A 102527-nucleotide genomic window follows, 5' to 3' on the forward strand; every position below is an offset into this window, starting at 1 on the left:
GGCGCCCGCAGCGAAGCGGTCCGCCGCATCGCGCCGGCCCTCTTCGGCCTGCCGGTGCTGGTCCCGCCGCCCGGCGAATACGTCGCGGACGGGGCCGCCCGCCAGGCCGCGTGGGTCACGGTGGGTGGTGACGCGCCACCGACGTGGTCCGCCGAGACCCCCGAGGTGTACGAGGACAGCAGCGCCCCGATCATCCGGGAGCAGTACGCCGCCGCCCGTGACGCCGTGATCGACAGGGTGTCCGGCTAACCTCGTCGCGTGAGATGGCGGGGAGGACCGGCGCATCGCGCGTACAGCGTGATCGTCTTCGTCATCCTCGCCTCCCTCGACAACGTCGCGATCAACCTCGTCCCGCCGCTGTACGGCAGCATCGCCGACGACTACGCCGTGGGCGAGGGCCACATCGCCCTCGCCACCACGGTGATGTTCCTGATCAGCGCGGTGGCCGCGATCGCCTGGGCGTACGCGGGGGACCGCCTCGACCGCAAGCCGGTGCTCATCGCCGGCACCCTGATCTGGGTGGCCGGCACCGCCTGGTCCGGCCTGGCCGGCAGTTATCCGTCGTTCCTGCTGTCCCAGGTGCTGGCCGCGATCGGGCTGGGCGGGGTCGCCAGCGTCAGCTTCTCGGTGGTCAGCGATCTGATCTCACCGCGGCGCCGGGGCCTGGTGATGAGCTTCTGGGGCCTGTCGCAGGGCGTCGGCACTCTGGTCGGCACGCTGCTGGCCGGGTTGCTGGGCTCGGCCGACTGGCGGCGGCCGTTCCTGGTGGTGGCCGTGGCCGGGGTGATCGCCACGGTGGCGTACGTCTTCACCTTCGACGTGCCGCGCGGGGACAGTCAGCCGGAGCTGGCCGGCGTCGAGTACGACGAGCGGATCCACCACGACCACCTGCCCCGGATCCTGCGCCGGCGGACCAACATCTGGCTGATCCTGCAGGGTCTCACCGCGCAGATCGCCTTCGGGTCGCTGGTGTGGCTGCCGGTGCTGTTCCGCTCGCGCGCCGAGGATCAGGGTTACACGACGGCCACCGCGGTGATCGTGGGCAGCGTCTTCGCCACGTTGTTCCAGCTCGGCGGGGCCCTGTCGATCCTGGGCGGGCTGATCGGCGACCGGCTGCAACGCCGTACCCCCCGGGGCCGGGCCCTGGTCGCGGCCGTGGGCGTCATCGCCGCCGTGCCCTTCTACGTGGTGCTGTTCTTCGTGCCGTTCCGCATCGACGTGCCGGACGGCGGCAGCGCCGGCGACGTCGTGCTGGCCATCCTGGGTCAGGTCCTCACCGAGCCGACGGTCGGGCTGAGCCTGGCCACCGCCATCTTCGCGCTGGCCCTGACCTCGGCCAACTCGCCGAACTGGTTCGCGCTGATCGCCGACGTCAACCCGCCGGAGCACCGCGGCACCGTCTACAGCCTGGGCAACCTGGTCAACGGGGTGGGCCGGGCCGGCGGGAACGCCCTGGTCGCGCTCGTGTTCCGGCAGCTGGCCGGGGCATTCCCTCCACCGCTGAACTATGCGGTCGGACTGGCCGCGTTCCAGTTGTTCTTCATCCCGACCGGCGTCATGTACTGGCTGGCCAGCCGGACGGTGGCCAGGGACATGGCGGACACCCATGCGGCCCTGGCCACCTACGGCAAGCGGGAAGAGGTCAGACCCGCGCCCACACAGTGACGTCCTGCGGCACCCGGCCGTCGTCGGTGAGCGGGCCGCTGGCCAGCTGCACCCGGGCGTTGAGCGGCAGCTCGGCCGGCGCGTCGCCGAAGTTGGTGAGCACCAGCAGGCCGCCGTTGCGGAACGCCAGCACGTCCGCCGGGGTGTCCACCCAGCGCAGCGTGCCGGTGCCCAGGCCGTGCTCGGCGCGCAGGCGCAACGCCGCCCGGTAGAGCTCGTACGTCGAGCCCGTCACGCCGCGCTGGCGGTCCAGCGCGTACTCGGCCCATACGCCGGGCTGGGGCAGCCAGCTCGCGTCGGCGGGCCCGAAGCCGTACGACGGGGCGTCGGCCTCCCACGGGATCGGCACCCGGCAGCCGTCGCGACCGCGCTCGGCGTGCCCGGAGCGTTCCCAGGCCGGGTCCTGGCGGTATTCGTCGGGGATCTCGGTGGCCTCCGGCAGCCCCAGCTCCTCGCCCTGGTAGAGGTACGCCGAGCCGGGCAGCGCCAGCATCTGCAGCGTCGCCGCGCGGGCCCGGCGCAGGCCGAGCGCCACGTCCGGCTGCGGGTCGCCGATGCCGATGCCGTGCTTGCGGGGCTCGCCGACCGGGTAGCCCAGCCGGGTCGCGTGCCGCACCACGTCGTGGTTGGAGAGGACCCAGGTGGTGGGGGCGCCGACCGCGGCGTTGGCGGCGGTGGTGCTGTCGATGACCTTGCGCAGCGGGTCGGCCGACCACGGGGTGTCGAGATATTCGAAGTTGAACGCCTGGTGCATCTCGTCCGGGCGCACGTAGCGGGCCAGCCGGTCAGCGGGCTGCACCCAGGCCTCGGCGACCAGGATGCGGCCGCCCTCGTACTCGTCGAGGACCGAGCGCCACTGCTGGTAGATCTCGTGCACGCCGTCCTGGTCCCACATCGGCGGCGGCGGGGCACCCTCGGGCGCGAGGCCGCCGAGGATCTCACCGGCGTAGTGCCAGTCGGCGAAGTCGGCGTCCTTGATCAGGCCGTGCGCCACGTCGACCCGGAAGCCGTGGACGCCGCGGTCGAGCCAGAACCGCAGCACGGAGACGAACTCCGCCCGTACGTCCGGGCTTCCCCAGTTGAGGTCCGGCTGCGAGACGTCGAACAGGTGCAGGTACCACTGGCCGTCGCTGACGCGTTCCCAGGCCGGCCCGCCGAAGACGCTCTTCCAGCCGTTCGGCGGCTCGCTCCCGTCCGGGCCGCGGCCGTCGCGGAAGATGTAGCGCTCGCGTTCCGGGCTGCCGGGCGCGGCGGCCACGGCGGCCCGGAACCAGGCGTGCTCGTCGGACGTGTGGTTCGGCACCAGGTCGACGATGACCTTCAGCCCCAGGGCCCGCGCCTCGCTGATCATCTTGTCGGCGTCACCGAGGTCGCCGAAGCGCGGATCGACCGCGCGGTAGTCGGCCACGTCGTAACCGGCGTCGTGCTGCGGCGACGGATAGAACGGCGACAGCCACACCGCGTCCACGCCGAGCTCGCGCAGGTCGCTCAGGCGGGCCGTGATGCCGGGCAGGTCGCCCATCCCGTCGCCGTTGCTGTCGGCGAAGGAACGCGGATAGATCTGGTAGATGACGGCGCTGCGCCACCAGTCGGTCTCGGGGGATGGCATGCTCCCAGGCTAACGGCGGCGGGGCGCCGAACCGGGGTCAGCCGTCCAGAATCGCGGCGAAGCGTTCCTCCGCTAAATCGAGTTGGTCCAGGATGTGGTCCTTCGCGGCGACGGACAGCGGGGTGTCCGGGCGCCCGACCAGCTCCCGCAGCTTCGGCACCAGCGGCCGGTACTTGATCGCCGAGCTGCGAGCCTTGTCATATGTGGTGTGGATGACTCCGACGCCGTTGTCGGTGAAGTCGGAGATCTTGATGATCCGGGCCCACGGGTCGCGGTCCAGATTGTCGGCCACGTGGGCCCGGTACTGCTCGTGCTTGTCGCGTTCCGGGTCGTACTCCGGGTTGGTGACCGACCGGACCAGCTCGGCCATCCGCGGGTTGAACCGCCGGGCCAGCTCGGCCACCGCGGCGTCGGTCAGCGTCTGGTGCCCGAGCGTCGGGTCCAGGCCGGCCAGCTCGGCCGGATGGTCCTCCACGGCGTCGTGCAGCAGGGCCGCCGTGAGCACGTCCACGTCCCGGATGCCGTAGTAGCGGATGATCCGGATCGCGACCCGCAGCAGGTGGTTCAGGTACGGCTCGCGGACCCGCCGGTCGTCGGCGTGCAGCCGGGCCGCCAGCTCCAGCGCCTCCTCCAGCTGCCGCCGGTCGTCGGGCGGGAACTCGAGCAGTTCGAGGGAGAACCGCTCGCGCAGACCCGCCTCGCCGTACACCTCGGTGATCGCGTGCAACGGCATCGACAGCAGCATCCTTGGCGCCATGCCGATCAGGTATACCGGACTCGGCCGCCGCGTGGGTCCACGATCAGGAAGGGACGTCGATCAGCGGCTCGTCGATCAGCGGCTTGGGGCGCAGCGGGACCGGGCGCGGCGAGGGCCGGGTGCCGGGCGACGGGCGGCTGCCGGGGGTGCGCCGCATGGCCGACATCGACGCCTGCTTGAGCGACCAGGGGTTCTCGGCGTGCATCCCGCGGCGCGGCACCCCGTCGCCGAAGGTGAACTCCTCGTCGGTCATCGCCTGCAGGGCGCTGAGCGCGACACCGAGGATCAGGGCGGCGCTGACCAGCGTGATCGGCACGATCATCAGCAGTGGCTTGATGCCGCTGACGTGGCCGGAGACGGTCGGGCTGAGCTCGACGGACATGCTGGCCATCCCGGTGTAGTGCATGCCGAAGACGGCCATGCCCATCAGCGCGGCGGCGCCGGTCATCGCGCCCATGCCCTTGACCGAGACGGCGAACCAGAGGGCGGCGGCGCAGGCCACGACCGCGATGATCGCGGACGCGGCGACCAGGGTCGGGTTGAAGTGAATCTTGCCCGACACGTGCAGCCCGGCCATCCCGGTGTAGTGCATGGCCAGCACGCCGATGCCGGTGAAGAAGCCCGCCACCGCGATCTTCGGCAGGCTGCGCCGGCCGTGCCCGACGACCATCAGCCCGAGGCCCACGGTGATCACCGACAGGCCCAGGCTCGCCATGGTCACCCAGGGGTTGTACCGCACCGGGCTCTGCGGCACGTCGAAGCCGAGCATCGCGGTGAAGTGCATGAGCCAGATGCCGGCGCCGCCGATCGAGAAGGCGGCGATGACCAGCCAGCGGTTGCGCCGGCTGCGGGAGCGGGCGCTGCGCGCCCGGCCGGTGGCGAGCAGGCCGAGGAAGGAACCGAGCACCGCGACCAGGTACGCCGCGATCGGGTTGAAGGCTCCGTAGGTGAAGTGATGGACCTCGGCCACTTTGTCGTCACGCCCTCACGAACATCGGGAACAGTTCGCTGAGGATTGAGCCATACGTCCGATGTGGGACATCGCACGTCGTGTGCGTCCCGCTACACAAAGAGAACCGGGGCCACCGTATGGCTGCCTTCGAGAGGTAGCCATACGGCAGCCCCGGTGCGGTCGTCGTGACCGGTCAGGAAACTGCCGGGGAGGGAGGGGGGTCTAACTGAAGATGCTGACGCCACCGGGGCCCACGAGAAGACCCACGATGATGAGGACGACGCCCCAGAGGATCTGCCGCCGGAACAGCGCGAGGATGCCGGCGACCACGAGGATGACTGCGAGGATCCAAAGCAAAAGTGACATGTCGATCTGGTACCCGACGGCCAAAAATCCAAAACCTGTGAGCCGGGGCACCGGGGCGAAAAACTCCACCAACGACAGCGGCCCCGCCACCACCCTCGCGGGCGGGACGGGGCCGGACGGCCGGGCGGTCGTCAGACGGTCGCGAGACCGGCGTCGACGTCCTCCGACAGCAGCTGGTAGACGTTGTACGCCTGCTTGATCACCGGGTGCGCCACGTTGCGCACGGGCACGCCGCCGGGCGTACGGCCCCGCTCACTGCCGTGGTGCGCGTGCCCGTGCAGGGCCAGCGCCGTCGGGGCCGAGTCGATCGCCTGACCCAGCAGGTACGACCCCAGGAACGGATAGATCTCGAGCGGCTCACCGACCAGCGTCTCGGGCACCGGGGCGTAGTGGGTCAGCGCCACCAGGGCATCGCAGTCGAGCCCCCGCAGCGCCGCACCGAGCCGCTCGGCGATCGCCTCGGTCGTACCGACGAAGTTCTTCATCTCGCGCTCGCCGAACGAGCTGGCACACGCCCCGGCGAACCCGCCGCCGAAGCCCTTGGCGCCGGCGATGCCGAGCCGGTGACCGTTGATCTCCAGGACGGTCGCGTCGCCCTCCAGCACAGTCATGCCGGCGTCGCGGAGCACGTCGCTGAGCGCGTCCTGCTGGTCACTCTGGTGGTCGTGGTTGCCGAGCACGACGACGACCGGTACGCCCAGCTCGCCGAACTCGATCGCCATGCACTTGGCCTCCTCGACGGTGCCGTGCCGGGTCAGGTCCCCGGCGATCAGCAGCGCGTCGGCGACCCCGGGCAGCTGTTCGAGCGCGGGCCGGTAGCGGCCCAGGACGTCCTTGTCGACGTGGACGTCGCCCACGGCGGCGATCCGGATCATGAGATCTCCTCCACCTCGCTGGGCGCCGCGGCGCGCACGATGCCGATGTCGCAGGCGATCTCCACGTCCGGGAAGTTCGCCGTGATCTGCCGGCAGATCTCGTCGCGCCGCTGGGCGCTCTCCACCTCACCGCCGAGCACCAGCAGGTGCTCGCGGCGTTGCAGGGTGATGCCCTGCTCGGCGATCGCACCGTTCTCGGTGAGCAGGCGCTGGATCTCCGCCTCCACGTATTCGTCGAGCTGTGGTGTCATCTCAACCCCCCACTGTCAGACGTGCTTCCCCCGGCTGTGCGACCACGTCCAGGCGGTCGAGCAGGACCAGGAACGCCTCCGCGTACGGCGATTTCGCGGTCTCCTCGCGGACCCTGTCCCAGTCGATCTGCTCGCGCAGGGACCGGGCGACCGGCAGGCCGGTGGCGAAGTCGCAGTAGTGCTGGGTGTAGCTCAGCAGCTTGTGCACCATCAGCTGGGTCGCCGACAGCACGGGCATGTTGATCGCCTCGACCGGGCGCATCACGGTGTCCCGCAGCGTGGCGTCGGTCACCGGCGACTCGACCGGGCGGTAGATGAGGTCCACCATCCGGCCCTCGTCGAAGACCTTGACCAGCCAGTCCTCGGGCGGTTGCTCCACCTCGAAGCCGACCGCGGACAGCTCCTCGAGCGCCCGGGCCTTGTCCTGCTCGCGGATCAGGAAGTCGACGTCGTGATCGCTGGAATGCCCGCCGTGGGCGTAGACCGCGAAGCTGCCGCCGAGCGCGAACGGGACTTCCGCCTGTTTGAGCACGGAGGCAACCCGTTTGAGCGTGTTGACCAGGCCCTCGTCCACCCGGTGCGGCATGGCGGTCTCCCTGCGTCGATTGATGTGCGTTTGGCACTTCCGGTCTACCCGGAGCCGGATGCCTTCACACCAGCAGCACGGCTCGGGCCGGAACCGAGCGTGACTGGCCCGGGTACCGTTGGTGGGTATGGTCCCTGACCTCGGTTCCGCCCGCCCCGCTTTCGACGATCAGCACCCGGTCCAGCACCACTCGGTCACCGCCGTCCGCCCGCTGCGCACGGTGGCGCTGGTCGGCATCGACGGTTCCGGCAAGACCACCCAGGCCCACCAGCTGGCGACCGTCCTGGCCGCCCGGGGCCTGCCGGCGACGTACCGGCGCAACGCCGGCGGCCGCCGCTGGTTCGGCCGGCTGGCCACGGCGCTGGGCCGGCGCGACGGCGAGCACCTGCTCGGCCGCAAGGCGATGCTCTTCGTCGAGTCGGTGCTGCGCTGGCTCGCGATCCTGCGCACGCTGCTGCGCCGCACGGTCACGGGCGAAATCGCGATCATGGACAGGTACGCGGTCTGCCAGTACGCGAGCATCCGCGCGCACGCCAAGACCCCTCGCCCCGAGCGGCTGAACAGGGCCGAGCGCCGCGCCCGCCTGGCCTACCGGGTGTTCCCCGCCCCGGACGTGACGTTCCTGCTGGCCGTGGATCCCGCCGTCGCGTACGAGCGGATCGAGCGGCGCGGCTACGACCACGAGGAGATGGACTACCTGCGCGCGGCCACGGCTGCGTACGAGTCCCTGCCCGAGCACCCCACCTTCGTGGTGATCGACGCGAACGGCACCCCGGAGCAGGTGCAGCAGGCTCTGCTGGAGCACCTACGGGCGTGGATGCCGGTGCCGGCGGTGGTCCCGATGCCCCGGGTGCCGGCCGGCTCGCGAGGACCGGCGACGATGCTGGTGGCCCATGCCCGGGCGCTGCTGGTGACCGTGGCGACCCTGGCCGCGGCCGCCTCGGTGCTGACCTACCAGCTGGCCGAGGGTTTCTAGGCCCGGCCGTAGACGGGGATGGCGGCGCCGCTGGTCGGTGCCGAGCCGTCCCCGGCCAGGAAACCGATCACCTGGGCGATCTCGGCCGGGGTGACCCAGCGGGAGAAGTCGGCGGCCGGCTGGGCGGCCCGGTTGGCCGGCGTGTCGATGACGCTGGGCAGCACGGTGTTGCAGCGCACCCCGCTCTTCTTGTATTCGACGGCGACAGCGTTCGCGAAGGCCAGCACTGCGGCCTTGGCAGTCGCGTACCCGGCCGCTCCGGCGAACGGGGCGACCGCCGCGCGCGACGAGACGCACACCACCGAGCCGCCACCGGCTGCCACCAGGTGGGGCAGCGCGGCCGCGGTCACCAGGTACGTCGGGCGCAGGTTGGACCGCAGGATCGCCTCGAAGTCCTCGATCGGCGTCTCGTGCACCGGGCCGCCGCCGGCATATCCGCCGGCCAGGTTCACCACCGCGCGCAGGGGCGCACCGGGCTCGGCGGTCGCGACGGCCACCGCGTCGGCGACAGCGTCGGGGTGGGTCAGCTCAGCCGTGACCGAGAACACACCCTTGGGCAGCCGTTCGGCGCCCGCCCGGACCGGGGCGACGACGCGCCAGCCCTGATCGCGCAGCACCTCGAGGACGGCCCCGCCGAGCCCGCCCGCTCCACCCGTAACCAGCACACTGCGCTCCATACCGAGAACCGTAACGGTGTGTTTCGCATCACTGCCGTCGGGACTCGGTGGAACGGCCGGGGCGGCCCGCCGAACGGCCGTCATTCCCCGGAGGGTCACCCGTACGGGCGAGTGAACTGGGGCTTGTCGTGCCGCATCGTGGCAGGTGGTCCCGTTCGCGGTCGGCGGCGGGAGCTTTCGCCGTGGCGTTTGGGTCAAGCCGGACGGCAACCTGTCGATGCTGGACGTGAACCCAATCGGCTACCAGCCCGTACTGGGTAGTGATGAGCATCGCAGCGGAATCCGTGATGCCCGTCGCTGTGACGAAGAGGGGCCGATGGTGTCATGAAGCGGGCACAGGGTATGCGTCTCATCACGCATCCACCGGCGGGTGCTGCTCCGAATACCTCTGCGAGAGCCCTCTTCAGTAAGTATGCACGCGGCTCTCAGCTGATGCTCAGACACTCGTGACACTTTCGACTCACCAGCCGGAATCAGCGCAGGGCGCCAACTGTTCAGGTATGTGTCAGCACCGCAATGCATGAACTGCGGACGTTACGGGGAGGGCTGATGGACGCAGGTATTGCCCGTAACAGGGTTAGTGAAGGCAATGAGGGGACCGTGGGCAACGTGGAGAAGAACACCGTGATGAGGACCGACCAGGTCGCCGAGGAGCGCGACCTCGTCGGAGTCTACCTGCACGAAATCTCCCGGACGCCGCTGCTGGATGCTGCCAGGGAGGTCGACCTCTCCAAGGCAATCGAGGCCGGCCTCTACGCCGAGCACCTGCTCGACACCGGCGAGGTCCGTCGCGGCGTGAGCCGGGAAGAGCTGGAGCGGCTGGTCACCGAGGGCAAGCGGGCGAAGGATCTCTTCATTCGCGCCAACCTGCGACTGGTCGTGTCGATCGCCCGCCGTTACGTGCGCTCGGGCATGCCGATGCTCGACCTCATCCAGGAGGGCAACACCGGCCTCGTGCGCGCCGTCGAGAAGTTCGACTACGAGCGTGGCTACAAGTTCTCGACCTACGCGACGTGGTGGGTCCGCCAGGCCATCAGCCGGGCCATCGCCCAGCAGGAGCGCACCGTGCGCCTGCCCGTGCACCTGGTCGAGGACGTCAACCGGATGCGCAACGTCACCCGCCAGCTCGTCCGCGAGCTCGGCGCCGACCCGGAGCCTGCGCAGGTCGCCGCGGCGCTGGGCGTGACGGTGGAGCGCGTCACCGAGCTGACCCGCTGGGCCCAGGACACCGTGTCCCTGGACACCCCGGTGGGCGACGACGGCGACACCAACCTCGGCGACCTGGTCGCCGACAGCGATGCGCCGTCGCCCGAGGAGATCGTCCTGACCGCGCTGGAGCGTCAGCGCATCGAGGGACTGCTGAACCACCTCGACGACCGGTCGGCGGGCATCATGCGCGCCCGGTACGGCCTGGAGGACGGTCGCGAGCACTCGCTGACTGAGGTGGCGTCGCGGTTTTCGCTCTCTCGGGAGCGCATCCGCCAGCTGGAGATCCAGGCGCTCGGCCGGCTGCGTGAGCTGGCCCGGGCCGAGGGCCTGCAGGCCGCGTAAGGCAACCGCCAAGTACGGCGAAAGGCCGGTGACCCCCGAGGGGACACCGGCCTTTTCTCGTGCCTGCTGACTCAGGTCACCCGGCTCAGGTGACCCGGCCGTAGCCGTTCGGGGTCATGATGTCGATCGTGCGCTTCTTGACGGGCTGGCCCGCGCGGGAGGCGTCGATGATCTGGCCACCGCCGACATAGATGCCGACGTGTCCGTTGCTGCGGTAGAAGACCAGGTCGCCCGGCTTGAGCTCGGACCGCGAGATCCTGGTGGTCGCGCTGTACTGCGCGGCGGCGTTGTGCGGCAGCGACTTGCCGGCGGCCCGCCAGGCGGCGGAGGTCAGGCCCGAGCAGTCGTAACCGTTCGGCCCGTCCGCGCCGTAGTCGTACATGACGCCGAGGGCGTTGTAGGCGAAGGTGACAGCCTTACCGGCGGAGCCCGCGATGGACGGGATGTTGCCGGTGTACTTGCTGGACTTCTCGGTGGGAGAGCCGTAGGCGGCGGTGCGCATCGCGTACAGCTTCTTGAGGTCGCCCTCGATCTTCTTCTTGCGCGCGTTGAGGGCCTTGGCCTCGGCTTCCTGCTTCTTCTGGGTCGCCTTGAGGGCGGCCTGGCGCTCGGCGAAGTTCTCCGTCGTCGCGCGGTACTCCGCGATGTCGCGGCCGCGGCTGCGGGAGATCTGCTCGAGGATGCTCATCCTGTCCATGAGGTTGTCCGCGCCCTCGAGCACGACGTTCATGGTGCCGATGTTGCCGGTCTTGTACGCCGACGCCGCGATCGCGTCCATCTGCGTGCCGGCGGCCTCCAGCGCGGCCTTGGCCGGGGCCAGCGACGCGGCCAGCTTCTTTTCCTGGTCCTTGGTCTGCTTGAGGCTGATGTTCATCTTGTTGTACGACTCGACGACGTCCTCGAGCTGATCGGACGCCTTGTCGATCTTCTTCGTCAGCTCACTCGTCGACGGTTCCGCGTGTGCGGCGGTCGCGGTGGTGCCGGTGATCGCGATCGCCAGGGCGGCAACCACCAGCGCACGGAGCCTCGTGCGGGCGTGTGGCAACGGTTTGTGCCTTTCTTCCGCTCGGGCCGCCTACCGGGTTAGCTGACGGGTTCGGGGCGGGAAGAAGGCCCCTACCGCTCGCGCGGATTCACCCCGGTGCTGCTTCGGTTGGTTCCCCGGTTCGTCGTGGCGGAGGCGGTGACCGTGGGGGATCTGGTCGTCCGTTTCCGCCGGCGAGGATTCGGCGGCGTTGGCCGGCGCCACCGAGGGTGTGGCTGCGGACCGGACCAACCGCATTAACTTATCGGCGCGCGGCATTAACACAAGAGCCCGAAGAGTGACTTGCGCCAATGATCACAAATAAGAGAATGATCCCGATAACGGCGGGCAACAAATCCGTTCCGCAGCGTTACTTTCCTACTCTGCCATGGCCGGCGGGGAAGTGCGGGCGGCCGGGACCCACTTGTGCGAGACGACCCGTTCGGCCCAGAAGGAGAAGAACGGGATCGTGCCGGCCAGCATCACCAGCAGCATCCGGCCCAGCGGCCAGTGCGCCCGGCGGCTCAGGTCGAAGGCGGCGACCAGATAGACCATGTACAGGAAGCCGTGGATCGGGCCGATCGCGGCCACCACGGTGTCGTTGTCACCCAGGTACTTCAGCGGCATGCCGACCAGCACGAGCGCGATCAGGACCACGCCGACGATCCAGGCGATGATCCGGTAGCGGGTGAGGGCTCCCTGCATAGTGCACGTCCTTGAACTCGCTGGAACTCGACGGTCTGGACTCAGCCGGCGCTGGCGCGACGGCCGGGATAGTCGCTCGGCCGGGCTCCGGGGTGGGCGGCCAGCCAGCTGAGGTAGTCGTTGTAGGCGGCCAGCTCGGGATCGTCGTCGTCGGCCGGCGCCACCTGCGCCACCGGCACGCGGACCGGGCGGCGCACGGTCACCGGGGCATCCTGGCGCGGCACGGGCGGCTGCTCCTCCGGTTGTGGCTCCGCCTCCGCCGGTCCGTCCTGCTCGGCGGCGCGGGCCGCGCGGCGCTCCTGCTGGACCTCGCGGAACCAGATGAACACCACGAAGAGGGCGAACACCGGCCATTCGAAGGTGTAGCCCCAGCTGAGCGAATTGCCGCCGGTGGCCCGGCTGAACTGCCACCAGCCCAGGGCCAGGAAGCCGGCCACGAGCACGAGCGCCAGGATGTGGCGCGCGATCCACGCGGGGGTCCACAGCCCTTTCATGTCCCTCAGCGTACCGGCGGGTTTGGCGGCAGGGCGCACGGGCAACCGTTGCAGCAAGTACTTCAGCGACCGAGGAAGGGAGCGCCGTCATGACCGACGCCCGGCTCGACTCCGCCGGCGACGAGACCGTCGTCTCCGAGAACGGCATCGACCCCGCGGGGCTGGCCGACGACGATCTGTTCCGTGAGCTGGCCAGCCTGCACCGCACCCGGCTGCAGACGCTGCGGCACGGGCCCGACGCCGCCCTGGCCAACCACCTGCGGCGGACCGAGGAGCTGGAGAACGCGTACCTGTCCCGGTACCCCGGCCGTGAGGTCGATCCGGGCCGGCTCACCCAGGACTTCTGAGAGGACCCCGGACTTCATGATCTCCTCGGTACGCGGCCGGCTGAACCGGCTGCGGCGGGACTATGCACCTCACGAGCACCGGCCGCTGGACGGCTATGTCGCGACGATGGGGGCGTTCGGACTGCTCGCCGGCAGTCTGGCCGCCGCCGCCAAGCTGACCGCGAAGCCGGTACCGGACCGGCCGGCCACCGCCGACATCGTGTTGATCTCCATCGCGACGCACAAGCTGAGCCGGCTGATCGCCAAGGACGCGATCACCAGCCCGCTGCGCGCGCCGTTCACCCGCTATGCGGAGCCGGGCGGCAGCGGCGAGATCAACGAAGAGGTACGCGACCAGGGCAGCTCCCTGCGCCACTCCGTCGGTGAGCTGCTCAGCTGCCCGTTCTGCCTGGCGGTGTGGGTGGCCACCGGGCTGACCAGCGGCCTGGTCTTCGCGCCCCGGCTGACCCGGCTGGCGGCCACGGTCTTCACCGCCACGGCGGCGTCCGACTTCCTGCAGATGGCGTACTCCCTGGCCAAGGAGGCCGCGGAGGGTGACCACCAGAGCGACGAGAACGACCGGCCGGCGCTGGCCCAGGCGGCCTGACCCTGGAACGAGTAAGCCCCCGGCCGCTCGGCCGGGGGCTGTTCGCTGTGCTGGGTGATGCGGTCAGGGCGGGCCCTCACGCTCCAGGCCGGACCAGCCGCGCGAGCTCTCTTCCTCGCCCTTCTCGCCCTCGATGACCTCTCGGTCCACCGCGGTGTCGGAGTGTTCGCCGGCGAAGTCGCTGTCGCCGTCCGGTACGGCTTCCTCGTCGCCGAAGGCCGGCAGGCGTTCGTTCTGCTGGGTCATCTCGCTCCTTGGTCGGGCATCGAGGTCGTCGGGGCTTCGACGGGGATCAGGTGTCCAGCGCCCGCAGCGCCTCGGCCGCCTCGTCCTGGGCGTACTCCCCCTCGGGCAGCGCGTCGATGCGGGTCAGCGCGGTGGCGGGCAGGTCGGCGGCGATGGCCCCGCGCTGCAGGTCGGCGCTGCTGAGCCGTTCCTGCCCGGTGAAAGCCTCGTCGAGGTAGTCGTCCAGCACCTGGAAGTCACTCACGCTGCTTCGTCTACCCGGGGGGAGGGTCGTCAAACGGTGTGGCCTGAGTCACAACCGCTACCGGAATCGGCGGGCCCGGCCGACGGTTGGATCAGATGTCGGTGTGATCAGTGTCCCCGGGCCTCACCCTTTGCCTTCGCGGATTACCGTTCGGCTGGAGCCGCGTTGAGCCTTTCGCCGAGAGGCGACCTGCACACCGACATCTGCGATCGCGCCGCTCCCGGTCCGCCGGGAGCGGCGCTTTTGCGTCCGGGCAGACCTTCGCCCATCGCCAGGGCACGGGCGGGACATCGATCATGATGCAGGTTCGGTTCGCCGCGGCGGGGGTATCCCGCCGCCATGACAGACGACCGGACAGAGCAGCGAGCCGCCGACCTGCTGCCCGAGGAACGCAGCGCGGGTGGCAGCACGGACCCCCGGGCGCAGGCCGAGGCCATTCTCGCCGAGTCGGACGAGCGCGAGGCCGACCTGGAGGCGGCGCCCAGCTCGTTCCTGGAGCACCGATCGTCGGACCAGACGATCACGCCGGGGGACGGCACCCGGTAGTGGACATGACTTTCGTGTTCACCGATCCGCATGGCACCATCGGCCGGATGGCAGCCCCGCAACGAAGCTTCGGGCGCAACGTCTCGCGTCGAGTGCCCGGCTCCGGCATGGCCGCGAGCCCCGATCAGGTCCGCGGCACCGGTCGTCGCCCGCCGGCGACCGTGAAAACAATCCTGGCCGCACCGGACGCCACACCCGCCGCGCTCACCTCCGCTGCCGCGGGTCCCCTCATGACCGGTGCCGGGGGAGAGCAGTCCCCGGTGACCGCCATCGCCGTCCCGGAAGTCCGGCTTGACCTGATCCCGCGGGCCGGCCGGCCGGCGTCCGGCGCAGCCGAGCTGCCGTCCGGGCCGCACCCGGTGGAGCTCGCCGGGCTGTTGCACGAGCTCACCGCCCGACTGCTCGGTGCTGACGACGTGCCGCAGGCGCTCGATCGCCTCGCCGCCTTCGCCGCCGGGGCCGTTCCCGGCACCCTGCGCTGCTCGGTGGCCCTGATCGGGGAGGGCGGCCCGCCGGTTGTCGCCGCCTCCGGGACGGCGGCCAAGGCGCTGGACAACCTCGAGTACGCCGGCGGCGACGGTCCCGGCCTGGAAGCGGCCCGGACCCGCGCCCTGGTCACCGCCCCCGACCTGCAGTCCGACCCGCGCTGGCCGCGGCTGGCCGAGTGCGCCCGCTCGGAAGGGGTGCACAGCGTCGTGGCGATCCCGCTGGACGTGCAGCGCTCCTCGGTGGGGGCGCTGAGCCTGTTCGTCGCCACGCCGGGCGGCCTCGACCCCGAGCTGCTGCTGACCGCGATGGCCATCGTGAACCAGGCCGAGCTGCTGCTCGGTGAGCTGGGCCGGCGGGAGGGGCTGCGCGAGGGCGCGACGGTCGACCGGGCCGCCGGGGTGATCATCGCCCAGCGGGGCTGCGGCGTGCAGGAGGCCTACACGGTGCTGCGGGAGACCGCCCAGCGTCTCGGCCTGGACCGCCGGGCCGTGGCGGAACGGCTGATCGCGGCGGCCGCCCGCAACGCCGAGGCCTAGGACGTGTCCTGGCGGGCCTACTTCTCGACGCGCTGGACGACCTCGAACTCCAGCAGGCTCGCGCCCGACGCCACCGGGCGGCTGCGCTCACCGGCGTGGGCCGCCCGGCCCGAGCCGGCCGACCACGCCTGGAAGTCCTCCTCGGTCTCCCAGCGGGTGTAGACGAAGTACCGGGTCTCGCCGGCGACCGGGCGCAGCAACTCGAAGCCCAGGAAGCCCGGGGCGTTCTCCACCGCGCCCTGCCGGGCGGCGAAGCGCTGCTCCAGCTCGGGGCCGGCGCCCTCGGGGACCGATCGCGTTGATCTTCACAACTGCCATACGAAGAAGGGTACGAGCGCTGGCTGCGCTCGTACCCTCCGGTGTCGTCCGCGGTCAGCGGGAGCTCTTGGTCTCCACCTCGGGACCCGCCCCGACCTCGCCGGGCACGCCGTTGCTGTGCTGCGCGGCCAGCACGTCGTCGGCGCGCTGCTGCTGCGCCGAGCGCTGGGACAGCGGGATCTCCGGCAGGAACAGGACCACGATCAGGCCCAGGATCATCACGGCCGCCGCCAGCAGGAACACCACGTGGATGCCGTCGGAGAAGCCGACCTTGAACGGGTGCGACACCACGTCGGAGAGCCGGCCGAGGAACGAGGTGTCGTTCAGCGCGTCGCCGCTCTGAGCCTGCTGCAACGTCTGCAACTGACTCGGGTCGGCCGCGACCGCCTGCTGGAACTCCGGCGTGCCCTGAGCCGACTGGTACGCCGAGCTGATCTTGCCGCCGACGACGTTGAACAGCACCGACAGGAAGATGGCCGTGCCCAGCGTGCCGCCCATCGACCGGAAGAAGGTCACTGAGCTGGTGGCCACGCCGATCTCCCGCGGGGAGACCGCGTTCTGCACGGCGGTGATCATCGGCTGCATGTTGCCGCCCAGGCCGAGGCCCATCACCACCATGATCAGCATGGTCTTCCAGAGCGGGGTGTCGGCGCCGATCAGCGAGAACAGCCCGAGCGCGAGGAGCATCAGCGTGCTGCCGATGATCGGGAAGATCCGGTAACGGCCGGTGCGGGCGATCAGCTGACCGGCGGTGATCGAGCCGGCCATGATGCCGATCACGAACGGAATCATCTGCAGGCCGGCCTCGGTCGCCGAGGAGCCCTTGACGATCTGCAGGTACAGCGGCACGGTCAGCAGGCCGCCGAACATGGCCATACCGATGATCGTGCTGGAGATCGAGCCGACCGCCACGGTCCGGTTGCGGAACAGCCGCAGCGGCAGCAGCGCCTCGTCCTTGTAGGCGCGCTCGGCCAGGATGAAGCCGACGATGCCGATGAGCCCGATCGCGTAGCAGCCCAGCGCCCGCGGTGAGTCCCAGCCCCAGCTGCGGCCCTGCTCCGCCACGGTCAGCAGCGGCACCAGGCCGACGATCAGTGCGACCGCGCCCGGCCAGTCGATCCGGTGGTCGGTACGGGTGTGCGGCAGGTGCAGCACGCGGGCCACGACGAGCATCGCGGCGATGCCGATCGGCACGTTCAGGTAGAAGATCCAGCGCCAGCCGGTGATCCCCAGGATGGTGTCCTGGCCGGCGAAGAAGCCGCCGAGCAGCGGGCCGATGACGCTGGCGGTGCCGAACACGGCGAGGAAGAAGCCCTGGTACTTGGCGCGCTCGCGGGGCGGCACGATGTCGCCGATGATCGCCAGGGCCATCGACATCAGGCCACCGGCGCCGATGCCCTGGATCGCCCGGAACGCGGCCAGCTCGTACATGCTCTGCGACATGCCGCAGAGCACCGAGCCGATCACGAAGACGGCGATCGCGAACAGGAAGAAGCCGCGCCGGCCGTAGATGTCGGAGAGCTTGCCGTACAGCGGCGTCGAGATCGTCGAGGTGATCAGGAAGGCCGTGGTGGCCCACGCCTGCAGGTCGAAGCCGCGCAGGTCGTCGGCGATCGTGCGGGTCGCGGTGGCCATGATTGTCTGGTCCAGGGCGGCCAGGAACATGCCCATCATCAGGCCGGCGAGGATGGTCAGAATCTGCCGGTGGGTGAATTCCGCCGACGGTTGCCCGGCGCCCGGAGCGCTCGCCGCGGGTCCCGTCCCCGCGGGTGCGGTGGTGCTGGAGTTACTCACGCGTTCTCCCGTGCTGGTACGGCTGGGTCGCAGCGCACGAGCGCCTCGACGGAGCTGTTGAATTCTTCGAACAGTTCGGCGAACGCACGCACCCGCTCGACCGGCCAGCCGCTGAGGGCCTTGCTGATCAGGTCGTTGCGTGCCTGGTGGAGCTGCAGGCAGGCCGCCAGGCCCTCCTGCGTGATGGCGAGGCGGGACGCGCGGCCGTCGGCCGGATCGGCCTCTCGGCGGGCGAGACCGGCCTTGACCAGCTGAGCCGCCTGCCGGCTGATCGTGGACGGGTCCGCGCCCTTGACCTCGGCGAGGTCGGTGACGCGCATCGGGCCGAGGTGCCGGAGCGGGAACAGCAGCATGAGCGCGGAGAACTCGGCACCGAAGTCCCCCACGTGGAGCATGCCCTTGGCGCGCGCACCGAGCCGGGCGAATCGCACAAGTTGCTCGGCCAGCCGTCCGCCGGCCTCCTCGGCTTCACCTTCGGTCACCACTGCACCTCCCATCAAGATGCGTGCAGCGTACAACTTGTTGGTTGGTGAAAGCATTTCCGTTCACCCATCAGGCCGCGATTGTGGTGCGCATCTCCCACACGCCCGTGAGCAGTGACTCCGTCTCCTCCAAAACGGCTGGGACGGGCACGACGTACTCGGCCACTCGGGTGAAGAGTCGCTCCGGGAAGTACCCCCGGCCGGGGTCGCCAACCAGGACCCGGGTGCCTTCGCGGCCGGCGCGACGCATCCGGGTCGCCATCCGGTCGGCGACGGTGCGGGTGTAGAAGACGTCACCGGCCAGGATCACGTCCGCGGGCACGTCCGAGTCGGCTATGTCGAGCGCTCGGGTCTCGACGGCGACGCCGTTCGCGGCCGCGTTCCGGGCCGCGGCGGCCACCGCGAGCGGATCGACGTCCAGGGCCGTCACCCGGGACGCGCCGGCTTTCGCCGCGGCGATCGCCGCCACGCCGGAACCGGACGCCACGTCGAGCACCGAGCGGCCGCGCACGATCTCGGGATGGTCCAGGACGTGCCGGGCGAGTGCCTGGCCACCGGCCCAGACGAACAGCCAGAACGGCGGCGGCACGTCGCTGCTGAACGCGCCGCCGGTGCCGTCGAACAACCCCACCCGGCCGTCGGCCAGGTGCAGCGAGATCTCCGGAGCCAGCGGTACGGGCAGCAGCGTCGTTTCCACGCCCGGGATTCTTCGCCGTTGCCGCCCGGTCCGCGCGCTATTTGAGTTGCGTCACAGCCCGCCGGCTACCCGGCCAGTTCGGCGGCCCGGCGCAGCAGCCCGCTCACCGACTCGGGCCCGTGCTGCTCGCCGGCCGCAGCCAGGACCGCAGTCACCGCCAACTCCAGCGGGGTCCCGGTGCCGTCCTCGCGCAGCAGCTCCAGGAACAGCGCCCGGGTCTGGTTCGACGGCTCCACGCCCAGCCCCTCGGCCAGCTCGCGCCGGCACCGGTCGTACGCCCGCAGCGCCGCCACCCGGTCCCCGGCCAGCCGATGCGCGGCCATCGCGATCGCCCAGCCCCGCTCGGCGACCGGATCCAGTCCCACCGCCCGGTCGGCCAGGGCCAGCGCCTCCCGCGGGTCACCGGCTGTGAGGGCGTGACCACCGGCGTCCAGCAGGGTCGCCACCAGCCGGGCCCGGTACCGCTCGCGGGCCTGGTCGGCCCAGTCGTGCTGCTCGACGTCCTCCAGCAGCGGCCGGGCGGCCACGTGGGCGGCGGCGGTCAGCGGGCGCAGGGCCCGGCCGGCCGTACGGCCCGAGGCGGCGGCGACCAGCTCGTCGAAGCGGGCCACGTCGACCCGGACCTGATCGGCGACGAGGGCGTAGCCGCCGTTGCGCGTGGTGATCACCGAGTCACGCGTCTGCCCGTCCGGGTCGAGTCGATGGCGCAAAAGGGACACATAACTCTCCACCGTGGCCTGATGGTTGGCCGGCGGCCGGCCGCCCCAGAGCAGTTCGGCCAGCTCCGCCTTGTGCAGGTCGCCACGCAGGGCGAGCAGTGCGAGGATGTGGCGGGGCTTGACGCCGCCGAAGTCGCGACCGGTCAGGCGTACGCCCCGGGTGCGGACCTCGAGTCGGCCGAAGAGCTGGATGTCGTACATGGCGTAAGACCCTGTACGGGCGACGGTCACGCGACAAGCGTCCGCCGCCTCGTTTGGCACCCCGAAAGCGAGGGGTGGGCTCCACCGAAGATACGAGTTATGGCGGCCGCTCGGACTCATCCCGTCGGCGCGCGTACCGAGCGATCGACGTGGCTCGCAGGTGCTGTCCGACTGTTGGTACGCCTTGGCTTCCGGCGCGGGACACATAGACTTCCAGCGCTGGCGGATCAGGAGGCATGAATGGGCGAGGCGATCACGGTGCTCGTGGTGGACGGGCATCAGACGTTCGCCGAGTTGCTCGGTGTGGCGTTGGCCGGGCAACCGGACCTGCGCTACGTGGGGCATGCGCGGACCGGCGAGCAGGCAATCCGGCTCGTCCAGGAGTTGCGGCCGAACGTGGTGCTGATGGATCCGGACCTTCCGGACGCCGACGGCATCGCGATCGCCGAGCTGCTGCGGCACCGCCAGCCCGACACCCGTTTTGTGGTGCTGACGGCGAACAACGAGTCCGCCCTGGTGGGCCGGGCCACGGCGGCCGGGGCCTCGGGTTTCCTGTCGAAGAACGGGCCCCTCGGCGACGTGCTCAACGCTGTCCACACCGCGCACGGCGGCGGCATGACGGTGTCGACCGACATCCTGGCCCGGCTGCTGCGCAGCACCACCCCGGTGGTCGGTCCGCGCGCCGGTGGGCTGACCGCCCGCGAGCACGAGGTGCTGGTGCTGATGGGCTCCGGGCTGGACCCGCGGGCCATCGCCCGGCGGCTGGGCATCAGCGTGCACACCTGCCGTGGCTATGTGAAGGCTGTGCTGGGCAAGCTCGGTGCGCACAGCCAGCTCGAGGCCGTCGCGGTGGCCACGCGGCGTGGGCTGCTCAGCCCCGACCGTTCTAACGGAGAGTAATTCTCGCTCGTACTCATCCGTTAAGCCGCGGGATCCGTACTTCTCGCCGGAGCGCCTGTCGAAGATTGTCGGCGCCGGCGCGAGTTGGAGGACATCGCGTGGAACGTTCGATCGCCGATTCGTCCGATGTGTCCGTCGCGCTGGCGGAACTCGCGTCGACGTCGGGTGCCGACTGGGCCAACCGTGACAACGAATCGCTCTACCGCCGGACCGAATCCGAACCGGCACCCTACCGGCGACCACCCGCTGTGAACTCGTTCCGTAACGATGCTGATGAGGAAGACATGGCCGACTCCCCGAGCTGGAGTGCCTTCGGGTCACCCCGTACCGCTTCCTCGGCCGCGGACGTACCCGCCGCGGACCCGCCGGAGCCCGAGTACGGCCCGGCCCCGCCCGCCGGCCCCGGCCGCGCCTCCTTCGGCTTCACCGCCGGTCCGATCAGCGGCAACCACACCGGCAGCCACGCCACCATTGGCAACCACACCGGCAGCCACGCCACCATCGGCAACTACCAGGGCCGTCCCTCGCCCGTCTCCGGCGCGCCGTTCCTCCCGCCGCCGGCGGGCCCGCCGCCGTACCCGGTCCGCTCGATGACCGGCGAGCAGGCGCCGGTCCAGACCCGGTCGGCCCGGACCGGGGAGCAGGCGCCGGTCCCGAGCCGGTCGGCGCGCCCGGCCCCGCCGGTCGAGCACGACGAGGGCATCGGCGACTTCATCGGCGGTCCCGGCCGCGAGATCCGCCCCCACCGCGCCGCCCGCCACCCGCACCAGGCCGCCGAGCCGCAGCTGCTCGCCGAGCCGGCGCCCCGCGGCCGTGGCGTGCTGGTCGCCGGCTTCGTGCTGGGTCTCGCCGTGCTGCTCGGCGGCACTGTCGCGGGCGTCAGCTACTTCTCCGGCTCCGACAAGAGCCTCACCTCGGTGCTGGAGCTCGGCGCCGGCAAGTCCGGCGACCGGACCGCGACCGCGCCGATCGACGGTCGCACAGCCGCGTCCTTCGAGCTGTCCACCGCCGTCACCAAGATCACCGTGCGCAGCCAGGACCTCGGCGACGAGCTCTACCGGATCTCCACCGCCGAGGACGCCGGTCTCGTCCCGAAGCCCGTGCTGGCCCAGGACCGCGTGCAGCTCAGCCTGGTCCCCGACGGCGACGGCACCACCGGCGCCGTCGAGGTGGTCCTCACCACGAAGGTGGTGTGGAACCTGCGCTTCGCCGGGGCTACCGACGAGCAGCGCATCGACTTCGCCGGTGGGCAGGTCGACGGCATCGACCTGGTCGCCGGCTCCCGGGTCACCGAGATCGCCCTGCCCAAGCCGGCCGGCACGGTCGCGCTGAAGGTCACGGGCGCCGTCGACGAACTGTCGCTGAACAGCCCGGCCGGCTTCCCGGTGCGGGTGCAGATGCAGGGCGGGGCCAAGACAGTGGCGGCGGGCAAGCGCACCCTGCGCGACGTCAAGCCGGGATCGACGCTGACGCCCAAGGGCTGGACCACCAACGACCGCTACGACGTGACCGCGGAAGCCCGGGTCACGCTGCTCTCCGTCGAGACGGCGAAGTAGCGCACCCGGGCCGGGCGGATCAGAGGACCCGGAGCCGCACCGTCTGGCTCATGCCGCGCAGCCGGTCCAGGACGTCGGCGCTGTAGCTGCCGCTGATGTCGGTGATCAGGTAGCCGTACTCGCCGCGGGTGCTCAGCAGCTGGCCCTCGACGTTGACGTGGTGCTCGGCCAGGATGCTGTTGACCTGGGCCAGCACACCCGGCATGTTCAGGTGCACGTGGATGACGCGGCTCATGTCGGTGCTGGCCGGCAGGGCGACGCTGGGCAGGTTGACGCTCAGCGTGGTGTTGCCCTCCTGCACGAAGTGCACGAGCTTGTTGGCCACGAAGTCGCCGATGTCCGACTGGGCCTCCTCGGTGGACCCGCCGATGTGCGGGGTGAGGATGACGTTCGGCAGGCCGCGCAGCTCCGAGACGAACTCGTCACCGCGGCCCTTCGGCTCCTTCGGGAAGACGTCCACGGCCGCGCCGGCGAGGTGCCCGCTGGTCAGCGCGTCGCGCAGGGCCACGTGGTCGACCACGATGCCGCGCGACAGGTTGAGGAAGATCGCCCCGGGGCGCATCCGGCCGAACTGCTCGGCGCCGAAGAAGCCCGCGTTGCCCGGCCGCCCGTCGACGTGCAGCGTCACCACGTCCGAGCTCGCCAGCAGCTCGTCGAGGCTGGCGCAGCGCTGGGCGTTGCCCAGGGCCAGCTTGTCGGCGGTGTCGTAGAAGGACACGTGCATGCCGAGGTTCTCCGCGAGCACGGAGAGCTGGGTGCCGATGTTGCCGTACCCGATGATGCCGAGCCGGCGGCCGCGGACCTCGTGGCTGCCGTGGGCCGCCTTGTCCCAGATGCCCTCGTGCATGAGGTTGTTCTTCTCGGTGAGCCGGCGGGTCATCGCGATGATCTCGGCGAGGGCCAGCTCGACCACCGAGCGGGTGTTGGAGAACGGCGCGTTGAAGACGGCGATGCCGGCCTGGGAGGCGCCGGCCAGGTCGATCTGGTCGGTGCCGATGCAGAACGCGCCGATCGCGACGAGGCTGTCCGCGGCCTCCAGGACCTTCGCGGTCACCCGGGTCTTGGACCGGATGCCGAGCAGCTGCACACCCTGGATGCGCTCGACCAGCTCGACCTCGTCGAGGGCGCCGGCGACGGACTCGACCTGGTAACCCTCTGCCTCGAGCCGGGACACCGCGTCCGGGTGAATGCTCTCGAGCAGCAGGACTCGCACCTTGGGTTGGTCGATCATCACTTTCCGTTCCATGTCGGATTCTGGTGCACGTGGAAGGGGGGACCATCCGGGCCGCCACGCCGAAGCCCAGGTCAGGCGTACCAGCCTAATGCCCCGGATTGCCCGCCCCGCGAAGGTGTGCCGCAGCTCCCATCTGGCGGTCACCCGCGCGAGCACGCCGTGCGGGTCAGCCGGGAACGCGCTGTCGCAGCCAGGGCAGCATGGCCTCGGCGTGGGCGCGCTGGAACTCCCGGACGTGCGGGATGCCCGGTGAGGGATGCCGGGAGCGGTCCAGGAAGTCGCCGGTGAAGCCCGCGATGACGGCGGCCGCCGTCCGCGGGTCGATGCCGGTCAGCAGCCGGTCGCCCGGGCCGCCGTGCACCAGCACGTTCATCGCCAGCAGGACGGTGTCCAGCCAGGCCGGTCCGATGCACCCGTACGGCCAGTCCACCACGACGATCGAGCCGTCCGGGCGTACCAGAAGATTGTCGGCCCGCACGTCGCAGTGCGCGAGGGTGGCACCGGTCGCGACCGCGGCCAGGCCGCGGTCCGCGGCGGCCCGCAGGTCGTCGAGGTGCGCGGCCACCCAGGGGTCCAGATCGGGCAGCGGGTCGGCGGCGATCCGGGCCCAGCCCCCGAAGCACTGGGCCAGGTGCTCCGCCGCGGTCGGCACGCCGGTCACCGGCGACGGCGTGAGAGCGTCGGCCAGCTCCCGCAGCGTCCGCACGGCCGCGTGGATCTCGTCCTCGACCCACGGGGTACGCGGATGCCGGCCCTCCACGTCCTCGTGGATCAGCACCACCCACTCGCCGTCGTCGAGAGCCGCGAGCAGCCGCGGCACCGGCGCCTCCACGGGCATCCGGGCGGTGACGTATGCCTCGGCGCGGGCCAGCTCGATCGAGCGGGTGCTCAGCGCGGGGCTGACGGCCTTGACGAACGCCCGCCGGCCGTCCGCGGTGAGCACCCGGTCCGCCGTCCCCGGTGAGAACCCGCCGGACTGCGAGGCCGCGTGCACCACCGGCCCGCCGATGACGGCCTCGACCTTCTCCCTGATCCGTTCGGGCAGATCCGCCCAGCCGATCCGCACCCCGTACCTCTGGATCATCTGATCGACCTCCTTTCCGGCGGATGGTCGCAGTCCGGGAACGGGCACCGGCGTACTCGATCGCACAACTGCCCCCGCACCTCGGCGGAAATGTCACACCGTCCCGGAACGATGTCCGTCAGGCCCGGCGAGGGGACAGGACATGAGCGCACCGACCGCCGCCGCTGCCAGCGCGGCGCGGATGACCGAGGACGAAGCCCTGCGGTGGCAGGCCAGGCTGCGCGAGCGATCGGCGCTGGCTCTGCGCCGGCGGGCCGACCGGGCAGCAGCTCGCCGGTCGGCCGCCCGGCGGCGGGCGCACGGGCTGGTCGACCGGCAGGCCGCTCGCCTGGCCCGCGGCCGGCCGGACGCCTTCGAGCCGGATCCGCACTGCACCCAGTGACCGGCCGGCCGGTCAGGGCATGGGCTCGCCGGCCACGGCGGTCATGAAGTCGGCGATCACCGCGAGTTCCCGGTCGTCGTAGCGGCCCAGCAGCGCGACCATGTGCTCGGCCTGCCCGGTGTAGTGCGGATGCACGCGGGCGGCGATCTGCTCCTCGTCCAGCGACACGATCACCTTGCGCCGGTCGTGCGGGTCGCGGTCGCGGCGGACGAAGCCCGCGCCCTCCAGCCGGTCCAGCACCCCGGTGACCGTGCCGGTCCGCAGCCCGGTCAGCTCGGCCAGCCGGCCCGGGGTCAGCGGGCCGTGCACCTCCAGCAACGTCATGAACTGGGCGTCACTGGGTCCGAGTTTGAGCTGCTCCGACACCTGGTGGCTGTAGAGCACCGCCGCGGCGATCATCCGGCGGGTCGACTCGACGATGCTCTCCTCCCGCGTCGTCCGGGACGGGGCCGGGCCGGATTCACTCGTGGACACAAGTATCTCGCATTCGCTAGTATCTCGGCCAGACGAGATAATTGGCGGTTCGAGGGATTTTCTCACGGGGAGGACGGGCATGACGAAGGCACGAACGGCAATGGTGATCGGAGGCGGCATCGCGGGGCCGGTCACGGCGATCGCGCTGCGGCGGGCCGGCATCACCGCGACCGTGTACGAGGCGTACGACCGGCAGGCCGACGGCATCGGCGGCGAGCTGATGCTCGCGCCCAACGGCATGGCGGCGCTGGCCGCCGCGGGCATCGCCGACGAGGTGGCGGCGGCCGGGGTGCCGACCCCGCGGATGGTCATGGAGACCGGTCGCGGCAAGCGGCTCGGCCAGTTCGAGGATCTGCCCGGCCTGCCCACCAGCCACACGTTCACCCGGGCCCGGCTCTACCGGGCGCTGACGGACGCGACCGCCGCAGCCGGTGTCCCGGTCGAGTACGGCAAACGGCTCACCACCTATGTGGACCACGGCGACCGGGTGACCGCGACCTTCGCCGACGGCAGCACCGCCGAGGCCGACGTGCTGATCGGCGCGGACGGCATCCGCTCGACGGTGCGCGGCTTGCTCGACCCGGCAGCGCCGCAACCGCGCTACTCCGGCCTGGTCGGGCTCGGTGGCTGGAGCCGGGGCCACGGCCTGCCGAGCACGGGAGGAGCGATGCACCTGGCCTTCGGGCGCAAGGCGTTCTTCGGCTACCGGATCGGCGACGACGGCGAGGCCGGCTGGTTCGCCAACGTGCCGTCGGCCCGGATGCTGACCGCCGCGCAGGCCAACGAGACCCCGGCGGCCGAGTGGCTGCGGCAGCTGCGCGAGTTGTTCACCGCCGACACCCTGCCGGCGCTGCGTCTGCTCGACCGGGTCGACCCCGGCGAGTTGGTCATCGTCGGCGGACTGCAGGACATGCCGCCCGTACCGGTGTGGCACCGCGGCCGGGTGGCCCTGGTCGGCGACGCGGCGCACGCGATGACCCCCAGCTCGGGGCAGGGCGCGTCGCTGTCCATCGAGAGTTCCGTGGAGCTGGCCCGGGCCCTGCGTGACCTGCCCGTCGAGCAGGCCTTCACCAGCTACGAAGGGTTGCGCCGGGCCCGGGTGGAGCGGGTGGCCGCCCGGACGGCCCGGGTGAACAACGACAAGGCGCCCGGCCCGGTCGGCCGGATCCTGCGGGACCTGCTGTTCCCGCTGGCCATGCGCTCGTTCTACGACCAGGAGAAGATGTTCGGCTGGCTGCACAGGTACACCGTCGACTGGGCCACGCCGGCCGGGACAGCGGCAGCAGCGCCGCGATCGTGATCGCCAGCAGCAGCCGCGAGTTGCTCCACAGTGGCGGGCCCAGGGCCGGGACCGGCAGCAGCATCACCACGAGCACCAGGGCCGGCCAGGCGCGCCGGGCCCAGGCCGGGCCGCGTACGGGTAGCAGTGCGGCCAGGACCAGCCAGATCTGGTGATGGGTCCAGGAGACCGGGGAGAGCACCACGCTCGCCGCGCCGGTCAGCACCAGCGCGGAGAACCAGTCACCGTCACGGGCCCGGCCGGTGGCCCGGTGCAACGCCAGCGCGGCGATCACCCCACCAGCCACCAGCACGACGGCCGAGCGCATCGGCGCGGACAAGTCGACGCGCAGCAGAGCGCCGTTCAGCGACTGGTTGCCGACCGAGGTGATGTAGCCAAGGCGGCTGACGTGCGAGATCTCGGTGGTCCAGAACCGCCACGAGTCGCCGGGCAGCGCGACCGCGGCCAGCGCCCCGCACGCCGCGAAGGTCGCCGACGCCAGCACGGCCGCGCGGCGGCGACCGGCGAACCAGAGCAGCGGGATGAAGATCAGCGGGGTGAGCTTGACCGCGGCGGCCAGCCCGACGAGCAGGCCCTGCCACCGGCTGTGCCGCAGGGCCAGCAGGTCGACCGTGATCAGGGCGGCGAGGAAGAGGCTGACCTGGCCGTACTTCAGGTCGGAGGAGACCGGCGCCGACAACACCAGGACCAGGGCGTACGCGGGGGCCCGCCGGCCCAGCAGCAGCGCCAGGCCGGCGACGGTGACGATCGTGGCGAGGGTCCAGGCCAGCTGCAACGGCAGGGTGGGGAGGCCGGCGAGGGGCAGGAAGACCAGGCCGGCGAACGGGGGATAGGTGAAGGGGGCGTTGCCGGCGCTGATGAAGTCGTACAGGCTCGCGCCGTGGGTCAGGCCCTGCACCGCGCCGGTGTAGACGCCCAGGTCGGAGAGGCGGACGTCGGCCGGGCGGGCGAGCACGGCCCAGGCGGTGATCAGCGCCGCCAGCGCGGCGGGCAGCCAGAGCAGGGCGGGGCGCGCGCTGCGTCGTTCGGCGGTGGCCGGTGGGAGCGGGCCGGTGAGACGGTACGCGCGGCGGCCGGCCGACCAGTGCGCCTCGATCAGGCCGGCGCGCTGGAGGCGTACGAGTAAGGGGTAGAGCGACCCACTCGCAACGCCCGCCTCCCGCACCAGGTCGAGACCGTGCCGGGCTCGTCCGGGCTCGGCCGCCAAGCGGGCGAGGACCGCGGCCCGCGCGCTCATGACGCCCGGCGTGCCGGGGCGCCGAGGTGGGCCACCAGCAAACCGATCAGCAGCGCGACGGCCAGCCGGCCCGCGGGGTGGGCGAGGAAGCCGAAGCCGAACACCGCCGAGTTGTCGACCAGCCGGTGCAGGGTCAGCTCGGCCGCGCCGCCGGACCGCCGCAGCACCTCGCCGATCGCCAGGCCGCCCAGCCCGGCCACCACGCCGAGCGCTACCTTGCCGGCGGCGTCCGGGGACCGCATCGCCTCCGGAATCCGAGGCGAACCGCGGCGCAGCAGGGCGGCGACGACCGCGACCGAGCACAGGGTGAGCGGGCCGATCATCGCCGAGGCGTTGCCGAGCAGGACGTCGGAGGCATGGAACGCCGGTCCGGCCTGCTGGAGGTGGCCGAACGTGGCCGTGCCGTCCGCGAAGTAGGCCCCGAAGTCGGCGATCCCGCCGGGCAGCAGGGCGAGCGGGAACCAGGACGGCGCCGAGGCGGCGTTCACCCCGAGGACCGCGGCGGCGTGCAGGGAACCGGCGGCTGCGGCGACGTCAAGCGCGAGCACGGCACCGGCGACTGCCGCCACTGCGGCGAGGGTGGTGCGGCCTGTGGCTCGCAAGCTGGTGCTCACCCGTACGGTCGCAGCGGTCAGGATCGTCCACGCCAGCACCGCCGGGCCGATGTCGATCCAGCCCATGAACGGCATGACCGCCACCTGGTTGCCGGCCAGGAGGAAGGCGTAACCGGCCGCACCCAGCAGCACCACCCGGCCCACGGTCGTGCGGCCGCCGACCGCCACCATCACAGCCGCAGCGGCGATCAGTGCCACGGCCCCGGCGAGCGCGCCGAAACGCCCCTGCGCCAGATGAGCGGCGTTGACCAGCGCCGCTGCCAGCAGGGTCAGCGCGGCCGGCACCGACAGCGTGCGGGCCCAACCGGCCCCGCGCTGCGCCCAGGTCACCGGCTCCTCGTCGGCCTCCTCGACGGCGGGGGAGACGGCCAGGCTGCCCGCGAAGGTCAAGGCGCGCCAGGAAGATAACGACGCGTCCAGCTCGGCGTGCCAGTCCCGGGCCAGGTCATCGCGCAGGTCCGCCGGCCAGCGCCGCGCTGCGGAGTCGACCAGGCGCCGCGCCAGGCGGTCGGCCGCGCTCATGCCGGCTGCGCCTTGGTGCCCGGGACGGCCACCTGGGCCATCTGCTGCTGCATGACCGCGACTTCACGCCGGGCCTCGACGGCGCCGTCCGCGGTGAGCCGGTAATAGCGCCGGGCGGGCCGGCCCTCGGCGGCCGGATCGCTCTGCTCCCAGCGCGACTCGACCCAGCCGGCCCGCTCGAGGCGGACCAGCACCGGGTAGAGGGTGCCGCTGGGCAGTCCGGTGGCCTGCATGAGCTGCAGGCCGTAACGCTCGGCGGCGGGATCGGCGAGCAGCGCCGCCACCACCTTGAGCACCGGCATGGTCATCCGCGGAGGCATGTAGGCACTCTACATAGGGTCGGCAACCGTGTCATCCAGCAGCTCGATCCGGCCTGTGCGCTCGACGGTCGCCCAGACGCCGAAGGTCAGGTCGTGGTGCTCCGCGACGGTCCGCAGCAGCCGGCCGTGCTCCGGCACGTCCTCCTGCGCCAGGTCGATCATCACGCACCGGGTGAGGCGCCGCCGCGGCCGTAACACGACCCGGTCGCCGATCCGCAGGTCCCGCCCCAGCCACTCCTCCTCCAGGAAGCCGGTGCCGGGCACGTCGATCAGCAGGTTCGCCCGGAAGCGCAGCGGGTCGACCTCTTCCCCGGTCAGCTCCCGCAGCCGGCGCAGGGCGGCGGTGCTGATTACGCTCACCGGCCCCTCGTCGTGGTGGACGACCTCAGCCTCGCGGGTGATCGTGACCGGCCGGCCCAGCACGTCGCTGACCGCCCGGTGCCCGGCCGGGTCGTCAGCGGCGAAACGGCGCCCGTCGGCCAACTCCACCAGCGGTACGGGATCAGCGAAGTGCCCGCGCAACCGGAACAGGCCGTCCATCCGCCGGAAACGCCGGGTGTTCTTGCCGCTGCCCAGTTTGCCGTCGGTGTCGCGGACGGCCCAGAGCCGGTCACCGGCCAGCCCGCGCTGCTCGACGTCGACGGCCGAGGGCCGTTCACCCAGCAGGGACTTGATCGGGTAGCGGCGGATCTCCACGACCTTCATCGGCTGACTCTTTCGTGTTCCCGGTGAGATTGCAGCCGGTCGGATCGACCTGGTGGCCGATCATCCGAGATCCGGGCGCGGACGCTGTCCCCGGCGGGCGTGGGCATCCACAGTGTTCGGGCGGTTGCCTTCCGCTCACCAGTCCGTCGCTCAGGAGTTCTCATGGCGTACCCGCCTCGGTCGCCGTACGACCCGCAGGTCCCTGTTGTGCCGGCGGGCCCGCCGGCCGCTTTCACCGGGTACGGGCCGCAGCCGCAGCCGCCTCGTCGCAGCCTGCTGCCGTGGCTGGCGCTGGCCGTCGCTCTCCTGGTCGTGGCCGGCACGGGCGGGTGGTTCCTCTACGACCGCGTCATCCGGACGGATTCCGGGGTGGCGGCCTGCGAGGCTCTGCGGGACGGCGACAAGGCGGTCGACGGGGACGACGGCGACAAGACGATGACCGAGGCTGAATACCGCGAACTGCGCGGGGTCTTCGAGGACTCGCGCTACGAGGACATCCGCGATCACGGTACGAAGCTGATCGACCTGGTCTGGCAGTTGTCGAAGCTGGGCGACGAACCGGGATTGGGAGCGCTGGCCTTCATGGGTCCGCTCACCGAACACGTGACCGGTCTTCAGTCGGCCTGCGCTGATCAGGGGGTCATCGTCGATCTGAAGCTGGGCGAGTAGCGGGTTGCTCAGGCCTTTTCACCGGGCCTGGGTTTGGCGCCGGTGGGCCGTTCGGGCCTGGAACCGGGTGCGATACTGGTGGGCCACTCAGGCTTGGAATCGGGTTCGGTGTCGGCGGGTGAGCAGCACGCCGCCGGTGCCCGCCAGGAGCAGCAGGAGAGCCGCGCCCGCGACCGCGGCGATCGGCGTGCCGGTCACCGGCAGTCCACCGCCCCCACCGCCTCCGGCGCCGTTGATCGTGATCAGTGCCTTGTCGTTCGCCTTGTCCAGCTCGCACGTCCCGCAGGCGGCGGTGACCTGCACCGGTCCGCTCGCGCCCGTGATCACCCGGTTGATGCGCAGACCGAAGCGGAACTTCTCGCTCGCCCCGACCTCCAGGTGATTGCTGGTGCGACACCCGTACTGGGCGGCGCCGGGCTTGGCCGGCACATTCCAGGCGGGAACGCCGTCGACGACCTGGCGGCAGCGGGCCGGCACGGTCACGACCTCGGTGCCCTCGGGCACCGACACAAGCATCCGCGCGGCGGTGGTCGACTGGTCCAGGTCGAGGACGGCCGGTCCGTCGTTGCGCACCCCGACCGCTGCCGTGACCACGTCACCGGCGTCCCCGTCGACCTCGGCGCCCAGGGCAACCAGGTCGACACCGTTGCGGCCGGTCACCGCGATCCGCACCCGCGAGGTGCTGTCCCGGTAATCCACATCAGCCTGCCGCTTCGCCGCCGCGGAGACGAACGGCTCGAGCCGCAGCACCGGCCCGTCCCCGGCGGTGCCGGCGGGCTTGCCCAGCGCCTTCTCCTCAGCCAGATAACCGTCATGTTGCGCGGTCGTACGCCAGGTGAAATTGGCGGACAGGTTGACCGGCGCGATCGTGTTGCTGCGCAGCCGGTACGGCAGGGCGAGCCGATAGGCGGTCCCCGGCTGCAGCTGCTGGTCGAAGCTGCACGACACCAGCCGGTCGGCGTCGTACCGGCAGTTGCGGTAGCGCGTCCCGGCCTGCATGGCCCACGCGGAGCGGTCGACGCTCATCCCGATGCCATCGGCGACGTTCGCACCGGCATTACGCACGCTCAACGGCACCTCGAACGGCTCACCCGGCTGCGCCGACAGCGTCGGGCTGGGGACGGCGACAAGGCTGACGCCCTCGGCGACGGTGACGTCGGCGACGCCCGTGACCACCTCGTCGTGGTAACCCCGGAAGGTGGCGGTGATCGTGCCCTCGGTCCCGACCGGCACCGACGCGGCGGCCTTGAGCACGGCCCAGTGGCTGCGCTCGCCGGCCGGGGTGAAGTCGAAGAACTCGTCCTCGAAGCTGCAGCTCAGGGTGGCGACCCCGCCGGTGCAGTTGGGCGTGTCGTAGTCGATGTCCACGGTGACGCCGGCGTCGACCAGGCTCTGCGAGATGCGGTAGCTGACGCTGTTCGCCTGCACGCTCTGGGCCGGTGCGGAGTAGGTCCGAAGCCAGATTCTGGTCGCGCCGCCGGGTGCCACGACGGTGTCGGAGATCTCGACCCGTAGGTCTGCTGGGGCCTGCGCCTGCGCGGGCGCGGTACTGAGCAGGGCGGCCATCACGCTGGCGAGCGCCATGATCGGGAACTTCGACTTCATGGCGAGGGACCTTAGGCGAGATCGGGCTCCGCCCGCGACCCCGCTCTGACCTTGAACCTCAGGTGCAGGACCCGCTCACCCTGGATGACCACGTGAGGGTCCTCCAGCAGGTGCTGGGCGTTGATGCCGCCGAAGAAGCGTTTGCCGGATCCGAACACCACCGGCACCACGTCCATGGCCACCTCGTCGACGAGACCGGCCGCCAGGATGTGCCCGGCTGCGTCTCCGGCGCTCACCGCGACGTTCCGGTCCCCGGCGAGCTGCTTGGCCTTGTCGACGGCGGCCGTCACGTCGTCGAAGAAGTGGTAGGACGCTTCGGGGTGCCAGCCGGCGGGCTTGGGGCGGTGCGACAACACGACCACGTGATCGCCGGCGGGTGGGCGGCCTTCCCAGCCGTTCACCAGGTCGAACAGGTGGCGGCCCATGATGATCGTGCCGATTCCCGCCCAGGTTGATCGTACGTATTCGGCTGAGGCTCGCGAGACCCGGAAGCCGCTGCCGGTGCCGGAGTGATCGAACTCCTGGTCGTCGCTCGGGGTGATCGGCGTGTCCCCGTTGAAGTACCAGTCGTGCAGCGGTCCGACATCGTCGTTCAGGTCGGCGATGAAGCCGTCCACCGACACCACGTTGTGCATGGTCACTGTGCCCATGGGTCCTCCTCGGGTGCTTTGCCTCCCGATGGTGTCGCGTCCGGGGCGAAGGGGGCTTGTAAAAATCAAATGGCCGGCATCGGGCCGCTGTCCGGCGGGAAGCCCGGCTCGGCGGGGAACCGGCGCCGCAGGGCCAGGTATTCGGTGGGGGTGTGGCCGGTGAAGTCCTTGAACTCCTTGCTGAAGTGGGCCTGGTCGAAATAGCCGGCGGTGTGGGCGAAGTGCGACCAGTTGACCGGGTGTCGTGCGTCCACGGAGACGATCAGGCGGGCGAAGCGGTAGATCCGGGCCATTCGCTTCGGGGTGACTCCGCTGTGGGAGCGGAACTGGGTGGCGAGGTGGCTGCCGCTGACGCCGGCGGCATCCGCGAGGGCGCCGACCGGGACCACGCCGTGGGAGAGCTCCAGGCGACCGCCGGTGTGCTGGACCAGGTCGAGGCCGCGCGACGGTGTTTCGGCGAGGCGCGATCGCAGCTCTTTCTCCAGCACGTGTAGTGCTGCGGAGGCAGACGATTCGGTACGGAGCCGGTCCAGGGATCGCTGCCAGAGAGTGTCGATCGGGATCCAGTGGTTGCGCAGTTCGGATGCCGGTAGGTCGACGAAGGGGGAGATGCCCCAGGGTTTGAAATGGACGCCGACGAGTCGTACTCGGGTGGGGTAGTCGATGAGGAAGCGCCTGGTCCAGACGCCCATGAACCAGCCATCGGTCAGCACTGCTGGTGGCATGGATGGGTCGGAGTCCGAGAGGCGGATGGGGTCGCCGAGGTTGAGGAAGAGGTGGGCTGAGGGCATAGGTGGGACGTTCATGCGGGGGTGGCGTGGGGTGCCGGCCAGGCAGTAGATGTCGTCGATGAAGCTGTCGAGCGGAGGGGCGGGCACCCGGCCGAAATACTCCATGGTCACAGTGTGGACGGCGCGTCGGCCGCGCCGCCGGTTCGCTACTCCGCGGTTGGAGCAGCGGTGCCGTAGATGTGGCGGCGTACCAGGTCGTCGTGTTCCAGCACGTGGTCGACGAGCTGCCAGAACTCGGCGAGCCGTGGGTGACCCAATCCCTCATCGCGACTGAGCTTCTGGCCTTGGATGGGGCTGTCCGGCGCGGCTGCCCCGCCGTCGACGAGCGTCGCGGCGGGTAGAGGCGAGTTCGCGACGGGTCCGACGCGGCACCCGAAGGTGATGTGATCCTCGAACTGGTTGTGCCCCCAGCTTCCCAGGATGGCGTCGATCCAGGCTTCGTGAACGCCGTCGTGGTGATAGCAGGTGGCGAAGTAGACCGCCACCGCCGTTCCATCCTGGTAGAGGTTGGCCCAGGTGCGCTCGGCGTTGGTGTTACAGCACTGGCAGACAAACTGACGTATCTGACGGCTGCTCTCGTCGATCATGAGATTCACGGCCGGAACACTACCGGCGGCAGACGATCGCGGGGGCCGGCATCCCGTCGCGCAAACTCCGCGCGCCCTGGTTGCCTCTGGTTTGCGGCGGACGGCTAGGCATCCCGGTCCCGGGCGCCCGAGCGGGCACGGAGCCCGCAAGGGGCACGCACGATTGATGACAAGCTGTGAGCTGGCGCGCCCGGCAGGATTCGAACCTGCGACCGACGGATTAGAAGTCCGTTGCTCTATCCGCTGAGCTACGAGCGCCTGGCCGGCCCACGGAGTGTGCTGGCCAGCACATACTAGAGTTTCGCCGCCGCTCGGTCGAGCGGGATGTCAAGCCGTCGTGGCGTCCGCTTTGTCCTCCGGCGCCGGGGGTACGGAGATCTCCGGCGTGCCCTTCGGTGGGACGAACGCGTCGACCCATCTGCCCAGTTCCTGGAAGAGCTCTGTGCGTACGTCCTTGCCGGACAGCGTCAGGTCGTGCATGCCGCCGTCGAACCGCGCGATCGTCACGCGCGGCCCGAGCCGCGGCGCCCAGCGCACGATGTGCTCCACGTCCAGGACCGAGTCGCTCAGCCGTACGTCTTCGCTCCAGCTCTTGCCGCGGAAGGTCCGCGTCGAGCAGGCGACCATGACCGGGGCGTCGATGGCCAGCCCGGCGCGCAGGCGGGCCTGGCCGCGGCGGATCGCTTCGAGCCATCCGGTACGGACGGGGAAGCCGTTCACTGGTTTCCAGGCGAGGTCGTACGTCCACTCGCCACGGTGATCGCTGTGCAGGCTCTGCCCGTACAGGCCGAGCGTGCTCATGGGCAGCACCCTGTACGGATTCCGGCTGCTTGTGCGGCCGACCATGTTCATCAGTGGCCTGCGCAGCAGCCACGGCACGTTGAAGTCGAAGAACGGGCTGTTGAGGAACAGGCCGTCGACGATGCCCTGGTCGTGGCGGGAGTGCGACCACAGTGACGTGATCAGGCCGCCGGTGGAATGGCCGGCGACAAGCAGCTGGTCGTGGCCGTCGTCCTCGCGGATGATCCGGGCCGCCTCGTCCAGTTCCGGGTAGTACTCGGTGAGGCTGCGCGCGAAGTTCGGCGTCTGGTGCGGCAGCAGGCTGCGGCCGTACTTGCGCAGGTCCAGCGCGTAGAAGTCCCAGCCGCGTTCGACGAAGAAGTCCGCCAGATGGGTCTGGAAGAAGTAGTCGACGAAGCCGTGCACGTACAGCACCGCGCGCCGTGACGGGGTGTCCCCGCGCCGGCGGACCAGGGTCGCGACGACGGCGCCCTCGTCGTCGGTGCCCAGGTCGATGGTGATTCGCTCGTACGGCACGCCCAGGACGTCGGTCTCCACGCCGCCAGGTTACCCACGCGTAGGGACCTTCGCGCCATACCAGATCAGCGGGATCTTCCGCGGTTTTCCACATTCCCCCGTCATCCACAGGCCGGCGCGGCTCCTGAAGCGGACATCGGGGCGTTCGGCGCACGCTGCTTCCCAGATCGCCCGCCGCACTTCCCCCTCGATAAGGAGACGCAGTGTTCGACACCAACATCCGCATAGGGCGCGTTTTGGCTGGTCACACGGCGTTGCTTGATCCAGAAGTCCGCACCTGGTCCGCAGGAGCGCGCCACGCGGAGTCGAGCGCCTTACGGGTCCGCTCTTCTGAGTCCGGCATCAGGTGCCCGTAGACCTTGAGCACCAGGCTGGCGTTCTTGTGGCCTAGCCGCTCCGCAACTGCCACCACAGACTCGCCAGCGTGCAGCAGCACGCTGGCGTAGTGGTGACGGAGATCATGGCTCGTGGTGCCCTTCGGCATACCGGCCTTGCCTGCTGCGGCGATGAACACCTTGCCGTAGTGGCTCGTGGTCCATAGACGCTTACCGCTGTTGTAGAACAGGCTTCCGTCCTCCAGCGGCGGGAACTCGGCGATGTGCGCGGCGAGGGCGTCAGCGACAAACGCAGGGAGCGGCAGTGACCGCTTCGACAGCGGCGTCTTCGGATCCTCGCGCTCCCGCTCGTTCGGCGGGATCTGCGTCTCGACCCGCGCCGCGCGCCGGAGAAAGTCGACGTCGTGCACACGCAGCGCCAGCAACTCGCCGACCCGCAGCCCCAGCCCGGCCTGAACGATCACCATGGCCCGGCAGTAGTTCGGCATATGCGCAGCCAGGGTCCGCACCTGGTCGACCGTCAGCGGCACAATCCGGGCGTGATCCGACTTCGGCATTGATGTCTTCGCGAAGGGGTTCCTGTTGCTGGGGATCTTCAGGTCGAGGACCGCAGCGGTGAAGATCGAGCGGACCAGGTAGACCGTGTATGCGCATGTTGACGGGGCGAGCACCTTGGCGCGGCCAGTGGCCCATGCCTGCGCCTCGCTGGGCGAGACCTTCTTGATCGGGCGTGCGCCCAGCTTCGTGTCCGCGACGTGATTTTTGATCGCCGAAGCGACGCGGCGGGCGGTGCGGGCGTTGTGCGGGCGGGAGGCGGCCCATTCACGGGCGTAAGCAGCCACCGTGATGTCCCCGGCGCGCGGGTCGACGTACTGCCCGGTGACCGTGGCGGCCGTGACCTCGTTCAGCCACCGTTGGCCGTCGGCCTTCCGCTCGAAGTGGCGCGAGTGCTCCTTGCCTGCCTCGTCGCGATATCGCGCCCGCCACTTGCCGTCAGACCGCTTCTTAATGCTCGCCATTCATGTACTCCCGTATGCGAATTTGCGCCCGCTGTTAGGCCCCGTGTGCCGTTTGGTAAACGTCGAGCACGTTCGGGCCTTATGTGTCTATGGATGCCGTTGGCTAGGCCCGGGTGGAGCGTGCCTTTAGTCAACCGTGCGCATTGTTTCCTTGCATCGACAGCGTAACCGGCTGGGCGGGGTGCCGACATCACCCGGTCGTATTGCATCGGGACCTTCGAAGCGATGGATATTAATTGCGTCTAGTGGCGCGTCAGTGCGGTGTATTGCTGAGAGTTGCGAATGATGGCGCGCTATTAGCGTGTGAACGTTAATCGCTTTTCTGATCTATTGCTTCGGCGGTTGCATTCTGTCCTCAACCATGTTGAAGTAATCCCACCGAGAAAGCGCTGCCAGCGACTCCCGGCATCTTTGCATCCTCAGAAAGGAGCGGCTGGGTGAATGATCGGCTGCTGACCCCCGTCGAGGTTGCCGAAGTCCTCGGAATTCCGAAGAGCACCTTGTACGCATGGCGCAATCGAAACGTCGGGCCACGCGCCGTCCGTGTGGGCCGCCATCTGCGGTGGCGCCGCCTCGACGTCGATATGTGGATCGAGACCCGGGCCGACCCGCCCGGCCCATCAATGAAGTAGCCGCAAGAATGCGCGCCACGAAAGGAAGAGCGTTGGACGCTGTTGTCGATCAGCTGTTGACCACTGCCCAGGCGGCTGCACTCCTGAATACGCCGCCGGGCACCTTGCGGTGGTGGCGTCATCAGGGGACGGGCCCGAAAGCGTTTCGGTTGGGCGCCCGGAAAGTGATGTACCGCCGGTCTGACCTCGATGCCTGGCTGGACGGCCAGTATGCCGCTGCATCTGACCCGGCCTGAGGTGGGGAGGTCGCTCGGGAGTGCGCGGATGGCGAGGTTACGTGACCAGTGAAACCGGGAGCCGACCGCTCATGAGATCGGCCCCCGCTACCGGAACGCGCGACCCTTTTCCCCAAAAGGAATCTAGCGCAATGGCGGTGTCGGTGCGTCATTCCACCTCCGCCACTTCTGCGGTTGGCGATAGAGAGGCATGGCGTCGCTCGCAATTCGCGCACCGTCTCCGCTCTCATCGCCGCATTTCCCGCGACCTCGACCGTGTCTGCGGCGTCGCCCTGGCCGCCCCCGCCGACGTCGCCCACCTGAAGGTCCGTGAGCTGCGCGAGATTCTTCGGCGTCTCGAAGCGGAGGAACGCGCCGCCGACAGCGCCGACTACTGGGCCGAAGTCGGGTTCACTCTCGGCGTCGCAGAGCGCATCGCTGCCGGGCGGGAGCTGGCAGCTTCGGTGATCCCGCCGTCTCAGCGTCGGTCGCAGGATGTGCGGGGTACGGCGTGACGACAATGACCCTGTGCAATTCCTGTCGCGCGCAGCTAGACCCGGACGGCTCGTGCTTCATCTGCAAAACCCTGCCGCCGGGGCTCTGCCACCGGTGCCAGTTCGACACGTGCCACTGCCCGGTCCCCGCCCTGCCCGTCACGCAGGGCAAGGCCGTACCCGCCCGGCCGACGCGTGCGGAGCCTGCGCAATCAGTTGCACCTGTGTTGAGGTTCGCGACGGTTACCGAAGTGCGAGCACGGGTCGCCGCAGCCGGGCCGCGTAAGTGGCTTCTGCGGGGACTGTGGCCCGCCGGGGACTACGGAGTCCACGCGGGTGAGATGAAGGCGCAGAAGACCTGGAACACCGTCGCCGTCGCTGTTGCAGTCGCGTCCGGCACTCCGTGGCTTAGTGCGATCGACGTCGACCTGTCGGGGCCGGTAGTGATGTTTTGCGGCGAGGGTGGCGAGGCTGACATCCTGCGCCGAATCGACGCGGTGGCAGCTTCGGTCGGTGTGAACGCCGACGATCTACCGATCACAATCTGTGCCCGCGCCCCGCACCTACGCAGCGTCGTGCACCTCGGTGAGATGGCCGATCAGCTGGATAAGGTGCGGCCCGTTCTGACCACCCTCGACCCGCTGTACCTGTCCGCAGGAGGCGCAAGCGGATCGGATCTGTACGCCATGGGTGAGCTACTGGAACGGCCGCAGCATTTGTGTCAGGCGGCCGGTTCGGGGTTGTGGGTCGCCACGCACCTCAACCGCAAGGAAGGTCGCGGTGCCGGGCGTATCACGGGGGCTGGACCGGCCGAATGGGGACGGGTACTGGCCACCGCTGCGGTGAAGAGCCGCAAGTTGAACCGCGCGACGACCGAGACGACAGTGATCACTGAACTTGACTTCATCGGCGGCAGCATCCCCGGTGGCACCCTGCGCGTAACTCGGCGGATTCGCGCAGACCATCCCGACGACCTGGACTCGCCGCTGCATCACCAGGTCAATGCGGAACTCGTCGACGCCGACGAGCCGAGCACCGGGGGATCTGCGGCGATGCCCCCGGCCCGCGCGAAGCTGCTCGACTCGTTGAGGCATTTCGGCGGCGCCCCCGCAACCACACGCACGCTCGTTGATTGGATGGTCAAGAAGCATGGTCATGGGTTGGCGCGCGAGACCTGTTCAAGAGAGCTGAATGCGCTGTGCGATGCCGGTTTTGCCGACCGGCTCGACATGGGCAGTGGGCGCGCATCTGAGTGGGTGGCGACAGAAGCCGGAATGGGCGCCAACCCGTGAGATCACAGCCCGTCACACCCGCACCCAGCGGCCCAGGAGGTGTGACCACCGGACTCTCCGGCTCGCCCGTGTCGGTCGCATGGTCACACCCCCGGCGATTTCCCAGGTCAACCCGTGACCGTCACACCCCTGTCACACCAGGGCACAGGGGGTGTGACTGTGTGACCGCCCCTATAAGGGGGCGGTCACACATCACACCCTTCCCTGGCCGTGCCGCTGAATGGTCCCGCCAGGACCAGCCCGCGTCAGCGAGTCGGCCGGTAGGGCTCGACCACGACCCGCAGGTAGTGCTCCCGGCCTTCCGCGTCGGTGAACTTCACCCACTGCCCAGACCCCCACGGGCTGGTCTCCAACTCCCCGAGAACCTCGAAGGAGGGGTCATCATCCAGGCTCGCCACGAGCCGGGTCAGCAGGTCGACTTGCGGTTCAGCCATGCCGACAGTCTCTCCCGGCCGGACCCCAACATGCGGCCCGTTCCCGGCAGCTCTGGGTCCTGCCCGCAGCACGGACCCGGCCGAACCGAGCACCTTCGTCCGCCACGACGGAGACGACGACGTGTTCCACCAGGGCGCCGAACCCGGCGGCACCCTGATCATCGTTCCCGGCATCTGGACCGCCATGCCGCCGCCGCTGCTCGCCGCCATGCGCGCCCGGCGGACTTGCACCACCGCCGGGCCGCTGCCACGCCTGCGGACAGTGCTTCAACCCGTCTACCGCCACGCTCGCCCATGAGCCGTGGTGCGCCGTCGCCAGCGAAAACCTGTGGCCGCTCTGGCGGGCATGGACCCACCGTGTCGGCCGCTACGCCCGGGGCCGCCGCATGCAAGAGATCCCCAGGATGCCGGGTGCCCCGCCCTGACAGCGAACACCCGGCAGGGCATCCCACCGCATCGCGAAAGTCGCCCGGGTGCACCGACCCACCCAGCGACCCGCGCACGGCTCACAGAGGTTCACAGACGCCCGGCATGCCACCGGCGCACGAGGAGAGGAACCACCGATGACCGACCCGACCACCAACACCGACGACACGACACCCGACGACGACACGCAGGCACCCACCACCGGCCCCGTCGTCACCGTGCCCACCGCGCTCTACGCCCCGCCCGGACTCGACGCCGACACCGTGACCGCGCCCGTCGAGATCGCCTCTCAATGGGATAGCCGGGCATGGCGTCGCGGGGTTCCGAACTGGTGACCCTGCGGGAGTACCGGGGCTGCCGAGACCGCATCGACCAGGGCGACGGGGTCCACCCGGCCGCCACCCATCGAACTGCCCGAGCGAAGGAGTGTGACCGCGATGCGCTCACCCAACACCATGACCACCGACCTGGTACTCACCGCCCTCCGCGAGGCGGACAAGCCCCTCACCGTCGCGGAGGTCCGTCAGCAAGTGAAGGCCGCTACGAACATTTCCCTGGACCGGACCACGACCTACTCGGCACTCAAGCGTTGCATGGTCCACTCGCAGGCCGCTTGCGACCTGGGGGACGACAACGTGACGCGGTGGTACGCAATCCCCGAGCCTTCCTGACGCGGGACCGTAACCGACGGAAGATACTTCAATGGACGTGAATAAGTGCAGGTCAGAGCGCATTTTTTGGGAGTCCTACAAGGGTAAACACAGTGGACGGCCGACGGTCTTGAAGGGACCACCGCGGAAGCGATCGAGATCGATGCGCGTGCCCGTTGCGGCCGTGATGTGTATCTATTTACTCGGTGACATATGTCGATGGAAGGGGGGAGGGGGTGTCCGTCGATGTCTCGACCCCCCTGTCGGCCGGAGCGTCCTTCGGGCCGAGATGCCGCGATACCGAAATAGACGATTTCCATAGCCATTCATCAATGCGTGACGGGATCATTTCATGGAATTGCCCCTCTGCACATTTCCGCCCACTAAGAAATGAGATTGTTCCATGTTCTACATTCACATTGATCAAGGCGAGGCTACGGCGATGATCGCCGCTGCTGCCGCTCACCTGCCGATCGGCGCTTCACTCGGCCGCATCATGGCCGTCACGAGCGCGGGAATCTTGACGGAAGCGGCGATGTACGGTGTCGATGCGGAAATGAACCGGACGTGGCGAATGGTGGACACGGCGGGCGGCCGATGCGAGTTCACCGCATGGCGCGACGGAGCCGAAGTCGCCCGGTATCTCATGGCGCCGCAGCCCGCCGAATAGAGAGAAGCCAGCACACATCAGCGCCTATTTCCCGGGCGGTTCGATGCGACTACAGTGGGCATAAGACATTGATCCTCGCGCGGTCATCGCCTTTCCGAGGATCATCAAAGACGATATCGAAAGCCGTACCCGACACCGGCTCCCGAAAATAGGAGCAGTCTCGATGGCGGGCAATTGCAGCAAGACCACGGCTACGTCGGAAACGCGCACTCCGCGCACTGCGGAAGAGCTCCGTGCGGCCATTCTCCAGACCAGCGAAGAGATCAAAGAGATTCTCGATGCTGCGGAGGAAGCCGGACGCGAACTCACCGACGCGGAACAGCAGCGGCTGGACGAGCTGGTCTTGCGTACGGAGGGCCTGAACGCTCGGCTTGAGCGGGCGAAGCGCCGAACCGACACAGTGCCTGCCACCGCTTCGACTTTCTCTACCGATCACTCCGACATTTCCCGTCTGTTCGGCGGCGGTGGCGGCTCTTACACGCCTTCGGGCAAGGTCTCGCGCGGGGCGCGCTGGGGTGCTGCCGTTGTCCGCGCCTGCTCGGAGGGAGACGGTGGGCGGCGCTGGAAGGGCATCACGCCGAGCGGGTCAGTCCTTGTGAGCGTCCCTGAGCCCACTCCGGTAGCGATGGGTCGGCCGGTTGCTCAGCTGCGGAGCCTCATCCCTACCCAGGGGACCGAGGGCGTCGTGGCGTTCCTTCGGCAGATCCAGCGCACGAACGCCGCTGCGCCGGTTGCCCCGGGCGCGTTGAAGCCGACCTCTCAGTACGCCTTCGAGCGGATCCAGGACCGGGCTCGCACTATCGCGCATCTTTCGACTCCGTTGCACCGGGCCGACCTGGCGGACATGGAGCTGTTGTCCGAGCTGGTCTCCGACGAGATGCACCACGGTCTGGAAATGGCGCTGGAAGCCCAGATCCTGAACGGCAGCGGCGTCGGTGAGGAACTGTTCGGGCTTGCCTCCACTGCCGGTGTTCAGACGGTGGCCCGCATTGGCAGCGTGGACGATCTCGGGCTCCTGCGGACCCTGCGCCGTGCGGTGACGCGTCTGGAGGACCTCGGGCTCACTGGTACCGGGTGGGTGATGTCGCCGTCTGCGTGGGAGAGCGTGGAGACGGCGGTAATCGACGACGGCTCCTTCATGCTGACCAATGCCGGGCAGTCGGTCCCGGTCGACCGTGCCGCGAAGCGGCTGTACGGCATCCCGGTGGTGTCGACCCCGTCTTGTCCCCCGGGGGTGGCTTGGCTGGCGGACTTCGAGGGGTCGACCCGGCTGTGGGTCCGTGAGGAAGCGCGGATCGACTGGTCGGAGCAGCTCTATGACCCGAACCTGCTGGGCGCCGGGCAGGGCGCGACTCTGTTCGAAACCAATCAATGCCGTTTCCGCTGCGAGGGTCGCTTTTACTTCGGCGTCACTCGCCCGCAGGGCGTTGTCCGCATCGCCCTGGCGTAGCCCGGGGCCGTTATGACCCTCGCTCCCGGATGCTGGTCACTCGTCCTTTCGGGCTCCGGGAGCGAGTAGGGCCTCGTCGGGGGGCCTGCTGTGACTGCACGGCGTCTGGCTCAGCTCCCGCCGCTGAGCCGGGCGCCGTGCGGACTGACGTCCGATGTGGTCAGTCCGCAGAAAGTCCGCAAGAACCTCTGGCCATGCCAACTTCGCCAGCTCTCCCCGATGCGCTGACGAACGAAGTTTTTGCAGCTCAGAGCAGGTTTTGCGAAATGTTCGGCTCTAGCCAACGCCCCACCCGAATGTTCGACACCAACATCGTGGTGGTCGGGAACGTCCTGACCGCGCCGGAATGGCGCCGCACCGCCAGCACGAACACCCTGGTCGCCAACTTCCGGGTGGCGTCGACCGCCCGCCGGATGGACCGCGAGACCGGCCGCTGGGTCGACGGCAACCAGTTCCGGGTACGCGTCAACTGCTGGCGCCGGCTCGCCGAGGGAGTGGCGGCCTCCGTCACGGTCGGCGACCCGGTCGTGGTGGCGGGACGCCTCTACACCCGCGACTGGACCGACTCGGAAGGCAACCTGCGCACGACGTACGAGATGGAGGCCGTGTCGGTCGGTCATGACCTGTCCCGCGGCCGGGGCCGGTTCTTCCGCAACAAGCCCACGTCCGCGACGAGCGCGACCGAGACGGCGGAGAGCGACGGCCAGGTCCGCGGCGAGACGGCGGTCCCGGTCGGGGAGGACGAGGCGCCCACGGTGTACGGCGACGGCGTGCTGGACGGCGACGAGCCGACGTTCGAGGACGTCCCGGGCACCACGCCGGGCGGCTTCGACCCGCTGGCAGCCCTGCGCGGCGGCAGCATCGAGCCGTTCGACACGGAGATGGTCGTGCCGGCCGCCATCCCGGCTCCGGATCCCGACGACTCGGAGCCCGCTCCCGAGCCGGGTTCGGAGGGTGGCCCGGACTCCGAGCCGGCGCCTGGTCCCGTTCCGGGTCCTGGGCCGGGCTCCCGGTCCAGCTCCGGGTCCCGGTCGAGCCGTTCCGCGGACCGTGGATCGGGCGGTGCGGGGTCTGACGAGCCCGAGGGCGAGAGCTCGGCCCGTCGCACGAGCCGAGGCCGGAGCCCCAGGCGCCAGCCCGTCCCCGCGTGATTGCCGGGCGCTTTCACTTGGCGTGACCGCTTCGGCGTGACCGTCGGGCGCTCCGCCTGGCGTGACCGCTGGGCGTGACCGCCTTTTGAGCTGCCGTCGTTGCGAGCCGACTTCCCCCGTGGGTTCGCGACGGCGGCACCGGACCGGCCCCTCCCTTCCGCCCACCCGGCCGACAGCCTTGTGTTCCGGCGCCGACCTCCGCGGCCGCCACCGCAAGGCAGTTCGGGCGGTGCGCACCGGGCTTCGGTGCGGGTGGTCGAGGGCCGGCCGGCCGATGGGGTCCCGCCGGGGGTGCAAGCGGGTCCCATCGGCTCGGCGGATGGGTGTCGGTGGTCGGCACCCATCCGCCGAACCCCCTGCCGCGCGGTCCCAGCGACTGCCGGCGGTCCGGTCGCCGTCCCCGTAGGCGGACGACGGCCGGGCCCTGAACGTGGCGGCGGACCATTCCCCTGTCCGCCGTCCGGAGCCGGTCGACTCGGGCGCCCTGGGGTGAGGCGTCGCGAACGACCGGCGGGGCGGGTGGGTGTTCGGTGGTCGACACCCACCCGCTACCCCCGCCGCCCGTCCTGCTCCGGGGCGCTCCCTCCCTGAGAGAAAGGCGCGACCGCTCGGCAAAGCGGACCTGCGCCCGAGCAGGACGGGCGGCATCCACCAGCGACCACACCCCGCGGCCCGGCGGTGCCCGGCGCGGCCCGGCCCGGCGCGGCCCGGCCTGGCTGGCGGCCTGGCGAAGCACGGCACGGCCCGGCTCGGCCGCCCGATGGGTGGGCGGGCCGGGACCAGCAAAGAACGCTCACTAGGGTGGTCGGAGTGGAAAGAGCAGGCCGGATACTGACCGCGCGACCGGGCGCCACCACGGCCGATGCGCTCGGCCTGCTGGCCGGTTTTGCGCTGGACGCCGTCGTCGGCGACCCGAGGCGCTTCCATCCCGTAGCAGGGTTCGGGCAGGCGGCCGGCGCCTTGGAGCGTCGTCTCTACGCACCGAACCGCTGGGCCGGCGCCGCATTCACCACGGCGGCGGTCGGCGTACCCGTGGCCGCAGGTCTTGCCGCCTCTCTCCTCACCCGCCGCCAGCCCATCGCCCGGGCCGCGCTGGTCGCCGCCGCGACCTGGACCGTGCTCGGCGGCCGCACACTGCGCCGCGAGTCAGCCGTCATGGCCACCCACCTGGACAACGCCGACCTGCCAGCAGCCCGCAGCCGCCTCAACCACCTGTGCGGCCGCGACCCGTCGACCCTCGACGAGCCCGAGCTGGCCCGCGCCACCGTCGAGTCGGTCGCCGAGAACACCTCCGACGCCGTCGTCGCGCCGCTGTTCTGGGGCGGGTTGTTCGGACTGCCCGGCCTGCTCGGCTATCGGGCCGCCAACACCCTCGACGCCATGGTCGGGCACCGGTCGCCGCGTTACGCCCGCTTCGGGACGCCGTCCGCGCGGCTCGACGACGCACTCAACCTGCTGCCCTCGCGGCTCACCGGGCTGCTGACGATCGCCGCGGCGCCGCTGGTCAAGGGGCGCCCGGCTGAGGCGCTGCGGGTGTGGCGCCGGGACCGCAACGATCACCCCAGTCCCAATGCCGGCCAGTGCGAGTCGGCCATGGCCGGTGCTCTGGGGGTACGGCTGGGCGGGCGGAACGTCTACTTCGGGCGTACCGAGACCAGGCCGCTGCTGGGTGACGGACCGCGCCCGTCCGCCGGTCATCTGCGTCGCGCCGCACGGCTCTCGGGGGCGGTCGGCTCGGGCACCGTCGTGCTCGCCGCCGGCGTTGCGCTGCTCCGGGCCGTTGTGGTTCGCCGGGCAGGTAAGCGATGAGCGGGGGACTGCTGGTCGCCGGCACCACGTCCGACGCCGGCAAGAGTGTGCTCACCGCAGGGATCTGCCGATGGCTGCACCGCCGGGGCGTCAAGGTTGCCCCCTTCAAGGCGCAGAACATGTCCAACAACTCGGTTGTCGTGGTCGGTGCCGACGGGCGCGGCGGCGAGATCGGCCGCGCCCAGGCCATGCAGGCCGCGGCGTGCGGGATCGCCCCGGACATCCGCTTCAATCCGGTGCTGCTCAAACCCGGCAGCGACTTCTCCAGCCAGGTCGTGCTGCTCGGGCAGGCCGTCGACACAGTGACCGCGGGCAACTACCGGTCGCTGCGCCCACGGCTGGCCGAGACTGCGCACGCGACCCTGGCCGAGTTGCGCGCCGAGTACGACGCGGTGATCTGTGAGGGCGCCGGCAGCCCGGCGGAGATCAACCTGCGGGACGGGGACTTCGTCAACATGGGCCTGGCGCGGCACGCCGGGCTGCCGGCGATCGTCGTGGGGGACATCGACCGCGGTGGGGTCTTCGCGGCGTTGTTCGGCACGGTCGCGCTGCTCAGTCCCGAGGACCAGGCGCTGGTCAGTGGCTTCGTCATCAACAAGTTCCGCGGCGATCTCGGGCTGCTGCGGCCCGGGCTCGACATGATCACGGCTGCCACCGGGCGGCCGGTGCACGGCGTGCTGCCGTTCAACCTGGACGTGTGGCTCGACGCCGAGGACTCCCTGGCGTACGGGCGGATGCTCGGCCGGCCCGCCGCGCCGCGCGGCACCGAGTGGTTGCGGGTTGCCGTGGTCCGGCTGCCGCGGATCTCCAACGCCACCGACGCCGAGGCCCTCGCCACCGAGCCCGGCGTGCAGGTGCGCCTCACCATCGAGCCGGCCGAGATCGCCGACGCCGACCTGGTCGTGCTGCCCGGCTCCAAGGCCACGGTCAGCGACCTGGCGTGGCTGCGCGAGACCGGCCTGGCCGACGCGATCCGCGCGCACGCCGCGGCCGGCAAGCCGCTGGTCGGGATCTGCGGCGGCTTCCAGATGCTCGCCGACACGATCCACGACGACGTCGAGAGCCGCCGGGGCACCGTGCCGGGCCTCGGCCTGCTGCCGGTGGACATCACCTTCGGTGAGCGCAAGACGCTGGCCCGGTCGCGCGGCGCGGCCTGGGGGCAGGTCCCGGTGAGCGGCTACGAGATCCATCACGGGTACGTGTCCGCCGGCGATCCGGTGCCGCTGCTGACGTACGCGGACGGCACGCCCGAGGGTGCAGTGGTCGGCGCGGTCTGCGGGACGCACTGGCACGGCGCTTTCGAATCGGACGAGTTCCGCCGCCGGTTCCTGACCGAGGCGGCGCGGCAGGCGGGCCGGCACGGCTTCGTGGTCGCACCGGACACCCGCTTCGCGGAGGTACGCGAACGCGCGCTCGACGTCCTCGGCGACCTCGTCGAGGAGCACCTCGACACCGACGCCCTGTGGCGGCTCATCGAGTCCGGGCCTCCGCGTGGCCTTCCCTTCATCCCGCCGGGTGCGCCCGATGGCGGCTGAGACGTTCGCTGCGCTCGCGGAGCGGATCTTTCAAAACCCGCCCCGGCTGGGACCTGTACGGCTGATAGCCGTCGACGGACCCAGCGGGGCGGGCAAGAGCTGGTTCGCGGCTCGGCTGGGCCAGACCGCTCACATCCCCATCGTGCACACCGACGACCTGCTCGACGGCTGGGACGACCAGTTCAGCTTCTGGGCGCGGCTTGAGGAACAGGTGCTCGACCCGCTGCGCCACGGCCGTCCCGCCACTTACCGGCGGTACCTCTGGCACCACAAGGCGTTCGGTGGGAATCCGGTTACCGTTGAGCCTGCTGGGGCCGTACTGCTGGAGGGTGTGTCCGCCGCCCGGCGGGTGATCCGTCCGGAGCTTTCCTTCTCCGTCTTCGTCACCGCTCCGACTGATTTGCGGTGGCGGCGGGCTTTGGCACGCGACGGCGCCGGCGATGTTGCCTTCCGGGCGTACCTTGAGCGCTGGCGCGTGAACGAGGACCGGCACTTCGCCGCGGATGCCACTGCGGCGCACGTGGATCTCCTGGTCGACGGGGCCGCGGAGGGTTTCGACGATCGGTACGAACGGCTCTGCCCGGCGCTGCCGGACTGAACCACGATCAGCCGCGTTGGCGGCGGGAACGGTGGACGGACGATGACGACCGAGGAAGAGAACCGGCCGGCGCGACGCCGGATCACGCTGACCGGCATCAGCTCGCGCGCCTGGGAGCACCCCGCCGACCGTGGCGCGCTCACCGCGCTGCGCGAGCTGCGGGGCTTCGACGACGTGGTGAAGGCGTTCTTCGGCATGTGGAACGAGCGCGGCTTCCGGCTGTCGTTCCTCGCCGGCTCGATCCGGGTCGACCACCGCCAGTATCCGCGCGTCTACCAGCGCTTCGCCGAGGCCGCCGCCACGCTCGACGTGGCCGAGCTGCCCGAGCTCTACGTCAGCCAGTCGCCGGTGATCAACGGCCAGGCGATCGGCATGGACAAGCCGTTCATCGTCATCACCACCGCCGCGGTCGAGAAGCTCGACGACGAGGAGCTGCGCGCGCTGCTGGGCCACGAGATCGGGCACGTACGCAGCGGCCACGCCGTCTACAAGACCATCATGATGATTCTCACCCGGTGGGCCGCGAGCCTGAGCTGGCTGCCGGTCGGCGCGATCGCCCTGCGCGCCATCATCGCCGCGATGTACGAGTGGTGGCGCAAGGCCGAGCTCTCCGCCGACCGCGCGGGCCTGCTCGCCGGTCAGGACCCGGCCGCGTCGCTGCGGCTGCTCATGAAGCTCGCCGGTGGCGGCGACCTCTCCCAGATCGACACGGCCGCGTTCCTCGAGCAGGCCGCCGAGTACGAGGGCGGAGGAGACCTGCGCGACAGCATCCACAAGCTGGGCATGACCGCCTGGAGCACCCACCCGGTGCCCGTCGCGCGCGCCGCCGAGCTGCGCAAGTGGGTCGACTCCGGCGATTACGGCCGGATCCTCGGCGGGGACTACCCGCGTCGCGACTCCGACGGCAACGCCTCGGTCACCGACGACGTCAAGGCCGCCGCCGACTCGTACCGTGAGTCCTTCAACACCTCGCAGGACCCGCTCGTCGGCCTGCTCCGCAAGCTCGGCGACGGCGCCGCCGACCTGGCCGGATCCGCCGCGCGCGGCGCCCGGGGCTGGGCCGGCAAGGGTCGCCGCCCCGACGACGAGCCGCCGGCGCCGCCGGCCGGCTGAGTTGTCCACAGGCCCGTGAAGCAGGCCCGCACGACCCGAGCCGCCCGGCTTAGGATCGGTTCATGAGCGAGCTTGCTACCCAATCATCAACTCCGCGTCCGGCGGATCGTCTCGCCGGAGCGCCGGCGGAGGCGATGGCATGAGCCTGACCGAAGACGACCTGCGCGCCGCGATCGCGCGCGAGCTGCCCGGTGTCCGCGCCGACCTCGAGCGGCTGGTCCGCATCCCCGGGATCGCGTTCGACGGTTTTGACCACTCGCACGTCGAGCGGTCCGCCGAGGCCGTCGCCGAGCTGCTGCGCGGCTGCGGCCTCGAGGTGCAGATCGTCCGCGGCACGGGGCAGCCCGCCGTCATCGGCCGCAAGGCCGCGCCCGAGGGTGCGCCGACCGTCCTGCTCTACGCCCACCACGACGTGCAGCCGGCCGGTGACCCCGCGCTGTGGACCAGCGACCCGTTCGAGCCGGTCGAGCGCGACGGCCGGCTCTACGGTCGCGGCGCCGCCGACGACAAGGCCGGCGTGATGGCGCACGTCGCCGCGCTGCGGGCGTTCGGCGACGAGCTGCCGGTCGGGGTCGTGCTGTTCGTGGAGGGCGAGGAGGAGTTCGGCTCCGATTCGCTCGACGAGCTGCTCGAGACCCACAAGGAGACGCTGCGCTCCGACGTCATCGTCATCGCCGACTCCGGCAACTGGGACATCGGCGTGCCGGCCCTGACCACGTCGCTGCGCGGCCTGGTCAACTGCTTCGTCGAGGTCAGCACCCTGAACAACGCCGTGCACAGCGGCATGTTCGGTGGCGCCGTGCCGGACGCGCTCACCGTGCTGGCCCGGCTCATCGCCACCCTGCACGACGAGAACGGCGAGGTTCTCATCGACGGCCTGGCCCGTCGTGAGGCGGCGACCGTCGACTACCCGGAGGACCGCTTCCGCCACGAGGCCGGCGTGCTCGACGGCGTCAAGCTGATCGGCGAGGGCCGGCTCACCGACCGGATCTGGACCAAGCCGTCCGTCTCCGTGCTCGGCATCGACGCGCCGAAGGCCAGCGAGGCGCCGAACGCCCTGGTGCCGCGGGCCAAGGCCAAGCTGAGCGTGCGGCTAGCGCCCGGCGACGACTGGAATTCGGCGTACGCGGCGATCCGCGCCCACCTCGAGAAGTTCGTGCCGTGGGGCGCCCACGTCGAGGTCACGCTGGAGAGCGGCGGCGAGCCCTGCGTCATCGACGCGACCGGCCCCGCGTTCGACGCCGCCCGGGCCGCGTTCCAGCAGGCCTGGGACGGGGTCGCGCCGGTCGACATGGGCGTGGGTGGCTCGATCCCGTTCATCGCCACCTTCCAGGAGCTCTTCCCGGAGGCGGCGATCCTCGTGACCGGCGTCGAGGACCCGTACGCCGGCGCCCACGGGCCGAACGAGAGCCTGCACCTCGGCGAGTTCGCCCGGGTGTGCCTCGCCGAGGCCCTGCTGCTGCGCAACGTGGCCGCGCTGGGTAAATGACATGGCCGCCGAGCTGAGCTGCGACGTGCTGGTCGTCGGCGCCGGCCCCACCGGGCTGATGCTGGCGAACTGGCTGGCGAAGCTCGGCGTCCGGGTCATCGTGGTCGACGGCAAGGACGGCCCCACCCGGGAGTCACGCGCGCTGGTGGTGCAGGCGCGCAGCCTCGAGGTGTACGACCAGCTCGGCATCGCGGACAAGGTGCTCGCGGCGGCACACCGGGCGGTCGCGCTGGCTCCGGGCTTCGGGGATCGCGTGTTCGGCCGGATCCCGATCGGGCCGCTGGGTGGCGACGTGACGCCGTACCCGTGGATCGAGATCTTGGAGCAGAGCCGCAACGAGGAGATCCTTTACGAGAACCTGCGGGCCCTCGGCGGCGACGTCCGCTGGGGCCGGCAGGTCACCTCGCTGACGGCCGCCGCCGAGCGCGTCGAGGCCGTGGTCGGCGACGAGACGATCACGGCGCGGTTCTGCGTCGGCGCGGACGGGGCGAATTCGGTGGTCCGCAAGTCGCGGGGCATCGCGTTCGACGGCGTGACCAGCCCACACCTGTTCTACGTGATCGACGCGACGGCGGTCGGTGGGCTGGTGGCCGACGCGATCAACGTCCGGCCCGCCGGCGACGAGTTCCTGCTCGGCTTCCCGATGCGCGGACGCGGCAACTGGCGGCTGATCGGTCTGGCCCGCGACGACGACGGCGACGGCGAGATCACCGAGCAGGACGCGCAGACGCGGATCCGACGCTCGTTCGCGGTGACCTACGCGCAGTCCCGCTGGTTCGCGACCTACAAGGTGCACCACCGGGTGGCGGCGACGTTCCGTGACGGGCGCTTCTTCCTGGCCGGCGACGCCGCGCACGTGCACTCGCCGGTCGGCGGCCAGGGAATGAACACCGGTCTGCAGGACGCGCACAACCTGGCCTTCAAGCTCGCGGACGTGGTGCACGGCCGCGCCGGCGACGCGTGGCTGGACCGCTACGAGGCCGAGCGGCGCCCGGTCGCCCGGACCCTCGTGGCGACGACCGACCGGATGTTCGGCTTCATCACCTCGCAACGGTTCCAGCTGCGGGCGCTGCGCCGGCTGATCGTGCCCCTGCTCGCGCCGGTCGGCGTTCGGCTGCTGCCGCGTACGGGTGGCGGCTCGCGCTTCTTCGGCTACGTCGCGCAGATTCGGATCCGCTACCGCATGACGCCGGACGAGGGGCGCGACCCGGTGGTCGGCCGCCGACTGGCGTGGGCCGGCAGCAACTACGAGGTGCTTCGGTCACTGCAATGGCAGATCCACGGGTACGGCGGCATCAAGCGATCCGACGTGCCGGAGCTGGGACTGCCGGTGCACCTGTTCGACGCCGCGCCGCAGACGCCGTTGCTTCCGGGGCAGCTCTATCTCGTACGGCCGGACGGCTTCGTGGCCGCGGCGGCGCCACCCTCGCAGGCCGCCACGGTGTTCACACAGGCCATGCCGCGGTGACCAGCACGGCAGTCGTCACCGACCTGGACGGCACGATCGTTCGCGCGGACGGGACGATCAGCGAGGCGACCGTCGCGGCCTGTCACGCTCTACGGGCACAGGGCATCCCGGTGATCGCCGCGACGGCCCGCTCTCCCGCCGGAGTCCGCGCCCTCACCGAGCTGACCCCGCACCTCACGCTGGCGGTCTGCTGCGGCGGCTCCCTCGGGTACGCGTTCGAGCCCCCATCAGTCCTGTGGCGTGACACCCTGCAATCCGACGCTGTGCAGGCGCTGCTGTCGCTCGTACGCGCCGAGCTGCCGGAGGCGGGAGTCGCGATCTACGACGGCGAATCGTGGCGGATGAACGAGGCCTACCTCGCGATCCGCACGTCCCAGCACAATGGCCCGTCGGCTGTGGTCTCCGTCGACGCGTTCGCCGGAGTGGCGGCATGCGCGATGACGCTGTGCCACCCGACACTCGGCCCGGCCGACCTCATCGCCCTGCTGACCCAGCGCGGCATCCCGCTGAGCCTGAGCCTCGCGGGTCCGGAGATCGTCGAGATCGCGCCGGCCGGCATCAACAAGGCCAGCGGAGTGGTACGGGCCCTGCGCGAGGTCGACGTGCCGGCGGACCAGGCGGTGGCCTTCGGCGACATGCCGATCGACATCCCGATGTTCACCGCGGTGGGCAGATCGGTGGCGATGGCGGACGCCCCGAAGGAAGTGTTGGCCGCGGCGACAACGGTGACCGAGACCGTCGAGGAGGACGGGTTTGCGCGTGCCCTGACCCGCCTGGGCCTCATCTAGCACCCGCGGCAATCGGCTTCGCTTGATCGGGTGAGTCTGCTGCGCGGGCGAGATCATTCCTGTTAGGATTCGAACATGAGTTCGAACGAGGCGATCGTGGCGCTCCGCGCCGCCGGCAGTGCTCTGGGAGACGTCGATGTCTCCGGGTGGGACGACACCGCCCTCACCGCTCAGCTCGCTGAGCTGTCCGACGCCCTGTGCCAGCTCGACGCGCAGCTCAGCCGCGTCGCCGAGGCCATCCGCGCCCGCGGCTACCGCATCACGGAGCCGGTGGCCGCCTGACTTTGCTCCATGTCCCCGGGCCCGTCGCCCGGCGCACCCCGTCGCCACGCGGTGCGCCGGGCGACAGGCCCCTCCCGCTGTTCGATCCTCCCGCCGCCCAGTTCCTCCTGCCGCCCGGTCCTTCCGCCGCCCGGTCCTCCCCGGCTCGGCGGCGCTGCGGGCGGTTGCACAGGCCTCCCGGGCCTGGCGACGGCCACGGCAGGCCACCGGCCGCCGGTCTCCCGCACGCGGCAGCAGAGCGGTCGAGCAGCGGGCGGGCCCCCGGACCGGGCCGGTTGCGAACGCTTCACGGGGGAGCGGATCGCGACCGGCCCGCGAATGTCGTACCTGGCTGCCAGGATGGGGTTCGTGCAGTTCCTCGACCTGGCAGCCACGTCGGCCGCCGTTTCCGCCACCTCCGGCCGCAAGGCCAAGATCGACCTGCTCGCCGACGCCCTCCGGCGTCTTGATCCCGACGAGCTGGCCGCCGGCTCCGCCTACCTGGCCGGTGAGCTGCGGCAACGCCAGACCGGTGTCGGTTACGCCGGCCTGCGTGACCTGCCCGCCCCCGCCGCAGAGCCCGTGCTCACTGTGGCCGAGGTCGACGAGCGGATCGCCGCCATCTCCGTTGTCGCCGGCGCCGGGTCGCAGGCGCGCCGGCGTGAGCTGCTGGCCGGGCTCTTCGGCCGGGCCACCGCCGATGAGCAGCGGCTGCTCGTCGGCCTTTTCAGCGGCGAGTTGCGCCAGGGCGCCCAGGCCGGCCTGCTCGCCGACGCCATCGCCCGCGCCGCCGAGGTGCCTGTTACTGCTGTCCGGCGAGCGCTGCTGCTCTCCGGCGACCTCAAGCAGGTGGCTGTCGCCGCGCTCACCGGTGGGGCGCCCGCGCTCAGCGAGATCAGCCTGCGGGTCGGCACTCCGCTGACCCCGATGCTCGCGAGCAGCGCCCCCGATGTCGCCGCGGCACTGCTGGCCACCGGGTCGCCGGCCACCATCGACGTGAAGCTCGACGGCATTCGCATCCAGGTCCACCGTTCCGGGGACGAGGTCGCCGTCTTCACCCGCAGCCTCGACGACATCACCGCGCGGCTGCCCGAGGTCGTCGCCGCCGCGCGGGCCGTTCCGGCTCGGGAGTTCGTGCTCGACGGTGAGGCCATGGCCCTGGACGCCCAGGGGCGGCCACGACCGTTCCAGGAGACGTCGAGCCGGGCAGCCACCCGGGGTGCACGGCGCGGCGGGAAAGAGGGGCCGGTCGACGGGCCCGGGCTGGTTCCGTACTTCTTCGATCTTCTCCACCTCGACGGCACCGACCTGCTCGACGAGCCGGGACGGGTGCGCTGGGCCGCGCTGGCCGACGCGCTGCCCCCCGAGCTCATCGTGGGGCGGCGGACCGTCGAGAGCGAGGAGCAGGCCGCCGAGGCGTTCGCGGCCGCCCTTGCCGCCGGGCAGGAAGGCGTCGTGGTCAAGGCCCAGGAGGCCCCGTACGACGTGGGCCGCCGGGGCGCTGCCTGGGTCAAGGTCAAGCCGCGGCACACGCTTGACCTGGTCGTTCTCGCTGTCGAGTGGGGGCATGGCCGGCGGCAGGGATGGCTGTCCAACCTGCACCTGGGCGCCCGGGATCCGCGGACCGGCGGGTTCGTCATGCTGGGCAAGACGTTCAAGGGCCTCACCGACGAGCTGCTGCGCTGGCAGACCGAGCGGTTCAAGGAGCTCGCGATCGACGACTCCGGCTGGGTGGTCACCGTGCGGCCCGAGCAGGTCGTGGAGATCGCCTTCGACGGCGTGCAGACCTCACCCCGATATCCGGGCGGGGTGGCGCTGCGGTTCGCCCGCGTCCTGCGCTACCGCGACGACAAGCGCGCCGAAGAAGCCGACACCATCGACATGGTCAAGGCCCTCGGCTTCCCCACCACACCAGAAAGCTGAGCCGAGACCCCAGGCGGCGAGTCAGTCGTCGGTCAGATCGTTGAGAACTTCGGCGGCATGTTCGCTGCCGCCGTCGGCCAGCCTCCGCAGCTCCGCCACATCGCCGCGCTCCCCGGCGATCTCGACCAGCGCCGATACCGCCTCAGCACTGCCGGCACCGGCAAAGCGGCGCAACCCGTCCAGGTCATCCTGCTCGATCGCCAGCGCAACCCGGTCGTCATCCGCCACGTCATCCCCCCAAGCGCAGGATCAGAGAGCCGCCAGAGACCGCACGTAGTTGACCTGCTGATGCACATAGGTCACCTGCGACTGATCGGTCACCGGAATCCGGGCGACATACTGCCGTGTCGCGTTGGTCACCGTCACCTGCACCGTTCCCCGCGGCACAGTCACCTTCACCAGCAGGAACAGCAGGCTGAAGATCGTCAGCACGCAGAACCCCACGATCGCCGCCGCGATGGCCCACGGCGGGATCTTCTGCTCGCTGTGCCAGTAGTCGTTCACCGTCCACGTCGACCCGGCCAGCGGGATGTCCCCGGCCGGCGTGTGGACCACCGTCGACGTGACCGCCATGTCGCCGATCTGGGCGATCACCGGGCCCGGCACCAGCGGGTCTGGCGGTGGGACCGGCTGCGCGGGAGGGGGCACGCTCCAGGGGTCACTCGGCGTGGAGTCCGGAAAGGTCACTCCGCCGAGGTTAGTCGGGCTGCCGCGCGCTGGGAACGGCCGCCATGCGCTGGTCTGCCGCCGCCACCCGGTCCACCCGCTTCTTCGGGGTGTCGCCGTTGGCTTCCTTGCGGGCCTGCCACCCGTACGCGAGCAGCGCCATCACCGCGAACAGCCACCACTGGACCGCGTAGCCGCCGTTCTGCCACGAGTCCTCGTGATCGATCGGGATCCGCGCGAAGCCCGGCTCCGGGTCGCTGACCAGCACGTATGCCCCGTACACGGGGAACGGCAGCTCGGACGCCAGCTTGGGCACCGCGATTCGGCGGGTGTCGATCCGGCCGTCGCGCCGCGCCAGCGGGGCCGGCCGGCTCTCGGACAGGTGCACCTGGCCGACCACCGTGACCTCGCCCGTCGGAGCCGGGGTGGCCACCGGCGCCGAGATCGCGTCGCCGTCCTTCGACGGGACCCAGCCCCGGTCGATCAGCACCGCCGTGCCGTCGGCCAGCAGCAGCGGGGTCACGATCTCGAAGCCGACCGAGCCGTCGACCGTGCGTCCGCGGGCCTGAATCTCGTGCGCCGGGTCGTACCGTCCGGTGACCGTGACCTTGGTCCAGGCCGCGTCCTCACCGGGGGATGCACCCGGCTTGCCCGGCGCGACCGGCTTGGCCAGCACGGACGTCAGCGGCACCGCGGGGCTGGAGTCAGCGGCGTCGATCCGCGCGTTGATCGCACTGCGTTCCTGGTAACGGTGCAGCTGCCAGTTGCCGAGGAACACCATGATCACCGAGGCGGCCACGGTGAGCGCCGCGGCGGCCAGCCAGCGGGGCGTCAGCAGGAACCGGTACACGTTCTGAGGCTACCCGGCTCGCGACGGCCGCTTTCCGCTGGCAGGTAGGGTGCGATGTCCGGCGGTCAATATCATGTCGCCGCCGTTTTCCGTATCCCCGAGGGAGTCGTGATGTCCGCCCACTCGCGCCTGGTGGTGAGCGCACCCTCGTCCGGGCACGGGAAGACCGCGATCGCGGTCGGGTTGCTCGCCGCCTGCACCGCGCGGGGAGTGCCGGCCACCGGCTTCAAGGTCGGCCCCGACCACACCGACGCCGCCTACCTCGGCCTGGCCGCCGGGCGTCCCGGCCGCAACCTCGACCCGCGCCTGGTCGGCGCGCAGCGCATCGCGCCGCTGTTCGCGCACGGCGCGGCCGGCTCGCAGATCGCGGTCATCGAAGGCGCGATGGGCCTGTTCGACAGCCTGACCGGACAACCCGAGATCGACGGTACGGCGGCAGTCGCCGCCGCGCTGCGCGCGCCGGTGGTGCTGGTCGTCGACGTGGCCGCCATGGGTCACTCGCTGGCCGCGCTGGTCCACGGCTTCCGGATGTTCGACGAGATGGTGCACCTCGGCGGCGTCATCCTGAACCGGGTGGCCTCGCCCCGCCACGAGGAGATGCTCCGCACCGCGCTGGACGACATCGGCATGCCGGTGCTGGGCGCGCTGCGCCGCGGGGACCTCCCGGCCGTGCTGCCGGCCCGCGCCCAGGGCCCGGTCCCGGTGGCGCACCGCACGGTCGAAGCGGTCCGGGCCGTCCGCCGGCTCGGCGAGGCCGTCGCCGGCGCGATCGACCTCGATCGGGTGATGGCGCTGGCCGACGCGGCGCCGCCGCTGCCCGAGCAGGCCTGGTCACCGGTGGACGCGCTGGCCGAGGCGACCGGCGAACCGCCGGTGCCGCCGGAGAACCGCCCGGTGATCGCGCTGGCCGGCGGACCGGGCGCCCCTTACACGTACGTGGAGACGGTCGAGCTGCTCACCGCGGCCGGCGCCGAGGTCGCGATCATCGACCCGCTGCGCGACGAGACCCTCCCGGCGGGCACGCGCGGGCTCATGATCGGGGCGGCCCTGCCGGAGGGGTACGCGGAAGAGCTGTCCGCGAACCGCCGCCTCTGCGCGGCCGTGGCCCAGCTGGCGCACGACAACCGGCCGATCATCGCCGAGGGGGTCGGCCTGCCCTGGCTGACCCGCGACTTCGACGGCCGCCCGATGTGCGGGATCCTGGACGCGTCAGCGCTGACCGCCGGCCAGACGATCGCGGGCTACCGCGAGGCGACCGCCCCGGCGACATCGCCGCTGGCCCCGGCCGGTGCCCGGATCACCGGCTACAAGCAGCACCGGGCGATCGTCACGCCCCGGGCGGGCCAGGTGCCGGCCTGGACGTGGGCGGGTGGCAACCCGGAAGGCTTCGTCTGGCGTCAGGTCCACGCGTCGCAGCTGGGGCTGCACTGGGCCGGGGCGCCGGAGATCGCGCGGCGGGTGGTCGCGGCGATGCTGGCCCCGGCGCAGCCGGCGCCGGTCGTGCCGCCACAGCCGGACGTGGACCCGGGCGAGCAGACCCTCTCCCTGTCCGGCCTGACCCCACCCCAGACCTGACCGGCCAGCTCGCGCGGCCTACCTCGCCCGCGTTCTCACCCTGATGGGGACTGGCGCCGACGTCGGCGGTTCTGATTTCGGTCGATGTCGCACCCCGGCCTTACGGTGAAGGGGTTCCACGAGAAGGGAGCACCGCCGTGGCCGATCGTGTCCCGCTGGATTTCGCCCCGCCGGTCCGCCAGGTGCGGTCCCTGCTGCTGGGTATCACCGACGACCACCTGCGGGCCCCCACTCCCTGCCCCGACTGGACGGTCGGCGACCTGCTCGATCACCTCGCCGGCCTGTCCCGGGCGTTCACCCAGGCAGCGCAGAAGAAGTTCGACGCGCCGGACGGTCCTCCGCCCGAGCCCTCCGCCGCCCACCTGTCAGCCCAGTGGCGCAGCCGTCTGCCGGTCGTCCTGGAGGATCTGGCCATCGCCTGGCGTTCGCCCTCGGCGTGGGAGGGGACCGCCCGGGCCGGCGGCGTGACGATGCCCGCCACGGAGATGGGCCTGGTCGCGGTCAACGAGCTGACCATGCACGGCTGGGATCTGGCCCGGGCGACCGGCCAGGAGTATGCCGCCGACCCACGGCTGCTCGAGCCGCTGATCGAGTTCCTCTCCCAGGGGCCGTCGGAGGGCACCCCGGGAATGTTCGGCCCGGTCGTGGAGATCGAGAGCGAGGCCGAGCTGCTCGATCAGGCCGTGTCACTCGCCGGCCGCAACCCCCGCTGGCGCCCGACCACGTCCGCCCACTGACCCCCGCGCCCCGATGGGCCCCGGGCCGCGCAATCACGGGGCCGCGCCCGGACGGGCCCGCGCGCTGACAGGGCCGCGCAGGGACCGCGGATCAGTCACCAGCCGGAACGGTCCGAGGAGTCGGAGCGATCCGAGGAGCCGTGGATCAGCTCGTCCGGCGGCGGCGTGAACTTCGCCTTGGGCTGCCCCTTCAGCGCATCCTTCAACGTCTCCGCCACGGTGAACTTCGAGATCGTCCCGCGGCTCGACCCCACCGTGTTCTCCGGATTGTCCGGGTCAGCCACGAAGGCCGCCGCCGCCAGTTGTGGGGTGAAGCCGCAGAACCAGGCGCTCCGGTTGCTGTCCGTCGTGCCGCTCTTGCCCGCGACCGGCCGTTTCAGGGTCGCGTACACCATGGGTGAGGTCTCCCAGCCGCCGCAGCTGCCCTTCGCCGCTCCGTAGCCGGTGACGCAGCGGGCCGCGTCGGTCGCCGCCTGCGCGACCTCCGGTCGCAGGGCCTGGCGGCAGCGCGGGCCGGCGACCTTCTTGCCTTTGTACGTCAGCGACGCCCCGTCCCGGGTGTTGATCATGCGGACCGGGATGGGTTCGCAGTACTTGCCCTCGGCGCCCAGGGTGGCGAAGACGTTGGCCATCTCGATCGGGGTCGCGTCGCTGACGCCCAGCGTGAACGCGCCCCACCCGTCGGCGTGGTCCGGTCCGGCCAGCGTGCGGTCGATCTCGGTGCGCCACCTCAGGCCCAGCCGCTCGGCCATCCGGACCGCCTTCTCCGCCCCGACCTTCTGTTCCAGCTGCACGAAGTACGTGTTGACCGACTTGCCGAAGCCGCTCCACATGGTCTGCCGGCCGGTCATCGAGGCGGTGGAGTTCTTCGGGCACCAGTGCACACCGCAGGTCGCCGGACCGGGCGCCGTGATGTATTTCGTGACGAACCGCTGCGGGGAGTTGAACGCCGTGTCCAGCGGCATTCCTTCATCCAATGCCGCCAGCATGGTGAAGATCTTGAAGGTCGAGCCGGCCTGGTAGCCCGCCATGTCACCACCGCCGAGCAGCGGGTTCACCGTGTTCGGGTAGTTGCCCTTGAAGTCGTCGCGCTTGCGGCGGTCGCTGTGCTCGCCGTTGTTCTCCTGGTCGAGCGAGTACTTGCGGTTCACCGCCATCGCCTTGATCCGGCCGCTGCCGGGCTCGATGACGACCTCGCCGTGCGCGTAGACGCTCTTCTTCTTCTCCTTGTCGAGCACGTGCTTCATCGCCGACTTCTGGATCTTCGGGTCGATGGTGGTGACCACCTTGTAGCCGCCGCGGCGCAGGCTGGCCATGCGTTCCTGCGACGTCTTGCCGAAGGCCGGCTGTTCCATCCACCAGTTGCGCAGGTAGTCGCAGAAGAAGCCCCAGTCGTTGTGCTTCTTCGGCACCGAGACGCAGTCGTTCGGCGGCGTGGTCAGCTTCAGCTTGATCTTCGACTTCTTCGCCGCCGTCGCCTCGGCCGCCGTGATGGCGTTCATCTTGAGCATCTGGTCGATCACGTAGTTGCGCCGGTTGGTCGCCGCCGACTGGTCGTTGGTCGCCGGGTCGTACGCCGAGGGCGCCTTGACCAGCCCGGCGAGCAGGGCCGCCTCGGTCAGCGACAGGTCCTCGGGCTTCTTGGAGAAGAACACCTCGGCCGCCGCGAAGATCCCGTACGCGCGGTGCCCGAAGTACGCCGAGTTCAGGTACCGCTCGAGGATGTCCTGCTTCGACAGCCGCTTCTCCAGCTCGATGGCCAGCCGCATCTCCCGCAGCTTGCGGGCGGTCGTCTGCTCGGTGGCCTCGAGGGCCTGCTTCGGGGTCTTGGCGCCGTCGCGCAGCGCCATCCGCACGTACTGCATGGTCAGCGTGGACGCGCCCTGGGAGACGCCACCGGCCTGCTGGTTCGCTACGAAGGCGCGGGCCACGCCCTTGGCGTCGACACCGTTGTGCTCGTAGAAGCGGGTGTCCTCGGACGCCACGATCGCCTGGATGATGAACGGCGACATGTCCGCGATCTTCGTGGGTTTGCGGTGCTCCTCGTAGAAGGTCGTCAGCAGCGTCTTGCCGTCGTTGGCGTACACGTAGGTCGTCTGCGCCGAGGGCACCTCGGTGAGTCCCTCGGGCATGCTCTCCAGCGCGCCGGCGCCGTTCTTGGCGCCGACGCCGGCCAGCGCCACCAGCGGGAAGATCAGACCCGCGACCACGATCCCGGCGATGAGTCCCGCGCGGATGAGCGGCGCGATCCGTCCAGCTTTGGCGAGTCCGGTCTTCGTCACCCTTCGAAGGTATGACAAAACCGCTCATGTCCTCACGGAACGGCTGAAGTAATCGGCCGGAACACGTCCGGCATGCTGAGGCGTGTGACCTCTTCCGTGGACCTTTCCGCGCACGCCGGGGCAGCAGCGGCGGATCTGCACCACCACGGTGACGCCGAGGTGGCTCCCGGGCTGGTGGACCTCGCGGTCAACGTGCGGCGCCAGCCGATGCCGGAGTGGCTCGCCGGGCCGATCCAGGCGGCGCTGACCGAGCTGGCCGCGTACCCCGATGACACCGCGGCGACCGCCGCCGTCGCCGCCCGGCACGGCCGCGACCCGGCCGAGGTGCTGCTCACCGCCGGTGCGGCGCAGGCCTTCGTGCTGATCGCCCAGGCACTGCGCGACGCGCGCCGGCCGGTCGTGGTGCACCCGCAGTTCACCGAGCCGGAGGCCGCGTTGCGCCAGGCCGGGCACCGGGTCGAGCGGGTGCTGCTGCGCGAGGCGGACGGCTTCCGGCTCGACCCGGCGCTGGTGCCCGCCGACGCGGACCTGGTCTTCGTCGGCAACCCCACCAACCCGACCTCCGTGCTGCACCCGGCCGCCGACGTGGCCGCGCTGGTCCGGCCCGGGCGGGTGCTGGTCGTGGACGAGGCTTTCGCGGACACCACGTACCGGCCCGGGGTGGGCGGTGAGCCCGAGTCGCTGGCCGGCCGCCGCGACCTGCCGGGCCTAGTCGTGCTGCGCAGCCTGACCAAAACCTGGGGACTGGCCGGCCTGCGGATCGGCTACGCGCTCGGCCCGGCCGAGCTGCTGGCCCGGCTGGCCACCGCGCAGCCGCTCTGGGCGGTCTCCACCCCGGCGCTGGCCGCGGCGTCTGCCTGCGCGAGCCCGGTCGCGGTGGCCGCGGAGCGGCGGATCGCCGCCGAGCTGGCCGCCGAACGTGACCACCTGGTGGAACGCCTGACCGGCGTGCCGGACGTCACTGTCGCCGGGCGGCCGGCCAGTGCCTTCGTCGCGGTCCGCCTCCCCGGCGCCGACCAGGTGCGTCTTGAGCTGCGCAAACGGGGGTACGCGGTACGCCGCGGCGACACCTTCCCGGGGCTGGGCGCCGATTGGCTCCGGATCGCGGTGCGCGACACTGCCACCACGGACGCGTTTGTTGCGACCCTGACAGATGTGCTGAAGGAGCGACAGTGACCCTGGAGACGACCCTCGCCGCGATCGGCCCCGCCGATGAGCCGGCCATGGCCGCCGCCCGTGACCTGCAGGCCCGGCTGACCAAGCCGGCCGGCTCGCTGGGCGCCCTCGAGGAGTTGTCCGTCCGCCTGGCCGGGCTGGCCGGCGCCTGCCCGCCGCCGCTGCCCGAGCCCGCCGCGATCGCCGTCTTCGCCGGGGACCACGGCGTGCACGCCCAGGGCGTCTCGCCGTGGCCGCAGGAGGTCACCGCCCAGATGGTGGCGAACTTCGTGGCCGGCGGTGCGGTGATCAACGCGTTCGCCCGCCAGGTCGGCGCCTCGCTGATGGTCGTGGACGTCGGCGTCAAGATCCCGCTGCACGGCGGGGACACCCTGCTCGACGCGAACATCCGCCGGGGCACCCGCGACCTCGCCGTGGAGCCGGCGATGACCGTCGACGAGGCCCGGGCGGCGCTTGAGGTGGGCATCTCGGTGGCCGGCGCGCTGGTCGACGGCGGGGCGAAGTGCCTGCTCACCGGCGACATGGGGATCGCCAACACGACCCCGGCGGCGGCCCTGGTGGCCGCCTTCACCGGTGCCGACGCGGCCGCGGTGACCGGCCGGGGCACCGGCATCGACGACGAGACCCACGCCCGCAAGACCGCCGTGATCGCCGGTGCGCTGGTCACCCACGCGCCCGACCCGCAGCAGCCGCTGGCCACCCTGGCCGCCCTCGGCGGTCTGGAGCACGCCGCGCTGGCCGGCTTCATCCTCGGTGCGGCCGAGCGCCGGGTGCCGGTGATCGTGGACGGGGTCATCGCCTGCTCGGCTGCCGTGGTCGCCGCCGCGTTCGCCCCGGACGCCGTCGCCGCGATGGTGGCCGGACACCGCTCGGTCGAGCCCGGCGCCACCGTCGCGCTGGCCCAGCTCGGCCTCACCCCGCTGCTCGATCTGGGTATGCGGCTGGGCGAGGGCACCGGCGCCGCGCTGGCCCTGCCGATCGTCGCCGGCGCGGTCCGGGTCCTGCACGACGTGGCCACCTTCGACTCGGCGGGAGTGTCGGAGAAGTGAACCTCTATCCCATGGCGCTCAAGCTCGACGGCCGGCGGGTGCTGGTCGTCGGGGGTGGCGCGGTGGCGACCCGGCGGATGCCGGCTCTGCTCGCCGCCGGCGCCCGGGTCGACCTGGTGTCACCCGCGCTGACCCCGGCGCTGCACGCGTACGTGGCGGCGGGTCGGCTGACCTGGCAGGAGCGGCGGTTCGTCGCCTCGGACGTGGACGGTGCCTGGCTGGTGCAGGTGGCCATCGACGATCCGGCGGCCGCTGCCGAGGTGAGCGTGGCCGCCGAGGAACGGGGCGTGTTCTGCGTACGCGCGGACGACCGCGACGCCGCGACCGCCTGGACCCCGGCAGTGACCCGGCACGACGAGGTCACCGTGGCAGTCACCGACAGCGGCGACCGTAAGCGCGCCCGGGCCGTCCGGGACCTGATCGCCGCCGCCCTGGAGGAGACCCCGCAGCGGCGGCAGGAGCCGTTGCGCGGCCAGGTGGCGCTCGTCGGCAGCGGACCCGGCGACCCCGAGCTGATCACCGTCAAGGGGCGCCGCCTGCTGGCCCGCGCCGACGTGGTGGTGGCCGACCGGCTCGTGCCCGGCATGCTGCTGGACGAGCTGCGGCCCGACGTGGAGCTGGTCGACGCGGCCAAGATCCCGTACGGGGCCTCGGTGGCCCAGGAGGAGATCAACCGGGTCATCGTCGAGCGGGCGAAGGCCGGTGCTTTCGTGGTACGGCTCAAGGGCGGTGACCCGTTCGTCTTCGGCCGCGGTGGCGAGGAGGTCGTGGCGTGCGCCGAGGCCGGCGTACCGGTGCTGGTCGTTCCCGGGGTGACCAGCTCGATCGCCGCTCCGGCGCTGGCCGGCATCCCGGTCACGCACCGCGGCGTGGCCCACGAGTTCACCGTGGTCTCCGGGCACGTGCCGCCGGACAGCCCCGAGTCGCTGGTGGACTGGGCCGCCCTGGCCCAGCTGCGCGGCACCCTGGTGGTGCTGATGGGCCTGAAGAACCTGCCGAAGATCGCCGCCCGGCTCGTCGCCGAGGGCCGGGCCCCGCAGACGCCGGCCGCCGTCGTGCAGGAAGGCTCGACAGACGCCCAGCGCGTGCTGCGCAGCACCCTCGGCGAGGTGGCCGCGGCCACTGCCGAGGCGGGAATCAAGCCGCCCGCCGTCGTGGTGGTCGGCGACGTGGTCGCGGTCCTGGAACGGGGATAGCCGCGTGAGCGATGGGTAACGGTCAGACATGAGTGAGCGACCGCACATGACATTGTCCGGGATCGTGCTCGATGCCCCGGACGCACAGGAACTCGCCGCGTTCTATCAGCGGCTGCTCGGCTGGAGCGTCGTCCAGGACGAGCCCGGCTGGGTCAAACTGGGCGCGCCCAACGGCGGGCCGGGGCTGTCCTTCCAGACCGAGTCGGCGTACGTGCGCCCGGTCTGGCCGGCCGGCCCCGACGATCAGCAGATGAGCGTGCATCTCGACATCGAGGTGGAGGACCTGGAAGCCGCCTGCGCCCACGCCGAGAAGGCCGGGGCGACCAGGGCGGACTTCCAGCCGCAGGATGACGTCCGGGTCTACCTCGACCCGGACGGCCATCCCTTCTGCCTGTTCCTTTAGCTGGTCCGGTCCTCTGACTGGTCCGGCTTGGCGTCGGTGTCCGGCACGCCGAGCTCGTTGAGGAACGTGCGGGCCCACTCGGCGACGTCGTGGGTCCGCAGGTGCCGCTGCATGACCCGCATCCGGCGCTTGAGCTCGGCCGGCTCCGCGCCGACCGCGCGCAGCAGCGCGTCCTTGACCCCGTCGGGGTCGTGCGGGTTGCACAGGAACGCCTGGCGCAGCTCGGTCGCCGCCCCGGCGAACTCGCTGAGCACCAGCGCGCCGCCGCCGTTGGCCCGGCAGGCGACGTACTCCTTGGCGACCAGGTTCATGCCGTCGCGCAGCGGCGTCACCATCATGACGTCGGCCGCGACGTAGAGCGCTGCCAGCTCCTGCTTGCTGTACGACTGGTGCAGGTAGTGCACCGCCGGCATGCCGACCCGGCCGAACTCGCCGTTGATCCGGCCGACCTCGCGCTCCACCTTGACCCGCAGCGTCTGGTAGTGCTCGACGCGCTCCCGGCTCGGCGTGGCGACCTGCACCATGACCGCCTCGGGCACCTTGAGCTTGCCGTCGGCGAGCAGCTCCCGGAACGCCTTCAGGCGCAGCTCGATGCCCTTGGTGTAGTCGAGCCGGTCGACGCCGAGGATCACCGTCTCGGGGTCACCGAGCTCAGCGCGGATCTGCTTGGCCCGGGCCTGCACGGCCGGGTCCGCCGCCATCCGCTCCATGTCCGCGGTGTCGATGCTGATCGGGAACGCCCCGGCCTTGACCTTGCGGCCGTCGACCTGGATCGACTGGCCCTCGTAGCGCAGGCCCAGCAGGTGCCGCGCCAGCCGGACGAAGTTCTGCGCCGCGAGCCGCTGCTGGAAGCCGACCAGGTCGGCGCCGAGCAGCCCGCGCAGGATCTCAGCCCGGAACGGCATCTGCATGAACAGCTCGATGGGCGGGAACGGGATGTGCAGGAAGAAGCCGATCCGCAGGTCGGGACGCATCTCGCGGAGCATCGCGGGCACCAGCTGGAGCTGGTAGTCCTGCACCCAGACGGTCGCGCCCTGCTCGGCGACGTCCGCCGCGGCCTGCGCGAACCGCTGGTTGACCAGCCTGTACGCCTCGCGCCAGCGCCGTTTGTAGACCGGCGTCTCGACGGCGTCGTGGTAGAGCGGCCAGATGGTCGCGTTCGACTGGCCCTCGTAATAGCGCTCGAGCTCCTCGGCGCTCAGCGGCACCGGATGGATCTTGATGCCTTCGAGCTCGAACGGCTCGGGCGCCTCCCCATCCCCGCCGGCCCAGCCGATCCAGGTGCCCTGTTGCTGGGTGAGCACCGGATGCAGGGCGGTGACGAGTCCGCCGGGGCTCGGGCGCCACTGCCGCTCGCCGTCGACCATGACTTCGTCGACGGGCAGGCGGTTGGCGACGACAACAAAGGAACTTCGTTCGGCCACGCTGAGTGCACCTCCGGGTCGTGCTGGGTTCCCAGCCCTGAGCCTACTGTGCGTAGCTGCTCGGGGCTGGCCCCGCTATGGTCCGGCCGCGCGGCACCGCCTCTGGCGGGAAGGTGCCATTCTGAGCCGGTGAGCCAGTCCGTTGATCTTCCCCCGCCGCGCCGGCCGCTGTTCTTCCCTGTGGTCATTGCCACCGTGCTGCTGAGCATCATCGGGATGTCGGCGGGCCTGGTTCTCGGATCCCGCCACGAGACGCCGCGGCAGACCGGTGACCAGACACCGTATGTACCCACTGAAGCGACGCTCTCACCTGGGGACTGCCCGCGCGAGATGCACGACACCGCCCGCCGGGTCCTCCGTGAAGAGGTTCGGCTGACCAAGGTCCTGCAGGTGCGGACGCTGGAGACCGGCACGACGGTGTGGATCTGCCGGGACGACACGGACCGGCTGTTCTACCAGGCCAACCGCGGCGGGGCCGAGGGAAAGTGGATCGAGGGGGAGACCGCTTTGTTCCTGGAGAACGTGGAGCCGCGGGGCGACGGCTATTTCGCCAGGGCGGCGGACGGCAACACCTTCGACGTGAACTCGGAGCGGCTGGAGGTCGTCCGCAAGGGGGAGAAGAAGACGTACAAGGTCACGACGGACTGAGCTGAGCGGGGAATCCGGGCGGCGTGGTCGGGGTTGTTGTAGGTGGCCGGTGGCGACCTGGAAAGATTGGTCTTTCGTTCCGGCAACCGGAAATCACGATCTCGGAGGTAGGCCGCACCGTGGCCCAGTTCATCTACGTCCTGGAAAAGGCGCGCAAGGCGCACGGCGACAAGGTCGTGCTCGACAATGTGACGCTCAACTTCCTGCCCGGCGTCAAGATCGGTGTGGTCGGCCCCAACGGCGCCGGTAAGTCCAGCCTGTTGAAGATCATGGCCGGTGTCGACACCGTGAGCAACGGCGAGGCGCGGCTCATGCCGGGCTACTCCGTCGGCATGCTCGCCCAGGAGCCCCCGCTCAACGACGCCAAGACCGTCCTCGGCAACATCGAGGAGGCGGTCGCGGAGACCAAGGCCAAGCTCGAGCGGTTCAACAAGATCGCCGAGCAGATGGCCACCGACTACACCGACGAGCTGATGGAGGAGATGGGCAAGCTCCAGGAGGAGCTCGACCACTCCAACGCGTGGGACGTCGACTCCCAGCTCGAGCTGGCCATGGACGCCCTGCGGTGCCCGCCGCCGGACGCCGACGTCACCCAGCTCTCCGGTGGTGAGCGCCGCCGCGTCGCGCTGTGCAAGCTGCTGCTCGAGGCGCCCGACCTGCTGCTGCTCGACGAGCCCACCAACCACCTGGACGCCGAGAGCGTGCAGTGGCTGGAGCAGCACCTCGCCAAGTACGCCGGCACGGTCATCGCCATCACGCACGACCGGTACTTCCTGGACAACGTCGCGACCTGGATCCTCGAGCTGGACCGCGGCCGCGCGTTCCCGTACGAGGGCAACTACTCGACGTACCTCGACAAGAAGGCCGCCCGCCTCAAGCTGCAGGGCCGCAAGGACCAGAAGCTGCAGAAGCGCCTCGAGAACGAGCTCGAGTGGGTGCGCTCCAACGCCAAGGCCCGGCAGACCAAGTCCAAGGCCCGACTCGACCGCTACGAGGAGATGGCCACCGAGGCCGAGAAGACCCGCAAGCTCGACTTCGAGGAGATCCAGATCCCGCCGGGCCCGCGCCTGGGCAACACGGTGATCGAGACGAAGGACCTGGTCAAGGGCTTCGACGACCGGGTGCTCATCGACCACCTGTCGTTCTCGCTGCCGCGCAACGGCATCGTCGGCATCATCGGCCCGAACGGCGTCGGCAAGACCACGCTGTTCAAGACCATCGTCGGGCTCGAGCAGCCGGACGAGGGCCAGGTCCGGGTCGGCGAGACCGTCAAGCTGTCGTACGTGGACCAGAGCCGTTCCGGCCTCGACGGGTCCAAGACGGTGTGGGAGGTCGTGTCCGACGGGCTGGACCACATGATGGTCGGCAAGGTCGAGATGCCGTCCCGCGCCTACGTCGCCGCGTTCGGTTTCAAGGGCCCGGACCAGCAGAAGCCGGTCAAGGTCCTGTCCGGTGGTGAGCGCAACCGGCTCAACCTGGCGATGACCCTGAAGATCGGCGGCAACGTGCTGCTGCTCGACGAGCCGACGAACGACCTGGACGTGGAGACGCTGTCCAGCCTGGAGAACGCGCTGCTGGAGTTCCCGGGCTGCGCTGTGGTCATCTCCCACGACCGGATGTTCCTGGACCGGATCACCACGCACATGCTCGCGTGGGAGGGCACCGACGAGGACCCGGACAAGTGGTTCTGGTTCGAGGGCAACTACGACGCGTACGAGAAGAACAAGATCGACCGTCTCGGCGCCGACGCTGCCCGCCCCCACCGGGTTACTTACCGCAAGCTGACGCGTGACTAGGTTCACCTATGACGCGGCCGTGCGCTGGTCCGACATGGACGCGTACGGCCACGTCAACAACGCGCGCTTCCTCACCCTGTACGAGGAGGCGCGCGTTGCCATGTTCTTCGTCGGCGCCCGGGCCAAGGGCCTGACGTCGTTCGAGGACGGGATCGTCATCTCCCGGCACGAGGTCGACTATCTGCGCCCGGTCGACTACGGCGAGGCGGTCCGGATCGAGCTGTGGATCTCCGAGCTGCGGGCGGCGAGCTTCACCGTGAGCTACGAGTTGTTCGACGAGGATGTGCTGGCCAGCCGGGCGAAGTCGGTCTGCGTGCCGTTCAACCTGGCCGAGCAGTTCCCGCGCCGGCTGACCGACGCCGAGCGGGATTTCCTCACGCCGTACCTGGAGATTTGAGGATGGCCGCCCACGGCATCGCCGGCGTCGCGGACGCGGGGGCTTTCCTGGCCCGGCTGACCCGGCTGGACCGAAACGTGCTCGTCCGGCTGCGGTCGGCGGGGGAGCACACCGCGCTGTGGGCGGTGCTGCCCTGGGGTGTGCTGGTCACCCGCCTGGTGGCCGGGCCGGGCCCGGGTGATGCCACGGTGCCGGCGGCTGAGCTGCTCGCGGCGTTGGCCACGCAGAGCCCTGAGCTGCCGACGCGGCGGGACGCCGACTGGCGCTGGCCGTTGCCGCCGGCGCGATCCACAACGGTCGAAGCGGTGGCGTCGGCCGAGTTGAGCCGGCTGGCCGAGGCGGCGGCCGGCACCTTGCGTGAGGTGACCGCGGGTGGTCTGGCCGGTCGCGCGGTCGGGCAGCGCGCCGTGCGCGACGCCTTGCTCGATCATGTCGCGCTCGTCGTCACGCGCCTCGGCGGGGAGCCGGTGGAGGTCTCCCAGCGACTCGTCCAGGCGGTGTCGCGGATGGGCTTTCTCGGTCCCGCCGACAAGCAGACCTCGGCGGCGCGAGTGTGCGTGGCGGGACGCTGGGTGGGACTTTCTGCACCATATGGAGTCGCGTGGCTACAGCCGGTCCAAGTATTGACCGTCATGCCTATAGGGGGTCGCCCGAAAGGGTGATGCTGCATCGGTCGTCCGGTCGCGCCCTCCCTTTGAGGGGATGACCTCCGCGACCTGTACGGGTACCGTCGCCCCGAGGTCCACCGCTACGTCCGGCGGCGGGCCTGCTGGGGAGTGAGGTGCACAACGATGCCGTGGTGGTCATGGCGTCCCGGGTCGGCCGGAGGCGATGAGCCCGAGACCGGCGGCGAAGTGGCGTTGCAGAGCAGCGTCCGCGTCGGAGTGCCGACGCAGCGTGAGCCGGGACACTCTTCGATGTCCTCCGCTGATCTTTCCTCGATCGACGAGCCGGAGCAGGTCGCTCCGGTCGATCTGGCCCGGATCGGCAAGGCCCTCGATCTGCTCGATATCCGGTTCCTGGCCGACGGCGGTGGCAGCCTGCTGGCCATGTGGGAACGGCACGCCGTGCTGTTCACGCTCGAAGGCCCCGACGACGAGATCCTGGTCATGCGGGCCCGTCCGCACGCGACCGTCCCGCCGGACTGGGCCGACCGCGCGTACCGCGTGGTCAACGAGTGGAACCACACCCGCCGCTTCTGCAAGGCCTACGTCGGCGATCCCACCGAACGCGGACAGCTGCCGATCTACGCGGAACTGCAGGTGCCGCTCGCCTCGGGTGCCCACGACCCGCTGCTGGTGGAGATGCTCGACTGCGGCGCGGCCGTCGCGACCTCGTTCGTCGACTGGCTGCACGACGAGGGCGCACTGCTCTGACGGAGGAATGAAAGAGGGCCCCGGATCACGGGGCCCTTTTCCGTGTCCGGGCTCAGCCGGGCGGGAACATGCCGATCCGGCCGTGGAACTCGCGGCCCAGCTTGTCGGTGTCCGAGCCGACGATCAGACCCTCGGGCACGACCTGGAACGCCCGCACGCCGACCCCGCGGTCCCGGCTCGGGTTCCAGCCCAGCGCCTTGCCGGTGGACGGGTTGAGCGCGCCGATGCCGACCCGCGGAACGGCGCCCGGGCCGGGGCCCTTGGCGTCGCTGCCGTACGGGTTGTCCAGGTAACGCTGGTGGCCGCCGACGTACACGGCGCTGCCGGTCACCGCGACCGCGTAGAGCGAGTCGCCGCCGGTGCGCTGCACCCAGGTCGGGTTGTGCCGGCCGCCGCCGGTGGCCTCGAAGCGGGCCGCCGAGTCGCACAGCTTGGTCGGCGAGGAGGCCCGGCCGGTCGCCGCGACGACGAGGTACTTGCCGTCGGGGGAGAACTTCACCTGCCGCAGGTACGTGTCGAAGCCCTGCAGGCACGGCGGCGCGTACGCGTCGGTGTACCAGCTGGTCAGCACGGCCGCGGGGCCGGCGACGTCGAACATGGCGATCTGGTTGCGGGCGGCCGTGCCGGACTTGAGCAGCGCGCCGACCGCGATCAGCCGGGTGCCGTCGGGGGAGATGTCGAAGTGCTCGACCCGGGTCCGGCTCAGGCCGGGGGCGGACAGCTTGGCGTCGAACCCGGGGTCGACCGCGCCGGTGCCCGCGTCCATCCGGGCCAGCCCGACCCGGGTGACGCCGTTGATCGCCGAGAAGGTGCCGGCGGCGTAGAGCTTGCTGCCCCGGGCGCTCAGGGCGCGGACGTCACCCCAGTTGATCTTCGCGCCGAAGGCGGTGATCCGGGCGCCGGTGCTGACCGCGACCCGGGCGACACCCCGCTGGGCAGCACCGTTGACGGTCTTGAAGCCACCGCCCAGGTAGACGGTGTTGCTCGCCCCGGCGGCCAGGGAGTAGACCGCGGCGTCGACGGCGGGGGCGAACGAGCGCACCGCACCGTCCTTCAGCCCGTACGCGAAAATGTTCTTCCGGGCGTAGGTGGTTTTCCGCGCGCTGTCCTGGACCTTGGTGAAGCTGCCGCCGACGACGACCGTGTCCCCGACCACCGCCAGCGCCCACACCGTGCCGTCCAGGACGTGCGGCGTGAAGTCGACCGGATTGGCCGAGACCACCGCCGGTTGGGCCATGTCAGCCGCGGCGGGCGTCGCGCCCAGCAGAGCGGCGCAGGTCAGCGCGGTGGCAGCGAACAAACGGCGGCGCATCGGTCAGCTCCAGGGATCGGGACCGCGACGTCGGTGAAGTGACGATCGCGTCGTTCACCCGATCAACGAGCGGGTTGACCTCCGGGATGCGCGTCCATCTTGTTGACCATGAAGTACGCGGCGCGCTCCAGATAGTCCCAGAGGGCGCTGTGGTGCGGCTCCGGCAGGCCGAGCGAGTCGACCGCGGCGCGCATGTGCAGCAGCCAGGCGTCCCGCTCGGCCGGACCGACCGTGAACGGCGCGTGCCGCATCCGCAGCCGCGGGTGCCCACGCTGGGCCGAGTACGTGTTCGGGCCGCCCCAGTACTGCATCAGGAACAGCGTCAGCCGTTCCGCCGCCGGACCCAGATCCTCCTCGGGATACATCGGGCGCAGCACGGGATCCTGCGCGACCCCCTCGTAAAAGGCGTCGACGAGCCGGCGGAAGGTCGGCTCGCCGCCGACGGCCTCGAAGAAGCTGACTTCCGGTTCCTCGCTGGATGCGCTCACCGATCCAGTTTGCCAGCCGCACGGTGCCTAGCCGGGCCGGGTGTGACGCGCGTTGCCTTGGCCGGTCCGGCTGGGACCGGGACGTCGGCGACCCCATAGGTCGGCCGCCGGGCCACGAGCACCACCATCAGGGCCAGGCCGCCGAGACTCCACAGGCCGACAACCAGCGGGATGGAGGAGAACTGGGCCAGCGCACCGGTCGCCACCACCGCGAAGAACTGGGTGAACTGCACCCCGCCCTGCATGACCGCGTACGCCCGGGCGCGGTAGCCGTGCGGGAGGGCGAGCACGAACTCGCCGTTCAGGGTGGGCATGAGACCGCCCTGGGCGACGCCGGAGACCGCCGCCAGCACGGCCACCGTGGTGGCGTTGGGCGCGAACGCGGTCAGCGCGAGGGCCAGCGGGGTCAGCACGGCGAGGGGTTTGACCAGGCGGATGCGGTCGGGCTGACTGACCAGCCGGCCGACCACCAGCCCGCCGATCACAAAACCGACCGGGCCGGCCGCCATGATCAGACCCTGGTCGAAGCCCCGGGCGGCCGGATCCTTGTCGAACACCGCGGCCCAGCCGGCGGCCAGGCCCTCGGGCAGGATCGTGAGGGTGGTCAGCCCGAACACCATGAGGGCGATCGAGCGCAGCAACGGCGTACCGAAAACCAGCCGGAAGCCTTCGCCGGTCTCCCGCAGCAGGTGCCGGCGGTGGTCCGGGCCGGCGGCGGCCGGCCGCGGATGCACCCACAGCGCGATGATCGCGGCCGAGATGATGAAGGAGACCGCGTCCAGCGCGATGCCGAGCCGGGCGTTGATGCTGGTCGCGATGAAGGCGCCGACCAGATAGCCGAACACCTGCGCGGCCTGCGAGGTGGAGGCGTTGACCGCGAGCCCGCTGACGAGCCGGCGGCGGTCCAGGATCAGCGGCAGCAGCGCCGAGCGGGCCGCCTGCGTGGGCGGCGCCCCCAGCATGGCCACGAAGAGCAGGATGAGAATCGCATAGACCGGCATGCCGGGCAGGGCGATGAGCGCGATCGGCACGGCCCGGGTCAGATCGGCGACGATCATGACCCGGCGGTACGGATACCGCTCCGCGAGCGCCGCCAGCACCGGCCCGCCCACGATCCACGGCAGATAGCTGATCGCGAAGGACGCCGCGGACAGCAGCACCGAATCGGACTGCTGGTAGACCAGCACGGTGATGGCGGCCCGGGCCAGATAGTCACCGAGCCAGTTGACGACGAGCGAGAAATAGACCGCTCGGTATTCGCGGATCGCGAAGAGGTCTCGGAAGGTGACGGGACCATCCGGCTCCGCAGCGTCCCCGGCCCGGTGGGCCGGCTGCGCAGCGCGTCGGTCGTCCGACACCTGGACCCTCCATCGATCGCGACGACCGGCGGGATCACCGCCGGTCGGACACGTCCGGGGGAAAATCGGGGTGCTCAGATCCCGCGCGAACGTGCCGCTGCAAGTGCAGATGCTCTTTGCACGATTCTGCCCGATCGTCCGAGTCCTGGCTAGGGCATACGGGGCGAACATCGGCCGTTCGGCCGAGGCCGGACCTCCCCCATCATGCCGTAAGCCCAGGTCAGGTCGCACCACCCGGGGTACCGGAAGGGTCACTCGGCCCGCTGGAAAACGTCGGGGGAACCGCCGAGCGGGGCAACATCCGCGAAACGGCGATCCGTTCGGAGATGCCGGAGGTCTCCAGCGCCTCGGTGAGCCGGCGCCGCAACTCGCGCTGCACGATCGGCTGACCGTCCGCGGTGGTCTTGGCGATCGTGCGGATCACCGCGCCGTCGACGGTCAGCTGCTCGACCCCGATCACGTCCGGCGGCTCCAGGAACTCGGTCGCGTGCTCCGGCTCCTCGGCGAGAGCCAGCGCGGCCCGGCGCAGCACCGAGGTGGCCTCCTCGGAGTTGACGAAGCCGATCGGGATGTCGATGACCACCATCGCCCAGCCCTGGCTCTTGTTGCCGACCCGGATGATCTCGCCGTTGCGGATGTACCAGAGCACGCCGCGCATGTCCCGCACGGTGGTCACCCGCAGCCCGACGGTCTCCACGACCCCGACCGCGTCGCCCAGGTCCACCGAGTCGCCGACGCCGTACTGGTCCTCCAGCAGCATGAACAGGCCCGCGATCAGATCCTTGACCAGGCTCTGTGCGCCGAAGCCCAGGGCCACACCGACGATGCCGGCGCTGGCCAGCAGGGGGCCCAGGTTGAAGCCGAGCTCGCCCATGACCAGCAGCGCGGCCATGGTGAAGACCACGGCGGTGACGAAGCTGCGCAGCACCGAGCCGATCGCCTCGGCCCGCTGCCGGCGGCGCTCGGGGATGAACGTGTTCTCCGCGGCTTCCTGCTGCTTGTCGGCCCGCTCCCGCAGCGGCTTGAGCAGCGCCGGCATGGCGGCCCGCGACGTGGTGGCGGTCAGCCGGCGGATGCCGCGGTGCAGCAGCCACCGGATGAGCACCGCGATGAGGATGATCGCGATGATCCGCAGCGGCTTGAGGATGAACACGTAGCTGCTGTTGGCCAGCCACTGGATGTCGGTCTTGTCCAACACCCAGGTGCAGAGCGCGTCGGCCTTGCAGCTCTCCGAGACGTCCGGCGTCCCGTTGAAGAACGGTTCGGCGGAGCCGGAAGGGGCGGGGATGGGGGCCAGCGGAATCACGGGGCCCTAACCTACCGGGCCGGACACCCCGCAGTGGAACCGGACATCTCCCGCGGAGACCTCAGACGTTTACGGTCCAGCCACAGATTGTGCTCGCCAATTCGTCATTCATCAGGGACTATTGGGCCACGAGCACCGGTACATCCGGCGCTCGCGTCATGACGATCAGCACACGGGAGCGGTTGCTAGCACCTACACCGAAGGGTGATCGCGATGCCTGACATACGACCCACAGTGGGCTCCTCCGCGTTGGTGTTGAACGCTACCTACGAGCCGCTGTGCGTCGTATCGGTGCGTCGGGCGACCATCCTGGTGTTGACGTCGAAAGCCGAGTGCGTCTCCGACGGCGACGGCATCCTGCACAGTGCACACCACACTCTCCCGGTGCCGTCGGTGGTCCGGCTCACCAGGTACGTGAAGGTTCCGTACCGCACCCACGTCGGACTTTCCCGGCGGGCGATCTTCGCCCGGGACGGCGGCCGCTGCGCCTACTGCCGCGGCTCGGCCGAGACCATCGACCACGTGTTCCCGCGCAGCCGCGGTGGGCTGCACGCCTGGGAGAACGTGGTCGCCGCCTGCGCCAAGTGCAACCACAGCAAGGGCGACAAGACCCCGGCGGAGCTGGGCTGGCGCCTGCACTCACCCCCGGCCGCCCCGCGCGGCGTCGCCTGGCGCGTGCTCGGCCACCGCACCCCCGACCCCCGCTGGGCGGACTGGCTCGACCTGCCCAAGCCGCTGGCGGCCGAAGCCGCGTAGCGGGCGCCGGCTACGTGTCCTTCGCGCTCACCAGGCTGGCGAAGACCACCACGTTGTCGCTGTAGCCCTGCTTGCCGCCCAGCCACTTGCCGCCGCAGGTCAGCAGCCGCAGCGACGGCCGGCTGTAGTCGCCGTAGACCCGCTTGACCGGCAGCTTCTCCTTGCTGAAGTGCTCGACCGAGTTGATCTGGAAGATCGCCACCGAGTCGTCCTCGCGGAGCACCTCGATCTTCTGCCCGGCCTTGAGCTTGCCCAGGTTGAAGAAGACTGACGGGCCCGACCGGGTGTCCGCGTGGCCGACGATCAGCGCCGGGCCGAACTGCCCCGGGGTCGGGCCCTGATCGAACCAGCCCGCCTCGTTGTGGCGCTGCAACGGCGGCACGTCGACCGAGCCGTCCTTGGCCCGCCCGACGTGCAGGATCGGCGCCTCGACCTTGATCGAAGGGATCGTTAGGCGCTTGGGCGGGCTGGGGTCCAGGACCGGGAACGCCCGGGGTGGGGGCTTGTCCGGGCCGCGGAACAGCTCGCTCAGGTCGAAGCCGGTTGCTGCGCCGAGGCCGGCGCCGACTGTGAAGAGGCCGACGAAGACCAGGATCGCGGCCATCAAGCCGAGCGGCATCGGCCGGCGGGTGGCCGGCATCGGACGGCGGGTGGCCGGGGCAGTCGGCCGCCGGGCGGGCGGCATCAGCCGGGTGGCGGGCCCGGGCTGGGCGGCGGCCACGGGGCCGGGCGAAGGCCTGCGAGCCAGCGCCCCTGCCGGGGCTGGCCGGGGCTTGGGCGAAGGCCGGCCGGCCGGAACCTCCGCCGGAGCGGCCCGGGGCTGGGGCGAGTCGGCCGGTACCCCGGCGGGAGCGGGCCGGGGCTCCGGTCGGGGTTGGGGTCGGGGTCGGGATTGGGGCCGGGCCACGATCTCGGCCGGCCGGCGGCGCAGCACCGACTCGGGCATCCGTGGCCCAGGAGGAGGCGTCGACCCGGAGATCGCCCGGCGGGTCATCCGCCGCCCCTCAGCCGAACCGGCGGCGGCGCGCGGCCACCACGCTCAGCGCGACACCCGCGGCCAGCGCCGCCAGCCCGCCGCCGATCAGGAACGGCGCCGATCCGCCACCCGCGGTGCCGCCACCACCGGTCGCCGGTCCGCGTGCCGGCTCGACCCGCAGCACCACGTGCATCGTGCTCTTGGCGGTCTTGCCGTCGGGGCATTCCAGGGTGACGTCGTAGTCACCGGCGTCGGTCGTGGCCGGCACCCGTGCGGTCGCCGTCAGGAAGCCGTACCGGGGGGAGACGATGACCGCGCCGGTCGGATCCGTGGTGACCGTCGCCGCTTTGAGGTTGTCGTCACAGCTCGCCCGGATGCCGACCTCGTCGCCGGCGCGGACCGTGCTCGGGTTGGTCTCCACGAAGACACCGGCCGCGTGAGCAGGGATGTCGTCGATCAGCACCATCGGCAGGGCCAGAGCCAGCGCCGCCAGCGCGGCCGGGACGGGTGTGCGCATGACCTCCCCCTCCTGCCGTCCGGGGCACGAACTTCACGGACGGCTCATGGGGGTGATTTTCGCACCTCCGGGCCGTTTTCGCGTGGCTGCGGAGATCCCGCTTATGAGTGTTGACACCCGACGCTCCGCGACGACCCGCACTCCGCTACCGTGATTGACGTTCGGATCACTGGGAACACAGTGAATTGGCCCGGTTCCTTATGACGCCTGGGGGCGTTGAGGTTGTCGATATTCAGCACGCTTCTCATCTACGCGATCATCCCGTTGGGTGTCATCGTCGTTGTCGCGGCGCTCGTCGCCGCCGGTTCCAGCCGGAGCCGGCCCGCGCGCCGCTACCGTCCCGGCCGGCCGTACGACTTCAAGCCGATCTGGTTCCTCGCGTCGCCGGCGCAGGTGAGCCCGGCGTTCGGCGGCAAGACCTCGTCCGCTCCGGAGCTGCCCCCGGGTGTCCTGGAGGACGCCACGGGCATGCAGGTGCGGCCCGGCACCACAGGAGGCGCAAGTGACCGTTGGTGAGCACCAGGCCATCGTCAGCGGCCCCGCCGAGCAGCCGCTGACCGCGCTGGACGAGCCCGGCGGCCCGACCCTGAGCGAGGAGCCCGAGCTGTCGACGTCCGACGCGGGCGTCGACGCGCTGGACGGGCCGTTCACCACCCGGCAGCTGCTGCGCCTGGACGAGGCGCTGCGCGTCGCCGACCAGCAGACCGGCCTGACCTTCAGCGTCTACATCGGCGACTTCGAGGAGCCGACCCGGGAGTATGCCGAGCAGCTGCACCGCCAGCTCGACGGCGCGGCCAAGGCCGTCCTGGTCGCCATCTCGCCGAACCAGCGGGTCCTGGAGATCGTCACCGGCAGCGACGCCCGCAAGCGCATCTCCGACCGCGACGCCAAGCTGGCGGCGCTGTCGATGGCCGCGTCGTTCGCCGGCGGTGACCTCGCCGGGGGCGTGCTCGCCGGGCTGGACCAGCTGGCGTCACACGCCGGCCGGCACTAGAGCCAGGCGGACGGGGCGACCCGGACCGGGAACGGGGCGTCGACCTGCACCAGGTCGTCGCCCCGAATCGTCTGCCGGGGCAGGTAGCCCTCGGGTCCCAGGGCGTAGGTGTGCAGCACCGGCGCCGGGTCCGGCTCGATCCGCCAGTAGGCGGCGATGCCCGCGTCGGCGTACAGGGTGGGCTTGAGCAGCCGGTCGTAGCGGCGGCTGGTGTCGGTCTCGACCTCGATCACGCACGCGACGTCGGCCGGGTCGGCCCAGATCGCACCGGACGACTGCGGCTTCAGCACGGTCACGTCCGGGATCAGATTGCTGGCTCCGGCCTCGATGCCGAGCCGGGCGCAGATCCACCAGCCGCTCGGGGCGGCGCCGCGCAACGTGGTCAGCACGGCCCGGACGACGGCCTCGTGCGGGCCGTCCAGCGGTGGGGTGACGTGCAGGCTGCCGTCGACGATCTCGTAGCGGTGGCCGTCCTGCGGGAACAGGTGCAGGTCCGGTTCCGTCCAGCGGCCGTCCGGGGCGGTCCACCTCGGCAGTGAGTTCGTACCGATCGCCACCGGACCACCTCCAACGCCGTGGAGTGCCAGCGTACTCACGCTGAGTTGTTTCCGCCGGGTTTCGGGCGCCGTAAGTTTCGCGGGTCGTGCGGATTCAGTCCCGCACGACCCGCACAAACTCATCAACCGGCGGAGGCGTCCTTCGCCCGGGCCTTCAGCGCCCGCAGCACACCGTCCCGGCCCTCGGCCACCAGCCGGCGCAGCGAGGGGGAGTGCCCGTCGCCGGCCAGCCAGGCGTCGGTCAGCGCGACCGTCTCCTCGCTGACCTGGTACGCCGGGTAGGCCAGCATCGCGAACTCCTGCGCGGGCTCACTGTCGGAACGCGCCCACACGTCGTCGACCACCTCGAAGAACTTCGGCGCGTACGGCGCGGTCAGCTCCACCTGCGACGACGTCTGGAAACCCTGGAGCAGCGACCGGCTGAGCCAGTTCGCCAGCTTCTCGTCGCCGGTCAGCTGCGCCCACACCCGCGCCTTGTTCTCCGGGGTCGGCAGCAGGGCCCGGGCCAGCGCCGCCTCCCGCTCACCGCTGGCCGTCCGGTCCGCGGCCAGCTCCTCGGCGATCTCCTCCTCGGTCGCCGCGCCCCGGGCCGCCAGCGCCTCCAGCAGCGACCAGCGCAGCTCGGTGTCGATGGTCAGCCCCTCGGGCACGCCGGCGCCGGACAGCCAGCCGCGGAGCACCACGAGGTCGTCCTCGCCGCGGCCGGCGTTGATGAAGGCGCGCGCCCAGGCGAGCTGGAAACCGCTGCCCGGCTCGGCCGCCGCCAGCGCCGCCCGGGCGGTGTCGGCGAGCAGCGCCCAGCCGGTCGGCGCCCACGCCGGGTCCGCGTACATGGTCAGCGTCGTGGCCGCCTGCCGCAGGGTCGCGGTGGTCAGGTTGATGTCGCGTTCCTTGGGCAGGCCGGTGCCGACCAGGGCCAGGTAGTCGCGGGCGGCCAGCTCGGCGTCGCGCAGCATGTCCCAGGCCGCGGCCCAGCACAGCGCCCGCGGCAGGGACGACTCGAAACCGTCGATGTGCTGCACGACCGCGGCCATCGAACGCTCGTCCAGGCGCAGCTTCGCGTACGTCAGGTCGTCGTCGTTGAGCAGCAGCACGTCCGCGGCCGGCACGCCGGCCAGCGCGGGGATCTCGGTCTCCTCGCCGCTCACGTCGATCTCGAGCAGGTCACGGCGCACCAGCCGGTCGCCCTGCACGTCGTAGAGGCCGACGCCGATGCGGTGGGTGCGCAGCGTGGGATAGGCGGCGGGCGCCTCCTGCTTGACCACGACCTTCTCGTACGCGCCGTCGCCGCCGATGGTCAGCACCGGGCGCAACGTGTTGACCTGGGCCGTCTCCAGCCACTGGGCGGCGAACTTGCGCAGCTCCCGGCCGGACGCTGTCTCCAGCTCGGTGAGCAGGTCGTCGAAGGTGGCGTTGCCCCAGGCGTGCCGCTGGAAGTACGCCCGCAGCCCGGCCCGGAACGAGTCCAGCCCGACGTACGCGACGAGCTGCTTGATGACGCTCGCGCCCTTGGCGTACGTGATGCCGTCGAAGTTGACCTCGACGGCCTCCAGGTCCGGCATCTCGCAGTAGACCGGGTGGGTCGAGGAGAGCTGGTCCTGGCGGTAGCCCCAGGCCTTGCGGACGGACAGGAACGTCGACCACGCGTCGGTGAAGCGGGTCGCCGAGGTGTTGCACCAGTGGCTGGCCCACTCGGCGAACGACTCGTTCAGCCACAGGTCGTTCCACCAGCGCATGGTGACCAGGTCGCCGAACCACATGTGGGCCAGCTCGTGCAGGATCGTGTTGGCGCGCTGCTCGTACTCGTAGTCGGTGACCTGCGAGCGGAAGATGTAGTGCGCCTCGGCGTGCGTGACGCAGCCGAAGTTCTCCATCGCGCCGGCGTTGAAATCGGGCACCCAGAGCTGGTCGTACTTGGGCAGCGGGTACCGCACGCCGAACTGCTCGTGGAAGAAGTCGAAGCCCTGCTTGGTGATCAGGAACAGGTCGTCCGGGTCGAGATACTGCGCCATCGAGGCCCGGCAGAAGATGCCCAGCTCAATGCCGTCGTGACTGTCACGCACCTCGTGGTACGGCCCGGCGCAGAGCGCGGTGATGTACGTGCTCATCCGCGGCGACGTGCTGAAATGCACCGTCTTGGCGCCGCCGGCGGCCTCGGCCGTGGAGTCCACGGGCATGTTGGACACGACTTTCCAGTGTCCCGGGACCGTGGCGTGCCAGGTGAAGATGCTCTTCAGGTCGGGCTGGTCGAAGGCGGCGTAGACCCGCTGGGCGTCGGCCGTCTCGAACTGGCTGTACAGGTAGATCTCCTGATCGACCGGGTCCTCGCTGCGCTGCAGGCCCTGCCCGCTCGCCGAGTACGCGAAGTCGGCGTCGACGACCAGGGTGTTGTCCGCCGCCAGGCCGCTCAGGGTCAGGCCCCGCTCGGCCGACCAGCCGGACAGGTCCACCGGGGTGCCGTTGAGCACCGCGGACCGGACACTCGCCGCCGCCACCTCGATGAACGTCTCGGCGCCGGGCTCGGCGCAGCGGAACGTGACCTCGGTGGTCGACCGGAACGTGCCGGCCCCGGGCCCGCCCTGGCCGTCGGTCAGGTCCAAGGCGATGTCGTACCCGGTCACCTCGAGCAGGCGGGCCCGCTCGGCGGCCTCGACCTGGGTCAGGTTACGAACTCCGGCCACGTTCACTCTCCTCCATGCTGGTCCAGGCTTCGTCGCCCCGACCTAGAGCTTTCCACGTCACCCTATGCGCTTGACCGGTGGCGCATGTCACCGCCGGGTGCGGGCGGAAAGGGGCAGGATCAGAGGTATGACTGAACGCTCCGCGGTCGACATGTGGTTCGACCCGATCTGCCCCTGGGCCTGGATGACCTCGCGCTGGCTGCTCGAGGTGGAGAAGGTCCGGCCGGTCGACATCACGTTCAACGTCATGAGTCTCTCAGTGCTCAACTCGGGCCGTGACCTGCCCGAGCAGTACCAGGACCTCATGGCCAAGGGATGGGGCCCGGTCCGGGTCTGTATCGCCGCCGCCGAAGCCGCCGGCCCGCAGGTCCTGCGCGACCTGTACACGGCCCTCGGCACCCGTATCCACCTGCAGAAGTACGAGCTGGACGAGAAGCTCTACACCGAGGCGCTGACCGAGGTGGGCCTCGACCCGGCGCTGGCCGACGCGGCCGGCAGCGACGCCTGGGACGACGCGCTGAAGGCCAGCCACGACGCCGGTATGAAGCCGGTCGGCACGGACGTCGGCACGCCGGTGATCCACGCGCCGGGCCCGGTCGAAGGGGAGAAGGTCGCCTTCTTCGGCCCGGTGGTCACGCCGGCCCCGAAGGGCGAGGCAGCGGGCAAGCTCTGGGACGGCGTCCTGCTCGTCGCGGGCACGCCGGGCTTCTACGAGCTCAAGCGCAGCCGCGAACAGGACCCGATCTTCGACTGAATCGCCACCTGAGCCTCCGGCCAGTCGTTGGATGTAGTGAGAACCACATCTGACCGGAGGCTCTGATGGCCGAGTCCGACAGCGTTGCCACTTCCACGATCGCTGTGCATCGTGGCGTGTGGGACAGCTTCTGCCCCAATCTGCCGGCGGATGTCGCCGCGATGGTGGCGCCGCCCGTCACTGTCACCGCCTTCCCGGTGGCCGAGGCGGGCCCGCCCGTCGCGGCGGTCCGCAAGGCGAAGCAGGCCAAGATGCGCGGCAACATGCCGTCCGTGCCCGCGTACGGCAGGGCCCGCCGCTCGAAGTGAGCGTGGGAACACACCGGGGTGTGCGCACGACTGTCACAGCCGGTCGGTAGGTTCGCGGCATGACGGTCGTGCACCCGATCAGCCGGGCCTGGATCACCACTGGCGGCACCGGCGCGCAGAACTACGACGAGTTCGCCGACGACGCCGAGATCACCGGGATCATCGCCGCGAACCCGCACAGCGCGCTCGCCATCGAGATGCCCCACCGGGCACCCGAGTCCCTGGGCAAGCCGTTCCTCGACTGCCTCGGCGACGCCGCCCAGCGGCTCGCACGGGACAAGGCCGAGGGCAGTTACACGCCCGCTGAGCAGGTGGTGGTCCTCTACCGGATCACCGCGGCCGGCGAGCCCACGGCGTACGGTCTCTGGGCGCTGGTCGACACCGACCAGATCTCCACCAGCGCCGACGAGCCCGGGCTGGTCATCCGCAACGAGGACGTGTTCATCGCCAAGGTGCGCGAGCGCGTCGCCCTGGCCGACGCCCTGCAGACCCTGCTCTCCCCGGTGCTGCTGCTGCAGACCGGCAAGGGCGAGGAGCTGCACGCCGCGCTGGCCGCGGCGAGCGACGCCGCCGGTGCGCCGGCCGCGACCGACACCGACCAGAGCGGCCGCACGCACGCCATCTGGGTGATTCCTGCCGGTCCGTTGCAGGACGAGCTGACCGCGCTGGCCGGCGGCGGCGAGCTGGTCGTCGCGGACGGCAACCACCGCAGCCTGGCCGCGCAGACCGGCGGGCTGCCGCGCTTCCTGGCGGTCGTCACCACCCCGGCCTCGGTCGCGATCCAGCCCTACAACCGGCTGATCGCCGAGCTCCCGGACGCCGACTTCGCCGCCCGCCTGACCGCGGCCGGTGCCCGGGTCGAGGAGCTGCCGCGTCCCGCGACGGTGCCCACCAAGGGCACGATCGAGCTGTACGCGGCCGGCCGCTCGTACTCGGTCGTCCTGCCCCCGGCGCCGGGCTCCTCCCCGGTGGAAAACCTGGACCACGCCCTGGTGGAGCGCATCCTGCTCGGTGACGTGCTCGGGCTCGACCCGGGCGACAAGCGGGTCTCCTACATCGGTGGCGACTACCCGGCCGAGTGGCTGCGCGGTGAGGTCGACGCCGGCCGGGCCGAGCTGGCCGTGCTGGTCGCCCCGGTCACCGTCGAGGACTTCGTGGCGGTCAACCTGGCCCGGCAGAAGCTGCCCCGCAAGAGCACCTGGTTCACCCCCAAGGCCCGCGGCGGCCTGGTCCTGGCCCAGCTCGACTGATGCTCCACCCCCAGGTCGAGGCATCACTCGCGATCCGCCAGCGGCCCAGTGCCGAGGTGCTCGCCGCTGACCCGTACGAGCAGCTGCTCTTCGCCCGCCAGGCGATGGAGGAGTCCAACGAGGCCGAGTGCGGCCCGGCCATCCCGCTGCCCGTCGTGGTCGACGTGGATGCCGACGGCGTGCCCTGCCGGCTGTACGCGGCCCGCACCAACGCGCCCGTCTTCGTCTACGTGCACGGCGGCGGCTGGTGCTACGGCAGCGTGGAGACGGTGGACCGGCTCTGCCGGCGCATCGCGGACCGCTCGGGCTGCGCCGTCCTGTCGGTGGGCTACCGCCTGGCCCCGGAGCACGTCTTCCCGGCGGCACTGGAGGACGTCGAGACGGTGCTGGGCTGGGTCCGCAAGGAGGGCGCGGGTCTCGGCGTCGACCCGTCCCGGCTGGCGATCGGCGGGGACAGCTCGGGCGGTCAGCTCGCCACGGTCGCCGCCCGCCGTCAGCGCGACGCCGCCACCCCGCTCGACTACCAGGTGCTGATCTACCCGGCGATCGACCCAATGACGGCCTCGGAGTCGTACGACGAGGTCGGCGGGCACGGCCTCGACCGGGCGTCGATGCGGCTGGCGTGGGAGGCGTTCGTGCCCGAGCCGGCGCAGCGCTTCAGCCCGGACGTGGCGCCGCTGGCGGTGGCCGACCTGGCCGGCATGCCGCCGACCCTGCTGCTCACCGCGGAGTACGACGTCCTGCGCGACGAGGGCGCCGACTACGCGGATGTGCTGCTCAGCGCGGGGGTGCCGGTGGTCCACGTCCGGTATGCGGGCGTCAACCACGGCTTCGTCCGCAAGCTCGCCCTCTTCGACGCGGCGCGGGCCGCGGCGGACCAGATCGCCGTGAGCCTGCGGGCCGCGCTGACGTTCTGATCGCGGTTTGACAGACTGCGGTCATGCGCGTCTACCTGGGTTCCGATCACGCCGGCTACGAGTTGAAGATGCACCTGGTCAATCACCTCGGCAAGCAGGGCTACGACGTCGTCGACGTCGGACCGCACGTCTACGACCCCGAGGACGACTACCCGGCGTTCTGCCTGGCCACCGGGGCCAAGGTGGTGGCGGACGAGGGCAGCCTGGGCATCGTCATCGGCGGCTCCGGCAACGGCGAGCAGATCGCCGCGAACAAGATCGCCGGCGTCCGCTCGGCGCTGGCCTGGAAGGTCGAGATCGCCCAGCTCGCCCGCCAGCACAACGACTCGAACGTGCTGAGCATCGGCGGCCGCGAGCACACCCTCGACGAAGCCACGGCCATGGCCGAGGCGTTCCTGACCACCCCGTTCTCGGGCAACGAGCGCCACGCCCGCCGCATCGCCCAGCTCGCCGAATACGAGCGCACCCGCGAACTCCCGCCCCTCCCGGCGAGCTGAGGTCGCGGGGCCGGTCTTCGGACGGCTCCCCGCCGCTGCACACAAGGACCGGCCTCGCGCGGGTCGGCCGCGCCGCACGATGGCCCGTGCGGCCTCGGCGAGCTGCCGGCGGGCTAGCGGTTGCGGGGCAGGTCCTCGCGCGGCATCCAGTTGCGCCGCACGATGACCAGCTCCGCCTCGGCCTCGGCGAGCTGCTCGGCCGTGGGCCGGGCGGCGTCCCGGGCCCGCAGAGCCGCGCCCACGCTGACCTGCGACGACCCGGAGCCGACCAGGCCACGCAGCCCCCGCTCCGACTGGTCGTCCCCGCCGGCGCCCGCACCCGACGTCGGCCGGGCGACGGGCCGCGCGGGACGCCCGGCCGGCAGCCCGGTCCGGCCTGGCCGAGCCCCAGGCCGAGGACCCACCTCCGCGACTTCCACCGGCGCCGCTTCAGGGTCGGCCACCGCAGAAGTCTCAGCCACCGGCTGCCCGCTTACGGACCGATCAGCCACCGGCCGACCGGCGAAAAGTCCGGCGGCCCCGGCCTGCGCAGCGACAGACCCGGCGGCCCCGGCCTGCGCAGCGACCGACCGGACGGCGGAAGCGGGGGCGCCGGAAGACTGCGCGGCGGAAGACTGAGCGCCCCCGGAGTGGGGGGCGCTGGAGTGGGCGGCGCCAGCCGCGGGCGTCGAAGCAGGCCGGGCAGCGCCAGGCTGGGCGCCACCCGACTGGGCAGCGGCTCGCTCAGCGGTGGGAGCCGGCCCGCCGGTCACGGCTGGCCCCGCCGCCCCGGAGGCCGGGTCGGTCGGCGTGGCGGGCGGGGTCGCGGCCGACGAGGAGGGACGCAAGCGACGGCGTCGACGTTCGGGTTCTTCGCCCATGACGCCGAACCTACCGTCGCCCGCCCCATTCAGAACACCTCGACGGGATTGGGCATCCGATGCCAGCCGAACGCGATGGACGCCTTCCGCAGGCTCCCCCGGGTCAGCTCCCGGACCGTACCCGCCGCACCCAGGGCAGCGAGTGAGGTAGCCCCCAGATAGGCCGAGCCTAGCTCCAGCACCGTGCACGCCAGGTCGGCCGGTTCATTCGTCGCCGTACAGGTGGCGCGACCGTCCGGGCCCGCAGTGAGCCGCCACCGCCCGGTGTTCTGTTCCAGCAGCGGGTCCGTGACGTCCAGCACGACGTCGACCGGGGCCGCGTACGTCCGCGCGGCCAGGGCTTTCGGCAGGTCGGTGATGCGGATCCAGAGGCTGTCGGCCAGGGTGGTGCCGAGCCGGCGGGGTTCGTCGACCAGGTACTGCAGGGGTTCGTCCACGGCCGCGAAGCTGACCGTCACCGAGCGGGCGAGGTCGATGGTCAGCAGGAAGTTCCACAGGGCGGCGTACGCGGCCGGGTCGTCGGCCACCACCTCGCGCACCTGTACGTCGCTGTTCGGCCCGTGCCGTTCCCAGCGGCCCTTGGTGCGCCACAGCGCGTATCCCGTCGGGCCGTGCGGGGTCTCGTGCACCACACCGCGCAAACTGGTCGCGCCCTCGCGCTGGGACTCGATGTCGCTCAGCACGAAACGCCACCAGCGGTCGTCGCGGCTGGACCAGCCGGTGCGCTCCGGGCGTACCCGTTCGTAGACCTTGGCCAGCTCGGCGATCGCGTCTTTCGGGTCGATCAGGCGCAGCCGGTCGGCCGAGCCGGGTGCGATTCCCGCCGGCGGCCGTAGCTCCCGCATCATGATCTGCATCTGCAGGCGCTGGGCCGCCGGTCCGTACCCGAAGCGCGGATAGATCTTGGTCTCGCTGGCCCAGAGGACCGCGATCGGCTCGCGGCCCGCGGCCGCGATCTCCCGCAGCTGGCGGTGCATCATCCGGGTGAGCAGCCCGCGGCGTTTGTGGGTCGGCGCGACGCCGACCAGCGTGACGTGGGCGGCCGGCAGGATCGTGCCGGGCACGGTCAATTCCCGGGTGTACGCCGCCGCGTGCCCGACGATGGTGCCGCCGTCCTCGGCGACCAGCGTGCGCTCGGGCTCGACGACCGATCCCTCGACGTCACGGGCCTCCGGGGTGACCTGCTCGTGGAAGGCGAAGCTCAGCAGTTCGGAGACGGCCGGCCAGTCGTCGGCGTCGCCCGTCCTGATGGTGATCCCGGAGTCGTCCATGCTGATTGTGTAACGGACGGCGCGCGCGACGGCGACCTATTTGTTGGCTCGTTACTCTCGAAGCAGGGCGGCAACCGGCCGTACCGGGGAGGGGAACAATGCCTGAGCAACCGCAGTGGTCCGAGCGGACGCTCGACATGCCACCGCAGGATCCCTGGGCCAATCCGCCGACGGCCCCGGTGCCGTCGCGTCCGGCCTCCGGGCCGCCGACCCAGCCGGTCCAGCCGAGCCAGCCGACTCGGCCGGCCCAGCCGGGACCGCCCGCGCCGCCGCCCTCGCCGTTCTCCAGCGGCCGAGCCGCGGTGAATCCGCATCCGCGCACCCAGCAGTTCGCGGCCGGGCATGAGCCGACCGGCACGGGCTGGCCCGGTGCCGAGGCGCCGCAGGAGCGCCGTCCGCTCGGCTGGCACCTCGGTCAGCTGCGCCGCGGCGGCGAGTGGAGCTTCGCGGGCATGCTGTTCGCGTTCGTCTGCTGGGGCATCTGGGCGATCTCGTCCGACGGTGACCTCACCACACCGGTCGTTGTCTTCATCGTGTCGCTGCTGGTCGCCGCGGGTCTGTTCGCGCTGTCCCGGCTGGTCGGCCGGCTGGTGCTGGAGCGGCAGTTCGGCCGGGTGCGCCGCACCGCCCGCGGCTCGCACATCGTCGCGGGGCTCTTCCTGGCCGGCGTGGGCGTCGCCCACCTGCGCCAGACGGAGTGGGTCATGACGGCCTTCAACTGGACCGTCGACCTTTTTCGCTGACCGGTTACAGCGCGTGGTGTGGCGCGGATGACGCCTTAACGACCTGTGGGTGGGTAACCGCGCGACCATGGTCGATGAACGGACAGGCGTCGTGGTCATCACGTGGCAGCGGCGCGAGGAGGCGCTGGCGGCCCTGAGCCGCCTGGTGGAGCTGCCGGAACGCCCGCCGGTCGTACTGGTCGACAACGGTTCGACCGACGGCACGGCCGACGCGGTGCGCTCGCGCTTCCCCTCGGTCCGCGTGGTTGCTCTGAGTGAGAACCTCGGCGCTGTGGGTCGCAACATCGGCGTACGCGAGCTTGACACTCCGTACGTGGCGTTCTGCGACGACGACACGTGGTGGGAGCCGGGCTCGCTGACCCGGGCTGCGGATCTGCTCGACGCGTACCCGAAGATCGCCGTGCTCTGTGCCCGGATCGTTGTGGAGCCCAGCGGCGTGGACGATCCGATTGTCACCGAACTGCGTGAGTCACCGGTGCCGGGCCCAAACTGGCTGCCCGGCCCCGCGATCGGCAGCTTCCTCGCGGGTGCGTCCGTGGTCCGCCGGGACGCGTTCCTGGCCCACGGCGGTTTCAGCAGCCGGTTGTGGCTCGGCGGCGAGGAGGAGCTGCTCGCCACCGACCTGCTCAGCGGCGGCTGGGAGCTCTGCTACCGCGAGGATCTGGTCGTGCACCACCGGGCGTCGAAGCTGCGGGACGCCCGGCTGCGCCGCCGTGTCGGGATCCGCAACACGCTGTGGTTCACCTGGCTGCGGCGCCCGTTGCCGGCGGCGCTGCGCCGGACGATGTTCCTGGCCCGGACGGTGCCCCGGGACCGCACCTCGGCGCTCGCCGCCTGGGACGCCGCGCGTGGCCTGCCGTGGCTGGTCACGCAGCGGCGTCCGCGTCCGGCCGCCGTCGAGGCCCGGCTCGCGCCGCTCGATGCGGCCCAGCGCCGTTCGTCTGCCCGCCGGTACGTGGGCTGACCGAACGGCGCCGGGCCGGCTGACTACAGCGGGCTGGCGAAGTCCTGGGTCCACACCAGCGAGCCCTGGGCGTCGGCCGCCACGCCGACGCCGATGTTCTTGAACCCGCAGTTGAGGATGTTGGCCTTGTGCCCGGCGCTGTTCATCCAGCTGGTCATGACGTCGGCCGGGGTGCGCTGGCCCTTGGCGATGTTCTCGCCCGCCCCGGACCAGCGGTAACCGGCGCTGGTGATGCGGGTGGAGAACTCGACGCCCTCCGGGGTGGTGTGGCTGAAGTAGCCGCGGGCCGCCATGTCCGCCGAGTGTCCGCGGGCCGCCGCGGTGAGCCGGTCGTCGGCGGTCAGTGCCGCGCAGCCGGCCTTCGCCCGTTCGGTGTTGACGATCCGGACGACCTCGGCCTCCAGCGCCGCGTTGCCGGTCGGCTCGGTGGTGGGCTTGGGTGCCGCGGTGGTCGTCGCGGGCGCCGACGGGCTGGCCGGGGTGGTGGGCGTCGCCGTCGGCCGCGGCGTGGAAGGAGTGGCCGGGGTGGTGCCGCCGGGTGCCGTACCGGTGGGGGTCGGGCTGCTCGGAGCCGGTGTCCCGGAGGCCGGCGGCGACGTCGGCAGAGTGGGTGGCGCGGTCTCGCCGGGCGTGACCGTGGCGGTGGCCCCGGGCACGCCGGAGGCCGTGGCCGTCGGGGCCGAGGTCGGCGGCGTGCCGTCGGTGGTGATGACCACCTTGTCGATGTCCGGCGCGGCGCCGACCGAGTTGGCGAAGGCCAGGTTGTTGTCGCCGGCGCGCAACGTCGCGGTGAGCCGCAGGGTGGCCGGCCGGGACGTGCCGCGGGTGCCGGGGAAGACGATGGCGGTGGGGACGGCGCCGTTCACGCTGATCTGCGCGGTCCGGCTGCGCTCAGCTGTGTACGTGACGGCCAGGCGGGCCGGTCCGTCCTTCTCGGCCACCACTCCGGTGATCGTGAGGACGCCCTGGCCGCCGATGCCGGTGACGCGGCTGCCGCCGGAGCAGCGCCGGCAGTCGACGGTGTGGGCGCCGCCGGCGAAGGTGTTGACGGAGGCTTCGGCCTCGTACGTCGTGGTGCCGGCGCTGGCACTGGCCGCAACGGCGATTCCGGCGACGACGGTGACGACGGCCATGCCGCCGACGATGAGGACGGGTCTGCGCATGGTGATCCGAATCGTTGGGGGTGGAGTGGGGAGGGCGGTCCGGCGCCGACGGTAACGTCCTTTTTCGACACAGGTCTATTAGCTTCGGCTTAAATCTGGCAAGACCGGTGAACAGGGTTGACGGAGCGCACCGATGGGCAAGACTGAGAGTTATGGTCTTCCCATCCGAGAACCGTCCGCTCACCCCCGCCGAGGACGCGCCACCGCCGCTCCCGCCGGAGCTGGCCGGGACGCTGGCGGGTCTCGAAGGCGCTGGTGAGGCGCCGCCCCGCCGGGAGTCGCCGCGGGTGCCGCGGACCCGTACCAGTGCGGTCTGGTTCGGGGTGTGGGCCGGCGCCGTCGGCCTGATCCTGCTGATCATCTTCGTGGCCCAGAACACCGGCAACGTGCGGCTGAGCTTCCTCTGGTTCGACGGCCAGATCCCGCTGGCGCTGGCGATGCTGATCGCCGGGGTGTGCGGCGCGTTCATCGCCATGGCGGTGGCCTCGGTCCGGATCATCCAGCTGCGCCGGCTGGTCCGCCGCCGCTGAGCACCACCGACTCCGTCCGGCCGAACGCCGGGCGGAGTTTTTCGCGCCTTGACATGTGACCCAATGGTCACATAACTTGGCGTCATGACGGACGACGACGACAGGGTGTTCAAGGCACTCGCCGACCCGACCCGTCGCTTCCTGCTCGACCTGCTCTTCACCCGCGAGGGCCGCACGCTCACCGAGCTCGAGTCCGAGGTGGAGATGACCCGCTTCGGCGTGGCCAAGCACCTCAAGGTGCTCGAGGAGGCGGGGCTGGTCGTGGTCCGCCGCGCGGGCCGGGAGAAGTTGCACTTCCTCAATCCGGTGCCGATCCGGCTGATCCACGACCGCTGGATCGACAAGTACACCGAGCGTCACGTGACGGCGCTCGTCGATCTCAAGAACGCGCTGGAGGACGAGACATGACCACCGAGACGACCGCCCTGCCGACCCAGGTCTACCGCGTGTGGATCAAGGCCACGCCGGAGAAGATCTGGACCGCGATCACCGACCCGGAGTGGACCGTGAAGTACGGCTATGCCGCCCCGGCCTACTTCGACCTCAAGCCCGGCGGCGAGTACCACTCGGACGCCACCGACGAGATGCGCGAGTTCGGCAAGGAGAACGGCTTCCCGATCCCGGACCGCATCGTCGACGGCGAGGTCGTGGAGAGCGACCCGCCCCGGCTGCTGGTGCAGACCTGGCGGATGCTGATGGACCCGGCGACGGCCGCGGAGCCGTACACGACCCTGACGTACCTCATCGAGGAGCTGAAGTCCCAGCCCGGCGTCTGCCGCCTGACGGTCACCCACGAGATGGCCGGTGCCCCGGCCACCGCGACGATGGTCGCGGGTTCCCCGCTCGACGAGGCGGGTGGCGGTGGCTGGGCCTGGGTGCTCAGCGACCTCAAGTCGGTCCTGGAGACGGGTACGGCGCTGAGCGGCCGCTAGCCACCACGCGATGCCGGCCCGCGCGCCGGGCCGGTATCGCTCCTCGGTTTGACTGGAGTTGCCAGTCTGCAGGAATGCCGACAGCGATCGATGCGGCCACGCTGCGCCGCGTGGTGAGTCACCCCGCGGTCTGGTGCGTACCGGTGGCGGCCGTCCTGGCCTGGGCGGCGATGCCGTTCAACACCGGCTACTACGAGTACTGGGTCAATTTCGACCCGCAGGGAGACGGTCAGCAGCTGGAGTGGGTGCAGACCCGGCGCATCTTCCGGTACACCTCCGGCGTGCTCTGCGGTCAGCTGCTGGCCCTGATCGCCGGGATCGCGCTGAGCCGCCGGCACCGGCACGCGGTCGCTCTGGCGATGGCGGTGGCGCTCGGTGTCGTGCTGGCCGGCGTGACGGTCGCCGCCGCCTTCCCGCTGGCGGCGGCGCTGGAGAGCGTCCGGCCCGCCGCCTTCCCGGCGGTCGACGATCCGATCCTGATGCGGGTACTGCTCCGCGAGCTGGCGGCCTTCCCCCTGTACGCCGCGGCCGGAGTCGGTCTCGGCATCCTGATCGACAGCAGCCGGCGCCTCCGGAGACGCCGATGGCCGCTGCTGGCTCTCTTCCTGATGTTCTGGAGCGTGACCACCCTGACCGGGCTGGTCCAGGACGACGAGTTCGACGCCTGGCCGTGGTTGCTGTGGGCGGTCCCGTTCGTGGCGGCGGGCGCGGCGGTCGCGCTGGCCGGGTTGTCGGCCGACGTGTGGGAGTTCCCGCCCGTACCGGTGGGGGACATGGGCCGATCCGCCACCGTCGCCCTGCTGATCAGCGCGGCCGCGTACGCGGTGGTCTTGAATTTGCTCGCCGTCACACGTCGTTCCGGTGACCGGCCGCCCGCTGGCAGTCCTGCAGCCGGCTCCGGGCCGACTGGAGACGCTCACCCATGACCAGCAGGAAGCGGCTGGTGAGCTCGAAGCCCAGCGCCGGGTCCCGCTGGCACAGGGCCCGGACGAGGGGCCCGTTGAAGGTCAGCGTGTGCGCGGTGCTGGTCGCGACAGCACCGAAATGCCACCGGTACGGCGGGAACAACCACGACCACCCGAGCACGGCACCGGGCTTGAGCGTCTCCAGCACGAAGTTGTCGTAACCGGGCACCTCGGCGTCCAGGTACACCCGGCCGTCGGTGATCAGCCAGAACTGCTCGGCGGGCGTGCCCTGGCCGAAGATCCGGTTCCCGGCGTGGAACATCGACCGGCTGGTCAGCGGGGCGAGCAGCCCGAGCTGATGCTCGGTGAGCCCGGCCAGGAACGGCTGGTCGGCCAGCATCTCAACGGTGGTGAACATGAGCCCAGCACACCGCGGGCGACGGCACCGGCGTGAGGGCCACACGTCTGGTCCCGCCGGGTCCAAAGGCCCGTCAGATCCAGTTCACGGGATTGCCGGTCGCCAGCGACGCGGCACACAGCCGCCGCAGCGTCCCCACCATGCGGGCGAAGTCCGCCGCCGTGCGCGACCTGACCTGTACGGCCAGCCGCTGCGGTGGCACCGGCAGATAGTTGGCGATCGGCGTCGTCGCCAGCCGTACTGTCTGCCCGTCACCGGTGAGTTCCAGCTCGCCACCGGGCAGCACGCGCTGCTCGAACCGGCGCGCCCGGAACACCGTGGCCGGCGGATCGGCGCGATTGTCGACAACGAAGAAGCCGTCGGGGCCGACCCCCAGGTTGTAATGCCCCCAGGCGAACACGCCGCGATAGCTCTTGATGTAGCTGTAGAACGCGTCGCCGGTCACTTCGTCGACCAGGACGATCTCGTCCGACAGCCGGGCCCGGTGCTCGAAGTGGTCCAGCTCGGCCAGGACGGCAGGCACCTCAGCGGCGGGAATCCAGCCGTCGTTGGTCTTCGGCAGGTATCTGAGCAGCGTGGGGAAGGCGGAATCGTCCGCCTCCCGCAGGGCCTGCTGGAAGTACCGCACGCCGGCCCAGGCGCCGATCTCCTCGCGCAGGAACTTCATGTTCTCGTGCGGGCAGCCGTGCTCCAGTCAGTGCTCGACGTCGCCGTGCTCGTCCGCGTTGCTGCGATCCCAGGGCTCCAGAAAACCGAGCCGGCCGTCCTCGTCGAAGCCGACCGGCCCGACCGGCGGCGGTACGGCCAGCCCGTCCTGCCAGCAACGGCAGTACACGTACGCCTGGACTCCCATGGCCGCCAAGTATGGGCGATCACCCCGCGGCGATCATCAGCTCCGGTCCGGCGCCACGATGTCTCCGGCCGCCTGGACGGCGTCGAGGAAGCGCCGGAAGACCGGCCAGGGGAGCGCCCAGCGGCCGTGCATGGTCAACGTCACGTGGTCGGCCGGCATAGGGACGAACGGCCCGTCCTCCGGCGAGGCGTCGGGGATGCGGACGTCGAGAAAGTTGTTCTCGGTGGCGTCCGGGTCGACCTCGTACAACTCGTAACACCACGAGTCGACGTCGCCGTAGTGGAACTGGTTGACCACGAACCGTTGACTCCCGTGTGCCCAGGTGTTGAGCGTCAACGGGAGCGCCGTGGCGTCGGCTGACAGGTCGCGCTCCTCGTTGACCAGGTCACCGCTGGAGTTGAGCTGGGCGATCAGCTTCATCAGGACGAGCCAGGGCAGGACGCCGCCGCCGGCATGGACCACGACTTGTTGTGCCGGCCTCGGCGTGAAGGTCCCGTCCGGAGTCGCGTCGGGGATGTCGACGGCCAGGTAGGGCCTGGTGTCGGGCGGGCCGGTCAGTCCGGTCAGCTCGTAGTGCCAGGCATCGTCAGGGAGGCTGTACATCGAGATGATCTCGTACTGCTCGCCGCCGAAGGACCAGATCCCCATCGCCGGATGATCGCAGCCTCCGCCGCGAATGCCGAGCACGTTTCCGGTGGCCGACACGATTGTCCGAGGCCGGGAATGACGACGGCCCAGGTCGAGGAAACCGTCTCTGAACTGGGCCGATGCACGTGGAGCGGGCGACGAGAATCGAACTCGCGTAATCAGTTTGGAAGACTGAGGCTCTACCATTGAGCTACGCCCGCATGCGCCGCACCACGGTGCCGCGCGTGCCCCACACTACTGAATGCCGTCGCGGCATGCGAACCCGATATCCCCCGCGTGGCGCACCCGGGTGACGCCGCGGCACACGACACGCGGCGGACCGCATACACTTGCCGTCGCCACGGGGTGTGGCGCAGCTTGGTAGCGCACTCGCTTTGGGAGCGAGGGGCCGTGGGTTCAAATCCCGCCACCCCGACTTCACCAACATCGAAGAGATCCATCAAGGAGTACGCCTGTGAAGAGCACCGTCGAGACTCTGAGTCCGACTCGGGTGCGGCTCGCCATCGAGGTGCCGTTCGACGAGCTGAAGCCCAGCCTGCTGAAGGCGTACCGCGAAATCGGTTCTCAGGTCCAGATCCCCGGCTTCCGCCGGGGCAAGATCCCCGCCGCGGTCATCGACCAGCGCGTCGGCCGGGGCACGGTCCTCAACGAGGCCGTCCAGGAGGCCATCCCGCAGCAGATCCTCGCAGCGGTGCGCGAGCACGACGTCAAGACGCTGGGCCGGCCCGAGGTGGAGATCACCGAGTTCGCCGACAACGAGCCGCTGAAGTTCACCGCCGAGGTCGACGTCCGGCCGGAGATCTCGATTCCCGACCTGTCCGGCATCTCCGTCACGGTGCCGGCCGTGGAGATCGGTGACAACGAGATCGACGAGCAGATCAACGGCCTGCGGGAGCGTTTCGCCACCCTCAAGACCGTGGACCGCCCGGCCGAGGAGGGCGACTACGTCCAGCTCGACCTGCGCGCGACGGTCGACGGCGAGGAGGTGCCCGGCGGCTCCGCGACGAACATCTCGCACGAGGTCGGCAGCAAGCAGCTCCTCCCGGGCCTCGACGAGGTCCTGGTCGGCCTGGTCGCCGGCGCCGATGCCACCTTCACCACGCAGCTCGTCGGCGGCGACTTCGCCGGCCGCGACGCCGAGGTGTCGGTCAAGGTCAACTCGGTCAAGGACAAGCAGCTGCCCGAGATCGACGACGAGTTCGCCCAGCTGGCCAGCGAGTTCGACACCCTGGACGAGCTGAAGAACGACCTGCGTGAGCGGCTCGGCAAGGTCAAGAAGGTCGAGCAGATCTACGCCGCCCGCGACGAGGCGCTCAAGCAGCTCGTCGAGGCCGCCGAGATCCCCGCTCCCGAGGGCATCGTCAAGGACGAGGTCGAGGGCCGCAAGCAGGCCATGACCGACCAGCTGGAGCGCATCGGCGCCACCCTGGAGGACTACCTGACCTCCGAGGAGAAGACCGAGGAGCAGATCGACACCGAGCTGACCGAGGCGGCCACCGAGGGCGTCCGGATCCAGCTGCTGCTCGACACCATCGCGGACGCCGAGGACATCCAGGTCTCCGACGACGAGTTCGGGCACGAGATCGTGCACCGCGCCCAGCGCGCCCAGATGCAGCCGCAGCAGTATTACGACCAGCTCGTCCAGTCGGGGGCGGCCGCGGCCGTCTTCGGCGACGTGCGCCGCGGCAAGGCCCTGGCCAGCGTCATGGAGCGGGTCACGATGAACGACTCCGCCGGCAACACGCTCTCCCTCGACGACCTCCGCGAGGCCTCCGAGGACGAGCACGCCGGGCACAACCACTGAGCTGGTGCCATGGATCGGCCGCCGCGCGTCGCTTCCGGCGCGCGGCGGCCGCTCTTTTTCCGGGTACGGCGGAGCTGATGCGCTGTCAGCGAACACCTGCCCGAGCGGGAAGCTGATGCGCATGCGACCGGTTAGGTTGGTCGTACGACGGACAACCTGCCGGCCGGATAGCTCGGCCGACACAGTCAGCTGTGAAGGGCTGCCATGACCGATCTGCACATCCCTGCGAGCCCCACCCTGCGTGGTGGTGACTCCATCAGTGGCAACCTCGACGACTCGGTCTACAACCGCCTGCTGCGGGAGCGGATCATCTTCCTCGGCAGCGAAGTGACCGACCAGGTTGCCAATCGCATCTGCGCGCAGTTGCTCCTGCTCTCCGCGGAGGACCCGGACCGCGACATCAATCTCTGGATCAACTCGCCGGGTGGTTCGGTGTACTCCGGCATGGCGATCTACGACACGATGCAGTTCATCGACAACGACGTCTCCACCGTGGCCATGGGCATGGCCGCGTCGATGGGGCAGTTGCTGCTCTGCGCCGGCACGACGGGCAAGCGTTACGCGCTCCCGCACGCGCGGATCATGATGCACCAGCCGTCCGGCGGCATGGGCGGCACCGCCGCCGACATCGCCATCCAGGCCGAGCAGATGCTCTACACCAAGCGCATGTTCCAGGAGCGGGTGTCTTTCCACACCGGCCAGGACCAGGCGCAGATCGAGGCCGACTCCGACCGGGACCGCTGGTTCACGGCCGAGGAAGCGAAGAACTACGGCTTCATCGACAAGGTGATCACCGGGGCCACTCAGGTTCCCGAGGGCGCCGGAACGCTGAACTGAGGAGCTGAGAATGACTGACCTGACGATGTCTCCCGGGTTCGCTCCGGTGCACAACCGCTACGTCCTGCCCTCGTTCGTCGAGCGCACGTCGTACGGCGTGAAGGAGTCGAACCCGTACAACAAGATGTTCGAGGACCGGATCATCTTCCTCGGCGTGCAGGTGGACGACGCGTCGGCCAACGACGTGATGGCCCAGCTGCTGACGCTGGAGAGCGCCGACCCGGACCGCGACATCCTGATGTACATCAACTCGCCCGGTGGCTCGTTCACCGCCATGACGGCGATCTACGACACCATGCAGTACGTCCGCCCGGACATCAGCACGGTCTGCCTGGGCCAGGCGGCCAGCGCGGCCGCGGTGCTGCTGGCCGGCGGCACCCCCGGCAAGCGGATGGCGCTCCCGCACTCGCGGATCATCATCCACCAGCCGGCCACCGAGGGCGGCTACGGCCAGGGCTCGGACATCGAGATCCAGGCCCGCGAGATCCTGCGCATGCGGAGCCAGATGGAAGAGATGATCTCCCGTCACTCCGGCCGGACCCCGGAGCAGGTCCGTAAGGACGTCGACCGCGACAAGATCATGACGGCGGCCGAGGCCAAGGAGTACGGCCTGGTCGACACCGTCCTGGCCACCCGTAAGAAGAGCCTGCAGGGCGTCGGCGCGGGCAGCTGACACGCGGTGTCGGGGGTCGGTCGGCTCACGCTAGACTGACTGACCCCTGACACGCCCGTTTTGGGGGGTCGGAGAACGGCCCCACAGCGGGTAACGTCAAGCCAGCAACCTCAGTAACGCGGGCCGGCAGACGATGAACTCTGTAGGACGTGGTTCGGCAACGAGGAAATTCATCCTCAGGCCAGGGGCCGGCAGCAGCCGGCCGATGAGCGCAGGGAGAACGTAGGTGGCACGGATCGGCGACGGTGGCGACCTACTGAAGTGCTCCTTCTGTGGGAAGTCCCAGAAGCAGGTCAAGAAGCTCATCGCGGGCCCTGGTGTCTACATCTGCGACGAGTGCATCGACCTCTGCAACGAGATCATTGAGGAAGAGCTGGCCGAAACCGGCGAGGTGAAGTGGGAAGAGCTTCCCAAGCCGATGGAGATCTGCCAGTTCCTCGACACCTACGTGGTGGGGCAGGAGCAGGCCAAGAAGGCCCTCTCGGTAGCTGTCTACAACCACTACAAGAGGATTCAGGCCGAGTCGGCCGGCGCGCCCGGGGGTGGCAGCGACGTCGAGGTGGCCAAGTCCAACATCATGCTCATCGGCCCCACCGGCTGCGGTAAGACCCACCTGGCGCAGACGCTGGCCCGGATGCTCAACGTGCCGTTCGCCATCGCGGACGCCACGGCGCTGACCGAGGCGGGCTACGTGGGCGAGGATGTGGAGAACATCCTGCTCAAGCTCATCCAGGCCGCCGACTACGACGTCAAGCGCGCCGAGCAGGGCATCATCTACATCGACGAGGTCGACAAGATCGCCCGCAAGAGCGAGAACCCGTCGATCACCCGGGACGTCTCCGGCGAGGGTGTGCAGCAGGCCCTGCTGAAGATCCTCGAGGGTACGGTCGCGAACGTCCCGCCGCAGGGCGGCCGTAAGCACCCGCACCAGGAGTTCATCCAGATCGACACCACCAACGTGCTGTTCATCGTGGGTGGCGCGTTCGCCGGCCTGGACCGGATCATCGAGTCGCGGGTCGGTCAGGGCGGTGTCGGCTTCGGTGCGCACCTGCGGTCGGTCTCCGAGCGCAACACCGACGACATCTTCAGCAAGGTGATGCCGGAGGACATGCTGAAGTTCGGGCTGATCCCCGAGTTCATCGGCCGCCTTCCGGTCATCACCACGGTCCGCAACCTCGACCGTGAGGCGCTGATCAAGATCCTCACCGAGCCCCGCAACGCGTACGTGAAGCAGTACCAGCGTCTCTTCGAGCTGGACGGCGTAGAGCTGGAGTTCGACACCGGTGCTCTCGAGGCGATCGCCGACCAGGCGATGCTGCGTGGCACCGGCGCTCGCGGCCTCCGCGCGATCATGGAGGAAGTCCTCCAGACGGTCATGTACGAGGTCCCGAGCAACCCCGACGCGGCCCGGGTGCTCATCACCCGCGAGGTCGTGGTGGAGAACGTCATCCCGACGATCGTCCCCCGCGAGTTCGTGGGCCGTCGCGCCCGCCGCGAGCGCGAGGAGAAGTCGGCCTGACGGCTCAGCACGGACTGCCGGAGATCCTGGCCGGGATCGAGCATCACGAACGACTCCCGGCCGATCCCTGGCTCGAGCTGGTACCACCACCGTCGCCCCAGCGGGCGGCGGTGGTGTCGTTTCCGGGTCACGTCGTCGTGGCGGCCGACATCGACCGGTTCTGGCTCGACTCGTACCTCGGCACCGGCGACGACCTGTCCATGCCGCTCTCCGCGACCTTCCTCGCCGCGCTCGAGGAACGCCTGCGCCTGTCGGCCGGCAACATCGACGCGGTGCTGCTGGCCCCGCCCGCTGCTGGACCGCCCTCAGTCGAGCTCTCCCTGATCGAGGACAGCAACCACCCCCGGGTGGTGCGCGCCCGCCGTTACCGCACCGAGGTACGGGTCTGGACGTGCGGGCCGGGGGTGCTGGTGCTCGGCCGGGGGCTGGGCGGGCGTTGGGAGGCCGCCGTCGAGGTCGAGCCCGGCGCCCGCAACGGGGGAGTGGGCCGGGCCTTGGCGGCAGCGGCGCGCCACGTCGTGCCCGAGGGTCGGCCGGTGTGGGCTCAGGTCGCACCCGGTAACGCGTCGAGCCTGCGGGCCTTCCTCGCCGCCGGGTATGCACCCGTGGGGGCCGAGGTGCTGCTGATGCCGCCCGGCCACTGAGCGTCGAGCTTGCGGGCTTTCCTCGCCGCCGGGCGTGCGCCTGTGGGGCTGAGGTGCTGCTGATGCCGCCCGGCCACTGATGTCCGTGGGCCGCGGGACGGGGCTCTGCGCCGTACCCTTGCAGTCATGCGTGTCGCCGTTTGCCAGCTCAATGCTCGCGACGATCGGGCGGCCAATCTGGCCGCCGCCCGCGAGTTGCTGGGCCGCGCGGCCGCGGCCGGCGCGGACCTGGCGGTCCTGCCCGAATACGTCGACTACCTCGGCCGGTCCGCCGGCCTGCCCAAGCCCGAGCCGATCGACGGCGAATTCGCCGCGTTCTTCGCCGGCGCGGCCCGCGAGCTGGGCATCTGGGTGCACGCGGGCTCGTTCCACGAGGCCGGCCCGGACCCGGACCGCACCTACAACACCTCGCTGATCTTCAACCGGACGGGCGAGCTCGCGGCTACCTACCGCAAGATCCACCTGTACGACGTGGAGATCCCCGGCCGGGTGTCCTACCAGGAATCCCGCTCGGTGGCGCCGGGCGAGGAAACCGTGGTGACCGACATCGAAGGGGTCCGGACGGGCCTGTCGATCTGCTACGACCTGCGTTTCCCGGAGCTGTACCGACGGCTGGCAGTGCAGGGCGAAGCCAAGGTGATCATCGTGCCGGCGGCGTTCATGATGCACACCGGACGCGACCACTGGGAGGTGCTGCTGCGCGCCCGGGCGATCGAGAACCAGTGCTACGTGGTGGCGGCCGGCCAGATCGGCGACCACGACCCCGGCCGTACGTGCTTCGGCCGCAGCATGATCATCGACCCGTGGGGGACGGTGGTGGCGCAGGCGCCGGACACGGTGGGCATCGTGACGGCTGACCTAGACCTGGAACGCCTTGACGAGATCCGGACTGAGCTACCAAGCCTGGCCAACCGCCGGCTGTGACCCCTGCCTTTCTCGGCGGTCATGAGTCTCGAAGCTCGGGATTCGCCGTTACGTAGCCGAGTTTGGTGTGCGCCGTGGGCTTGACGGTGTTGCGGCCGCGCACCGTGGTCTCCTTATGCGGGCGAGCGGGCATCGTGGCTGGTCAGCCTCGTGCCGGTGGGGCTTTCATCGGTGCCTTGATCGGGGACCTTGTTCCGCGTTCGGATGCCGGTTTGCAGCAGGCATCAGGTCATTGCCGTAATCCCGAGTGGTGGTCTTCGCTCACCCCCGGGGCGCGGCTTCGTTGTCCCTCACCCTCACCCTCACCCTCACCCGATCGGTGTCGGGGAGCTGCCACTGACTGTGGCGGCTGCCGGACTCCCGCCTCTGTTCCGCAAGCGATCGCTGGACCCGCCACTGCCTTCGGGCGATTGCTGACCGGGCGCTCCCGGCGGGCGGGCCGCTAGACCCGCCACTTCCACCGGGCGATTGCTGGACCTGTGAATGTCGGTAGGCGAGTGCTGCCGCGGCCCACTCACCGGGCGTTTGCTCGACCCGCGAGTCTCGGCCCGCGATTGCTGGATCCTCGGATGCCGGTATGCGAGTGCCGCTCAGGCGCCCACCGGGCGTTTTCTGGAACCGCGAGCCCCAGCCGGCGATGCTGGACCCTCGGATGTCGAGAGGCGAGTGCTGCGTCGGCGTCCCTTCGGCGTTCGCTGGAACCGCGAGCCCCAGCCGGCGATTGCTGGACCCTCGGATGGCGGTGGACGAGTGCTGCGCCAGCGCTCCCCTCGGATGTGCGCTGGAACCGCGAGCCCTGGCCGGCGATTGCCGGACCCGTGATGTCGGTAGGCAGCTGCTGCCCCAGCGCTTCCAACGGGCGTTTGCCAGACCCGCCAGTCTCGGCGGACGAGTGCCAACCCGGTGCTCCCACGGGGGCGATCGTTGAACCCACGAGTCACGGCGGCGGATTAGTGTCGGTAGGCGAATGCTGCCCCAGTGTTCCCACCAGGTGATTGCTGGACCGGCCATCAGCGGTGGGGCCGCTGTCGGGCCCCAGCCTTACGGGCGAGCGGCATGTTGGGACCGCGACTTCTTGTGGGCGGCTGTCTGACCCGGCACTCAGGCGGGCGGCTGTCGGACTCGGCGCTCTTGATCGGCGGCCGTGGACAGCTGTCAGCCCGGCACTCCTGGCGAGCGGCTGTCGTACCGGCACTCCTGG

The 102527-nt window shown here is 70.8% G+C and carries 112 protein-coding genes, 3 tRNA genes, 2 pseudogenes and 1 riboswitch (1 of these 118 running past the window's edge); of the genes and pseudogenes, 63 read left to right on the top strand and 54 right to left on the bottom strand.

Annotation, left to right across the window (positions count from 1 at the left end; translation table 11 throughout):
• Together xylB and ACQP2Y_RS07080 are read left to right on the top strand one after the other, a co-directional pair.
• Positions 1 to 249, top strand: partial view of a xylulokinase gene (gene xylB, locus ACQP2Y_RS07075; RefSeq protein WP_433725677.1) — the 3' end only. Its footprint begins 1167 nt before the window's first position; 249 of the gene's 1416 nt are visible here — the last part of the coding sequence; its start codon lies off the left edge, out of view; the stop codon is at positions 247 to 249.
• Between the two features lie 9 nt (positions 250 to 258).
• On the top strand, positions 259 to 1665 hold the full coding sequence (locus ACQP2Y_RS07080; protein WP_433725679.1) for an MFS transporter: 1407 nt from the start codon (positions 259 to 261) through the stop codon (positions 1663 to 1665).
• On the opposite strand, the gene ACQP2Y_RS07085 is transcribed toward ACQP2Y_RS07080, so the two are convergent.
• The 7 genes from ACQP2Y_RS07085 to ACQP2Y_RS07115 form a co-directional block, all read right to left on the bottom strand.
• Positions 1643 to 3274 carry a glycoside hydrolase family 13 protein gene (locus ACQP2Y_RS07085; protein ID WP_433725681.1) on the bottom strand — a complete coding sequence of 544 codons (1632 nt, stop codon included), beginning with the start codon at positions 3272 to 3274 and terminating at the stop codon, positions 1643 to 1645. The two genes, ACQP2Y_RS07080 and ACQP2Y_RS07085, sit on opposite strands and share 23 nt — an antisense overlap.
• A 37-nt stretch (positions 3275 to 3311) precedes the next feature.
• Positions 3312 to 4031 (bottom strand): HD domain-containing protein, encoded by a 720-nt coding sequence (locus ACQP2Y_RS07090; RefSeq protein ID WP_360825909.1) that lies wholly within the window; start codon positions 4029 to 4031, stop codon positions 3312 to 3314.
• 43 nt (positions 4032 to 4074) lie between these two features.
• Complete coding sequence (locus ACQP2Y_RS07095; RefSeq protein ID WP_433725684.1) at positions 4075 to 5001, bottom strand: MHYT domain-containing protein; 927 nt, start codon at positions 4999 to 5001, stop codon at positions 4075 to 4077.
• A 204-nt stretch (positions 5002 to 5205) separates the two neighbouring features.
• Positions 5206 to 5349: a GPGG-motif small membrane protein gene (locus ACQP2Y_RS07100; protein WP_360554986.1), complete on the bottom strand. Its 144-nt coding sequence runs from the start codon at positions 5347 to 5349 to the stop codon at positions 5206 to 5208.
• A gap of 131 nt (positions 5350 to 5480) precedes the next feature.
• Entirely contained in the window at positions 5481 to 6224 is a 744-nt protein-coding gene (locus ACQP2Y_RS07105; RefSeq protein WP_433725686.1) for a metallophosphoesterase family protein, read from the bottom strand.
• On the bottom strand, positions 6221 to 6475 hold the full coding sequence (locus ACQP2Y_RS07110) for a hypothetical protein (RefSeq protein WP_360554983.1): 255 nt from the start codon (positions 6473 to 6475) through the stop codon (positions 6221 to 6223). The genes ACQP2Y_RS07105 and ACQP2Y_RS07110 overlap by 4 nt, the downstream gene beginning before the upstream one ends.
• 1 nt (position 6476) lies before the next feature.
• Positions 6477 to 7061, bottom strand: coding sequence for a nucleotidyltransferase (locus ACQP2Y_RS07115; protein ID WP_360825900.1), 585 nt, complete (start codon positions 7059 to 7061; stop codon positions 6477 to 6479).
• Between the two features lie 127 nt (positions 7062 to 7188).
• Here ACQP2Y_RS07115 and ACQP2Y_RS07120 point away from each other — a divergent pair, with 127 nt between their 5' ends.
• Complete coding sequence (locus ACQP2Y_RS07120; RefSeq protein WP_433725689.1) at positions 7189 to 8037, top strand: dTMP kinase; 849 nt, start codon at positions 7189 to 7191, stop codon at positions 8035 to 8037.
• Here ACQP2Y_RS07120 and ACQP2Y_RS07125 read toward each other — a convergent pair.
• Positions 8034 to 8714: an SDR family NAD(P)-dependent oxidoreductase gene (locus ACQP2Y_RS07125; protein WP_433725691.1), complete on the bottom strand. Its 681-nt coding sequence runs from the start codon at positions 8712 to 8714 to the stop codon at positions 8034 to 8036. The two genes, ACQP2Y_RS07120 and ACQP2Y_RS07125, sit on opposite strands and share 4 nt — an antisense overlap.
• 549 nt (positions 8715 to 9263) lie before the next feature.
• Here ACQP2Y_RS07125 and ACQP2Y_RS07130 point away from each other — a divergent pair.
• Entirely contained in the window at positions 9264 to 10265 is a 1002-nt protein-coding gene (locus ACQP2Y_RS07130; RefSeq protein ID WP_041840672.1) for a sigma-70 family RNA polymerase sigma factor, read from the top strand.
• A gap of 85 nt (positions 10266 to 10350) precedes the next feature.
• On the opposite strand, the gene ACQP2Y_RS07135 is transcribed toward ACQP2Y_RS07130, so the two are convergent.
• From ACQP2Y_RS07135 to ACQP2Y_RS07145, 3 genes are all read right to left on the bottom strand, one after another.
• Positions 10351 to 11277, bottom strand: a complete 927-nt coding sequence (locus ACQP2Y_RS07135; RefSeq protein ID WP_433725693.1) for an NlpC/P60 family protein — start codon at positions 11275 to 11277, stop codon at positions 10351 to 10353.
• A 46-nt stretch (positions 11278 to 11323) separates the two neighbouring features.
• Positions 11324 to 11458: riboswitch (cyclic di-AMP (ydaO/yuaA leader) on the bottom strand.
• A 209-nt stretch (positions 11459 to 11667) separates the two neighbouring features.
• Complete coding sequence (locus ACQP2Y_RS07140; protein ID WP_360554977.1) at positions 11668 to 11994, bottom strand: DUF3817 domain-containing protein; 327 nt, start codon at positions 11992 to 11994, stop codon at positions 11668 to 11670.
• A 41-nt stretch (positions 11995 to 12035) separates the two neighbouring features.
• Complete coding sequence (locus tag ACQP2Y_RS07145) at positions 12036 to 12488, bottom strand: hypothetical protein (RefSeq protein WP_433725695.1); 453 nt, start codon at positions 12486 to 12488, stop codon at positions 12036 to 12038.
• 89 nt (positions 12489 to 12577) lie between these two features.
• Here ACQP2Y_RS07145 and ACQP2Y_RS07150 point away from each other — a divergent pair, with 89 nt between their 5' ends.
• Both ACQP2Y_RS07150 and ACQP2Y_RS07155 read left to right on the top strand, forming a co-directional pair.
• Positions 12578 to 12835: a DUF6158 family protein gene (locus ACQP2Y_RS07150; RefSeq protein ID WP_360827036.1), complete on the top strand. Its 258-nt coding sequence runs from the start codon at positions 12578 to 12580 to the stop codon at positions 12833 to 12835.
• A gap of 16 nt (positions 12836 to 12851) precedes the next feature.
• A complete protein-coding gene (locus ACQP2Y_RS07155; RefSeq protein WP_433725697.1) occupies positions 12852 to 13421 on the top strand; it encodes a DUF1360 domain-containing protein in 570 nt (189 codons plus the stop codon).
• A gap of 63 nt (positions 13422 to 13484) precedes the next feature.
• On the opposite strand, the gene ACQP2Y_RS07160 is transcribed toward ACQP2Y_RS07155, so the two are convergent.
• Positions 13485 to 13667, bottom strand: coding sequence for a hypothetical protein (locus tag ACQP2Y_RS07160; RefSeq protein WP_360827039.1), 183 nt, complete (start codon positions 13665 to 13667; stop codon positions 13485 to 13487).
• 46 nt (positions 13668 to 13713) lie between these two features.
• Positions 13714 to 13911 carry a hypothetical protein gene (locus tag ACQP2Y_RS07165; protein ID WP_433725699.1) on the bottom strand — a complete coding sequence of 66 codons (198 nt, stop codon included), beginning with the start codon at positions 13909 to 13911 and terminating at the stop codon, positions 13714 to 13716.
• A 339-nt stretch (positions 13912 to 14250) separates the two neighbouring features.
• On the opposite strand from ACQP2Y_RS07165, the gene ACQP2Y_RS07170 reads away from it, so the two are divergent.
• Positions 14251 to 14457, top strand: coding sequence for a hypothetical protein (locus ACQP2Y_RS07170; protein WP_433725701.1), 207 nt, complete (start codon positions 14251 to 14253; stop codon positions 14455 to 14457).
• 5 nt (positions 14458 to 14462) lie between these two features.
• Positions 14463 to 15482 carry an ANTAR domain-containing protein gene (locus ACQP2Y_RS07175; RefSeq protein ID WP_433725703.1) on the top strand — a complete coding sequence of 340 codons (1020 nt, stop codon included), beginning with the start codon at positions 14463 to 14465 and terminating at the stop codon, positions 15480 to 15482.
• A gap of 17 nt (positions 15483 to 15499) precedes the next feature.
• Here the strand turns inward: ACQP2Y_RS07175 and ACQP2Y_RS07180 are convergent.
• From ACQP2Y_RS07180 to ACQP2Y_RS07200, 5 genes and pseudogenes are all read right to left on the bottom strand, one after another.
• Positions 15500 to 15800 (bottom strand): annotated as a pseudogene (locus ACQP2Y_RS07180) (antibiotic biosynthesis monooxygenase family protein).
• A gap of 54 nt (positions 15801 to 15854) precedes the next feature.
• Positions 15855 to 17594, bottom strand: coding sequence for an MDR family MFS transporter (locus ACQP2Y_RS07185; protein ID WP_433725705.1), 1740 nt, complete (start codon positions 17592 to 17594; stop codon positions 15855 to 15857).
• A complete protein-coding gene (locus ACQP2Y_RS07190; RefSeq protein ID WP_433725707.1) occupies positions 17591 to 18076 on the bottom strand; it encodes a MarR family winged helix-turn-helix transcriptional regulator in 486 nt (161 codons plus the stop codon). The genes ACQP2Y_RS07185 and ACQP2Y_RS07190 overlap by 4 nt, the downstream gene beginning before the upstream one ends.
• Positions 18077 to 18146: 70 nt before the next feature.
• Complete coding sequence (locus tag ACQP2Y_RS07195; protein WP_433725709.1) at positions 18147 to 18773, bottom strand: class I SAM-dependent methyltransferase; 627 nt, start codon at positions 18771 to 18773, stop codon at positions 18147 to 18149.
• Between the two features lie 65 nt (positions 18774 to 18838).
• The gene (locus ACQP2Y_RS07200; protein WP_433725711.1) at positions 18839 to 19723 is read right to left on the bottom strand and encodes an AfsR/SARP family transcriptional regulator; all 885 of its coding nucleotides are present in this window, start codon (positions 19721 to 19723) and stop codon (positions 18839 to 18841) included.
• Positions 19724 to 19933: 210 nt separating this feature from the next.
• On the opposite strand from ACQP2Y_RS07200, the gene ACQP2Y_RS07205 reads away from it, so the two are divergent.
• Complete coding sequence (locus ACQP2Y_RS07205; RefSeq protein ID WP_360554959.1) at positions 19934 to 20593, top strand: response regulator transcription factor; 660 nt, start codon at positions 19934 to 19936, stop codon at positions 20591 to 20593.
• 284 nt (positions 20594 to 20877) lie between these two features.
• Entirely contained in the window at positions 20878 to 22149 is a 1272-nt protein-coding gene (locus tag ACQP2Y_RS07210) for a hypothetical protein (RefSeq protein WP_433725713.1), read from the top strand.
• Positions 22150 to 22168: 19 nt separating this feature from the next.
• Here the strand turns inward: ACQP2Y_RS07210 and serA are convergent, their stop codons facing one another.
• Complete coding sequence (gene serA / locus ACQP2Y_RS07215; RefSeq protein ID WP_433725715.1) at positions 22169 to 23395, bottom strand: phosphoglycerate dehydrogenase; 1227 nt, start codon at positions 23393 to 23395, stop codon at positions 22169 to 22171.
• Between the two features lie 154 nt (positions 23396 to 23549).
• On the bottom strand, positions 23550 to 24467 hold the full coding sequence (locus tag ACQP2Y_RS07220) for a phosphotransferase family protein (protein ID WP_433725717.1): 918 nt from the start codon (positions 24465 to 24467) through the stop codon (positions 23550 to 23552).
• Positions 24468 to 24609: 142 nt separating this feature from the next.
• On the opposite strand from ACQP2Y_RS07220, the gene ACQP2Y_RS07225 reads away from it, so the two are divergent.
• A complete protein-coding gene (locus ACQP2Y_RS07225; protein WP_433725719.1) occupies positions 24610 to 24849 on the top strand; it encodes a hypothetical protein in 240 nt (79 codons plus the stop codon).
• A gap of 12 nt (positions 24850 to 24861) precedes the next feature.
• Here the strand turns inward: ACQP2Y_RS07225 and ACQP2Y_RS07230 are convergent, their stop codons facing one another.
• Positions 24862 to 25323 carry a MarR family winged helix-turn-helix transcriptional regulator gene (locus tag ACQP2Y_RS07230; RefSeq protein WP_433725721.1) on the bottom strand — a complete coding sequence of 154 codons (462 nt, stop codon included), beginning with the start codon at positions 25321 to 25323 and terminating at the stop codon, positions 24862 to 24864.
• A 79-nt stretch (positions 25324 to 25402) separates the two neighbouring features.
• Here ACQP2Y_RS07230 and ACQP2Y_RS07235 point away from each other — a divergent pair, with 79 nt between their 5' ends.
• Positions 25403 to 26623 carry an FAD-dependent monooxygenase gene (locus ACQP2Y_RS07235; protein WP_433725723.1) on the top strand — a complete coding sequence of 407 codons (1221 nt, stop codon included), beginning with the start codon at positions 25403 to 25405 and terminating at the stop codon, positions 26621 to 26623.
• A 229-nt stretch (positions 26624 to 26852) separates the two neighbouring features.
• Here the strand turns inward: ACQP2Y_RS07235 and ACQP2Y_RS07240 are convergent.
• The 4 genes and pseudogenes from ACQP2Y_RS07240 to ACQP2Y_RS07255 form a co-directional block, all read right to left on the bottom strand.
• Positions 26853 to 27860, bottom strand: a pseudogene (locus tag ACQP2Y_RS07240) (glycosyltransferase 87 family protein); the annotation flags it as partial.
• The gene (locus ACQP2Y_RS07245) at positions 27857 to 28996 is read right to left on the bottom strand and encodes a hypothetical protein (RefSeq protein WP_433725725.1); all 1140 of its coding nucleotides are present in this window, start codon (positions 28994 to 28996) and stop codon (positions 27857 to 27859) included. The gene ACQP2Y_RS07245 and the pseudogene ACQP2Y_RS07240, both read right to left, overlap by 4 nt.
• Positions 28993 to 29316, bottom strand: a complete 324-nt coding sequence (locus ACQP2Y_RS07250; protein ID WP_433725727.1) for a PadR family transcriptional regulator — start codon at positions 29314 to 29316, stop codon at positions 28993 to 28995. Before ACQP2Y_RS07250 ends, ACQP2Y_RS07245 begins: the two co-directional genes overlap by 4 nt.
• Positions 29317 to 29325: 9 nt before the next feature.
• A complete protein-coding gene (locus tag ACQP2Y_RS07255; RefSeq protein WP_433725729.1) occupies positions 29326 to 30021 on the bottom strand; it encodes an MOSC domain-containing protein in 696 nt (231 codons plus the stop codon).
• Between the two features lie 162 nt (positions 30022 to 30183).
• On the opposite strand from ACQP2Y_RS07255, the gene ACQP2Y_RS07260 reads away from it, so the two are divergent.
• Entirely contained in the window at positions 30184 to 30690 is a 507-nt protein-coding gene (locus tag ACQP2Y_RS07260) for a hypothetical protein (RefSeq protein ID WP_433725731.1), read from the top strand.
• An 87-nt stretch (positions 30691 to 30777) separates the two neighbouring features.
• Here ACQP2Y_RS07260 and ACQP2Y_RS07265 read toward each other — a convergent pair whose 3' ends face one another.
• The 7 genes from ACQP2Y_RS07265 to ACQP2Y_RS07295 form a co-directional block, all read right to left on the bottom strand.
• Positions 30778 to 32295 (bottom strand): LPXTG cell wall anchor domain-containing protein, encoded by a 1518-nt coding sequence (locus ACQP2Y_RS07265; RefSeq protein ID WP_433725733.1) that lies wholly within the window; start codon positions 32293 to 32295, stop codon positions 30778 to 30780.
• 11 nt (positions 32296 to 32306) lie between these two features.
• Entirely contained in the window at positions 32307 to 32945 is a 639-nt protein-coding gene (locus ACQP2Y_RS07270) for a dihydrofolate reductase family protein (protein ID WP_433725735.1), read from the bottom strand.
• 65 nt (positions 32946 to 33010) lie between these two features.
• Positions 33011 to 33841: a DUF6597 domain-containing transcriptional factor gene (locus ACQP2Y_RS07275; protein ID WP_433725737.1), complete on the bottom strand. Its 831-nt coding sequence runs from the start codon at positions 33839 to 33841 to the stop codon at positions 33011 to 33013.
• A 41-nt stretch (positions 33842 to 33882) separates the two neighbouring features.
• Positions 33883 to 34332, bottom strand: coding sequence for a hypothetical protein (locus tag ACQP2Y_RS07280; protein WP_433725739.1), 450 nt, complete (start codon positions 34330 to 34332; stop codon positions 33883 to 33885).
• A 173-nt stretch (positions 34333 to 34505) separates the two neighbouring features.
• Positions 34506 to 34581 (bottom strand) — tRNA-Arg (locus ACQP2Y_RS07285).
• Between the two features lie 69 nt (positions 34582 to 34650).
• Positions 34651 to 35661, bottom strand: a complete 1011-nt coding sequence (locus tag ACQP2Y_RS07290; protein ID WP_433725741.1) for an alpha/beta hydrolase — start codon at positions 35659 to 35661, stop codon at positions 34651 to 34653.
• A gap of 223 nt (positions 35662 to 35884) precedes the next feature.
• On the bottom strand, positions 35885 to 36994 hold the full coding sequence (locus ACQP2Y_RS07295) for a tyrosine-type recombinase/integrase (protein WP_433725743.1): 1110 nt from the start codon (positions 36992 to 36994) through the stop codon (positions 35885 to 35887).
• A gap of 437 nt (positions 36995 to 37431) precedes the next feature.
• Between ACQP2Y_RS07295 and ACQP2Y_RS07300 the strand changes: the two genes are divergently transcribed.
• The 4 genes from ACQP2Y_RS07300 (at position 37432) to ACQP2Y_RS07315 (ending at position 39627) form a co-directional block, all read left to right on the top strand.
• Positions 37432 to 37626 carry a helix-turn-helix transcriptional regulator gene (locus tag ACQP2Y_RS07300; RefSeq protein ID WP_433725745.1) on the top strand — a complete coding sequence of 65 codons (195 nt, stop codon included), beginning with the start codon at positions 37432 to 37434 and terminating at the stop codon, positions 37624 to 37626.
• An 8-nt stretch (positions 37627 to 37634) separates the two neighbouring features.
• Complete coding sequence (locus ACQP2Y_RS07305; RefSeq protein WP_433725747.1) at positions 37635 to 37862, top strand: helix-turn-helix transcriptional regulator; 228 nt, start codon at positions 37635 to 37637, stop codon at positions 37860 to 37862.
• A gap of 131 nt (positions 37863 to 37993) precedes the next feature.
• On the top strand, positions 37994 to 38356 hold the full coding sequence (locus ACQP2Y_RS07310) for a hypothetical protein (RefSeq protein ID WP_433725749.1): 363 nt from the start codon (positions 37994 to 37996) through the stop codon (positions 38354 to 38356).
• Between the two features lie 5 nt (positions 38357 to 38361).
• Positions 38362 to 39627 carry an AAA family ATPase gene (locus tag ACQP2Y_RS07315; protein WP_433731801.1) on the top strand — a complete coding sequence of 422 codons (1266 nt, stop codon included), beginning with the start codon at positions 38362 to 38364 and terminating at the stop codon, positions 39625 to 39627.
• 245 nt (positions 39628 to 39872) lie between these two features.
• Here the strand turns inward: ACQP2Y_RS07315 and ACQP2Y_RS07320 are convergent, their stop codons facing one another.
• Complete coding sequence (locus ACQP2Y_RS07320) at positions 39873 to 40061, bottom strand: hypothetical protein (protein WP_433725751.1); 189 nt, start codon at positions 40059 to 40061, stop codon at positions 39873 to 39875.
• A 563-nt stretch (positions 40062 to 40624) separates the two neighbouring features.
• Between ACQP2Y_RS07320 and ACQP2Y_RS07325 the strand changes: the two genes are divergently transcribed.
• From ACQP2Y_RS07325 to ACQP2Y_RS07390, 14 genes are all read left to right on the top strand, one after another.
• Positions 40625 to 40822: a hypothetical protein gene (locus tag ACQP2Y_RS07325; protein ID WP_433725753.1), complete on the top strand. Its 198-nt coding sequence runs from the start codon at positions 40625 to 40627 to the stop codon at positions 40820 to 40822.
• 102 nt (positions 40823 to 40924) lie between these two features.
• A complete protein-coding gene (locus ACQP2Y_RS07330) occupies positions 40925 to 41158 on the top strand; it encodes a hypothetical protein (protein ID WP_433725754.1) in 234 nt (77 codons plus the stop codon).
• Positions 41159 to 41540: 382 nt separating this feature from the next.
• Entirely contained in the window at positions 41541 to 41807 is a 267-nt protein-coding gene (locus ACQP2Y_RS07335) for a hypothetical protein (RefSeq protein WP_433725756.1), read from the top strand.
• Between the two features lie 163 nt (positions 41808 to 41970).
• Positions 41971 to 43257: a phage major capsid protein gene (locus ACQP2Y_RS07340; protein ID WP_433725758.1), complete on the top strand. Its 1287-nt coding sequence runs from the start codon at positions 41971 to 41973 to the stop codon at positions 43255 to 43257.
• A 296-nt stretch (positions 43258 to 43553) separates the two neighbouring features.
• On the top strand, positions 43554 to 44408 hold the full coding sequence (locus ACQP2Y_RS07345; RefSeq protein WP_433731803.1) for a single-stranded DNA-binding protein: 855 nt from the start codon (positions 43554 to 43556) through the stop codon (positions 44406 to 44408).
• Between the two features lie 810 nt (positions 44409 to 45218).
• A complete protein-coding gene (locus ACQP2Y_RS07350; protein WP_433725760.1) occupies positions 45219 to 46217 on the top strand; it encodes a cobalamin biosynthesis protein in 999 nt (332 codons plus the stop codon).
• Positions 46214 to 47752 carry a cobyric acid synthase gene (locus ACQP2Y_RS07355; RefSeq protein ID WP_433725762.1) on the top strand — a complete coding sequence of 513 codons (1539 nt, stop codon included), beginning with the start codon at positions 46214 to 46216 and terminating at the stop codon, positions 47750 to 47752. The genes ACQP2Y_RS07350 and ACQP2Y_RS07355 overlap by 4 nt, the downstream gene beginning before the upstream one ends.
• A gap of 142 nt (positions 47753 to 47894) precedes the next feature.
• Positions 47895 to 48350 (top strand): uridine kinase family protein, encoded by a 456-nt coding sequence (locus tag ACQP2Y_RS07360; RefSeq protein WP_433725764.1) that lies wholly within the window; start codon positions 47895 to 47897, stop codon positions 48348 to 48350.
• A gap of 42 nt (positions 48351 to 48392) precedes the next feature.
• Positions 48393 to 49463, top strand: a complete 1071-nt coding sequence (locus tag ACQP2Y_RS07365; protein ID WP_360554927.1) for a M48 family metallopeptidase — start codon at positions 48393 to 48395, stop codon at positions 49461 to 49463.
• A 145-nt stretch (positions 49464 to 49608) separates the two neighbouring features.
• Positions 49609 to 50952: a dipeptidase gene (locus ACQP2Y_RS07370; protein ID WP_433731805.1), complete on the top strand. Its 1344-nt coding sequence runs from the start codon at positions 49609 to 49611 to the stop codon at positions 50950 to 50952.
• A gap of 1 nt (position 50953) precedes the next feature.
• Positions 50954 to 52420: an FAD-dependent monooxygenase gene (locus ACQP2Y_RS07375; RefSeq protein WP_433725766.1), complete on the top strand. Its 1467-nt coding sequence runs from the start codon at positions 50954 to 50956 to the stop codon at positions 52418 to 52420.
• On the top strand, positions 52417 to 53208 hold the full coding sequence (locus ACQP2Y_RS07380; RefSeq protein ID WP_433725768.1) for an HAD-IIB family hydrolase: 792 nt from the start codon (positions 52417 to 52419) through the stop codon (positions 53206 to 53208). The genes ACQP2Y_RS07375 and ACQP2Y_RS07380 overlap by 4 nt, the downstream gene beginning before the upstream one ends.
• A 75-nt stretch (positions 53209 to 53283) precedes the next feature.
• Positions 53284 to 53490 carry a hypothetical protein gene (locus tag ACQP2Y_RS07385; protein ID WP_360554920.1) on the top strand — a complete coding sequence of 69 codons (207 nt, stop codon included), beginning with the start codon at positions 53284 to 53286 and terminating at the stop codon, positions 53488 to 53490.
• 339 nt (positions 53491 to 53829) lie between these two features.
• Entirely contained in the window at positions 53830 to 55392 is a 1563-nt protein-coding gene (locus ACQP2Y_RS07390) for an ATP-dependent DNA ligase (protein WP_433725771.1), read from the top strand.
• 21 nt (positions 55393 to 55413) lie between these two features.
• Here ACQP2Y_RS07390 and ACQP2Y_RS07395 read toward each other — a convergent pair whose 3' ends face one another.
• The 3 genes from ACQP2Y_RS07395 to ACQP2Y_RS07405 are packed head-to-tail and all read right to left on the bottom strand — an operon-like array spanning position 55414 to position 56908.
• Complete coding sequence (locus ACQP2Y_RS07395) at positions 55414 to 55620, bottom strand: hypothetical protein (RefSeq protein WP_433725773.1); 207 nt, start codon at positions 55618 to 55620, stop codon at positions 55414 to 55416.
• 21 nt (positions 55621 to 55641) lie between these two features.
• Positions 55642 to 56079 carry a hypothetical protein gene (locus ACQP2Y_RS07400; RefSeq protein ID WP_433725775.1) on the bottom strand — a complete coding sequence of 146 codons (438 nt, stop codon included), beginning with the start codon at positions 56077 to 56079 and terminating at the stop codon, positions 55642 to 55644.
• Between the two features lie 10 nt (positions 56080 to 56089).
• Positions 56090 to 56908, bottom strand: coding sequence for an SURF1 family cytochrome oxidase biogenesis protein (locus ACQP2Y_RS07405; RefSeq protein WP_433725777.1), 819 nt, complete (start codon positions 56906 to 56908; stop codon positions 56090 to 56092).
• 111 nt (positions 56909 to 57019) lie between these two features.
• Between ACQP2Y_RS07405 and ACQP2Y_RS07410 the strand changes: the two genes are divergently transcribed.
• Together ACQP2Y_RS07410 and ACQP2Y_RS07415 are read left to right on the top strand one after the other, a co-directional pair.
• Complete coding sequence (locus tag ACQP2Y_RS07410; protein ID WP_433725779.1) at positions 57020 to 58483, top strand: cobyrinate a,c-diamide synthase; 1464 nt, start codon at positions 57020 to 57022, stop codon at positions 58481 to 58483.
• Positions 58484 to 58620: 137 nt separating this feature from the next.
• The gene (locus ACQP2Y_RS07415) at positions 58621 to 59220 is read left to right on the top strand and encodes a TIGR03086 family metal-binding protein (RefSeq protein ID WP_433725781.1); all 600 of its coding nucleotides are present in this window, start codon (positions 58621 to 58623) and stop codon (positions 59218 to 59220) included.
• A 95-nt stretch (positions 59221 to 59315) separates the two neighbouring features.
• Here the strand turns inward: ACQP2Y_RS07415 and ACQP2Y_RS07420 are convergent, their stop codons facing one another.
• Entirely contained in the window at positions 59316 to 61502 is a 2187-nt protein-coding gene (locus ACQP2Y_RS07420) for a transglycosylase domain-containing protein (protein ID WP_433725783.1), read from the bottom strand.
• 84 nt (positions 61503 to 61586) lie between these two features.
• On the opposite strand from ACQP2Y_RS07420, the gene cobC reads away from it, so the two are divergent.
• Genes cobC through ACQP2Y_RS07440 form a run of 4 tightly spaced genes read left to right on the top strand, consistent with a single transcriptional unit; the run spans position 61587 to position 65326 of the window.
• On the top strand, positions 61587 to 62678 hold the full coding sequence (gene cobC, locus ACQP2Y_RS07425; RefSeq protein ID WP_433725785.1) for an Rv2231c family pyridoxal phosphate-dependent protein CobC: 1092 nt from the start codon (positions 61587 to 61589) through the stop codon (positions 62676 to 62678).
• Between the two features lie 47 nt (positions 62679 to 62725).
• Positions 62726 to 63727: a nicotinate-nucleotide--dimethylbenzimidazole phosphoribosyltransferase gene (gene cobT, locus ACQP2Y_RS07430; protein WP_433731807.1), complete on the top strand. Its 1002-nt coding sequence runs from the start codon at positions 62726 to 62728 to the stop codon at positions 63725 to 63727.
• A gap of 11 nt (positions 63728 to 63738) precedes the next feature.
• The gene (gene cobA, locus ACQP2Y_RS07435; protein ID WP_433731809.1) at positions 63739 to 64923 is read left to right on the top strand and encodes a uroporphyrinogen-III C-methyltransferase; all 1185 of its coding nucleotides are present in this window, start codon (positions 63739 to 63741) and stop codon (positions 64921 to 64923) included.
• 28 nt (positions 64924 to 64951) lie between these two features.
• Entirely contained in the window at positions 64952 to 65326 is a 375-nt protein-coding gene (locus ACQP2Y_RS07440; protein WP_360823732.1) for a VOC family protein, read from the top strand.
• Here ACQP2Y_RS07440 and ACQP2Y_RS07445 read toward each other — a convergent pair.
• Positions 65323 to 66750, bottom strand: a complete 1428-nt coding sequence (locus tag ACQP2Y_RS07445) for an alpha,alpha-trehalose-phosphate synthase (UDP-forming) (protein ID WP_360823729.1) — start codon at positions 66748 to 66750, stop codon at positions 65323 to 65325. The genes ACQP2Y_RS07440 and ACQP2Y_RS07445 overlap by 4 nt on opposite strands.
• Before the next feature lie 129 nt (positions 66751 to 66879).
• On the opposite strand from ACQP2Y_RS07445, the gene ACQP2Y_RS07450 reads away from it, so the two are divergent.
• The 5 genes from ACQP2Y_RS07450 (at position 66880) to ACQP2Y_RS07470 (ending at position 70967) form a co-directional block, all read left to right on the top strand.
• Positions 66880 to 67398: a hypothetical protein gene (locus ACQP2Y_RS07450; protein WP_433725788.1), complete on the top strand. Its 519-nt coding sequence runs from the start codon at positions 66880 to 66882 to the stop codon at positions 67396 to 67398.
• Positions 67399 to 67517: 119 nt separating this feature from the next.
• A complete protein-coding gene (gene ettA, locus ACQP2Y_RS07455; protein ID WP_433725790.1) occupies positions 67518 to 69194 on the top strand; it encodes an energy-dependent translational throttle protein EttA in 1677 nt (558 codons plus the stop codon).
• Positions 69195 to 69228: 34 nt separating this feature from the next.
• Positions 69229 to 69591: an acyl-CoA thioesterase gene (locus ACQP2Y_RS07460; RefSeq protein ID WP_433731811.1), complete on the top strand. Its 363-nt coding sequence runs from the start codon at positions 69229 to 69231 to the stop codon at positions 69589 to 69591.
• Between the two features lie 2 nt (positions 69592 to 69593).
• The gene (locus ACQP2Y_RS07465; protein WP_433725792.1) at positions 69594 to 70253 is read left to right on the top strand and encodes a hypothetical protein; all 660 of its coding nucleotides are present in this window, start codon (positions 69594 to 69596) and stop codon (positions 70251 to 70253) included.
• Positions 70254 to 70382: 129 nt separating this feature from the next.
• A complete protein-coding gene (locus ACQP2Y_RS07470) occupies positions 70383 to 70967 on the top strand; it encodes a YbjN domain-containing protein (RefSeq protein ID WP_360554898.1) in 585 nt (194 codons plus the stop codon).
• Positions 70968 to 71019: 52 nt separating this feature from the next.
• Here the strand turns inward: ACQP2Y_RS07470 and ACQP2Y_RS07475 are convergent, their stop codons facing one another.
• From ACQP2Y_RS07475 to ACQP2Y_RS07490, 4 genes are all read right to left on the bottom strand, one after another.
• Positions 71020 to 72279 carry a delta-60 repeat domain-containing protein gene (locus tag ACQP2Y_RS07475; protein ID WP_433725794.1) on the bottom strand — a complete coding sequence of 420 codons (1260 nt, stop codon included), beginning with the start codon at positions 72277 to 72279 and terminating at the stop codon, positions 71020 to 71022.
• Between the two features lie 62 nt (positions 72280 to 72341).
• On the bottom strand, positions 72342 to 72767 hold the full coding sequence (locus ACQP2Y_RS07480; protein WP_433725796.1) for a globin: 426 nt from the start codon (positions 72765 to 72767) through the stop codon (positions 72342 to 72344).
• A complete protein-coding gene (locus tag ACQP2Y_RS07485) occupies positions 72764 to 74125 on the bottom strand; it encodes an MFS transporter (RefSeq protein ID WP_433725798.1) in 1362 nt (453 codons plus the stop codon). Before ACQP2Y_RS07485 ends, ACQP2Y_RS07480 begins: the two co-directional genes overlap by 4 nt.
• A 220-nt stretch (positions 74126 to 74345) precedes the next feature.
• Positions 74346 to 75431, bottom strand: coding sequence for a mechanosensitive ion channel family protein (locus tag ACQP2Y_RS07490; RefSeq protein ID WP_433725800.1), 1086 nt, complete (start codon positions 75429 to 75431; stop codon positions 74346 to 74348).
• Between the two features lie 213 nt (positions 75432 to 75644).
• Here ACQP2Y_RS07490 and ACQP2Y_RS07495 point away from each other — a divergent pair, with 213 nt between their 5' ends.
• Positions 75645 to 76187, top strand: a complete 543-nt coding sequence (locus ACQP2Y_RS07495) for an HNH endonuclease (protein WP_433725802.1) — start codon at positions 75645 to 75647, stop codon at positions 76185 to 76187.
• Between the two features lie 10 nt (positions 76188 to 76197).
• Here the strand turns inward: ACQP2Y_RS07495 and ACQP2Y_RS07500 are convergent, their stop codons facing one another.
• Together ACQP2Y_RS07500 and ACQP2Y_RS07505 are read right to left on the bottom strand one after the other, a co-directional pair.
• Positions 76198 to 76806, bottom strand: a complete 609-nt coding sequence (locus tag ACQP2Y_RS07500; RefSeq protein ID WP_433725804.1) for a class F sortase — start codon at positions 76804 to 76806, stop codon at positions 76198 to 76200.
• Between the two features lie 385 nt (positions 76807 to 77191).
• Positions 77192 to 77680 (bottom strand): hypothetical protein, encoded by a 489-nt coding sequence (locus tag ACQP2Y_RS07505; protein WP_433725806.1) that lies wholly within the window; start codon positions 77678 to 77680, stop codon positions 77192 to 77194.
• A gap of 222 nt (positions 77681 to 77902) precedes the next feature.
• Here ACQP2Y_RS07505 and ctaJ point away from each other — a divergent pair, with 222 nt between their 5' ends.
• Both ctaJ and ACQP2Y_RS07515 read left to right on the top strand, forming a co-directional pair.
• Positions 77903 to 78196: an aa3-type cytochrome oxidase subunit CtaJ gene (gene ctaJ, locus ACQP2Y_RS07510; protein WP_433725808.1), complete on the top strand. Its 294-nt coding sequence runs from the start codon at positions 77903 to 77905 to the stop codon at positions 78194 to 78196.
• Between the two features lie 70 nt (positions 78197 to 78266).
• Positions 78267 to 78674: a DUF5130 family protein gene (locus ACQP2Y_RS07515; protein ID WP_433731813.1), complete on the top strand. Its 408-nt coding sequence runs from the start codon at positions 78267 to 78269 to the stop codon at positions 78672 to 78674.
• Here ACQP2Y_RS07515 and ACQP2Y_RS07520 read toward each other — a convergent pair.
• Entirely contained in the window at positions 78671 to 79231 is a 561-nt protein-coding gene (locus ACQP2Y_RS07520; RefSeq protein WP_433725810.1) for a Uma2 family endonuclease, read from the bottom strand. The genes ACQP2Y_RS07515 and ACQP2Y_RS07520 overlap by 4 nt on opposite strands.
• Positions 79232 to 79353: 122 nt before the next feature.
• Complete coding sequence (gene pepN, locus ACQP2Y_RS07525; RefSeq protein ID WP_433725812.1) at positions 79354 to 81912, bottom strand: aminopeptidase N; 2559 nt, start codon at positions 81910 to 81912, stop codon at positions 79354 to 79356.
• A 127-nt stretch (positions 81913 to 82039) separates the two neighbouring features.
• Here pepN and ACQP2Y_RS07530 point away from each other — a divergent pair, with 127 nt between their 5' ends.
• The 5 genes from ACQP2Y_RS07530 to ACQP2Y_RS07550 all read left to right on the top strand — a co-directional run bounded on the left by ACQP2Y_RS07530 (position 82040) and on the right by ACQP2Y_RS07550 (position 85638).
• On the top strand, positions 82040 to 82666 hold the full coding sequence (locus ACQP2Y_RS07530; RefSeq protein WP_433725814.1) for a mycothiol-dependent nitroreductase Rv2466c family protein: 627 nt from the start codon (positions 82040 to 82042) through the stop codon (positions 82664 to 82666).
• A gap of 65 nt (positions 82667 to 82731) precedes the next feature.
• On the top strand, positions 82732 to 82974 hold the full coding sequence (locus ACQP2Y_RS07535; protein WP_212989802.1) for a hypothetical protein: 243 nt from the start codon (positions 82732 to 82734) through the stop codon (positions 82972 to 82974).
• 59 nt (positions 82975 to 83033) lie between these two features.
• Positions 83034 to 84224, top strand: coding sequence for a DUF1015 family protein (locus ACQP2Y_RS07540; RefSeq protein WP_433725817.1), 1191 nt, complete (start codon positions 83034 to 83036; stop codon positions 84222 to 84224).
• Entirely contained in the window at positions 84224 to 85141 is a 918-nt protein-coding gene (locus tag ACQP2Y_RS07545) for an alpha/beta hydrolase (RefSeq protein WP_433725819.1), read from the top strand. The genes ACQP2Y_RS07540 and ACQP2Y_RS07545 overlap by 1 nt, the downstream gene beginning before the upstream one ends.
• Positions 85142 to 85164: 23 nt before the next feature.
• Positions 85165 to 85638, top strand: coding sequence for a ribose-5-phosphate isomerase (locus ACQP2Y_RS07550; protein WP_212989805.1), 474 nt, complete (start codon positions 85165 to 85167; stop codon positions 85636 to 85638).
• A 113-nt stretch (positions 85639 to 85751) separates the two neighbouring features.
• Here ACQP2Y_RS07550 and ACQP2Y_RS07555 read toward each other — a convergent pair whose 3' ends face one another.
• Complete coding sequence (locus ACQP2Y_RS07555; protein WP_433731815.1) at positions 85752 to 86042, bottom strand: hypothetical protein; 291 nt, start codon at positions 86040 to 86042, stop codon at positions 85752 to 85754.
• 485 nt (positions 86043 to 86527) lie between these two features.
• A complete protein-coding gene (locus tag ACQP2Y_RS07560) occupies positions 86528 to 87769 on the bottom strand; it encodes a GNAT family N-acetyltransferase (RefSeq protein WP_433725821.1) in 1242 nt (413 codons plus the stop codon).
• Between the two features lie 98 nt (positions 87770 to 87867).
• Here ACQP2Y_RS07560 and ACQP2Y_RS07565 point away from each other — a divergent pair, with 98 nt between their 5' ends.
• Positions 87868 to 88512 (top strand): DNA-directed RNA polymerase II, encoded by a 645-nt coding sequence (locus tag ACQP2Y_RS07565; RefSeq protein ID WP_433725823.1) that lies wholly within the window; start codon positions 87868 to 87870, stop codon positions 88510 to 88512.
• 67 nt (positions 88513 to 88579) lie between these two features.
• On the top strand, positions 88580 to 89476 hold the full coding sequence (locus tag ACQP2Y_RS07570) for a glycosyltransferase family 2 protein (protein WP_433725825.1): 897 nt from the start codon (positions 88580 to 88582) through the stop codon (positions 89474 to 89476).
• A gap of 23 nt (positions 89477 to 89499) precedes the next feature.
• Here the strand turns inward: ACQP2Y_RS07570 and ACQP2Y_RS07575 are convergent, their stop codons facing one another.
• On the bottom strand, positions 89500 to 90639 hold the full coding sequence (locus ACQP2Y_RS07575; RefSeq protein ID WP_433725827.1) for a CAP domain-containing protein: 1140 nt from the start codon (positions 90637 to 90639) through the stop codon (positions 89500 to 89502).
• A gap of 152 nt (positions 90640 to 90791) precedes the next feature.
• Here ACQP2Y_RS07575 and ACQP2Y_RS07580 point away from each other — a divergent pair, with 152 nt between their 5' ends.
• The 4 genes from ACQP2Y_RS07580 (at position 90792) to ACQP2Y_RS07595 (ending at position 93027) form a co-directional block, all read left to right on the top strand.
• Positions 90792 to 91169, top strand: a complete 378-nt coding sequence (locus tag ACQP2Y_RS07580; RefSeq protein WP_433725829.1) for a LapA family protein — start codon at positions 90792 to 90794, stop codon at positions 91167 to 91169.
• Between the two features lie 84 nt (positions 91170 to 91253).
• Positions 91254 to 91577, top strand: a complete 324-nt coding sequence (locus tag ACQP2Y_RS07585) for an ArsR/SmtB family transcription factor (RefSeq protein WP_360824985.1) — start codon at positions 91254 to 91256, stop codon at positions 91575 to 91577.
• Positions 91574 to 92101, top strand: a complete 528-nt coding sequence (locus ACQP2Y_RS07590) for an SRPBCC domain-containing protein (RefSeq protein WP_433725832.1) — start codon at positions 91574 to 91576, stop codon at positions 92099 to 92101. The genes ACQP2Y_RS07585 and ACQP2Y_RS07590 overlap by 4 nt, the downstream gene beginning before the upstream one ends.
• Before the next feature lie 74 nt (positions 92102 to 92175).
• Positions 92176 to 93027: a hypothetical protein gene (locus tag ACQP2Y_RS07595; protein WP_433725834.1), complete on the top strand. Its 852-nt coding sequence runs from the start codon at positions 92176 to 92178 to the stop codon at positions 93025 to 93027.
• Here the strand turns inward: ACQP2Y_RS07595 and ACQP2Y_RS07600 are convergent.
• The 5 genes from ACQP2Y_RS07600 to ACQP2Y_RS07620 form a co-directional block, all read right to left on the bottom strand.
• Complete coding sequence (locus ACQP2Y_RS07600; protein WP_433725836.1) at positions 92948 to 93424, bottom strand: cyclic nucleotide-binding domain-containing protein; 477 nt, start codon at positions 93422 to 93424, stop codon at positions 92948 to 92950. The two genes, ACQP2Y_RS07595 and ACQP2Y_RS07600, sit on opposite strands and share 80 nt — an antisense overlap.
• A gap of 73 nt (positions 93425 to 93497) precedes the next feature.
• Complete coding sequence (locus tag ACQP2Y_RS07605) at positions 93498 to 94091, bottom strand: hypothetical protein (protein WP_433725838.1); 594 nt, start codon at positions 94089 to 94091, stop codon at positions 93498 to 93500.
• 27 nt (positions 94092 to 94118) lie between these two features.
• The gene (locus ACQP2Y_RS07610) at positions 94119 to 94277 is read right to left on the bottom strand and encodes a hypothetical protein (RefSeq protein ID WP_433725840.1); all 159 of its coding nucleotides are present in this window, start codon (positions 94275 to 94277) and stop codon (positions 94119 to 94121) included.
• Between the two features lie 36 nt (positions 94278 to 94313).
• Positions 94314 to 94925: a hypothetical protein gene (locus ACQP2Y_RS07615; RefSeq protein ID WP_433725842.1), complete on the bottom strand. Its 612-nt coding sequence runs from the start codon at positions 94923 to 94925 to the stop codon at positions 94314 to 94316.
• A gap of 126 nt (positions 94926 to 95051) precedes the next feature.
• Positions 95052 to 95125 (bottom strand) — tRNA-Gly (locus ACQP2Y_RS07620).
• A gap of 141 nt (positions 95126 to 95266) precedes the next feature.
• Here ACQP2Y_RS07620 and ACQP2Y_RS07625 point away from each other — a divergent pair.
• The 7 genes from ACQP2Y_RS07625 to ACQP2Y_RS07655 all read left to right on the top strand — a co-directional run bounded on the left by ACQP2Y_RS07625 (position 95267) and on the right by ACQP2Y_RS07655 (position 101326).
• A tRNA-Pro gene (locus ACQP2Y_RS07625) sits at positions 95267 to 95340 on the top strand.
• A 39-nt stretch (positions 95341 to 95379) separates the two neighbouring features.
• Complete coding sequence (gene tig / locus ACQP2Y_RS07630; protein ID WP_360825006.1) at positions 95380 to 96729, top strand: trigger factor; 1350 nt, start codon at positions 95380 to 95382, stop codon at positions 96727 to 96729.
• Between the two features lie 204 nt (positions 96730 to 96933).
• On the top strand, positions 96934 to 97566 hold the full coding sequence (locus tag ACQP2Y_RS07635) for an ATP-dependent Clp protease proteolytic subunit (RefSeq protein WP_433725844.1): 633 nt from the start codon (positions 96934 to 96936) through the stop codon (positions 97564 to 97566).
• 10 nt (positions 97567 to 97576) lie between these two features.
• The gene (locus ACQP2Y_RS07640) at positions 97577 to 98239 is read left to right on the top strand and encodes an ATP-dependent Clp protease proteolytic subunit (protein ID WP_212989818.1); all 663 of its coding nucleotides are present in this window, start codon (positions 97577 to 97579) and stop codon (positions 98237 to 98239) included.
• A gap of 226 nt (positions 98240 to 98465) precedes the next feature.
• Positions 98466 to 99758, top strand: a complete 1293-nt coding sequence (clpX, locus tag ACQP2Y_RS07645; RefSeq protein WP_125811422.1) for an ATP-dependent Clp protease ATP-binding subunit ClpX — start codon at positions 98466 to 98468, stop codon at positions 99756 to 99758.
• Positions 99759 to 99868: 110 nt separating this feature from the next.
• Positions 99869 to 100402 carry a GNAT family N-acetyltransferase gene (locus ACQP2Y_RS07650; RefSeq protein ID WP_433725847.1) on the top strand — a complete coding sequence of 178 codons (534 nt, stop codon included), beginning with the start codon at positions 99869 to 99871 and terminating at the stop codon, positions 100400 to 100402.
• Between the two features lie 126 nt (positions 100403 to 100528).
• The gene (locus ACQP2Y_RS07655; protein ID WP_433725849.1) at positions 100529 to 101326 is read left to right on the top strand and encodes a carbon-nitrogen hydrolase family protein; all 798 of its coding nucleotides are present in this window, start codon (positions 100529 to 100531) and stop codon (positions 101324 to 101326) included.
• Positions 101327 to 102527: the final 1201 nt, after the last annotated feature.

This window comes from Actinoplanes sp. CA-051413 (assembly GCF_050955795.1).
Lineage (GTDB): Bacteria > Actinomycetota > Actinomycetes > Mycobacteriales > Micromonosporaceae > Actinoplanes.

What these genes read in the sequence shown, in the direction of transcription:
- ACQP2Y_RS07085 (WP_433725681.1), bottom strand. Translation starts at nt 3,274, where the DNA reads ATGCCATCCCCCGAGACCGACTGGTGGCGCAGCGCCGTCATCTACCAG.
- ACQP2Y_RS07090 (WP_360825909.1), bottom strand. Translation starts at nt 4,031, where the DNA reads ATGGCGCCAAGGATGCTGCTGTCGATGCCGTTGCACGCGATCACCGAG.
- ACQP2Y_RS07100 (WP_360554986.1), bottom strand. Translation starts at nt 5,349, where the DNA reads ATGTCACTTTTGCTTTGGATCCTCGCAGTCATCCTCGTGGTCGCCGGC.
- ACQP2Y_RS07105 (WP_433725686.1), bottom strand. Translation starts at nt 6,224, where the DNA reads ATGATCCGGATCGCCGCCGTGGGCGACGTCCACGTCGACAAGGACGTC.
- ACQP2Y_RS07110 (WP_360554983.1), bottom strand. Translation starts at nt 6,475, where the DNA reads ATGACACCACAGCTCGACGAATACGTGGAGGCGGAGATCCAGCGCCTG.
- ACQP2Y_RS07115 (WP_360825900.1), bottom strand. Translation starts at nt 7,061, where the DNA reads ATGCCGCACCGGGTGGACGAGGGCCTGGTCAACACGCTCAAACGGGTT.
- ACQP2Y_RS07120 (WP_433725689.1), top strand. Translation starts at nt 7,189, where the DNA reads ATGGTCCCTGACCTCGGTTCCGCCCGCCCCGCTTTCGACGATCAGCAC.
- ACQP2Y_RS07125 (WP_433725691.1), bottom strand. Translation starts at nt 8,714, where the DNA reads ATGGAGCGCAGTGTGCTGGTTACGGGTGGAGCGGGCGGGCTCGGCGGG.
- ACQP2Y_RS07130 (WP_041840672.1), top strand. Translation starts at nt 9,264, where the DNA reads ATGGACGCAGGTATTGCCCGTAACAGGGTTAGTGAAGGCAATGAGGGG.
- ACQP2Y_RS07140 (WP_360554977.1), bottom strand. Translation starts at nt 11,994, where the DNA reads ATGCAGGGAGCCCTCACCCGCTACCGGATCATCGCCTGGATCGTCGGC.
- ACQP2Y_RS07145 (WP_433725695.1), bottom strand. Translation starts at nt 12,488, where the DNA reads ATGAAAGGGCTGTGGACCCCCGCGTGGATCGCGCGCCACATCCTGGCG.
- ACQP2Y_RS07150 (WP_360827036.1), top strand. Translation starts at nt 12,578, where the DNA reads ATGACCGACGCCCGGCTCGACTCCGCCGGCGACGAGACCGTCGTCTCC.
- ACQP2Y_RS07155 (WP_433725697.1), top strand. Translation starts at nt 12,852, where the DNA reads ATGATCTCCTCGGTACGCGGCCGGCTGAACCGGCTGCGGCGGGACTAT.
- ACQP2Y_RS07160 (WP_360827039.1), bottom strand. Translation starts at nt 13,667, where the DNA reads ATGACCCAGCAGAACGAACGCCTGCCGGCCTTCGGCGACGAGGAAGCC.
- ACQP2Y_RS07170 (WP_433725701.1), top strand. Translation starts at nt 14,251, where the DNA reads ATGACAGACGACCGGACAGAGCAGCGAGCCGCCGACCTGCTGCCCGAG.
- ACQP2Y_RS07175 (WP_433725703.1), top strand. Translation starts at nt 14,463, where the DNA reads ATGACTTTCGTGTTCACCGATCCGCATGGCACCATCGGCCGGATGGCA.
- ACQP2Y_RS07205 (WP_360554959.1), top strand. Translation starts at nt 19,934, where the DNA reads ATGGGCGAGGCGATCACGGTGCTCGTGGTGGACGGGCATCAGACGTTC.
- ACQP2Y_RS07210 (WP_433725713.1), top strand. Translation starts at nt 20,878, where the DNA reads ATGGCCGACTCCCCGAGCTGGAGTGCCTTCGGGTCACCCCGTACCGCT.
- serA (WP_433725715.1), bottom strand. Translation starts at nt 23,395, where the DNA reads ATGGAACGGAAAGTGATGATCGACCAACCCAAGGTGCGAGTCCTGCTG.
- ACQP2Y_RS07220 (WP_433725717.1), bottom strand. Translation starts at nt 24,467, where the DNA reads ATGATCCAGAGGTACGGGGTGCGGATCGGCTGGGCGGATCTGCCCGAA.
- ACQP2Y_RS07225 (WP_433725719.1), top strand. Translation starts at nt 24,610, where the DNA reads ATGAGCGCACCGACCGCCGCCGCTGCCAGCGCGGCGCGGATGACCGAG.
- ACQP2Y_RS07235 (WP_433725723.1), top strand. Translation starts at nt 25,403, where the DNA reads ATGACGAAGGCACGAACGGCAATGGTGATCGGAGGCGGCATCGCGGGG.
- ACQP2Y_RS07245 (WP_433725725.1), bottom strand. Translation starts at nt 28,996, where the DNA reads ATGAGCGCGGCCGACCGCCTGGCGCGGCGCCTGGTCGACTCCGCAGCG.
- ACQP2Y_RS07250 (WP_433725727.1), bottom strand. Translation starts at nt 29,316, where the DNA reads ATGCCTCCGCGGATGACCATGCCGGTGCTCAAGGTGGTGGCGGCGCTG.
- ACQP2Y_RS07255 (WP_433725729.1), bottom strand. Translation starts at nt 30,021, where the DNA reads ATGAAGGTCGTGGAGATCCGCCGCTACCCGATCAAGTCCCTGCTGGGT.
- ACQP2Y_RS07260 (WP_433725731.1), top strand. Translation starts at nt 30,184, where the DNA reads ATGGCGTACCCGCCTCGGTCGCCGTACGACCCGCAGGTCCCTGTTGTG.
- ACQP2Y_RS07265 (WP_433725733.1), bottom strand. Translation starts at nt 32,295, where the DNA reads ATGAAGTCGAAGTTCCCGATCATGGCGCTCGCCAGCGTGATGGCCGCC.
- ACQP2Y_RS07270 (WP_433725735.1), bottom strand. Translation starts at nt 32,945, where the DNA reads ATGGGCACAGTGACCATGCACAACGTGGTGTCGGTGGACGGCTTCATC.
- ACQP2Y_RS07275 (WP_433725737.1), bottom strand. Translation starts at nt 33,841, where the DNA reads ATGGAGTATTTCGGCCGGGTGCCCGCCCCTCCGCTCGACAGCTTCATC.
- ACQP2Y_RS07295 (WP_433725743.1), bottom strand. Translation starts at nt 36,994, where the DNA reads ATGGCGAGCATTAAGAAGCGGTCTGACGGCAAGTGGCGGGCGCGATAT.
- ACQP2Y_RS07305 (WP_433725747.1), top strand. Translation starts at nt 37,635, where the DNA reads ATGCGCGCCACGAAAGGAAGAGCGTTGGACGCTGTTGTCGATCAGCTG.
- ACQP2Y_RS07310 (WP_433725749.1), top strand. Translation starts at nt 37,994, where the DNA reads ATGGCGGTGTCGGTGCGTCATTCCACCTCCGCCACTTCTGCGGTTGGC.
- ACQP2Y_RS07315 (WP_433731801.1), top strand. Translation starts at nt 38,362, where the DNA reads ATGACCCTGTGCAATTCCTGTCGCGCGCAGCTAGACCCGGACGGCTCG.
- ACQP2Y_RS07320 (WP_433725751.1), bottom strand. Translation starts at nt 40,061, where the DNA reads ATGGCTGAACCGCAAGTCGACCTGCTGACCCGGCTCGTGGCGAGCCTG.
- ACQP2Y_RS07325 (WP_433725753.1), top strand. Translation starts at nt 40,625, where the DNA reads ATGACCGACCCGACCACCAACACCGACGACACGACACCCGACGACGAC.
- ACQP2Y_RS07330 (WP_433725754.1), top strand. Translation starts at nt 40,925, where the DNA reads ATGCGCTCACCCAACACCATGACCACCGACCTGGTACTCACCGCCCTC.
- ACQP2Y_RS07335 (WP_433725756.1), top strand. Translation starts at nt 41,541, where the DNA reads ATGTTCTACATTCACATTGATCAAGGCGAGGCTACGGCGATGATCGCC.
- ACQP2Y_RS07340 (WP_433725758.1), top strand. Translation starts at nt 41,971, where the DNA reads ATGGCGGGCAATTGCAGCAAGACCACGGCTACGTCGGAAACGCGCACT.
- ACQP2Y_RS07345 (WP_433731803.1), top strand. Translation starts at nt 43,554, where the DNA reads ATGTTCGACACCAACATCGTGGTGGTCGGGAACGTCCTGACCGCGCCG.
- ACQP2Y_RS07355 (WP_433725762.1), top strand. Translation starts at nt 46,214, where the DNA reads ATGAGCGGGGGACTGCTGGTCGCCGGCACCACGTCCGACGCCGGCAAG.
- ACQP2Y_RS07365 (WP_360554927.1), top strand. Translation starts at nt 48,393, where the DNA reads ATGACGACCGAGGAAGAGAACCGGCCGGCGCGACGCCGGATCACGCTG.
- ACQP2Y_RS07375 (WP_433725766.1), top strand. Translation starts at nt 50,954, where the DNA reads ATGGCCGCCGAGCTGAGCTGCGACGTGCTGGTCGTCGGCGCCGGCCCC.
- ACQP2Y_RS07385 (WP_360554920.1), top strand. Translation starts at nt 53,284, where the DNA reads ATGAGTTCGAACGAGGCGATCGTGGCGCTCCGCGCCGCCGGCAGTGCT.
- ACQP2Y_RS07390 (WP_433725771.1), top strand. Translation starts at nt 53,830, where the DNA reads ATGGGGTTCGTGCAGTTCCTCGACCTGGCAGCCACGTCGGCCGCCGTT.
- ACQP2Y_RS07410 (WP_433725779.1), top strand. Translation starts at nt 57,020, where the DNA reads ATGTCCGCCCACTCGCGCCTGGTGGTGAGCGCACCCTCGTCCGGGCAC.
- cobT (WP_433731807.1), top strand. Translation starts at nt 62,726, where the DNA reads ATGGCCGCCGCCCGTGACCTGCAGGCCCGGCTGACCAAGCCGGCCGGC.
- cobA (WP_433731809.1), top strand. Translation starts at nt 63,739, where the DNA reads ATGGCGCTCAAGCTCGACGGCCGGCGGGTGCTGGTCGTCGGGGGTGGC.
- ACQP2Y_RS07440 (WP_360823732.1), top strand. Translation starts at nt 64,952, where the DNA reads ATGAGTGAGCGACCGCACATGACATTGTCCGGGATCGTGCTCGATGCC.
- ACQP2Y_RS07460 (WP_433731811.1), top strand. Translation starts at nt 69,229, where the DNA reads ATGGACGCGTACGGCCACGTCAACAACGCGCGCTTCCTCACCCTGTAC.
- ACQP2Y_RS07465 (WP_433725792.1), top strand. Translation starts at nt 69,594, where the DNA reads ATGGCCGCCCACGGCATCGCCGGCGTCGCGGACGCGGGGGCTTTCCTG.
- ACQP2Y_RS07470 (WP_360554898.1), top strand. Translation starts at nt 70,383, where the DNA reads ATGCCGTGGTGGTCATGGCGTCCCGGGTCGGCCGGAGGCGATGAGCCC.
- ACQP2Y_RS07475 (WP_433725794.1), bottom strand. Translation starts at nt 72,279, where the DNA reads ATGCGCCGCCGTTTGTTCGCTGCCACCGCGCTGACCTGCGCCGCTCTG.
- ACQP2Y_RS07495 (WP_433725802.1), top strand. Translation starts at nt 75,645, where the DNA reads ATGCCTGACATACGACCCACAGTGGGCTCCTCCGCGTTGGTGTTGAAC.
- ACQP2Y_RS07500 (WP_433725804.1), bottom strand. Translation starts at nt 76,806, where the DNA reads ATGCCGCTCGGCTTGATGGCCGCGATCCTGGTCTTCGTCGGCCTCTTC.
- ACQP2Y_RS07505 (WP_433725806.1), bottom strand. Translation starts at nt 77,680, where the DNA reads ATGCGCACACCCGTCCCGGCCGCGCTGGCGGCGCTGGCTCTGGCCCTG.
- ACQP2Y_RS07530 (WP_433725814.1), top strand. Translation starts at nt 82,040, where the DNA reads ATGACTGAACGCTCCGCGGTCGACATGTGGTTCGACCCGATCTGCCCC.
- ACQP2Y_RS07535 (WP_212989802.1), top strand. Translation starts at nt 82,732, where the DNA reads ATGGCCGAGTCCGACAGCGTTGCCACTTCCACGATCGCTGTGCATCGT.
- ACQP2Y_RS07540 (WP_433725817.1), top strand. Translation starts at nt 83,034, where the DNA reads ATGACGGTCGTGCACCCGATCAGCCGGGCCTGGATCACCACTGGCGGC.
- ACQP2Y_RS07545 (WP_433725819.1), top strand. Translation starts at nt 84,224, where the DNA reads ATGCTCCACCCCCAGGTCGAGGCATCACTCGCGATCCGCCAGCGGCCC.
- ACQP2Y_RS07550 (WP_212989805.1), top strand. Translation starts at nt 85,165, where the DNA reads ATGCGCGTCTACCTGGGTTCCGATCACGCCGGCTACGAGTTGAAGATG.
- ACQP2Y_RS07560 (WP_433725821.1), bottom strand. Translation starts at nt 87,769, where the DNA reads ATGGACGACTCCGGGATCACCATCAGGACGGGCGACGCCGACGACTGG.
- ACQP2Y_RS07565 (WP_433725823.1), top strand. Translation starts at nt 87,868, where the DNA reads ATGCCTGAGCAACCGCAGTGGTCCGAGCGGACGCTCGACATGCCACCG.
- ACQP2Y_RS07570 (WP_433725825.1), top strand. Translation starts at nt 88,580, where the DNA reads ATGGTCGATGAACGGACAGGCGTCGTGGTCATCACGTGGCAGCGGCGC.
- ACQP2Y_RS07575 (WP_433725827.1), bottom strand. Translation starts at nt 90,639, where the DNA reads ATGCGCAGACCCGTCCTCATCGTCGGCGGCATGGCCGTCGTCACCGTC.
- ACQP2Y_RS07580 (WP_433725829.1), top strand. Translation starts at nt 90,792, where the DNA reads ATGGTCTTCCCATCCGAGAACCGTCCGCTCACCCCCGCCGAGGACGCG.
- ACQP2Y_RS07585 (WP_360824985.1), top strand. Translation starts at nt 91,254, where the DNA reads ATGACGGACGACGACGACAGGGTGTTCAAGGCACTCGCCGACCCGACC.
- ACQP2Y_RS07590 (WP_433725832.1), top strand. Translation starts at nt 91,574, where the DNA reads ATGACCACCGAGACGACCGCCCTGCCGACCCAGGTCTACCGCGTGTGG.
- ACQP2Y_RS07595 (WP_433725834.1), top strand. Translation starts at nt 92,176, where the DNA reads ATGCCGACAGCGATCGATGCGGCCACGCTGCGCCGCGTGGTGAGTCAC.
- ACQP2Y_RS07600 (WP_433725836.1), bottom strand. Translation starts at nt 93,424, where the DNA reads ATGTTCACCACCGTTGAGATGCTGGCCGACCAGCCGTTCCTGGCCGGG.
- ACQP2Y_RS07605 (WP_433725838.1), bottom strand. Translation starts at nt 94,091, where the DNA reads ATGAAGTTCCTGCGCGAGGAGATCGGCGCCTGGGCCGGCGTGCGGTAC.
- ACQP2Y_RS07610 (WP_433725840.1), bottom strand. Translation starts at nt 94,277, where the DNA reads ATGGGAGTCCAGGCGTACGTGTACTGCCGTTGCTGGCAGGACGGGCTG.
- ACQP2Y_RS07615 (WP_433725842.1), bottom strand. Translation starts at nt 94,925, where the DNA reads ATGGGGATCTGGTCCTTCGGCGGCGAGCAGTACGAGATCATCTCGATG.
- ACQP2Y_RS07635 (WP_433725844.1), top strand. Translation starts at nt 96,934, where the DNA reads ATGACCGATCTGCACATCCCTGCGAGCCCCACCCTGCGTGGTGGTGAC.
- ACQP2Y_RS07640 (WP_212989818.1), top strand. Translation starts at nt 97,577, where the DNA reads ATGACTGACCTGACGATGTCTCCCGGGTTCGCTCCGGTGCACAACCGC.
- ACQP2Y_RS07655 (WP_433725849.1), top strand. Translation starts at nt 100,529, where the DNA reads ATGCGTGTCGCCGTTTGCCAGCTCAATGCTCGCGACGATCGGGCGGCC.